Raw genomic sequence first — 115,343 nt, forward strand, 5'->3', positions numbered from 1 at the left:
GATGTGTTAAGTAGCTTCTCGATACAATTTTTGTTCGCGCACTCACAAAAACCACTCGAAGTGACATTGGGGTTTTTAATTATAGGTTTGTCAGTTCGAGTGATGCGACCTTAGGAGCATTTTATCGAGAACGATTTTGTGTTCAATTTATCAAGATGTATTAAGCAGCTTCTCGATACAATTTTTGTTCGCACACTCAAAAAATCACTCGAAGTGACATTGGGGTTTTTAATTGCAGATTTGTCAGTTCGAGTGATGCGTCTATAGGAGCATTGTATCGAGAACGATTTTGTGTTCAATTTATCAAGATGTGTTAAGTAGCTTCTCGATACAATTTTTGTTCGCACACTCAAAAAATCACTCGAAGTGACAGCAGACCATTTACTTTTTATTAATTTGCCGCCCTATGTTAAAACCCAAAACATACCATATCGCTTTAGGAAGCAATAAAGGTGATAAATTTAAGAATTTACAAGATGCTATCGATACCATTTACGTGCGTGTTGGTAACATAAAACTTATTTCTAAAATTTATAAATCGCCCGCATTTGGTTTTGAAAGCGACGATTTTTATAACTGCTGTCTGGTGCTAGAAAGCTATTTACAACCTCAAGAGGTTTTAGATTTGCTATTAAACATTGAAACCGATTTAGGTAGAACCCGAACCCAGGCAAACACCTACGAAGCTCGAATAATAGATTTAGATATTGTTTTTGCCGAAAACGAGATTATAAACACAGCAACCCTACAAGTGCCTCATCCAGAAATGGCTAAACGCCGATTTGTTCTGTTGCCGCTTAACGATATTGCTTCTAAACTAAAGCATCCGGTAAACAACACGCAAGTGTCTATTTTGTTGGAAAATTGCGAAGACGATTCGGTTTTAGAACCTATAAACATTTGGTTGAAAAACCCCAGCAAGCAACACCAGTTCTCGAACTTTAATTACATTGCTATCGAGGGTAATATTGGCGCTGGAAAAACAAGTTTAGCCACAAAAATGGCGCACGATTTTAATGCGCGTTTAATTTTAGAACGCTTTGCAGATAATCCGTTTTTACCCAAGTTTTACGAAGATGCAAACCGATATGCCTTTACTTTAGAGATGTCTTTCCTTGCAGATCGTTACCAACAAATTAGCGACGATTTATCGCAACTCGATTTGTTTAAAGATTTTATAGTTAGCGATTACGATATTTTTAAATCGCTTATATTTTCTAAAATTACTTTAAATGAAGATGAATTTAATTTATACCGCAAGTTGTTTTACTTAATGTATAAAGACATTGCTAAACCCGAATTATATGTTTACTTATACCAAAACACCGAGCGTTTACAAGAAAACATAAAAAAACGTGGTCGCGATTACGAGCAAAATATAGCCAATGAATATCTAGAGAAAATAAACGCTGGCTATCTCGATTTTTTAAAGACTCAAAAAGATTTTAACGTAAAAATAATAGATGTGTCCAATAGAGATTTTGTGGGCAATCGGGCTGATTATTTGTGGGTTTTAGGTGAGATTAGTGAAGGGTAGTGTTTTATTTTTAATCCTGTTTTTATTTAAGACGTTTTTTAACATCCATTCTTTGGTGTAAAATTCTAACGATTTCCACAATATCATTTTCCACTTTTCTGTAAAAAATGACATGCGATTTTATTTTTGTTAATCGATAGTTTTTTCGGGTTTGTTCTGCAGATTTCCCAATCTGATAGTTGTCTGCTATAAACTCAATCTCTTCGATTATTAATTGGTAATACCTGTCGGCTTGAGCTTTAGACCATTTATTAAAAGTATAAATCCAAATATCATTTAAATCATCAATCGCTTGTTTGCTTATACGATATTTGTTTTTACTCATAAATGTTGGTTATGTAATTTAGTAAGGTTTTGTTTTGGGTCAAAATCTTCAACAAATCCGCTTTGCTCACCAAGTTCTAGAGCTTTAATTAGCTCTCTTTCTTTTTTTTCTTCTCGTTCCAAAAGTCGCAGAGCAGAACGAATTACTTCGCTAACAGAACCATATCTGCCTGATTTTACCTCGTCTTTTATGAATTCCTCAAAGTGATTTCCGAGTGATATTGATGTGTTTTTTCCCATTTCGACAATTTATTTGCTCAAATATACCAAATCTTGGTAACGAAAGCAAGTGGCATAAAACATCTCTTGAGTTAAAATCGCAGAGAGAATTACCTAAAAGGAAGTTTATGTATGGTTTTATTCAAAAAGATTTTAACGTAAAAATAATAGATGTGTTCAATAGAGATTTTGTGGGTAATCTGGCTAATTATTTGTGAGATTAGTGGAGGGTAGAAATCCTGTTTACAACACAGCTTCTTTTATTGTTTTTGCAACCAAATCCTAATGTCTTTTCGTAAAGAAACCTCAGGTTGTGCTAACGGAATGGTTTGCCCAAACTTTTTACTTTTATTAAATTTTGAAAACATAATTTTTTCCTTTTTCCAAACCTCAGGATACAATTCCAAAAACTTATTAAAAAAACTTTGTTCGTTAATTGTGCCTTCTAGTTTGGAAAGGACGTCTTTGAAAATTTGCTCTTGGTCTATGATCATTTTGTTGGGGTTCCGTGAAAGGTGAAATTGTTTTTGGTTTTGCTTTGGCTACGTGTTTGTGTTATGGTTAGTTGTGTTGGCGAGAACTAAGTTAAAGAAATAAACCGAGCCATTAGGGAAAACTATAGGGTTTTACACGCGAATAGAGGACTAGCAATCAGATATAAATGTTGTTACCGGAAGTATTAATCGCAATAAGTTTTAATTTTAATTTCTTTATCTATTAATTTTATCATTTTTTTAATTAAAGATTTATCATCTTCAGAAGTTTCTGCACCAAAGATAACTTCCTTAATTTCTATATTTACATAATCTTGTTTTTCTGTAATTATGCGATATTCTTCTTCGTAACTCCACTCTTCAAGTTTATTTAAAAATACTGATTTTAATTCATTAAACTTTTGTGGAAATATATTGAAACTTTTAAGACCATTATATGTAACTTTTTCGATGTTGTATTTAGATTTGTCTATTTCAAATCCTATTGCAATTCCTCTATGTCCATTCGCATAATGTGACCACATTAAATGACTCTTGTAATTACCAGAAAAGGAACAAACACTTATATGACTCTCCTTTCTTGGATTCAATTTATATCTTTTTTCACTAAAAACATTTGAAAAAAATTGTCCTTCAAAATTGTCATTTAATTTTCTAAAACTTGCAACATATAATCTTTGATTGAAAAAAATATCGATGATATATTTATAATCTTTCAAATCTCGAAATTTGTAGTACATAGTTTCTCAAATATTTTTGGTAACGTTTACGTATATGGAAAGTTGCGTGTTTGTGTGCGAGGATTTTCCGAAGGAAAATCAGATGCAAGCAAACAAAGCAACTAACATTGGTTAAGGTAAAACTAGCAATTTTTTATATACTTTGTTGCCAACAGTATTTTTATTCTTTTACCGTAACATATAAATTTGTCGGAACGTGTATTTCTTCATTTTCTTTATTGTTCATTTTAAAAACTGCTACTAATTTAATATTGTGCTCTCCTGCTTTTTCTGGAATGAAGCTATACATGAATTCATTATCCGTAAGATTTTCGTAAACCAACTTATCAGGTTTTCCATCGCTGGTAGTCGTATAAACATTATAAGTCAGTAATTTTTCAGGATAATTAAAAAGGAATTTCACTTCACTTTTTTCATTTACAATAAATTCAGGTTTAGCAGTCAGTCCGACAATGTTTGAGCTTAAAACCTTATAATAGTCCGATTTAGAAATCGAATCGGTTAGTTTTTTATTTTGAGTTTCGAGTTCAGTAATCCGATTATTTAATTCCGATATTTTCTTTTCATTACACGAAAAAAAGAAGGTCAGAAGTATTAAAATTAATCCGAAGTTAGTTTTTTTCATATTGTTGGCAACTCGTTATATAGTTACATCTATGTTTCATATTCTGGAAATGAAACATGATATAGTTAGTTTTCTGCTCTTGTTATCTCGTAAATATAACCAATTCCCCCTACAAATAACAAAAAAATCCCTTACAAGAATATCTATTTGTTAAGACCTTCCAATAAGGGATTTTATTATAAGCTAGAAAGTTTTAATCCTCGTCCATTTCCATTACTAAATTGGCAATAAGAGAGGTCCATCCGGTTTGGTGAGAGGCGCCAAGGCCTTTACCGCTATCGCCATCAAAAAACTCATAGAAAAAGTGTTCGTTTTTAAAATGTTCGTCTTTTGTAAATACTTGGTCGGCATCCTCAGAATGGTACGGGAATTTACCCTCTTCATTAGGTTCAAAAAGTTTAATAAGCCTTTTGGTAAGCTCGTTTGCAATTTGCTTTAAATTGAGTTTGTTGCCAGAGCCTGTAGGGAATTCGTAGGTGTACTCGTCGCCATAAAAGGTATAGTATTTTCGTAACGATTGAATTATCATATAATTTAACGGCATCCAAATTGGTCCGCGCCAATTGGAGTTTCCACCAAACATATTGGATCTGCTTTCGCCAGATTCGTATTGTATTTGATGGTGCCCATGATGCTGAAATACAAACGGGTATTTTTCATGGTATTTTGAAAGCGAGCGTATACCGTAATCTGATAAAAACTCACCTTCATCCAACAAGCGTTTTAATAAATGCTCTAACCTAAAGCCGCGCATAATGGAGAACATAAAATTGCCATCTTCATTAGCTTTTTCTAAATTAGAAATTAAAGAGGCTAAATCGGGTCTTGTTTTAATAATACGGTTGGCACGAAACCTGAATTCTTTTAAATCTTCGAATAAATCTTTATGTATAATTTCTACGGCAAACATTGGTATTACGCCAACTAAGGAGCGCACCCGTAAACGATCGGTACTGCCATTGTCCATTTCTACCACATCGTAATAGAAATTATCATCGTCGTCCCAAAGCGAAATATCTTTTTTACCAATATGGTGCATGGCCCAGGCAATGTTTAAAAAGTGCCTAAAAAAGTTTGCTGCAGCTTCCTCGTACACTTTATTGGTTTCGGCGAGCTCTAAAGATATGCGAAGCATGTTAATAGAAAACATGGCCATCCAACTGGTAGCATCGGCTTGTTGCATACGTGTTATACCTGCAGGCATGTGGTTTCTATCGAAAACCCCAATATTATCCAAGCCTAAAAAGCCACCTTCAAAAAGGTTGGTGCCGTTTTTATCTTTTTGGTTTACCCACCAGGTGTAATTTATTTGTAGTTTATGGAAGGCTTTCTCTAAAAATGTTGTGTCGCCTTTGCCTGTTTTTGCTTTATCTTTTTCGTAAACTTTCCAAACGGCATAGGAGTGTACAGGCGGATTTACATCGCTAAAATTCCACTCGTAAGCCGGAATTTGACCATTAGGATGCATGTAGCTTTCTTCTAAAAATAAAAGTAATTGCTGTTTTGCAAAATACGGGTCTATTTCTACAAACGATGCCATATGAAATGCTAAATCCCAAGCGGCATACCATGGGTATTCCCATTTATCGGGCATAGAAATAATATGGCGGTTGGTAAGGTGTTGCCAACTGTAATTTCGCATGTTGGTACGTTGTGGTTTGCTTTCTCCGGGACCACCAAATAGCCATTTAAACACATCGAAATAGTAAAACTGCTTGGTCCATAACAAGCCTGAAAAGGCTTTTCGGGCTAATTCTTGTCGTTGTTCTGGTAAGTCTTTTTGAATGATGTCGGTATAAAAGTCTTCGCACTCTTGTATGCGTTGGTTAAATATAGCATCGAAATCGGTCCACGGATCGTTTAAAGCCTCCTTGCTTAGTCTTACTTTTACGCTTTTTTCTTCGCCTGCTTTTAAATTAAATTTATGCCAAACAGCCATTTTAGATCCCATTTTTTTAGGGTTAACTGTTTTTTGGTTGTTTACAACATGCTCATGAATGCCATCTTTAACATAAGGCACATCGTTTTTTATATTGTAAATACGTTTGTTGTTGGTTTCGTTTTCGCAAAATAACTGCTCGCCGCCTTCGTGGTAAAAATAGTAATCGCCATTTCGTGGGCTACTAGATTGTGCTGCAAATTTATTGGTCGATTTTATACTTGGGCGTTCGTGTTTTATATTATGTTTCCAGAAATTCCGGAACCAAAAGTGTGGTAACACATGTAAGTCGGCTGCTTTATTGCCTCGGTTAACCACGGTAACTTTCATTAAAATATCATCGACACCAGCTTTTGCATATTCTATAAAACAATCAAAATACGCACTATCTTTAAAGCAACCGGTATCTAAAATTTCGAATTCGTCTTCGTGTCTGCCGCGAGATGCATTTACGTTTACCAACTCGGTATACGGAAATTTGCTATGCGGATATTTATATAAGTATTTATTGTACGTGTGTGTTGGCGTAGATACTTGATGGAAATATAGCTCCTTAACATCTTCGCCGTGGTTACCTTGGTTGTTGGTAAGCCCGAATAAACGCTCTTTTAAAATGCTATCGTTTCCGTTCCAAAAAGCAGGTGCTAAACATAAAATTTCTCTAGAATCGCAAAAGCCACCAATACCTTCTTCTCCCCAACGGTACGCGTTACTTCTGGCTTTATCGTGGTCTATAAATTCCCAGGATTCGCCATGTTCGCTATAATCTTCGCGTACGGTTCCCCATTGTCTTTCTGCCAAATATGGACCCCATTTTTTCCAGTTTCTGTAATTATCTGCAACTTCTAGTCGTTGTGCTTCTGGGTTTTTATTAGCCATAAAATAGATATTAATAATTTCTGAAACAATTTAGGTAAAATTATTGCAAGTTTTGGCCAATTGGCGGTCTGTTTTTTAAGTATTGTCTATTTGGAATTTTTTGGTGGATTCTGTTGATATCTCACCAAGAACGCCATTTTTTATTTGCCTAAATGATAATTTTAAATAGAATTATTAAGTGGGATTCGCTTTTAAAACAATGTGTATAAAGTGGTTACAATATGTTCTTTGTTGTGCTCTAAAATGTAATCGTCAATTATTTTTTGGTCTTTAATCTTCAAGAAAAAAGGTGCTTCTAGAAGGTTTACACCGCTATTTTTTTTAATACGTATGCCTTGGCCAGAAATAATATCCTTGTTTGGTATAAAGTCGCCATTGGGCAAATGCTCGGTAAGGACAATGTATTTGTAGTTGGTTATTTTCTGGACCACTTCTAAAATTTCGGCGGTAGATAAATGCTGGAGTACTTGCCTTATTATAAGGCAATCTGCAGTAGGAAGTTCGGCTTTGCAAATATCTAAACAGGCAAACTCTAGGTTTTCGGCTTTAAACGTGTTTTGGTTTCGTTTAATAAGGTTTTCAACAATATCAATACCTGTATAGTGTTTAGTATGCGAATAAATATGTTTGCCAATATTAAAATCGCCACAGCCTAAATCGCACACCACTAAAGGCGTGTTGTGTGTTTTTAAAAAACCAATAATAGCGTTTAAATATGGCGTTATAATATTAGGGTCGTGCGAACCGAAACCAGAATAAAACGCGGTGGTTTCGCCACCCCAAAGGTTGAGCTCATAAATCTGGGTCATGGCATCTTTAGTGGGCCATGGTGCTTTTGCTTTTTTTGGCATGGGGTCAGATTAAGAATTTATTAAAACCCTATTGCTGTAACTTACTAAATAAGTCCCAAGTAACTACGCCGCAGCTAACCGAAATATTTAATGAGTGTTTTGTACCATATTGGGGTATTTCAATAACAAAATCGCTTTTATCTACCACATTTTGCGCCACACCTTTTACCTCGTTACCAAAAACTAAAGCGTATCTGGTGTGAGCTTCGGTTTTAAAATCGTTTAGCATAATGGCGTTTTCGGCTTGCTCGATGGCGCATATTTTAATGTTATCGGCCTGTAGTTTTTCAACTATATCTAAAGTGTTTTCAGCATATTCCCAATCAACAGTATCTGTACTGCCTAATGCTGTTTTATGTATATCCTTGTGTGGCGGTTTCGCAGTAATGCCACAGAGGTAAATTTTTTCAATTAAAAAAGCATCGCTCGTTCTAAAAACCGAGCCAATATTGTTTAAGCTTCTAATATTATCTAGTACAATAATTAATGGTGTTTTTTCAGCCTCTTTAAAAGCATCAACACTTAATCTATCTAACTCACTATTTTTTAGTTTCCGCATGCTTTGTTTTATTATTTCCGCGAAAGCGAAAATCTCATTAATCTTTATTTTTTATTAAATTGGGCGTCTGCCTGCCGGAAGGCTGGTTACCACACCCTTCGTCTATGCTCAGGGCGAGTGGTCGGGCTTGAAGCCTGTCTTGAGCAAAGTCGAAAGGTTACAAGTCCTCGCACTTCCTTCGTCAGGCTGTGGGCTTTCCACTGCAATCCCTAACGCGCCACGGTTATGTGCTTACTCAAAACTAAAAACAAGGTCGTTTAACTTAGTGTTATCCAGTAAAAATAAAGGAATCCATATATGCCAAACCATAAACCTGTTTTTGTGAACAAGTACCAATAACTTCTATGCTTTCCGCTTTAAAAAAAATAGAATAATAATTACATTAGCAAACTTACTAAAACAGAAAACCATTGGCAACAAAAAGTAAAAAAGTAACCCCGTTAATGAAACAATACAATGCTATAAAAGCAAAGTATCCAGATGCTTTGTTGTTGTTTCGTGTGGGCGATTTTTACGAAACTTTTGGTAGCGATGCGGTTAAAACGGCAAATATATTAGGCATTATTTTAACCAAGCGTGGTGCCGGTAGCGAAAGCGAAACGGAGTTAGCAGGGTTTCCGCATCATTCATTAAACACCTATTTGCCAAAATTGGTAAAAGCTGGCGAGCGTGTTGCCATTTGCGACCAGTTAGAAGATCCTAAACAAACCAAAAATATTGTAAAGCGTGGTGTTACAGAGTTGGTAACGCCAGGAGTTGCTTTAAATGATGAGGTTTTAGTCTCTAAATCTAACAACTTTTTGTGTTCGGTTTATTTCGATAAAAAATATATAGGGATATCGTTTTTAGATATTTCTACGGGCGAGTTTTTAACATCGCAGGGTAATGCGGAGTATATTGATAAGTTGCTCCAAAATTTTAGCCCAAGCGAGGTTTTAGTGTCCAAACAAAAGCGCAGCTTATTTAATAAAACTTTTGGCGAAGATTTTCATACCTTTTATTTAGAAGATTGGGTGTATCAAACCGATTATGCCTACGAAACTTTAACCAAACACTTTGATACAAAAACCTTAAAAGGCTTTGGTATTGAAGATTTATACGAAGGTATTATTGCGTCGGGTTCTATACTGCATTATTTAGGAGAAACTCAGCATCATAAATTACAACATATCACTTCTATTTCTAGAATTGCCGAAGATGATTATGTGTGGATGGATAGATTTACCATAAGAAATTTAGAACTTTATAACTCCACAAATAACAATGCGGTTACGCTTTTAAATGTTATTGATAAAACCATTTCGCCTATGGGCGGAAGGTTGTTAAAACGCTGGTTGGCGCTTCCTTTAAAAAATGTTGAAAAAATAAAACAACGCCACGAGGTGGTAAGTTTTTTAACAAAAGAAGATGCCGTACTTCTAAACATTCAAAACCATATTAAGCAAATTGGCGATTTAGAGCGTTTAATTTCTAAAACAGCCACAGGTAAGGTGAATCCACGAGAGGTTATTCAGCTTAAAAACTCCCTAGAAGCTATTGTGCCCATTAAAGAGCTGGCTTCAAATTGCGATAATGAATCTCTAAAAATTATTGGCGATACCTTACAAAGTTGCCAGGTATTACGCGAAAAAATTAAGGAAACTGTTAATGAAGATGCGCCTGTAAATGTTTTAAAAGGAAATAGTATTGCGCCTGGTTTTTCGGCCGAATTGGATGAGTTAAGAGGCTTGTCTAAATCCGGAAAAAACTATTTAGATAGTATGTTAGAGCGCGAAAGTGAACGCACCGGAATAACATCGCTAAAAATAGCATCCAATAACGTTTTTGGGTATTATATAGAAGTTAGAAACACCCATAAAGATAAAGTTCCAGAAGAATGGATACGTAAGCAAACTTTAGTAAATGCAGAGCGTTACATTACCGAAGAACTTAAAGAATACGAAGCCAAAATATTAGGTGCCGAAGATAGAATACAAGCCATAGAGCAGGAGTTGTTTGCTAAATTGGTTACTTGGTTAAATCAATATATTAAGCCTGTACAGCAAAATGCTTTTTTAATTGGGCAAATAGATTGTTTATGTGGGTTTGCACAATTGGCAAAAGATAATAATTACATATACCCAACGCTCGATAATTCTTTCGATTTAGAAATTAAAGAGGGGCGCCACCCGGTTATAGAAAAACAATTACCAATAGGCGAAGCGTATATTGCTAACGATGTATTTTTGGACAGAACGGGGCAACAAATTATTATGATTACGGGTCCTAATATGTCTGGTAAATCGGCCATATTACGTCAAACCGCCTTAATCGTGTTATTGGCTCAAATAGGAAGTTTTGTGCCTGCTAAAGAAGCGAGAATAGGATTGGTTGATAAAATTTTTACTAGAGTTGGTGCTAGCGATAATATATCGATGGGCGAATCTACATTTATGGTAGAAATGAATGAAACCGCATCTATTCTTAACAATATCTCCGACAGAAGTTTGGTCCTACTTGATGAAATTGGTCGAGGCACAAGTACTTACGATGGTATTTCGATAGCATGGGCTATTAGCGAATATTTACATGAGCATCCTGCAAAACCAAAAACCTTATTTGCCACGCACTACCATGAGCTTAATGAAATGAGTGAAACTTTTGAGCGCATAAAAAACTTTAATGTGTCTGTAAAAGAGTTAAAAGACAATGTTTTGTTTTTAAGAAAATTGGTTGAAGGCGGAAGTGCGCATAGTTTTGGAATTCATGTGGCAAAAATGGCAGGTATGCCGCAGCAAGTTTTGCATCGCGCTAACAAAATTTTGAAGAAATTAGAGCAGTCGCATTCCAGCGAAGAGCTTACCGATAAGGTAAAAACAATAAATGACGACATGCAACTCAGTTTTTTTAATTTAGACGACCCATTATTGGAAAATATTAAAGAAGAAATATTACACATTGATATTGATACACTTACACCTGTAGAAGCGCTTATGAAATTGAATGAAATTAAGCGAATGTTGGTTAAAAAAAAGCAGGCTTAAAATTTTTTTAATTTATTTTAGCAAAACGCTTTGGTATTCCTAGAAATATTTTAAATTTGCATCCGCAATAGCAATATTGCAAGTTCATATAAAAGACTGCGAAAGTAGCTCAGGGGTAGAGCATCACCTTGCCAAGGTGGGGGTCGCGGGTTCAAATCCCGTCTTTCGCTCTGAAACTTTCTTAAAATATACCAATGCTGAAGTGGTGGAATTGGTAGACACGTTGGACTTAAAATCCAATGTCCATTAGGACGTACGGGTTCAAGTCCCGTCTTCAGTACAGATGAAAGGCCGAAACGAAAGTTTCGGCCTTTTTTTGTTTTAAAAATATGCTGAAGGCTCGTTTTGTATTTATTTTTAAAGTAAAAGGTAATCCAAATATTTATATTAACATGTTAAAATAGAGACTCGATATAGGTAATTCCTGTCTCCTTAGAAAAAGCCTTGTCTTTTGTTAGTTTAGGCTTTTTATTTAAACCAATCTGTAAAAATAAAGACCAGTTTATTATTTTAATACATTTTTAAGTAGTAATCTGGTATTCAAATATGTTAGCTTAACATATCTATTTGGGTTTAGATATTTAAGACAAGTTGTTCAATTTCTATTTTAGTACCTAATATCCATTTTAAATTGTAATTGGTTTAGCTTTTTATGTCTATAATTTAGTTAATATAAAGCTTATTCCGTATTGCGATGGTCGGTCATTTGGGTTATATAGCTGTTACATTAAAAAAATCTACTTTATAAAATTAGATATTAAAAAATATGTGTTTTTAGCATTAATAAATTTTAAAACAAAGGTGTGTTCTTTATTGAATGCCCATATATAGCATCATTTGTTACATAAGATGCATCATTTGTTGTAAACCTAATTTTAGCATAATTATATTTTTGTTTCACATTAATTTAAAATTATTTTTAATAGTATAGTTTTATAAGAAACGTAGGTACTTCTTCTATTATAAGGAGTATAGTTAAGGAAGAATTTTGTAAGGCTTTAGCTTTTGTGTAAAAAGTACCTAAGCAATCTAAAAAAATGATTGTGCAGCACTAATACCAAACTATTATCCCGTATCAATTTACTATACAGTGTCGTTTTAAAAAGAGAATGCAACGTAAGCAAACTCAAAATTAATGAGATAGATATTTTATTTAACGGCACTTATTTTGGTTAAAAGGTGGTAAGTTATTGATAAAAAACTTTATTTAATATAGCGCTAGGATGTTGTAAATTGATGGTAAGTGTTTTTTGTGAATTTGGATTTGGTAAATGCATGTAAAACAGATTAAACTCGTTGGCTAATTTTAGCTTTTTTAAATTAAAAGTAAATAAAAACTTAAGAGTCTAGTGTTTGTAGTAAGATTAAGAAATTTATGTCTTTTTTATATTTGTATAATTTGTGAGTTTTTTTAACTATTATGCGAGCAACTAGCAAGGGAAGTAGTATTTAAAATATATACTTTTAACGAGTAATTGAAAAGATCAATTATATTTCTAGGAATCTAAATTAATTCTCCGAAATTTAAAGTTATAAAACCAACCAAAACTAAAACCAAACTAAATATAATGAAAACCCTAACTGTACTTTTGTTTTTTATTTCACAACTTACTTTTTCTCAATACAAAGACCTTAAAGTAGATGGAACATTTAAAAAATGGCAAAAAGTAACCTTAAGTTTTACTGGCGATACTTTTAATGAAAGTCAAGAAGATAATCCCTTTTTAAATTACAGACTTAATGTTGTTTTTAAACATAAAAACAAAACATATGTAGTTCCTGGTTTTTATGCCGCCGATGGTAATGCAGCCGAAACAAGCGCCAAAACCGGTAAGGTTTGGCAAGTACGATTTATGCCAGATGAGGTTGGTACTTGGACCTACCAAGTATCCTTTAGAAAAGGGAAAAATATAGCCATAAATGATGATATAAATGCAGGCGAACCTGTTGCTTTTGATGCTTTAAAAGGTGCTTTTGAAATTGCAAATCCAGATGAAGGCGAAAAAGGCAGGTTGCAATATAAAGGCGACAGATATTTACACTATGCCGAAACCAACGCGCCCTTTTTAAAAGGGGGCACAGACAGTCCTGAAAACTTTTTAGGCTATTATGAGTTCGATCAAACACCAGATAAACACAGGTACGAGCCGCACGCTCAAGATTGGAAAAAAGGAGATCCAACGTGGCAAAACGGCAAAGGTAAAAACATTATTGGAGCATTAAATTATTTAGCTTCAAAAGGGATGAATTCGGTTTATTTTTTAACCATGAATGTGCAAGGCGATGGAAAAGATGTTTGGCCGTGGACCGATGAAAATGAGCGTTACCGTTTTGATTGTAGTAAGCTAGACCAATGGGAACTTGTTTTCGATCACATGGATGCGCTAGGGTTAATGCTTCATATAGTAACTCAAGAAACAGAAAACGAGCTGTTAATGGATATTGGCGAACTTGGTGTACAACGAAAATTGTATTACCGAGAGTTAATCGCAAGGTTTTCTCATCATTTAGCAATAACATGGAATTTAGGAGAAGAAAATGGCCCTGTACATTGGTCTCCAAAAGGACAAAATGATAGCGATAGAAAAGCTATGGCTAAGTATATTAAAACTCATGATCCTTATAAGAATTTTGTGGTGTTACATACACATTCCTTACCAGAAGAGCAGGATTTGTATTTAAATCCATTACTAGGTTATCCGTTTTTAGATGGTCCTTCTATGCAAACACACAAACCGGATTTAATTCACGACATAACCAAAAAATGGATTAACGAATCTCAAAAAAGTGGAAGGAATTGGGTTGTAAATCAAGATGAAATAGGTCCTGCTGATACTGGAGCAAAACCAGATAAGGACGACCCTAACCACAATGATATAAGACATCGCGTATTATGGGCAAATTTAATGGCTGGAGGTGCTGGTGTAGAGTGGTATTTTGGATACAAATTTGATCATAACGATTTAAATTGCGAAGATTGGCGTTCTAGAGATGATGTTTGGAATCAAACAAGATATGCTTTGGACTTTTTTCAGAAACATTTGCCTTTTTCAGAAATGCAATCTGCCGATGGTTTAACCGAGAATCCAAACGATTTTGTTTTTGCAAAAAATAATGATACCTACGCCATTTACTTACCAGAAGTAATAGAAACAAAAATCAACTTATTTGGTTCTAAAAACACGTTTCAAGTAAAATGGTATAACCCAAGAACCGGTGGAGACTTACAAATCGGAAGTGTTAAAACTATAGAAGGTGGTCAAAAGGCAGATATTGGGTTTCCGCCAAATAAAGAAAAAGATTGGGTCGCGTTGTTAAGCTTAAAACGTAACACAAAAAAAGGTGCTTTAAAAACAAAAAAGGAGGTAGTAACCTTAAGTGCTTTAACAGATTTTGAAATAGAAGCAAATCAAAACAAAGCGGTATACTATAAAGATAAACCTAACGGTGTTTTTGCTATTAATGCTGCAGATAAAGGACAACGCTCTAAGTATGCGTATGCAACCACAAGGTTTAATGGAGTGTCTGGTTTGTATGATTTGGCGTTTATTTCAATGGCCGAGAATGATGGTGAATCGGAATACCTTATTTTAAAAAATGGTAGTGTTATAAGTGAGGTAACAAACCCGGAAACAGATAAAGCATTTGAAGAAGCACGTCATAATCTAGGTCTAGTTTTTATTGCAGAGCATGATATAATACAAATAGCATCTAAGGCTGTTACAAACAAAAAAATACCTGAAAACGATGAAACAGCTTGGTCTAGAGGCCGTTGGAGTCGTTTAATTTTAACACCTGAAGGCATGGTAACTAAACATATGTTGCAAGCTGAAACTGCTTTTACAGAAAAAGATGGGGTGTTAGAAATTGAGGCAGAGAATTTTCATTATAATTCAAAAAACGGAACAAACAGAACGTGGATTGTTAAAACGGCTAAAGAGAAAACAGACCAAAGTAAAACCGCAAGCTCTAATACATATATCGAGGCCTTTCCGGATACACGTATTACGCACGACGATATTTTAATTACAGGCGATAACTTTTTCCCTTTGCCAGGTGTTGGAGGTTTGGTTTCGTACAAAATAAACGTTAGTACAGCTGGCCGTTACTATGTTTGGGTTAGTGCTTATTCTAATGGTACCGAAGATAACGGGGTGCATGTTGGCGTAAATAATACGTGGCCAGAAAGTGGTGCGCGTATGCAATGGTGCAAGGGTAAAAATAAATGGACATGGTCCTCGGCACAACGAGATCCAGATAATCATTGCGGAACGCCAAAAACCATATTTTTAGACCTCGAAGAAGGAACGTCTATTTTATCTTTCTCCATGAGAGAAGATGGTTTTAAAATGGATAGAATTATTCTAACAAAAGATGTTAACTTTAGTCCTAAATAAAATTGTAACACTATGCAGCTAAAAAGATGGATCATTCTTTTCTTTTTTTTAGGGTTTATATTTACCTTAAATTTTGAAGCACAAACTCCTACTGAAGATTTTCAATTTGTTAATATAAAAGAAGGCATTTCTAAAGTTGGTATATATTCCATTATTCAAGATCACTATGGCTTTGTTTGGATATGTACTAATGGTTCTGGTCTGTATAAGTTTGACGGCGTTGATTATACTTCATATAAGTACAAAGTAGGAGACTCAACGGCGTTGCGAAGTAATCTTGTTTTTTCTTCCTATCTAGATAAAGAAAACCGGCTTTGGTTTGGTACAGAAGATGGTTTAAATCTATATAACAGAGATTTAGATGATTTTAAAAAGATACCTCTTGGTAATTCTAACGAAATTGGAGTTTCTGTATTAAGTATTAAAGAAGATAATCGAGGAAATCTTTTAATTGGAACTAAAGATTTGGGTTTATTCATGCTTAATTTAGAAAATCGAGAGGTTGTTCGAGTAACAAAAAGAAATCGTTATCCAGCTATAAACTCCATAGAAATATGCAATGAAACTGTGTATTTAGGAACTAGTGTTGGGCTTAGGGTGTTAGATTATTCTAGTAATAAAATTAGAAAGCCTCATAACAGTAGTAATATAAATTTTAACTTACCTATACAAACCTTAAAGCGGACTACAAATAATCATCTATGGGCGGGAACTTACGGTAATGGTGTAATTAAGTACCAAACTGAAAAAGATACAATTATAAAAGTTTTAAATTTTAAAATAACTAATAAACGTATACTAGCAATGACTCAGTTGGCAGATCATTCTATATTAATTGGCTCGGAAAATGACGGCCTTTTTCATCTTAATACTAAGGGAGAGTTAATAAAAAAATACGTAAATGATAAAAGAGATGAAAATAGTATTCGATCAAACTCCATTTGGTCTTTGTTTCTTGATAAAGAAAACCGTATATGGTTGGGTTACTACAATAGCGGAGTGGCGGTAAGCGATAAGTTTTTTGATAAATTTGGAAATATTGAAAGCTTAACAAGTAATATAAATTCGTTACAAACGGGCTCAGTAACATGCCTTGTTAAAGGTACTAACGACCAAATTTGGGTTTCTATGGATGGAGGAGGAATCGATATAATAGATACTAAAAACCTAAATTTTAAGCACGTAAATATTTCGTCTACCAAGCATTACTCTGGATTAACTAGTAATTATATTCAAACTATTTTTATTGATAGTAAAGAAAATATTTGGGCAGGAAGTTGGGATAATGGTTATTATGTACTTAAAAAAGACTCAAATAAGTTTAAGAATGTAAATGTAGAAAACTCCAAGGGAGATTTGGGCTCTAATGCTATTTTGTCTATAACCGAAGATCAAGATGGTATTATTTGGATGGGATCGTTCTATACCGGAATATACGCATATAATCCAAAAACAAATATACTTAAAAACTATAATTCTGGTCCATTTGAAAGTATTTCAAATACCGATGTTAGAAAAATATTAGTAGATAACGATAATGCTATTTGGTTTGGTACAATCGATGGGCTTTTTAAAATAGATAAAGGAGATAATCAGGAATTAAAACTTACTTCATTACAAGAAAAGATGTCTCAAGCTCCTAATAACCAAAAAAGTGCCAATCATATTTTATCCTTATTTCAATGTTCAAAGGGCTATATTTGGATTGGTACACGCGGTGCAGGACTTTGCAGATACAACAAGAAATCCAACGAACTTAAATGGTATAATAAAATTACAGGTTTACAAGAAGAAAATGTTACCGGGATTATTGAAGATAACGCAGGGACTATTTGGATATCGGGTAATTCGGGGATTTCAAAAATAAATATTGAAACAAACGAGGTTAAAAGTTATACCTCTAGCGATGGGTTGCTATCCGACGATTTTAACTTTAACGCCACCTTAAAAGATGAAAATGGTGTGCTTTATTTTGGTAATTACAAAGGTATAGATTTTTTTAATCCAGAAAAGTTAGAAGTAAACTCTAGTGTACCTTCATTATATTTAACAGGATTGAAAATTTTTAATAAACAAGTTGCTCCAAACCAGAAAAACAGTCCGCTTACTAAGGTTATCGCCGAAACTAAGAGTTTAGAATTTAATTACGAACAAACTGTATTTACTATTGAATATATAGGGATTAATTATACCAGACCAGAAAAAAATCAATACGCCTATTACTTAGAAGGTTTTGAGGACTCTTGGAATTATGTTGGTGATTTACAAAGTGCTACTTATACAAATCTTGATTATGGTAATTATACTTTTAAACTAAAAGCAGCAAATAATGATGGTGTTTGGAACGAAACCCCTCTAGAGCTTAAAATAACTATGTTACCACCATGGTGGAAAACAAATGTTGCTATGCTATGTTATATAACTTTATTTTTTATGGGCGTATACCTATTAAATAGAATGACACAAAGCCGTATAAAGGAGAAAGAGGCTATTAAAAATGAACGTATAAAGCGAGCACAAGAAGATCAATTAAATGAGAAGAAAATACAGTTTTTTACTAATATTTCTCATGAGTTTAGAACGCCACTTACATTAATAATAAATCCGTTGCAGGACATTCTTCGAGATAAAAGTCTAGCTCTTCCTTATATAGTAAAAGATAAATTGGATGTTATTTACAGAAATACAGATAGACTATATAGAATGATAAATGAGCTTATGGACTTTAGAAAGTTGGAGCTCGATAAAGTTAATATTAGAGCTTCAGAATTTAATCTTGTTAGTTTAACAAAGGATGTGGTTGCTTTTTTTAAGGAAGAAGCTTCTAGCCGTAACATCTATCTTTCCATGGATGCCGATGTGCCCGAATTACCAATTTGGGCAGATGCTAGTATGTTGGAAAAAATCATCTTCAATATTATGTCTAATGCTATAAAAGTGACTCCAGATGGTGGTGCTATTAATGCAGATATTTTATCGACAGACGATTTGGTTTTATTTCCTTTAATAGACGAGAAAAATCCGCGTAAAGCTTTAGAAATTAGAATATCAGATACAGGTCCAGGTCTAGAAAAGGACCAGATTAATAAAATTTTCGAACGCTTTTATCAAATTGAAAATCTTAACAAAGGCTATTATGGTAGCACAGGTATTGGTTTAGAGGTTGTACAGAGTTTTATAAAATTGCATAAAGGAAAAGTTGAAGTGGAAAGTGAAGTTGGTAAGGGAACCACATTTAGAATTTTACTTCCTGCTGGAAATGCTCATTTTACAAAAGAGCAGCTTGCACCTCAGGTAATTTCAGAAAGCACTAAAAAAGAAAAATTTATTTTAAACGCTGGTGTCGAATCTGTTGAAACAGATATAGATAACGATGCAGGAAACGATACCAGGTCGAGTACTTTACTTATTGTAGAAGATAGTGTTGAACTTAGAAAATATTTAAAAAGCGAATTAATAAATAATTATAAAATACTAATAGCAAAAAACGGAAAAGAAGGTCTAAAAATAGCAAAAGAATCAATACCAGATATGATTTTAACCGATGTTATTATGCCAGAAATGGATGGTTTTGAGTTTTGTAAGCAAATAAAAACAGATATAAAAACAAGTCATATCCCGCTGTTAATGCTAACAGCTAAAACTAGAATAGACGACCGTATGGAAGGTATTGGTTTTGGTGCCGATGCCTATATGGTAAAACCGTTTGATATGCGTTTGTTAAAATTGCGTTTAGAGCAGTTAATAACTAGTAGAAAACTAATATTTGATAAGTATTTTTCGGATATTAGTGGTAAAGAAAAGGCAGAAACAACCTCTATTGATAAAGAGTTTATACAAAAAGTACTAAGTTATATAAGTGAAAATATGAGCGATTCGGATTTAAGTGTAGAGGTTTTAGCATCGCAACTAAACTTAAGTAGAAGCCAACTTTATCGTAAAATAAAATCGCTTACGGGTCAAACGGTCAATGAGTTTTTAAGAAAGCTACGTATACAAAAAGCTAAACAGATTCTTGAAACAGGAAACTCTAATATTAGTGAAGTTTGTTATAAAGTAGGGTTTTCTTCACCGTCGTATTTTACGAAATGTTTTAAAGCTCACTTTGGTATTCTTCCTACCGAGGTGAAGGTAAAAAAGGATGACAACTAGATAAGCAATACTTTAAAGTAAACAGTAAAACATATAAAGCCCACCGTTTTAATTCGAAATTGCTTTGCGCTAAAAGTGTGATTTGCGAAGTTTAACCTGTATACAAGGTTAGTAATAAATGTTGCGGGGAGTGAATCAAATGTTGTAAAAGGGCTTTTTATAATAGAAGTCGCAACAAAAGTCTTATTTAATGCTTAATGTGTTCTATTCTAAAACATAAGGCAACTAGTATATTTGATTTTGTAATTATTGTTTTTTAACATGAAACACCGTAAAACCAGATTAAAACTTTTAGCAGAAATAGTATTAGTCTGCTTTATGCTTTGCATTTTGGTTATGATATTAAGTTTTTTTTAGTTGTAATTTTTATTGACAGATAAATAGGCTTAGTTTAATGGGTTTAAAAAAACACAATATTTGTAAACCTCTCTATATGTTTTATGGCTAAAAAAAATAAGCGGCTAGCTACTAGGTTAGTCAATGTTATTAGAGGCGCTAGTTTATGCTATCAATAAAGTTTTAAATGCAATTTGTTGCCCTTTAATCCAGACTCTAAAACATCAAAAAAAAGGTTGCTATCTATTGTATGTTCAAAAACACACACACACAAATTTAATTAATATAAGATCGCTTTTTGTTAAATAAGAAGGTAAAGGCGTATAGAGAAAATGAAAAAAACAAAACACATATTTATATTATTCTAATTAAGGTTAGAAGTCTATTAAAAATATTTATTTTCTTATAAATACAAGAGGACTATTTTATGCTGCAATATTTGAGATAGCGCATTAGTTAGCTAAGTTTTATATTAAAGTTTATAAGCTTTAGAGTAATGATTCATAATAAAAGGGTAGAAAATTATAGAGTTGCTAAGCTTGATTTTAAATAGTAAACTAAAATTTTGTAACTGTTTTATTAATTTGTACATCAGTTATGTTGTAATAATAAGATTACTTGAGTAAAGTGTGATTTTTTACATTAGTTAAAAAAGATTAGTTATAAATAGTTATTTTTACCAAACCGAAAATTTTAAGATTTAGATATAAACAAATGGTAACGTTACATTTTATAATGGGCTTAGGTTATGCAGCTTTAGTTTGGGTAAAAGGTAACTTTGTTTAAATAGATGTTATTACTAATACACATTTTGGTGTTACTTAGTACTATGAAAATTAAAAGGTTAAAATAAAATAGATAAGGTGGAGAGGTGGTTTTACAGCTAATTTAATTTTAAGCCTCTAACACTTTATACTTATAAACGCTATAAGAGACACAAAAAAATAAAAGATAATAACTATGAAAAACCCATTTAATAATTTAATTTGTTTGGCTGTCTTAATTATCACTTTAAGTTGTTCTAACTCTTCAGACGATTCGCCAACATCTGAACCAATAAAGATTCCTGAAGCAATTATGGCATCTTTCGATTATACTATATCGCCAACAGATGCTTACGTACTTATATTAAATAATACAACTACTTACCCTTTACCATATACTGGAACTTGGGATTTTGGCAATGGTACTAAAGCGATTACCGATATAACTGGAGTAAAAGAGGTACGATATAGTACCGCAGGGAGTTATACCATAAGTCTTACCGTATCTAGTGATGATACAACAAATACTGCTACTAAAGAAATTATTGTAAACGATGGTGGTATCTGTCTTAATGCTGTTTGTAATGATCTAAATACTACAGGTTTAAAAGATGCAGCTAAAACATTTTCGGTGGGTACAATAACAAGATCATCTTATATCTCGGCAGGGGGTAGACATACTGAAATTTTAAAGGAAGAGTTTAATAATTTAACCTCAGAATACGAAATGAAAATGAATGTTATGTATCCTTCTCAGGGTAACTATAATTTTTCTGCAGGCGATGCTATTGTAAATTTTGCTCAAGTTAATGGAATGAACGTACATGGGCATGCTTTAATTTGGCATAATGCCACACCAAGTTGGGTAGAGAATTTTTCTGGTACCAATGCCGAATTTGAAAGCATGATAGAAGATTATATTACAACAACTTTAAAGCATTATAAAGGAAAAGTACGCTCCTGGGATGTAGTAAACGAAGCTCTTGAAGATGGCTCTGGCCACCCCTTAAGAAACTCAATTTTTAGACAAAAAATGGGTGACAATTATGTTAAAAAATGTTTTCAGTTTGCCAGAAATGCAGATCCAGATGTTATGCTATTTTACAATGACTATAATATGGCCTCTAGTGCAACAAAGCGCAAGGCCATGTTCAATTTAGTAGACGAATTAGGAGATTTAATTGATGGTATAGGTGCACAAATGCATATTTCTTATAATAGACCTTCTACATCTAGCATTCAAGCTGTTGCAGATGGAACAGTATCGAGAGGGTTAAAATTACATTTCGCCGAATTAGATATTAGAACAAACCCAGAAAAAGATGCAAACGTTTCTGAGCTTTCTGCAACCAAAGCAAGCGCACAAAAAGATAAGTTTAAAGAGGTTGTTAAAATTTATAATGCCATTCCTTTAGATAACAAATTTGCATTAACTACATGGGGTGTAAGAGATAATGAATCTTGGTTGTTAGATTTTTGGGGTGTTCCAGATTGGCCACTTATGTTTGATGAGAACTATAATAAAAAGGCTGCCTACGAAGGGTTTTTAGAAGGTTTAGAGTAATAGAAAAAACAGACTTTGCTTTATTAAGAAATCTATAAGTTTTTAGTGAGTTTTATGACTTTATTTTCAAATAATCTTTTAAAGTAAAAGTAGTCCATGGTTGTAAAATAGTAACTAAGATAAGGCTATTAGAGTAATAATTTAAGTAAATTTTGCTTAGGTGTATTAAACAATCTATACTTTTTTACAGATTGCTTTGTGTGTTAATACTTATAATTTATTTATTTTTTAAATCTAATACAGCATGATACGCTTTTTTTTGTTTTAAATTTCTATCAAATAATAAAGGATGATTTGTTCTTCCTTTAATTGGCCAATTATTTAGCCAAGTTTGTTCGTCATTAAGACCCCAAAAAGTTACTCTTTCAATTTTATCTTTGTGTTTCAAGAATAATTTAAAAATATCCTTATACCGATTAGCTAATTTAGTTTGCGCTGCATCTGTAAGCTCAATAGGGTACGGATTCATTTTAGGATCGTGTTCAAACTGTGTAAAATTTTGTTCTACTGCAGCACCATCTAGATCCCATGGGTTTGGTAACATGGTAATGTCTAACTCTGTGAAACTAACCTTAAGACCTAATGCAGCATAAGTAAGAATACTGCTTTCTATATCTTCTAGCGTTGGATACTCTAAACTCCAATGGGCTTGCATGCCAACACCATCTATTTTAATATCTTGTTCTTGTAGGTTTTTAATAAGTTTTACGGCCCCAGCTCTTTTTTTTGGTTTCCATAGATTATAATCATTGTAAATTAGTTTTGCATCGGGGTCTGCTTTAGCTGCTAGTTTAAAGGCATGTGTTATATAACTTTCTCCCATAAGCTTATAGAAATTAGAGTTTCTAAAGTCGCCATCTTCATTTAAAGCTTCGTTTATGACATCCCAAGTGTGTATTCGGCCTTTATACCTTTTTACGATAGTATTTATATGAATCTCAATAGTTTCAGCCATAGTAATACTGTCTTTTATTGTTTCCACCCAAGAGGATAACTGACTATGCCAAACTAATGTGTGTCCTACAATGTGCATATTATATTTTTCTCCTAGTGCTACATAGGTATCAGAAACATCAAAAAAGAAAGTGTTTTTTTGTGGATGAATTTGCTCCCATTTCATTGCGTTCTCTGGGGTTATTGAACTAAACTCCTTTTCAAGAAGTGTATTTGTTTTGTGGTTTATTTGATTAATTTGAGAATGACTAATAGCTGTCCCTATATAAAAATCGTGTTTAAAGGATTCTTTAAGAGAAATTGATGTGTTTGAGTCTATGTGTTTACAGCTAAAAACTAAAATAAACGTCGTTAATATTAAATATGATTTGTATAATTTACAGGTCATGGTTAATTGTTTTTTAAAGCTAATTTAGTGCAAAACTATTTTGAATAAAGATAGCTTTAGGCTTCTTAGTTTAATAAAATAAAATCAACTAATCTTAAAACAAATGTTGCATTATGGTATAAATTATTACTTGTTAAAAAGGCCTAAATTTTATTTGCTATAAACAGACTGGGCTATAATCTATAAAGTAATAACCTATTCGGTTATTGAAACTATTTTAAATTTATTTTTTATTGCCATATTTTAGTTTTTTATACTTTACCTTATGGAGATACGCTTTTTGAAAAAATTTAGAAAAGGAAGTTTAGCTTAATTTTATGTTAAAATTTAATAGTTTTCTTAAAATTTGTACTATATTTGGTTTATTATAATTGGTTAACCAATCTGGGTAACCAAACAACGTTAAATGAAAGTTACTTTAAACGGAACTATTTTTTAAGCTAATAAATCAAAATCTATATAATTGTCCTTTTCTTAGATTACTTTAATTATTTGTATGCAGATATATATTATTGATTAGTAATAGATACAGTTTAACTAAAAATAAACGCAAGTTTAAATAGTAACTTAATTGGGTAAAAGCTTTATAAAATACTTATATTATCAATAAACAGACGAGACTTTGTAAAAAAATTGGGGATAGCCTTAAGAGGAATTCTTGTGTTAGGGGTTTCAGCTAATGGGCTTAATTGGTGTAACGGAGCTCAAAGCCGCTATATATCTATTAGCAACTTCCATTTTTAGATTATAAGGCTACGATTTAAATGGCAGCATTAATGGGGCTTTTGGGTTTCGATTTAACGGTAATACAACAGGAAATGTATAGCCAAAGTATGTAAGCAAAGGTTTGCCATAGCTATAGTTAAATAAAGTTGGGTGAGTCGTAATGTAAAATGATAACGACAAGTGTAGAAGGCGTTAAAAATCCGATAGTCGTTAAAGTATTAACAACAGTTGTAAAATGTAGTATTAATTTTTACCGTACAAATTGGTTTGAATCAAACAAAAAAATGTTTAGAAACCCTATAGATATTTATAAAAACCAATTTAAGGCTTTAAACGACTTAAATAAAGAGTGCAATAGTGTGGATGCTATTAAAACCGTGCTAGTGTAAAAGTTGAAATACCTTTTAGGGAAGTAACAGCGATATTAGAATTAGCAAATTTAGATTTTTTGGATTACGGTACGATTTAAGAGGGGCAGAAAAGAAACATGACAAAATTAGTATTGATAAAAAGATTGTTTTTGGATGCCATGAAAAAAGACTTAAATACTGTTTTCAAAATAAGGAATGAGGTTTAGAAATCTAGTTGTTTCAATAAATATTAAATAAACTATAAATAAATAAGACTAATGAATTATAGCGTTAATTTTAAAAATACTATTTTAATCTACCTAAGTCTACTTCTTCTAAGTTTTGGTTGTAAACAATCAGTTAAAAAATCAAGTATAAAGGTAGATAATATTAAGGCTTTAAATGCAGCGATTAATCGTGCTAAGCCAGGAGATAAAATTATACTTGCAAATGGTGTATGGAAAGATGTAGAAATTAAATTTAGAGGCCAAGGTACAAAAGATAATCCTATTGTGTTAAGAGCTGAAACTGCAGGTAAAGTTTCTATTGAAGGGCAATCGTATTTAAAATTTGGAGGGCAATATTTAGTAGTGGAAGGCTTGCATTTTAAAAACGGTTATTCGCCATCAAGAGCAGTAGTTGAGTTTAAAATTAATGATGATGAGATTGCAAATAACTGTAAAATAACAAATTGCGTTATTGAAGATTTTAATAAATTAAAACGTGATGACAGCGATTTATGGGTTAATTTCTGGGGAAGATATAACGAGTTAAGTCATTGTTATATAGCGGGAAAAACCAATAGAGGACCAACCATACGAGTTAATCTAGAGGGTATTGAAAGTATAAATAACTACCATCAAATTATTAACAATCATTTTGGACCAAGACCAGTAAAAGGAGGCCCAAGTGGCGAAACTATTCAACTAGGAAACAGTTTTACATCTATGGCACCAAGTTATACTATGGTTGCAAATAACTTGTTTGAAGAGTGTAATGGCGAAGTTGAAGTAATATCAAGTAAGACTAACTTTAATGAGTTTAGAAACAACGTGTTTTATAAAAGTGAAGGCTCTTTAGTAACTAGACATGGAAATTATTGCACGATTGATGGTAATTATTTTATTGGCGATGGTGTAAATGAGAATTATGGTGGTATCCGAATAATAAATACGGGACATTGGGTAACTAATAATTATTTTTTCAACCTAAAAGGTACAAGTTTTAGAAGTCCGTTGGCAGTAATGAATGGAATACCAAAGTCGCCACAAAATAGATATAATCAAGTTACCGATGTGGTTGTTGCTTACAATACTTATGTAAATTGTAGTGCGCCTTGGCAGTTTGGTGTGGGAACAAATATAGCTCAAGCCGATGTGCTGCCAAAATCTGAAATTCGTTCTGCAAGAGCAGTTAGAACCAATGTGGCTAATAATGTTATTTATAATGAAACGGGTCTAGAGGCTATTGTTATTGAAAACGATAAGGCCGACGGTGTTACCTTTAAAAATAATGTTGTAGATAATAAAGGAGTGGCGTTTAATGATTTTAACGGCGGTATTGTAGAGGCTTCATTAGGCTTAAAAAACATATCTAATAATATCAAAATCCCAACAGGTGTGCCAACCGATATTGAACCATATAAAGGATTCGATTTTAATACTATAGAAACAGATTTATTTGGTAAATCTAGAAAAAACAACAATTCTATTGGAGCTATTATTGGAGTAGATGTAGCTAATCCTAATATTCTTGATAAATCTAAATACGGTACAAACTGGTTTTCAAATGAAGTAAAACCAAGAGATCCTGTTTCTCATGTTGTTACTCAGGCTAGCTCAATTCAAGCTAAAATAGATGCCGCTAATAATGGCGATATTATTGTTCTAAATCCTGGTGTTTATAAGGTAGAAAAGCCGTTAGTTATTAATAAAACAATAACCATTCAATCTAATAAAGAAGACAAAGCCCAAGTGGTATATAATGGAGCTGCAGATTCTCCTTTATTCTCGCTAAACCCAAAAGGGAAGTTAACCGTTAATAATTTAAACTTAAAAGGAAATCAAGCTAATTATGCCTTTGCAAGTTTAAAAGAAAACATGTCTAATCATTTTGGATTAACGGTTTCAAATACCGAAATAAGTGATTTTAACTACGTACTTAAAGTTTATAAAGAATCCTTTTCAGAACGTATTACTTTTAATAATACTAATATTTCAGACTGTTTAAATGGCCTTGAGCTATCTGGTGAAACAAATGCAAAAGGAGATTATAATACCGAGTATTTAACTATCGATACTTGTAAATTTAATAATGTAAAGGCCAACGTGGTTGATTATTTTAGAGGGGGTTATGATGAGTCTACCATTGGAGGAAATCTTATAGTTTCAAATTCAACTTTTACAAATTGCGGGGCTAAGGAGGACAACAGAATTCTATTAAACCACCACGGAATAGTAAATGTAAATATAACAGGTAATACCTTTAAAAATAATCCGGTGGCATTTGTTTCTGTGTTGTGGGGCGCAAAAAATAATGTACAGTCTAATAACACCCTAAGTAACTCTGGACAAATTAAGGTTCAAGAAAACTTAGAAATGAAATTGATGTACTAATTTGTATATCGTTTTAAGTTTTAAAATCGAGAATAATTTTTAATATAAAAGTCTTTTAACGCCTATTTTTATGGGCGTTTTTAAGTTTATTTATGTTAATTTTTACATTTTATGGCTTTTTTTTTTGTTAAAGAAGGAAATACTTATATATTTGGTATACCAATTTGGTTAACCAAATTGGTTTCGTTTTAAGTTTTAGTGTTGTTTTATTTAAAATACATGAGTTAATACAACATTTTATAAAATAAATTAAAATTAATCTAGTAGAGACAGGATTTTTAAAAGTTAATCTTTGTGTTTTATTTGAGTTAGTCCCTGGTAAACAATATTTTTTGTTTCCTGTCTCCATAAAAATAATTTGGCTACACCTTTGTTTAAGGTTAGCCTTTTAATTAAATCGTTAGTGGCGTTAAACAAAATAAAGCTATTCATGTAAAGCGGGATTGAATAGTTTGTTTGATGCTGCTAATAATTCAATTTTTAAACTAATAAACTCTTGTATTTAGGAGCTAAATTTTAAACTAAACTATGGCATTAATTAGAACCTTATTACTTAGTGTATTGCTTATTTCGTTGTTTTCGTGTAATGATACCAACGAAAATATTCCTGACGAAAGCGAGCATGAAGGTCACCCAAAATTAATTCTTACCAAAAAAGGTGTTAAAGAGATTAGGGCACAATTAGGAAATATTCCAATTTTTGATAATACGCTAAAAGAGGTTAAAGAAGACATTGATGCCGAAATTAAATTAGGAATAGACACTCCAATTCCAAAAGATTATTCGGGTGGGTATACACACGATCGCCATAAGCGTAATATGGTAGTGATGCAAAAAGCTGGTGTATTGTATCAAATTCTAGACAACGAAAAATATGCTAAGTATGTAAAAGATATGCTAATGCAATATGAAGACATGTACAAAACATTACCTGTACATCCTAAAACAAGATCGTACGCTAGAGGTAAGTTATTTTGGCAATGTTTAAACGATTCTAATTGGTTAGTTTATGTTAGTCAAGCATACGATTGTATTTATAATTATCTTACTGAAGAAGAAAGAAATAAACTAGAAACTAACTTGTTTAAGCCCTTTGCAGATTATATTTCTATAGAGAATCCACAGTTTTATAATAGAGTTCACAACCATAGCACCTGGGGAAATGCAGCCGTTGGAATGATTGGGTTGGTTATGGACGACGATGAGCTGATTGAACGTGCCCTTTATGGTATTAAAGATTTAGAAATGGATAAAACCGCTAAAGATGACGATGGCGGATATATTAATAAAGATGGAAAAGCTGGCTTTTTAGCAAATATTGAAGAGCCTTTTTCGCCAGATGGTTATTACAACGAAGGGCCGTATTACCAAAGGTATGCCATGTACCCTTTTTTAATTTTTGCTGAAGGTTTACATAACGTAAGGCCAGATGTTAAAATTTTCGAATATAAAGATGGCGTACTTTTAAAATCTATAAATGCCTTATTAAACTTGTCTGATGCCGATGGGGATTTCTTTCCGCTTAACGATGGCCAAAAAGGCATGTCGTATTACACTAGTGCTTTGGTAACCGCCGTAGATATATCATATCATTTTGGAGGTCAGGATCCAGGGCTATTAAGCATAGCCAAACTACAAAATAAAGTCTTGTTAGATGATTCTGGTTTAGCAGTAGCTTTAGGAATAAAAGAAGGTTTAGAAAAACCGTTTGAGAAGAAGTCTATTAATCTAACCGATGGTCCTAACGGTACACAAGGCGGAGTTGGTATTTTACGTAACCAAGGTATAGAGGTTGTGTTTAAATATGCGGCACAAGGTTCTAGTCATGGGCATTACGATAAATTATCGTATTCCTTATACGAAAGAGGAGATGAGGTTATTCAAGATTACGGTTTAGCACGTTTTGTAAATATTGAACAGAAAGGCGGCGGAAATTATTTAAAAGAAAATAAAACTTGGGCAAAACAAACCATAGCTCATAATACGGTTACACAAAACGAAACCTCTCATTTTAATGCTAAGTTTGAAATAGGCAGTAAATACCATCCAGAGTTACATTATTTTTCATCAGAAAATGAAACGGTACAAGTAGCAAGTGCTATTGATACTCATGCGTATCTAGGAACCGAAATGCTTCGTACAATGGCTGTTATTAAGGATGAAGATTTTGAGAAGCCTTATGTGTTAGATATCATGAGGGTGACTTCTAATAAAGCAAATCAATACGATTTTCCATATTATTTTTTAGGTCAAGTATTGCAAACTAATTTTGAACACAAAACTCCAGAAACTTTAAAACCGTTAGGGACTAAAAACGGATATCAACATTTATTTTTAGAAGGTAGTGCTAAAGCGCAAAGCGATAATAGTAAACTGTCTTGGTTAAATAAAGGTAAGTTTTATACCCTAACTACGGTTACTAGTAATGCCGATAATTTATTATTTACACGAATAGGTGCAAACGATCCGGAGTTTAACTTAAGGCGAGAAGCTGCTTTACTTTTAAGACGTAAAAACGTAAAGAATACAACGTTTGTTTCTACCATTGAAGCGCATGGTGGTTATAGCCCAGTAACAGAATCGGCAGTAAACTCAAATAGTAGTATTGCCCATTTAAAAGTAGTTCTAGATAACGCAGATTATACGGCAATTGTTATTACCAACGTAGACGGTGTTTCTAAATTATTTATTACTGCCAATACTAAACAAGGTAAGGGTACCAAACATAAATTAACTATCAATAATGAGAGCTATGAGTGGTCTGGTTCTTATTATTTCAAATAAATCAACTTAAATTAATCAATATGAAAAGATCTAGTGAAAAATATGTCATTACAAAAGACATGGAATGGGAAGAGTTAGGAGGCGGAGTATCAAGAAAGTTTTTAGGATACGATAACCAAATCATGATGGTAAGAGTGAAATTTGTAAAAGGAGCATTTGGTTCTCCACATCAGCATTTTCATACGCAAGCTACTTTTTGTGCTTCGGGTAAATTTGAATTTGAAATTGATGGTGTAAAGAAAATTGTAGAGGCAGGAGATGGTATTTATATTGAACCTAATTTATTGCATAGTGCACTTTGTTTAGAAGAAGGCGAGTTAATAGATACATTTAGCCCAGTAAGAGAAGATTTTTTAACGGGTGGAGAGGTGTCTTATTTTGGTGATAAATCATAAAAAAAAGAGCTATTATATAGCTATTTTAAGTATTTAATTAAAGTCTCCAAATACAATTCCAGTTGTATTAATAACGAATATAACCGGTAGTTGGTGCGACTAAAATTGTCTGTGTTTGTATAGTTAACAAAAAGTTTATAGAAGAAAAGTGTTAAAGATATTTTTATTTTTTGCTAGTTCTAAAATTTAACTTATATTTGGATAACCAATCTGGTTAACCAAAATGATTTAACCAGTAGCTTTTATAGAATCTATTGAGAAACGTTACCAATATATTGTAAACTATCTTTTAAAACTATTTATTAAACAAGGCATTAAAAATTGTTATAAAGTTTAATAAAATAGTTTCGTTACTAAGTTTTATATGTTAACTTTTTTTTATTTAGATAAGCGCACTAAATTTTAAGGTTATTTTTCAAATAACCCGAAAAGTTGCTCATTTTAATAGTAAAGTGTTGTAAACTAGAAGTAAATTTTAGATTTTATTAAACTTTAAATAAGATGTATGTTTGTTTTTTAATTTTTTATAACAAGGTCTATTAGCAATTAATAAATAAGAATTATGAAGATAGAGTCATTAACGTTAAGTGAAAATCAAATGGTACAGAATACCATTATCACTAAAATAAGGGATTTAATAAACTATAAAAATCTTGAACCAGGGGATAAGCTACCATCAGAAAGAATGTTATCTGATAAATTTGAAGTAAGTAGGAGTAACGTAAGAGATGCTATTCAAAAGTTAGAGTTTTTTGGTTTACTAAAATCCATCCCTCAAAGCGGAACCTTTGTAGCTAATATTGGAGTTATAGCCATGAATGGTATGATCGACGATATTTTGGGTTTAAAAGCACCAGATTTTAAAACACTAGTTGAAACAAGAATTTTATTAGAATTAAAAACCGTTAGGTTAGCCGCATTAAGGCGTACAGAAGAAGATTTAGAGGCTATTAAAGCTGCATTAGACGCTTACGAAGATAAGGTGCTACTAGGTAAAGAGGCCGTTCAAGAAGATCTGTTGTTTCATTTAGCTATAGCAAAGGCTTGTGGAAATAGTACCATGAACATGTTTATGTTAACTATTACACCTCAAATTATTATGAATTTTGAAAAATACCACGTGTGCGACAAAGGAAGGGCCATTGTGGGTATACAAGAGCATAAAGAAATTTATGACGCTATTAAAAAGCAAGATACTGTATTGGCAAAGCAAAAAATGAAAGATCATTTTAGCGTGTTGTATCAATATTGTTACAATATAACATAAGCTTATTTGCAGTAATTCTTATAACTAGAGGTTAACACCTTGGTAAATACCATAAATATGAAATTAAAAGGACTAAGATGGTGGGTGGTTGGACTTGTAGCTTTGGCTGCAATTATAAACTATATTGATAGGCAAGCTTTTGGAGCTTTATGGCCAGATATTGCTAATGATTTATTTCCTGAAATGAATAAAGATGAGCATAAAGCTATTTATGGTACAATATCAACAGTGTTTATACTTTCGTATGCAGGAGGTCAGGCTCTTTTTGGTAAAATTTTTGATTACATAGGTACTAGACTTGGTTTTGCACTTTCAATAGGTGTATGGTCTATTGCAACCATGCTTCATGCCTTTGCTCAAGGGTTGCTAAGTTTTTCAATTTTTAGATCTATTTTAGGAATAGCCGAAGCAGGAAACTGGCCAGGTGCTGCTAAGGCGAATGCAGAATGGTTTCCAACTAAGGAGCGTGCTCTTGCACAAGGTATTTTTAATTCAGGAGCTGCAATTGGAGGCATTGTAGCTTATCCAGTAATTGGGTTGTTATCTGTTTATTTTGACTGGAAAGCTATATTTATAGTTGTTGCTGTACTGGGATTCTTATGGCTTTTACCTTGGTTATTTGTGGTAAAATCACATCCAAAATCACACCCATGGCTTACAGAGGATGAAAGAAACTATATTCTTTCAGGACAAAGAAATCAAGATCTCGATGAAGATGGTAATTACAAGGAAGAATATGCTCCAGACACTGCCCAATTACTAAGGCATAAAGAGAGTTGGGGAGTTATTATAGCTTCTGCAGCAATAGATCCAATCTGGTGGCTTTTTATAGTTTGGATTCCAATCTATTTATCAGAGGTTTTTGGAATGGATGTTAAACAAATTGCATTCTCCGCATGGGTTCCTTATGTAGGAGCAATGATAGGTGCAATATTAGGCGGTTTATTTGCTAAAAATAGGCTGTCTGCAGGGTGGTCTGTAGATAAAACCCGAAAAATAACAATTACGTTAGGTTGCTTAATTATGGTTCCTTGTTTCTTTCTTTTAAAAGCGCCGACGTCTGCCATTAATGCAGTTATTATTATGGCGATTTTACTCTTTGGTTTTCAAGTAGCAATAGGTAATATTCAAACATTACCAAGTGATTTATTTAGTGGAGAAATTGTTGGTACATTATCTGGTTTGGCAGGTATGGCTGCTAAGTTAGGTGCAGCCGGACTTACTATATTGGTAACATTTATAACTGCAGGTGGGAATTATACACCAGCCTTTATAATAGGAGGTGTTTTAGCCGTAACAGCTCTCTTAGCTGTTTGGCTTTTATGCCCAAAAATTGAGCCATTAAAAATGAAATAAAATATAGAAAATAATTAATTACAAAATTAAAGAATAATATGAGTGATTCAAATGGAAAAGTAGCAGTTATAACAGGTGCTACAGGAGGTATAGGTTTTCAAGTAGCAAAAAGATTAGGTCAAGATGGATATACTGTAGTATTAAATGGTATTGATGATGAGTCTGGAGCTCAAAGAGTTAAAGAACTTTCTGCAGAAGGTATATCTTCAGAGTATTACGGTTTCGATGTAACTAAAGAAGATGAGGTTACAGAAAACATTACAAAGATTGGTGAAAAATATGGAAAAATTGATGCGCTTGTAAACAATGCAGGTGGTTTAGGAGGTCGTTCTAGATTTGAAGAAATGACTACTGAATTCTACAGATTCGTAATGGCTTTAAATTTAGATTCTACATTTTTTGCATCTAGAGCTGCGATCCCTTACCTTAAAAAAGGTGAAAATGCATCTATAATTAATTATACATCTATTGCAGGTTGGAATGCAGGTGGGCCTGGTGCTGGTATTTACGGAACTTCTAAAGCTGGAGTTCATGCTATTACAAGAGCTTTAGCTAAAGATTTAGCTGAATACGGAATTAGAGTAAATGCAGTATCTCCTGGTACTATTGATACGGATTTCCACAAGCAAATTAAATCTACTAAGCCAGAAGTATTTGCCTCTTGGAAAAACAATATCTTATTAGGTAGATTAGGTCAACCAGAAAACGTAGCTTCAGTGGTTTCTTTCTTAGTAAGCGACGATGCTTCATTCTTAACTGCCGAAACTATCCAAGTTGGTGGTGGACAAGGTTTAGGAATCTAATTTTAAGTTGTTCAAGTAAAGTATGAGAAATCATACTTTTAAACCAAGTATAAATAAAGCGCTATTGTAGAAATACAATAGCGCTTTATTATTTTATACTATTAGTGTATTTACCTGTACTTTTACCGTAACAGCATAGAATATACACAGGACTTTAACTTCGTTTTAATGCGTTTATTTAGCAACTAGATTGTGCCTTTAAGTAGGTTTAAGCTACTTATTTTATACACTTTTGTTAAAGACAAGACATAAAAAAACCACCATAAAGGTGGTTTTAAGAGTTTTTAAAAAACTACTATCTAATTAGTGAGTAGCTTTTAATTTATCAGCTTCTGCTTTTACTGCATCGGCAGCTTTATTAGCAGCATCGCTTGTTTTTGCTTTTGCATCATTTATAACTTCTCCAGCTTTTTCTCCAGCGTTGTCAATGGCATTTCCAGCAGCATCAACAGCAGAGTTTACAGCTTCACCAGTGGCTTCAGCAGCATTCTCAACAGCTTTGCCAGCTTCATTAGCAGCATCACCTGCAGCATCTACAGCAGAGTCAACAGCATTTCCAGTGGCATCAGCAGCATCTTCTACAGCATTACCTGCAGCATCAGCAGCATTTTCAATGGCATCTCCAATAGACTCCCCTTTTTTAGTGTCTCGACATGATGTGAAACTTAATGCTAACAATAGAATTGAACTTAATAATACTTTTTTCATCGGTTTTTGTTTTAGTGTTTTCTGTTATTAATTAGTTTTAAAATTTTACTTTTATAAAAGTAACCTTCTAGAACAACCTATATACGTAGATAATCTAGTATATGGATGACTGCCCCTTTATTCTTTTCAATAAAAGCTTTATTATAAGACCCTGCTTGTAACCTAAAGTCACGATCGGTAATTAATTTATTAAGGGTTTTATTAAAATTTAATTGGCTATCAATCTCAAACATACCACCATTATCAATTAAGGCTTGTGCTTCTAAAAACTTAGCATGATTATTTCCTATTAGTATTGGAGTGCCAAAGACAGCAGGCTCTAATGTGTTATGTAGTCCTGTGGTTCCTACAGCACCACCAACATAAGCAATATCTGCATAGCTGTAAATTTTAGAAAGAATACCTATGGTATCTATAATAAAAACTTCGAATTCGGCTAAATTATGCTTGTCTCTTTCAGAGAACAGAACCGTTTTAGCGTTAATTTTTTCTTGTAATTTTTTAATGCGATCGGGCTTAATATCGTGTGGGGCAATTATAAATTTTATATCTTTTGAAACTTGTGTATTTATAAATTCAGTAAAAAGAGCTTCACCTTCTGGCCAAGTGCTACCGGCAACAATACAAAGTTTGTTGTTTTTAAAAGTATCAATAAAATTTAAAGAGTTATCTAAGCTTAATTGACTGTAAACCCTATCATATCTAGTGTCTCCGCTAACCGTAACAGATGTGTAATTTATGGATTCTAATAGTACTTTCGAAGCCTCGTTTTGAGTAAATATATGTTCAAAAGCAAAAAGCGCTTGCTTTAATTGTTTGCCATAAAACTTAAAATAAGATTGCTCTTTCCTAAAGGCAGCCGAAATAAGTATAGCACGTAAGTGTCTGGATTTTAATTCATTTAAAAAATTGGGCCAAATATCATATTTTACAAAAATGGTAAGTTCTGGATCTATTAAATCTAAAAAGCGTTTAGCATTGGTTTTAGTATCCAGTGGTAAATAAATTACAACATTGGCAATTGGAGAATTTTTTCGAATTTCGTAACCTGATGGCGAGAAAAAACTCAAGATTATTTTGTGGTTTTTATAATGCTTTCGGAGCTCTAAAAAAACAGGGAGTCCTTGCTCATACTCTCCTAATGAAGCACAATGAAACCAAAGCGTTTTGTCGCCCTTTTGTATGCTGTTTTTTAAAATTTTAAACGTGTTTTCTCTACCAATAGCACCTTTTTTAAGCTTTGCATTAAACTGCGCTCCTAATTTTAGTACAACACCTGTAAGATGAATTCCAATGTTATATATTAAGTTCAATACTTTTCTTTTAATGCTAAAATACATTTCTTTAAAATAAATACATTGGTTAACGTCTATCAATTTTGTAATTTTGTCTGGAGCAAGCCCTAAAAAAGGAGGCGTAAAAATTAGTCTGTATTCTAGTTTTATAATGGAATAGGCTATAATTTTTTATACATGAAGAAAATTCAAATGGTTGATCTTAAGGGTCAATACGCAGGCATAAAAGATGCTGTTAACTCGTCTATTCAAGAAGTTATTGAAAATACCGCATTTGTAAACGGACCTGAAGTTCATAAGTTTCAAAAATCTTTAGAGGATTATTTAGGTGTTAAACATGTTATCCCTTGCGCTAATGGTACAGATGCTTTGCAAATTGCAATGATGGGCCTGGGTTTAGAGCAAGGCGATGAGGTTATTACTGCCGATTTTACTTTTGCAGCAACCGTAGAGGTTATTGCACTATTAAAATTAACGCCGGTTTTGGTTGATGTTAATGAAGATGATTTTAACATTAACATAGAAGCAATCAAAAAAGCCATTACGCCTAAAACAAAAGCTATTGTGCCTGTGCATTTATTTGGGCAGTGTGCAAATATGGAGGCAATCATGAAACTTGCTAAAGAACACAACCTGTTTGTAATCGAAGATAATGCCCAAGCTATTGGAGCAAATTATAAATACAGTGATGGCAAAAAGGTAAAGGCCGGAACCATTGGAAATGTTGGAGCTACATCCTTTTTCCCTTCTAAAAATTTAGGTTGTTATGGCGATGGTGGAGCCATTTTTACAAACGATGACGATTTAGCTCATACCATAAGAGGTATTGTAAACCATGGTATGTACGAACGCTACCATCATGATGTAGTTGGTGTAAATTCGCGTTTAGATAGTATACAAGCGGCTGTGTTAAACGCTAAATTACCACATTTAGATGCTTATAATAAAGCAAGACAAACGGCTGCAAGAAAATATAATGCCGCCTTTAAGGGTGTGGATAGTGTTATTACGCCTAAAACGGTAAATGAATGTGATGGTATTTGCGAGACATGCGATTGCCATGTTTTTCATCAATATACTTTAAGAGTTAAAGGTGTAGACAGAGATGCTTTAGTAAAGCATTTAAATGAAAATAATGTTCCTTGCGGCGTTTACTATCCAATTCCGTTACATAAGCAAAAGGCTTATTTGGATAACAGGTATGTGGAATCTCATTTCGAGGTAACAAATCAATTGGTAAAAGATGTTATTTCTTTACCAATGCATACAGAGTTAGATGACGAACAAATTGAATTTATAACAACAACCATAATAAAATTTATAAATGGATAAAATATTAGTTACCGGCGGATTAGGATTTATTGGCTCTCACACCGTAGTAGAATTGCAAAATGAAGGCTATGACGTTGTTATTATTGACGATTTATCAAACTCATCGGAAAAAGTATTAGATGGTATTACGGCAATTACCGGAAAAACGCCAATTTTTGAAAAGTTAGACTTAAAAGAAAAAGATAAAGTAGAACAGTTTTTTGCTAAACATAACGATATAAAAGGGGTTATCCATTTTGCAGCAAGTAAAGCTGTAGGAGAGAGTGTAAAAGAGCCTTTATTATACTACGAAAACAATATCTCAACTTTAGTATATATACTTAAGGAATTAAAAAAGTTGCCATCGGCAGGATTTATATTTAGTTCGTCTTGTACGGTTTACGGACAAGCAGATGAGTTGCCAATAACAGAAAATGCCCCAGTTAAGTTAGCTGAGTCGCCATACGGAAACACCAAGCAAATAGGTGAAGAAATAATTAGTGATACTTGTAAAGTAACACCAAATTTAAAAGCGATTGCCTTACGTTATTTTAATCCGGTTGGAGCACATGAGTCGGTTGAAATAGGAGAATTACCTATTGGTGTGCCACAAAATTTAGTGCCATTTATAACACAAACGGGTATAGGTTTACGCCAAGAATTATCTGTTTTTGGTGATGATTATCCTACGCCAGATGGTACATGTATTCGTGATTATATTCATGTAGTCGATTTAGCTAAAGCGCATGTTATTGCCTTAGGAAGGTTACTTCAAAATAAAAACAAATCAAACTACGAAACCTTTAACTTAGGAACAGGAAAAGGAAGTTCGGTTTTAGAGGTTGTAAAATCTTTTGAAAAAGTTTCGGGTAAAAAGTTAAATTATAAAATAGTAGGTAGAAGAGAAGGCGATATTATTTCTGCCTATGCTGATACAGAAAAAGCGAATAAAGAATTAGGTTGGAAAACTAAATTGTCTCTTGATGATGCTATGCGTTCTGCATGGAAATGGGAACAAAAAGTAAGAGGAGAGAATTAATTTTTTACAGATACCGTGTAAATAAAAAGGGTTGCAATTTTTTAATAGCAACCCTTTTTTTATGCTGTTGTTTTTTTCTTTTTAAAAGTCATAATAACCAGAATTATCATTCCGGTGGTAACCGATAAATCGGCGAGATTAAAAATGCCAGTCCTAAAAACGCCACCAAGATCTATATATAAGAAATCGGTAACTCTTCTATAAACAATTCTATCGTAAACATTAGCAATACCACCGCCAATAATACTTGCAAAAGCAAAAAGCGACCAATTGTCTAAGGATTTATCTAAGAATATATGGCGAAGTACAAAACCTAAAACAACTATTGGTAATATTAGTAATAATAGTACTCTAAGCGTGTCATTAAGTTCGCTACCCATACCAAGAAATGCGCCTGTGTTTTCTACATGCATTAAAATAAAGGCATCGCCAATAATAGGAATGCGTTCACCTGGGTTTACTTCGGTTCTTAAAGTTACGTTTTGCTTTACCATAACTTTCGATATTTGATCGGCAGCAATAGTTAAAACAATAACTAAAATAATATAGATAGAGCGTTTGGTTAGCTTCATTTAACTGTTAATTTCAAAAGTTGCAGAAGCCGTTTCAGAGGCTCTGTTAATCTTTTTTACTAAACCTTGTAAAACTTTTCCAGGACCAACTTCGGTAAACAATGTTGCACCATCGGCAATCATTTGTTGTACAGATTGCGTCCAACGTACAGGAGCCGTTAATTGCGAAATAAGGTTGGCTTTAATGGCTTCTTCATCAATTACAGCGTTTGCTGTTACGTTTTGGTAAATTGGGCAGTTAGGCTTGCTAAATGATGTGTTTTTAATAGCTGCAGCAAGTTCTTCGCGTGCTGGCTCCATTAATGGTGAATGGAAAGCACCACCTACAGGTAGTACTAATGCACGACGTGCACCTTCTTCTTTTAAGGCTTCGCAAGCTTTATTAATAGCTTCAACTTCTCCAGAGATTACTAATTGCCCCGGGCAGTTGTAATTTGCAGCCACGACAATACCTTCGGTAGTTGCACATATTTTTTCAACAATGTCATCATCAAGTCCTAAAACAGCAGCCATAGTACTTGGTTGTAATTCACATGCCTTTTGCATAGCTATAGCACGTTGTGAGACCAGTTTTAAGCCATCCTCAAAGGTTAAAGCGCCATTGGCTACTAAAGCAGAAAACTCGCCAAGAGAATGTCCTGCAACCATATCGGGTTTAAAATTTTCCCCTAATGTTTTTGCTAAAATTACAGAATGTAAAAATATAGCTGGTTGCGTTACTTTAGTCTCTTTTAAATCTTCGGCGGACCCTTCGAACATTATATCCGTTATTGGAAAACCAAGAATGTCGTTGGCTTGTTCAAATAACTCTTGTGCTAAAGGTGAATGCTCATAAAGGTCTAAACCCATTCCTGAGAATTGTGCACCTTGACCTGGAAATACGTATGCGTTCATAATTGGTTTGTTTTAAGTGTGCAAAAATAACAATTATTAACAATTATCAATGCTTTTAATAATTTTGGCAGGATTACTAGCAATAAGAACGTATGTAATATAAATTCTAGGTTGCGTTAGTGATTGAAACGGCATCCTTTTTTTTGCTGCCATAAATGGCAAAAAAAAGATATAGTGGAAAGCACGACCCTTTTCGGGGAACGCCCAAATTATAGATTGCCCGTTGCTGCTTCTGCACAGCGTTCGCCATCCATAGCTGCCGAAACTATGCCGCCTGCATAACCGCCGCCCTCGCCACATGGATAAAGGTTGGTGATTTGAGTATGCTCTAAATTTTCGTTTCTAGGAATGGAAACCGGCGATGAGGTACGAGATTCTACACCCACAATATTGGCCTCTTCGGTGTAATATCCGTTCATTTTTTTACCAAAAGCCTCAAAGCCTTTACGGAGTCTGCTGCCTATAAATTTAGGTAATAGAGAATGTAATGGTGCAGACTTTAGCCCAGGCTGGTACGAGGTGTCGTTTAAGGTTGTAGATAGTTTGCCTTCTACAAAATCCGTTAGTCGTTGTGCAGGTGCTACTTGACTTCGTCCGCCTGCAGTAAAGGCTAAACGCTCTAAGTTTTTTTGATATTCTAAGCCTTTTAAAACGCCAAATTGCTCGTATTTTGGCAAATCGGTATCTACATTAATTTCTACTACTATACCAGAGTTGGCATATAAGTTATTTCGTTTTGATGGCGACATACCATTTACCACAACTTCGCCATTAGCGGTTGCTGCAGGCACAATAAATCCACCAGGACACATGCAAAAGGAGTACACACCACGATCTTTAACTTGCTCCACTAAACCGTAAGATGCGGCTGGAAGTAACTCGTGACGATCGCCAGAGCAGTGGTATTGAATGGAATCGATAATATGTTGCGGATGCTCTACACGAACACCCATGGCAAAGGATTTTGCTTCTAGAGCAATGTTTTTTTTATGCAGTAAATAAAAAATGTCTCTAGCAGAATGCCCTGTAGCTAGTATTACTTTTTCAACATCCAATGTACTACCATTTTGAAGTTCAATGGCGTTTATTTTACTGCCTGTTATAACAAAATTGGTAACGCGAGTTTCAAAATGAATTTCGCCACCGTAATTTATTATGGTTTCGCGAATGTTTTGAACCACTTTTGGTAGTTTATTGGTGCCAATATGCGGATGTGCATCTACCAATATTTGATTGGTAGCTCCATGAAACACCAGGTTTTCGAATATACGACGTACATCGCCACGTTTTAAACTACGTGTATATAATTTTCCGTCGCTATATGTACCAGCACCACCTTCGCCAAAACAGTAGTTGGAATCTTCGTTTACAAAATGATCTTGGTTAATGGCTTTTAAATCGCGTCTGCGGTCTTGCACATTTTTACCACGTTCTAAAACTATGGGTTTGTACCCTAGCTCGATACAGCGCAAAGCAGCATACATACCAGCAGGACCAAAACCAATAATGTGGATGGGTTTTGCTTTTGATACGTCTTTATAATCAAATTGATACGCCGAGTTTTTTGGTAAAGCTTCCCGAATATAAACGGCAACTTTGTAATTAAGTATTATTTTAGGTTTGCGAGCATCAATAGACTTACGCAGTATTTTAACACCTGTAATATCTTGCCTATCAATCTCTAACTTAATCGCAGATTTTAATACGAGAATATTAGGCTGTTCTTCTTCCTTTAATGTAATACGAAGTTGTATTTCTTTTACCATTTGGCAAAATTACTGAAATTTGTAACAGGTGTATGTACTTTTTTTATTGGTTTAACCTAACACGTAAATACGCTTAATTAATTGTAAATAAAAATAACTAATTATTTTCTAGTATACGTTATAAACGAAAATTCGTGGGCATGTGTTTCATCCTTAGTATGAAACGTATTGGCCGTTTCTTTCCAAACATTAGTGTCAATTTCCGGAAAATAGGTGTCTGCATCGAAATTTTCATGTACACGAGTAAGTTCTATTTTATCGGCAATAGCCATGGCTTGCTTGTATATTTGTCCGCCACCAATAATATAAGGGTTGCTATCTTTTCTTGCGGCATCAATAGCATCTTCTAAACTATGTACCACAATAACACCTGCGTGCGCACTGTAATCTTCTTGACGCGTAATAACAACATGCGTTCTATTTGGTAGAGGTTTCGGGAAACTTTCAAAGGTTTTGCGCCCCATAATAATATGATGGCCATTGGTAAGCGCCTTAAAACGTTTTAAATCGTCACTTAAATGCCAAATTAATTTGTTGCCTAAACCAATAGCGTTGTTTTCGGCAGCAGCCACAATAATAGTTAACTCACTTCCTTTATTAATAGGTTTAGTAGTTTCCTCTTTAAATACTTCGCTTTTAGCTAATATAGTTTCCTCTTTAACTAAACCTGCTTTTAGTTTTTCAATGCGGTTTTGTTGTTTAGCAACTAATTTTTGTAATTGTGCTTTTTCCCAATCTTTACCCATAAATTTATTGGTAACAAAAACATTAAAAAGGTGGTAAACAAAAAGGAAGAGCCAAATTAATATGGCAAAAACAAACCAGTCGATTTCTAAAATCTTAAAATCCTTACCAATACCTAAAACGGTATTTGCGACAATTAAAAAAATGGCGCCAATTAAAAATATAACAAAATGCGCATATAAACCTTTTTTCTGTTTTATGCGTTTTTGAGCGTTTTCAATAAGCTCTAATTGGTCTTTGTCAATTTGTGGTATAGGTTTCTTTTTTCCGAACATATTTGTAAAATAAGGAGTGTAAAGTTAACCCTTTTTGGTAAAACTAAATAGAATAATAAAATACTTACTAAAAATAGATGAGTTATAATTTTTTTTGCTTTAAAACAAGTTGATAATCAGTATAAAAGCACTTTTTTTACTTGATAATACTATAAATTAAATGGTGGTTTTTTGTGTACTTTATTATTATTAAGAATACATTTTGTTAAATTGATAATTTTTTAAAAGTAAAGAGATTTAAATAGTTAGGTCTTTTAATTAGTTATTAGATTTGTGGCGTTATTAAATATTAGATTAATATATTAAAACATACAATTATGGCTATTAAAAAACAATTTTTAAAAAGCAAACCAGTTTGTAAAGTCACTTTTACTGTACCTGCAGAAGATGCAAAAAAGGTATCTGTAGTTGGGTCATTTAACGAATGGAATGCTAAAAAGGCACCACTTAAAAAATTAAAAAACGGCACTTTTAAAGGAACTGTTGATATTGAAGCTGGTAGCTCTCATGAGTTTAAATATATCGTTGATGGTGTTTACGTAAACGACGAAGCAGCCGATGCGTATGCATGGAACGATTTTGCAGGTGCAGAAAACGGGGTTATAAACCTATAATCACGCTAACATATAACACAAAAAGCACCTTGTTTAAGGTGCTTTTTGTGTTTTAGCTAATTTAAAATATGTTGTTGGGCGTTACCCTAAAAGGGTCGGGCTTTTCATTACAAGTCCTCGCACCTCCTGCGTCGGGCTGTGGGCTTTCCATTGCAATCCCTAACGCACTTGCCAATTAGGGCACATTTTTAATACAAAATTTCGGCAGTATTAAACAGCTACAGCGCCTTTAATATGCGGATGCGGATTGTAATCAACCAAAGTGAAATCTTCAAAATCAAAGTCGAAAATATCCTTAATTTCCGGATTTAATATCATTTTTGGCAACGGACGAATATCTCTAGAAAGTTGTAATTCTACCTGCTCAAAATGGTTGCTGTAAATATGTGCATCACCAAAGGTGTGTATAAATTCGCCAGCCTCATAACCACAAACTTGTGCCATCATCATGGTAAATAAAGCGTACGAAGCAATGTTAAAAGGTACGCCTAAAAATATATCGGCACTACGTTGGTATAATTGGCAAGACAGTTTTCCGTTAGCTACATAAAACTGAAAAAAGGCATGACAAGGCGGAAGCGCTGCTTTACCATTAGCCACATTTTCACTAAAGCTTTTAGAAGTGTCTGGTAAAACCGATGGATTCCAAGCAGAAACCAACATGCGTCTACTATTCGGGTTGTTTTTTAAGGCCTGTATAACCTCTTTAATTTGATCAATTTCATCGCCATTCCAATTACGCCATTGGTAACCGTAAACAGGTCCTAAATCGCCATTTTCATCGGCCCATTCATTCCAAATACGCACACCGTTTTCGGTAAGATATTTAGTGTTTGTATCGCCTTTTAAAAACCAAAGTAATTCGTAAACAATAGATTTTAAATGCAGTTTCTTGGTAGTAACCATAGGGAAACCTTCACTTAAATCGAATCGCATTTGGTAACCAAAAACACTTTTAGTTCCTGTACCTGTGCGATCTCCTTTTTCGTTACCGTTATCTAAAACGTGTTTTACTAAGTCGTGATATTGTTTCATAAATGCCCATCTTCCGTCTTCCCAAAGGGAAGACACTATTAAACCGTAAAAATATACGAAATCGAATAAAAAATTAAAAGAAAGTTTTTTTTTAATAAATAGTTATCAACGATATTTATATAGCTTGTATCAAGCGCCCTCCTTTTGGGAGGGTTGGGGTGGGCTTTTTTTACCCAATAATCATGCCTGCAATAGTAGCCGAAATTAACGATGCAATAGTACCACCAATTAAGGCTTTCATTCCAAATTTAGAAAGGGTTTTACGCTGGCCGGGAGCCAAAGAACCAATACCACCAATTTGAATACCAATAGAAGCAAAATTAGCAAAGCCACATAGCATATAAGTAGCCATAATTATAGATTTCTCATAATTAAGATGCACCAGGTTCGATGCTTCTTTTAAGTCTCTTAATTGAATATAGCCAATAAATTCGCTAGCAGCCAATTTAATACCTAATAGTTGTCCCATTAGCGCCATATCTTCTTTAGCCACACCAATAAGCCACATAAGTGGTGCAAATAGGTAGCCCAAAATAAGTTCTAGCGATAAGTTTTTGTAAGTCGTGTTTGCAGCAATCCAACCATTAACAGAAGTAATATCTCCAATCCAGCCCAATATACCATTAAACATGGCAATAAAGGCCACAAATACAAGTAGCATGGCACCAACATTTACAGCTAGTTTTAAACCTTCGGTAGTACCATTAGCAATAGCATCTAAAAAGTTAGAGCCTATTTTTTCTTGTGATACCGATACGTCTGTATTTACATCTTCAGTTTGCGGGTATAATATTTTTGAAATTACAATAGCTCCAGGTGCAGCCATTACAGATGCAGCCAATAAATGCTTGGCATAAAATAATCTTAATTCTGGGTCGTCTCCTCCAAGAAAACCAATATATGCAGCCAATACTGCGCCAGCTACGGTGGCCATTCCACCAATCATTACTAACAGCATTTCAGACTTATTCATTTTTTCTAAATAAGCTTTAATAAGTAGAGGTGCTTCGGTTTGTCCTAAAAATATGTTTCCGGCAACACTTAAACTTTCGGCTCCAGATATTTTTAAAGCTTTAGAAAGTAACCAAGCCATTACTTTTACTACTTTTTGAATAATTCCTAAGTAGAAAAGTACCGATGTTAATGCCGAAAAGAAGATGATAGTAGGCAATACTTGAAAGGCGAAAATAAAACCAAAAGTATCCATGTCTACTACTAAACCTTCAAATAGAAATTTACTTCCCGCTCTTGTAAAATCTAGTACGCTAACAAATAAACCACCTATAAATTCGAAAATAGTTTTAATTAATTCAACCTTTAGTACACCTATTGCTATAAGTAATTGAAACGCTAACCCAATACCAACAATTTTCCAGTTAATCGCCTTACGGTTGCTACTAAAAAGAAAGGCTATAAAAACCAAAGTGACCATACCTAGTGCACCTCGCCATAAACTATTTAAAGAGAATCCTTGGCTAGGTGTAATGGTATTTGCTTCTGTAAGAGCAGGAATATCTGCTTTTGTAGAGGTTTCTGGTTTTGTTTCGGGCAGATTAATGGAAGCAGAATCTATTAAAATAGTTTCTGTTTCCGAAACGTTTTTAATAAGCTCAGTCGCATCTGTTTTGTCTATATCTTGCGCTATAACTGATGGGGTGAAACATAAAAAGATTATAGCAAGGAGCAAAAACAGCTTTTTCATACTAAAAATTAAGGGTTATTCTCGTTTTGAGATTTCATCACGAATATGAGCTGCTTTCTCATAATCTTCATTAATAACGGCTTCTTCAAGCATGGTTTGAAGTTCTTCTAAGGTTTTTCCATGAAAACGCTCGCGAGGTTCTTCTTTGGGTTCCAATTCAGAAGCTACTAACTCATCCATTAAAATACTGTCTTGAGATTCGTTTTCGTCTTCTTCCTTAGGATTCACTTTAAGATAAATACCAGCTTTGTCTAGAATATTTTTATAAGTAAATATTGGTGCTTGAAAACGAAGTGCTAATGCAATAGCATCACTAGTTCGTGCATCAATAATTTCTTCAATTTTATCGCGTTCGCAAATTAAACTGGAGTAAAATACGCCATCTACCAACTTATGGATAATAACTTGCTTAACAACAACGTCAAACCTGTCGGCAAAGTTTTTAAACAAATCGTGTGTTAATGGGCGAGGAGGACTAATTTCCTTTTCTAATGCAATAGCAATAGATTGCGCTTCAAAAGCTCCTATAACAATAGGTAGTTTACGGTCGCCATCAACTTCATTTAAAATTAAAGCATATGCGCCATTTTGTGTTTGGCTATAGGAAATGCCTTTTATATTTAATCTTACTAAACTCATAATGTATTAAAAACGCAAAGAACTGCTTAAATTAGAACTTTACCAACTGCACAAGGCAATTTTAAGTCAAAATGCTAATTTAAGCAGTTCTATAGTATTATACCAATTATAATTTAAAAATAAGCTATAATTGCTATTATAAAATATTATTGCTGTGCTTTAAAGGCTTTTAGTTTTTCTATTAATTCTGGAACGACTTGAAAAGCATCGCCAACCACACCATAATCTGCAGCTTTAAAGAAAGGAGCTTCTGGATCTGTATTGATAACAACTTTTACTTTTGATGCGTTAATACCAGCTAAATGCTGAATTGCTCCAGAAATACCAATAGCTATATATAAGTTTGATGCTACGGGTTTACCTGTTTGCCCCACGTGTTCGCTATGTGGACGCCATCCTAAGTCTGAAACGGGTTTAGAGCAGGCTGTTGCTGCACCTAAAACATCGGCAAGTTCTTCAACCATACCCCAGTTTTCTGGACCTTTTAATCCACGACCGGCAGACACTACTATTTCAGCATCGGCAATAGATACTTTATCGGTAGCTTTATCAACAGATTCTACTGTAACCCCTAATTCTGGAATTGAAGGTGAAAACTCTTCCGCGGAAGCGCTACCACTATTTTCAACTAATCCAAAGGCATTATTAGATACACCAACAATTTTTACATCGGTGTTAATTTGAGTGTTTTCGAAAGCTTTATTAGTAAATGCGGTACGTTTTACAGTAAACGGACTCGTGCTTGATGGTGCTGCAACCACATTTGTTGCGTAACCAGCATTTAAACCTACAGCCAATAGTGGTGCTAGGTATTTACTATCGGCACTAGAACTTACAACGACTACTTGTGCGCCTTCGCTTTCGGCCGCTTGTTTAAGGGCTGCTGCGTATGCATTGGCGTTAAATTTATCGAGTTGCGAGTTGCTTATATTTAATACTTTATCTACGCCGTAGGTACCTAAGGCGCTCGTGTCGTTTGCATTGATGGCTACAGCTGTAACCGTAGTTCCTAATTGATTAGCAACTGCTTTTGCATATGAAGCTACCTCGAAAGCTGTTTTTTTAAAGGTGCCTTGTTCTGATTCTGTATATACTAAAACTGACATATTAATTTTGTTTTTTTGTCATTCCCGTAAAGATGGGAATCTTATTATTTTACGTTAACATCCAAAGATCCCGAAATAAATTCAGGATGATTTAATCGGTTATTAAATCACCTTAGCTTCGTTATGAAGTAAGCTTACTAACTCGTCTAAATTATCTGGCGATACTAAAGTAACCGCACCTTTTGGTGTAGGTTTTTCAAACGAAACCGATGTTGTTTCTTGATTGGCATCTACAGGATCTACAACATTTAATGGTTTTTTACGCGCCATCATAATACCTCTCATATTTGGTATACGTAAATCGCTTTCTTCAACCAAGCCTTTTTGTCCGCCAATAACTAATGGAAGAGCTGTTGAAACGGTTTCTTTACCACCATCTATTTCTCTTACGACTTTTGCTGACGTACCATCAATTTCTAACCCAATACAGTTGTTTACAAAATTGGCATTAAGTAAACCGGCAACCATTCCTGGAACCATTCCGCCATTATAATCAATCGATTCACGACCAGCAATAACTAAATCGTATCCGCCGTTATTTACAACATTTGCTAGTTGTTTTGCAACAGAAAATCCATCGGTAGCAACCGTGTTTACACGAATAGCTTCGTCTGCTCCTATAGCTAATGCTTTTCTTAAAGTTGGTTCGGTTTCTGCTCCGCCAACATTTACAACGGTAACCGAAGCCCCTTGTTTTTCTTTAAACCACATAGCACGTGTTAAACCAAACTCGTCATTTGGGTTAATTACAAATTGAACACCATTAGTATCAAATTTAGTATCGTTATTGCTAAAATTAATTTTTGATGTTGTATCTGGTACGTGACTTATACACACTAATATTTTCATTTTTTTATGTATTTAGATGTCTAATTTTTTTCAGTTTACGAAGTTAATTATAAAATTTCGAATATTTACTATGCGTGCATAATAAATTTTAAAAAAAACTTGTTAGGCGGTAACTCATTTATTGTTATTTTTGCTACTCGAATCAAAATATATTCAATGAAGACAATTCAATTTAGAGAGGCCATTTGCGAAGCAATGAGCGAAGAGATGCGCAGAGACGAAAGTGTGTATTTAATGGGTGAAGAAGTAGCTGAGTATAACGGGGCCTATAAAGCATCAAAAGGAATGCTTGATGAATTTGGAGCAAAACGTGTTATCGATACGCCTATTGCAGAACTTGGTTTTGCAGGTATTGCTATCGGGTCTACAATGACAGGAAACAGACCTATTGTCGAGTACATGACCTTTAACTTCTCTTTAGTTGGAATTGATCAAATTATAAATAATGCTGCCAAAATTAGACAAATGTCTGGTGGGCAGTTTAAATGTCCTATTGTATTTCGTGGGCCAACAGGTTCTGCAGGTCAATTGGGTGCAACACACTCGCAAGCTTTCGAAAACTGGTTCGCAAATACACCAGGTTTAAAAGTTGTAGTGCCATCTAATCCTTACGATGCAAAAGGGTTATTAAAAGCCGCTATTAGAGATGACGATCCGGTTATTTTTATGGAAAGTGAGCAAATGTATGGTGATAAAGGTGAAGTTCCAGAAGGGGAATACATTGTACCAATTGGCGTTGCCGATTTAAAACGTAAAGGTACAGATGTAACCATTGTATCTTTTGGTAAAATTATAAAAGAAGCTTACAAAGCTGCCGATGAATTAGAGAAAGAAGGCATCTCTTGTGAGATTATCGATTTACGTACCGTTCGTCCTCTAGATAGAAAGGCGATTGTAGAATCGGTTAAAAAAACAAATAGATTAGTAATTTTAGAAGAAGCATGGCCTTTTGGAAATGTCGCTACCGAAATTACATATTTAGTGCAGTCTGAAGCTTTCGATTATTTAGATGCGCCAATAGTAAAAATAAATACAGCCGATACGCCTGCACCTTATTCTCCTACTTTATTAGCAGAATGGTTACCAGATTATACCGAAGTTATTAAAGCTGTTAAAAAGGTACTATATAAATAAAACAACATTTTTTACGTTATATAAACTTCATTAGCATAATTGTTGATGAAGTTTTTTTGTATTATGAATATAAGATTAATTATTGCCCTATTCTACCTCGGATTATCTTCTGCTTTTGCACAAACTAAAGTTAGTGGTTTTGTGTACGATGAATTTAATGAACCTGTTTCCTTTGCAAATATTGTGTTTAAAGGCTCTACCGAAGGTACCATTACTAACGAAAACGGAAAATTCTATTTGGAGTCTGATGACTCTTGGGATGGTTTAGTCATTTCCTTTATTGGATACGAAACTTTAAATGTGCCTTTAGAAAAAAAGGTGAATTACAATTTAAAGTTTACGCTTAAAGAAGAAACTGCAGAATTAAATGCGGTGCTTATTGTGTCTGGAAAACAATCTAAAAAAAATAATCCAGCCATAGATATCCTAAAAAAAATATGGGAGCATAAACGAAGCAATGGTTTAAAACAATTTAAACAATACGAATACGATAAATATGAAAAAGTAGAATTCGATTTAAACACCATAGATAGTGCGCTTATTAAAAGTAAACTGTTTAAAGGTATGGAGTTTGTTTTTAATGAGGTGGATACCTCTAACGTTACAGGAAAAACCTATTTGCCTATTTTTATAAACGAAGCCGTTTCAAAGGTATATGGCGACAATGTTATTAATAAAACCAAAGAAGATTTATTAGGAAATAAAAATTCGGGATTTAGCGATAACCAAATTATTATCGATTTTATAGACGATTTGTATTCCGATTTTAGTGTGTACGATAATTACATGAAATTTTTCGATAAGAGTTTTGTGAGTCCGTTGTCTACAACAGGAGTAAATACTTATAATTATGTTTTGGCCGATAGTTCGTTTATAGATAATAAATGGTGTTATAATATTATTTACTATCCAAGACGAAAAAACGAACTAACTTTTAAAGGCGATTTTTGGGTGGCAGATACTACCTATGCTATTAAAGAAATTAATTTACAAGCCTCTAAAAGTGCCAATATAAACTGGATTAAAGAAATTTATATAGAACAAGAGTTCGAGGTATTAAGCGATTCGCTTTTCTTGGTAACAAGAGATTATATGCTTTCGGATTTTGCTTTTAATAAAAAGGAAAAGTCTCGTGGTGTTTACGGCAAGCGTACTACACTATACAATAATTATAAGTTTGATATTGAAAAGGATAAAAAATTCTACGATGCCGAAGTTTATAATTTTGATAAGGATATTTATAATAGAGATGATGAATTTTGGAGCGAGAACCGGTTAGAAGATTTAAATAAAGACGAGAAAGGTGTTTACAAAATGTTAGACACCTTAAAAACCGTTAAAAAGTTTAAACGCCTTTATAATTTAGGAAGTATTTTGGCTTCGGGTTATATTGAGTTTAATACATTGCCTTTAGATTATGGGCCCGTATTTTCAACCTTTGGGTATAACGAAGTTGAAGGTATTCGATTAAGAACAGGAGGGCGAACCTATTTTGGACCTAACGATTTATGGCGATTGGAAGGCTTTTTGGCTTACGGATTCGACGATGATAAATTCAAGTATGGTATTTCGGGTAAATGGCTAATTGATAAAAAAAGCCGACTTATTATCTCTGGCGGGAATAGGCGAGATATCGAGCAAATAGGTGCAAGTTTAACTACCAGTACCGATGTGTTAGGTAGAAGTTTAGCATCATCATCTGTAATAGGAACTAGCACAAACGATAAGCTTACCAATATTAATTTAACCAGTTTAGCCGTTGAAGCCGAACCATGGCGTAATGTTATATTTCGATTAGGCGGTAATTACAGAACCCTAGAATCGGCATCGCCAACCTTTAGTTTAGATTATAATACGCCAACGGGCATAGCTTCAGAAATTAAACAGTTTGAATCTAATTTATCGGTGTCCTATTTTCCAGGACGTAAAATGACTGGTTTTGGTGTGGAACGCAGAGTGGCTAACGATTATTATTCACGTTTATTTGCACAAATAACACGAGGCGATAAAAGTTTGTTTAATAGCGATTTCGATTATACTAAAGTGCAGTTCTCATATACCCAACCTTGGCAAATGGGTGGTTTTGGAAGGTTAAATACCACCTTTGAAGCCGGCAAAACCTTTGGCGAAGTACCACTTGGTTTGCTAAGTGTTATTCCTGGAAACCAATCTTATTTTTCAATTTATAACACATTTTCGCAACTTGATTTTTATGAGTTTGTGTCCGATACTTATGCCTCTTTTCATTTCGAGCATAATTTTAATGGACGCTTATTTTCTAGAATACCGTTTTTACGCAAGTTGAATCTGCGAGAAATTGTAAGTGTACGTGGCGTTATGGGAAGTATAACAGACGAAAATGTTGCTTTAAGTAATGTGCCTAGTAACCCAAACAATATTGAGTTGGTGGCACCATCAAACGAGCCGTATTATGAATACAGTCTAGGAGTAGGTAATATTTTTAAAGTGCTTAGAATAGACTTTAATTTTAGAGGTAATTACAAAGATAATGCACTTTACCCCGAAGCCAGAAAATTTGGGGTTACCGGTAGCTTTGGGTTTTATTTTTAGTCACTACACTCATACATAATATTAGAACCTTAGGCGGTAGTGTATATTATCTGGTTATTGGTTTAAGTGCCCGAGGTTACATTAAAAGTTATTTCGTGTTCACCACTTTTAGTAATGTATTTTACAGTAATCTTTTCGTACTTAAGGTCAATAATTTCTTGACGATTAGAGCTAGCGTCTACTTGATGCTTGCTAATTAAAACATTTTTAAGGGTAATTACTAAATAAGGATTCTGCGATCCTGTTTCGGGTTTAATCAAGCTAATGGTAGTTTCTGCAAAGAATTTGCCTTGTAAGTTTGCTAACATTAAATAAGGTGTGGCTGCATCAATTTTTTTTACAAGCGAAATTGGAGATACAGTAGCTCGAGCTCTGCTTCTTCCACTACCTATTTGTGCAGATTTTAATTGTTCAGATAAAGAAGCTAATCCGTAAATTTCAATTTCTCTGGCATAAGCTTTTGATTGTGATTCTCCATTTATGTCTGGAATTTTTACAAAACCAATTACGGTATTTGCAGTCATTGGATTTTCTTGTGTGCTTTGAGCATTTAACGTTGCCGAAAACATAACTAAACCGATAAATAATATTAGTGCTTGTTTCATAATAAATTGATTTGCTTAAAGTTAGGTAGTTTTTTAAGAATTTCAAATCAATTATTACTTTAAAATATTAGAGCATAAAATGGATGAGTTATACTAGTTTTTAATGCATTTGTTTTTTCGATATGCCTAGGATTTAATGTACAAGAAGTTGTGTTATTGGCGCGAACGTAGTTTTAGTTCAGATTTTCGCATAGGCATAACATCTATAGTCTCGAATAACTTTTCGCAATTAAGTAAATGGGCTTGCCTTAATTTTATACCACCATCCAAACCAATTAATACGACTTCCAAAGAGGCGTTAATAGATTTATATTTTTTATAGGTTTTGGATGAAGTTTGCCACGCTTTGTCCGCTAAGCCTTTTGTGTAATTTTGTTTTTTTATTTGATATACAATTAGTTTACGATCGGTAAGTCCGTTTTCGTGTGCCTGTAATTCTTTTATTTGATTCTGAAACGCAGAAGTATCAGCACCATCTGAAAGTACCAATAAAACTCTGTTTTCCCATTGATGTGATGCTATAATTTGAGACATGCCTTTATTTGCGCTAATAATAGAAATTACTAAAAAAAGGATTTTAAATACCTTCATTTTTCACGGGTTTGGGGAGGTTCGTTTAACGTATTTGTGTATGGTTAGTTGCTTGGTTAAGCATGAAAGTTGGCAAATAAAAACCAAATAGAATACTCTTAAAGTTTTCCTAGAAAAAAGAGATAGGGAATAGAAGATGGACTTTGTACGTGCGCGTTTTTTTTATTTCGTATAAATTGAATTCGTTTAAGGTGTAAGTTGATCAAAAAATGTTTTACATTTAATGATTAATTTTAATTTATTGATTAACCATTTAATGCATTAGCAGGTAATTATGGATGTGAATATTTCCAGAGCAGCAGATCTTTTTTTTCCGAATCCTTCATTAGAGCTGGTTTATTTCGAGGCAATAGCGAACGCAATTGATGCTGGGGCTACTAGAGTAGACGTACAAATAAAGGTTAAGAATCTGAAGGATGTTAATGCTTTTTCAGTTGAAATTAAGGATAATGGAGAGGGATTCAAAGATGATAATTTTAATAAATTTAAAGAACTTCTTAAAACAGAGGAAAAAGACCATAAAGGAGTGGGTAGGCTGGTATTTCTGAAATATTTTAGAACAGTTGATATAGAAAGTTATTTTGATGATAAAAAAAGAACTTTCAAATTTGACCGTTCATTTGATGGAGAGTCTCTTATAGAAAAGCATGATGAAAAAAAATCGGGAACTATCTTAAAATTATCAGGTTACAGGAAAGATAAAATTAAAGCATATAACTATTTAAGACCTCTAGCTTTAAAGAGGGTAATATTACTACATTTTTTTCCGTTATTTTACCAAAAGAAACTAGCTAAGGAAGAACTTTTGATAACTATTTCGCTTGAGACAACTGAGCCTAATTCGGATTACGAATTTGCTTCAGATTACCAAGAAATTAGACTTGAAGATTTGCCTACTCTTGAAAAGAGTTCTTTTCATGACGAAACTATTTCCTTGGTGGACGAATTTCATTTATATTATTCAATCCAGAAAAAGGAACAGATAGCTGAAGAAAGCATGAGCATTATAGCTGTTTGTGTTGATAATAGGACAGTAGAAATGAAAATGCCTGGTGGTGAGACTTTGCCAGATGGTTATGAGCTTATTTTTCTTTTGATTTCAGATTATCTCACTGGAAAGGTAGACACCTCGCGTCAAGAACTTGATTTGCCAGATGCAACTATTAAACAGTTAAAAAGAGTGTTTAAAAAACATGTGAGTGCATTACTAAAAGAAAGTATTCCTGAAATTATAGAGAAAAACAGAGAACTTAAAAATTCTCTTCAGAATACTTACCCTCATTTACATGGTTATTTCAAAGATGAATCTATAGGAATTGCGGATAGATCTGTTACTCTTGAGGCAGCTCAGATGCGTTTTTTTCAAGACCAAAAAAAATTGTTGGAAGCTACTCATTTGAATGATGAACAATATGATAAGGCTTTGGAAGTTTCTTCTAGGCTTTTAATGGAATATATCCTTTACCGTGAGTTTTCATTAAAGCGTTTGAAAGAAGCTACTGACAAGGGAAATGAAGATGATATACATGATGTTATCATTCCTAAAAGAACTTATGACCATAATGATGGAGATATAGATACCTACTTTAAGAATAATGTATGGATATTTGATGATAAATTTATGACTTATTCCTCTGTGTTGAGCGAGCGCAGAATGGATGAGTTGCTGAAGGAGTTGGCGGGAGAAGATGATGAAGTTGATTCTAATGGTACGCGACCAGATATAGCAATAATTTTTTCAGATAATCCTGAAAAAGTTGAAAAGGTTGATGTTGTAATTATCGAGCTTAAGCAAGAAGGAATTAAATTAGCTAAGCAAGAGGAAGTAGTGAGTCAATTAAAACAGCGAGCTAGGATTCTTAATGATAAGTACACAGACAAAATTCAGAGAGTGTGGTATTATGGAGTGGCTGAAATTGATGTGGAGTTTGAAAGGTCATTGCTTGAAGATAATTATGTTCCTTTATATTCGAAGGGGAAAATGCTTTATGGTGAGGAGTTTATCATTCCGGATATGAGCGATAGGTTTAGTAGAATCCCAATAAAATTATTTGTTCTTAATTATGACGCGCTTATTAGCGATGCAGAAGCGCGAAATTCTTCTTTTATGCAATTATTAAAGAAAAGTATTGCTGGTGAAACACGATAAATTTTAGTTAGCCTTATTCGCTTTTTTATTTTTGTTATTCTAATCCAGTTGAATTTCAACAAAAAAAAGACCGCCTTAATAAAGCGGTCTTTGTTGATTATATATTAAGCTTTAAGTTTTACAACCCAAAAGCAGTTTTTACTTTTTCAACATAATCTAGTTTTTCCCAAGTAAATAGCTCAACGTCTAGGGTTATGTTTTCACCATTAGGTTGCGAGAACGATTTTGTAATCGTTTCGTTTTTACGCCCCATGTGTCCGTAAGCAGCAGTTTCGCTGTACATTGGTGAACGTAGTTTTAAACGTTCTTCAATAGCAAATGGTCTCATATCGAAAATTTCAGATACTTTTTCGGCAATTTCACCATCGGTTAAATTAAATGGGCACGTTCCGTAGGTATCTACAAAAATACCCATAGGCTCAACCACACCAATAGCGTAACTTACTTGTACTAAAATTTCGTCTGCAACACCAGCCGCAACTAAGTTTTTAGCAATATGTCTTGTAGCGTAAGCAGCACTTCTATCTACCTTGCTAGGGTCTTTTCCAGAAAAAGCACCACCACCGTGGGCACCTTTACCGCCGTAGGTATCAACAATAATTTTACGTCCTGTTAAACCTGTATCGCCATGTGGGCCACCAATTACAAATTTTCCTGTTGGGTTAATATGATATGTAATATCGCTATTAAATAATTTTTGGATAGCTTCAGGAAGTTTAGCAACAACTCTTGGTATTAAAATTTCAACAATGTCTTTTCTAATTTTAGCAAGCATAGCTTCATCTTCGTCAAAATCGTCATGCTGCGTAGATACTACAATGGCATCAATACGTTGTGGTACGTTATCGTCACTATACTCTATGGTTACTTGACTTTTAGAATCTGGTCTTAAATATGTAATGTCTTTTTCTTCACGACGTAATTCGGCAAGTTCTAGTAAAATTCTGTGCGACAAATCTAAAGCCAAAGGCATAAAATTTTCGGTTTCGTTGGTGGCGTAACCAAACATCATACCTTGGTCGCCAGCACCTTGTTCTTCTTTACTACCGCGATCGACACCTTGATTAATTTCTTGAGACTGCTCGTGAATAGCAGATAAAACACCACAAGAATTTCCATCAAACATGTATTCGCCTTTGGTGTAACCAATTTTATTTATAGTATCTCTGGCTATTTTTTGTACATCTAAATAGGTGGTCGATTTTACTTCGCCGGCAAGTATAACCTGTCCTGTTGTTACTAGGGTTTCACAAGCCACTTTCGATTCTTTATCAAAAGCTAAAAAATTATCTATTAATGCATCACTAATTTGATCAGCTACTTTGTCTGGGTGTCCTTCAGATACACTTTCTGAAGTGAATAAATATGCCATAATTATTATTTTACGGTAAGATTTGACGAGAACGTCGAAGGAAGTTTACACTGCCTTTAGCATTTTTGTTTACATAACATGTAAAGAGGTTGCAATCAGTCAAATCTTTCCTCTATTATTATTTCGGCAAAAGTAAAAAAATAAAAGAATATGCGGGTCTGTTTTTGTTTTTTTTGGCAATAAGTTGGCAGTTAATGTTTAAATACAAATATTTGCATGAACCTGATGAAAAACTGTTTTTTAACTACTTGTCTTGTTTATATCCTAGTGATTATTTCATGAGGCAACGGAAAGGTATTTTAAATCAAACCTAAATTTAATATCCTTCCTAAATTGGGAAGGTTTTTTTATGAAGTTTTTTTTGGTTTTGAACATCATAAAAATTACGGTCTAAATAACTGTAAATCAAATATTTGAGTTAGATTTTATAGCCGTGGATTTAACCTGAAAAAGCAAAGGTTAACTACTATAAGAAGCTAATAAATTAATTTCGACAAGTTGTTTTGGTTAAATTGAGGAATTTTTAATAAACACCTTAATTAATTAAGAATATAAAAATAAAATAAGCTAAATACTAAAGTTGTTTGCAACAAATATGAAAGAACTTAATAAACATAGTAAAAGACTAACACAAGACGAATCTCAACCAGCTTCTCAAGCCATGCTATACGCAGTAGGTTTAACAGATGAAGACATGCACAAGGCTCAAGTAGGTATTGCAAGTACAGGGTATGATGGAAATCCATGTAATATGCATCTAAATAATTTAGCTGCCGAGGTTAAAATTGAGTGTAAAATAGCCAATATGGTTGGTTTAGGGTTTAATACTATTGGTGTTAGTGATGGTATTTCTATGGGAACTTCGGGTATGAATTACTCTTTAGCATCTCGCGATATTATTGCAGATTCTATCGAAACAGTAATGAATGCCCAAAGTTATGATGCTTTAGTATCTGTAGTAGGATGCGATAAAAATATGCCAGGAGCTGTAATCGCTATGTTGCGTTTAAACCGTCCGTCTATTATGATGTATGGAGGTACAATCGCTTCTGGAAAATATAAAGGAAGAAAATTAAACATTGTTTCGGCTTTCGAAGCTTTAGGGCAAAAAGTAGCTGGTGAAATTGATGAAGAAGAGTATAGAGAAATTATAAAGAGTGCTATTCCAGGAGCAGGAGCTTGTGGTGGTATGTATACAGCAAATACAATGGCTTCGGCAATTGAATGTATGGGGTTTGCATTACCATATAACTCGTCTATTCCAGCCGAAAACCCTAATAAATTATCTGAAAGCGAAAGAACAGCAAGAGCTATTAAAAACCTTTTAGAATTAGATTTAAAACCTTTAGATATTATCTCTAAAAAATCTATTGAAAATGCCATTGCATTGGTAAATGCTTTAGGAGGTTCTACCAATGCGGTATTACACTTTTTAGCTATTGCACATGCTGCAGATATCGATTTTACTTTAGAAGATTTTCAGCGTGTAAGCGACAGAACACCGTTAATAGCAGATTTAAAACCATCTGGTAAATACCTTATGGAAGATGTTCATGGTGTTGGAGGAACCCCAGCAGTAATGAAATATTTATTAGATAATGGTTATTTACATGGTGATTGTTTAACAGTAACAGGAAAAACTTTAGCTGAAAATTTAGCAGATGTTGAACCACTTACTTTTGAAAACGATCAAGATGTTATTTTTCCAAAGGATAAAGCATTAAAATCTTCAGGTAACTTACAAATCCTTTATGGAAACTTAGCGACTGAAGGTGCGGTAGCAAAAATATCAGGTAACGAAGGTTTATTATTTGAAGGTAAAGCAGTGGTTTACGATGGTGAGCAAGCGGCAAATACAGGTATTTCTAACGGCGAAGTAGAAAAAGGAGATGTTGTTGTTATTCGTTATGTTGGTCCAAAAGGAGGTCCAGGAATGCCAGAAATGTTAAAACCAACATCATTAATTATGGGGGCTGGTTTAGGGAAATCTGTAGCCTTAATTACCGATGGCCGTTTTTCTGGAGGTACGCACGGTTTTGTTGTAGGACACATAACGCCAGAAGCCCAAAATGGTGGAACTATTGGGTTAATAAAAACAGGAGATAAAATTAGAATTAGTGCCGAGGATAACTCAATTAACGTTTTACTTTCTGATGAAGAAATAGCAGAAAGAAAAGCGCAATGGGTACAACCTGCATTAAAACACAATAAAGGAATATTATACAAATACGCAAAAACGGTAGCATCGGCTTCAAAGGGCTGTGTAACGGATTTGTAATAAAATAATAGTATTTTTTCATTTCCGTGAAAGCGGAAATCTCATTTAAGGTTGAGACTATGAAAACAGAAACAATTAACAAGAACCAAGAAGTGGCAGAAAAAACACAACGTATATCGGGTAGCGAAGCTGTAGTAAGAAGTTTGATGGCAGAAGGTGTTGATATTCTTTATGGATATCCAGGAGGCGCAATTATGCCTGTGTATGACGAATTATATAAATTTCAGGACCAAATACACCACGTATTAACGCGTCATGAACAAGGTGCAGCTCATGCCGCTCAAGGCTATGCGCGTATATCTGGTAAAGTTGGTGTTGCTATGGCAACTTCAGGGCCAGGTGCAACCAATTTAATAACTGGAATTGCAGATGCTCAAATAGATTCTACACCATTAGTGTGTATTACAGGGCAAGTGTTTTCGCATTTATTAGGTAGCGATGCGTTTCAAGAAACCGATATAGTTGGTATTTCTACGCCGGTAACAAAATGGAACTGCCAGGTTACTAAAGCAGAAGATATTCCTGCGGCTATTGCTAAAGCATTTTATATTGCAAGAAGCGGAAGGCCAGGACCTGTATTAGTGGATATTACTAAAGATGCTCAGGTTGCCGAGTTAGATTTTAAATACGAAAAATGTAAAGGTGTTAGAAGTTATAACCCTGTGCCAAAAACAAATCCGGAGGCTATAAACGCTGCTGCGGAATTGATTAATAATGCTAAAAAACCAATGATTGTTTGGGGGCAAGGTGTTATTTTAGGTCAAGCCGAAGAAGAACTTAAAAATGTTATTGAAAAGGCTGGTATTCCTGCTGCATGGACCATACTTGGTGCGTCGGCATTTCCAACATCACACCCTTTAAATATTGGAATGGTTGGTATGCATGGTAATTATGCACCAAATAAGTTAACTAACGAGTGCGATGTTTTAATTGCTATAGGTATGCGTTTCGACGATCGTGTTACTGGTAATTTAGATAGTTACGCAAAACAAGCTAAGATTATTCATTTTGATATTGACCCTGCAGAAATTAACAAAAACGTAAAAGTGGATGTTGCTGTTTTAGGCGATTCTAAAGAAAGTTTAGCAATGCTTTCTGAAGCTTTAAACAAAAACAGTCATGATGCGTGGTTAAAAGAATTTAAGGATTTATATGCTATAGAGTTCGACCAAGTTATTAATAACGATATTAACCCAACAAAAGAAGGGTTGACCATGGGCGAGGTTTTAAAGCAAATAAATATTGAAAGTAACGGAAATGCAGCCATAGTTTCGGATGTAGGACAACACCAAATGATTGCTTGTAGATATGCCGATTTTAATGTTACAAAAAGTAATATTACTTCTGGTGGTTTAGGTACCATGGGGTTTGCACTTCCGGCGGCAATTGGAGCTAAAATGGCAGCACCAGATCGTGAGGTTGTAGCCATTATTGGCGATGGTGGTTACCAAATGAATATACAGGAGTTAGGAACCATTTTTCAGCAAAAAGCAGCCGTTAAAATTGTGGTTTTAAATAATGAGTTTTTAGGTATGGTACGCCAGTGGCAACAGTTGTTTTTCGATAAGCGTTATGCATCAACCGAAATGACAAATCCAAACTTTGTAGCCATTGCCGAAGGGTATTATATTAAAGCTAGAAAAGTAACTAAGCGCGATGAGTTGGCAGAAGCAGTAAAAGAAATGATGGCGTCAAAAGAGTCTTATTTCTTAGAGGTTTGTGTAGAGAAAGAAGATAATGTGTTCCCAATGATTCCTTCTGGCGCATCAGTTTCAGATGTACGATTAAGTTAAGAAAACAAGAATAAAGCATACAAGAACAAAGAAAAGGATACACCTTAATTGAAGCAGTATTTATTCCGCGAAAGCGATAAAAAAAATAGTTTAAAAGGCCTTTTTCTAATATAAGTTTAAAAGATGAGCGAAGATATACAATCATTCACAATATCAGTATATACCGAAAATAATATCGGTTTATTGAATCGTATTTCAGCTATTTTTCAGCGTAGACACATAAATATAGAAAGTTTAACAACCTCTCAATCTGAGATTGATGGTGTAAATCGTTTTGTAATTGTGGTGAATATTTGCGAAGACACAGCATGTAAAATTGTTAAGCAAATTGAAAAACAAGTAGAAACTATTAAAGCATATTACCATACCGAAGACGAAACTATTTTTACAGAGTCTTGTATGTTTAAAATAAAATCTGATTTGTTGTTTAACGAGCCGCAAATCCAGAATATTATTAAAGAAAGTTATGCTAGAATTGTAACCGTAAACAAAGAGTTTTTTGTACTAGAAAAATCGGGTAGAAGAAACGAAATTGAATCGTTACGTGGCGATTTAAACCGTTTTGGTATCATGCAATTTGTACGTTCTGGACGTATAGCAGTAACAAAAGATCAAATGAAAATAACCGAATTGCTTACAGCATTCGATAACCAATAATAACAATTAAATATAAAATGGGAAATTATTTTAACACACTATCTTTAAGAGATAAACTAAATCAATTATCGAAGTGTAGATTTATGGATGCTTCTGAGTTTACCGATGGAGTAACCGCATTAAAAGGAAAGAAAATTGTAGTCGTTGGGTGTGGAGCTCAAGGGTTAAACCAAGGGTTAAACATGAGAGATTCTGGTTTAGATATTTCTTATGCACTACGTGACGCTGCTATTGCAGAAAAGCGTCAATCTTTTATTAATGCTACTGAAAATGGATTTACTGTTGGTACGTACCAAGAGTTAATTCCTACTGCAGATTTAGTATTAAACTTAACACCAGATAAGCAACATACAAGTGTTGTAAATGCTGTTATGCCTTTAATGAAAAAAGGAGCAACATTATCTTATTCTCACGGTTTTAATATTGTTGAAGAGGGTACTCAAGTACGTGAAGACCTTACCGTTATTATGGTAGCGCCTAAATGTCCAGGAACAGAGGTAAGAGAAGAGTATAAAAGAGGTTTTGGTGTACCAACATTAATTGCGGTACACGAAGAGAATGATCCAGAAGGAAAAGGTTGGGCACAAGCTAAGGCTTATGCAGTAGCAACTGGAGGTGATAGAGCAGGGGTGTTAGCATCGTCTTTTATTGCCGAGGTAAAGTCTGATTTAATGGGAGAACAAACCATACTTTGTGGATTGTTACAAACAGGTTCTATCCTTTGTTTCGATAAAATGGTTGAAGAGGGAATCGATCCTGGATACGCTTCAAAATTAATTCAATACGGTTGGGAAACTGTAACAGAAGGTCTTAAATATGGTGGTGTAACTAACATGATGGATCGTTTATCTAACCCTGCAAAAATTAAAGCTTTCGAATTATCGGAAGAATTAAAAGATATTATGCGTCCATTATTCCAAAAGCATATGGATGATATTATTGAAGGTCGTTTTTCTGCTGGAATGATGGCAGATTGGGCTAACGATGATCATGATTTATTAACGTGGAGAGCGGCTACTGCTGAAACTAATTTCGAAAAAACACCAGCTGGTGATGTTGAAATTTCTGAGCAAGAGTACTACGATAACGGTGTGTTAATGGTTGCTATGGTAAGAGCAGGTGTGGAATTAGCGTTTGAAGCTATGACAGATTCTGGAATTATCGATGCATCGGCATACTACGAGTCTTTACACGAAACACCGCTTATTGCAAACACTATTGCAAGACGTAAATTATACGAAATGAATAGCGTAATTTCTGATACTGCAGAGTACGGATGTTATTTATTTGACCATGCATGTAAGCCTTTATTAACTGATTTTATGAAAAACATAAAAACAGATGTTATTGGAAAGCCTTACGCTAAAGATAATGGTGCAGGTGTAGATAACGCTAAACTTATTGAAGTAAATGCTGCTTTAAGAAATCACCCAGTTGAAAAAGTTGGTGCTTTCTTAAGAGGTTCTATGACGGCAATGAAGCCAATAGTATAAGTACCGAATACAACTAAACTAAACTATATTTTGAAAAACCTGTTAGATGTTTACATCTTAACAGGTTTTTTTATGTTTATAGATTAATTTAACTAGGAAATGGTTTAATAAAAACAAAGGATTAAGTACCTTGCATAAGCACGATAAGCCCATTTAAATGAGTTACAACACATCTACTTATTTTCCTAGTATAGAAAGCGTAAAAGCTGCTGCCGAAACTATTAAAACGGTCTCTACGGTTACACCTTTAAGTGAAAGTTTAAGGTATTCAAAAAAGTACAAGGCTAATATTTTATTAAAGCGCGAAGATTTACAACAAGTACGCTCCTATAAAATTAGGGGTGCGTATAATAAAATTAGCTCGCTAACGGCGCAAGAAGCTTTAAATGGTGTAGTATGTGCTAGTGCAGGTAATCATGCTCAAGGTGTTGCTTTGTCGTGTAAACTTTTAAAAATTAAAGGTACTATTTATATGCCGGCACCAACACCTAACCAAAAGGTGGAGCAGGTAAAAATGTTTGGCGAAGATTTTATAGAAATTAAACTCATGGGCGATACGTTTGACGATTCGTTTCATGCCGCCATGTTAGAGTGCGACGAGTTAGGGAAAACCTTTATTCATCCTTTTAATGATAAAAAAGTTATTGAAGGGCAAGCTACAATTGCTTTAGAGATTTTAGAACAAGCCACACAACCTATCGATTATGTTTTTATAGCTGTTGGTGGTGGTGGTTTAGCTGCAGGTTTATCAACGGTGTTTAAAACCTTATCTCCGGATACTAAAATAATAGGAGTCGAGCCAGAAGGTGCGCCTTCTATGTTGGTTTCCATAAAAAACAATAAAAATACAACCATCGAAAAAATTGAAAAATTTATTGATGGTGCTGCGGTAAAACGTGTTGGCGATTTAACCTTTGCTATTTGTAAAGAAAATTTAAGCCATATGATTACCGTGCCCGAAGGCAAAGTATGCGAAACCATATTAGAACTTTATAATAAAGATGCTATTGTGGTGGAACCTGCCGGAGCCCTAAGTATTTCTGCGCTAGATTTCTATGCCAAAGAAATACAGGGTAAAAACGTGGTATGTGTGGTTAGTGGTAGTAATAACGATATTACACGAACCGCAGAGATTAAAGAGCGTGCTTTATTATACGCCAATTTAAAGCATTATTTTATAGTAAGCTTTCCGCAACGCGCTGGCGCTTTAAAAGAATTTGTGGTCGATATTTTAGGTGAAGATGATGATATTACGTTTTTCCAATATGCTAAAAAAACCAATAGAGAAAATGGTTCGGCAGTAGTTGGGGTTCAACTAAAATCGGCTAACGATTTAGAGCCCTTAATTACCAAAATGAAACAGCGTAATTTTTATGGCGATTATTTAAATGATAAACCCGATTTATTTCAGTTTTTAGTGTGATTTTGCACACTTAAAATTTCTGTAATCTGCGAAATCGTTTGCGCTCTGTTTTTAAAGTTTATTTGTGTTTGCATGTTTCATTGTAAGTAAAATTTAGTTATTTTGGGTATTACAAATTAACTAAAGTGAAGTCTTAAAAATATATGTTTTTAGGCCTTTAAAAAACAAAAAGAGTTATGAAGTATCCTTTTAAAGACATTCCAGAGGCTTATAAAATTGAATCCCTTTTACATCAGTCAACGTACTTGTCCGATGGCGAATTAAAACATTGGGAAGGCGATACGACAGAGGTGTACTCAACTATCTCCTCAACTAGCGATTATAAGAAAACCCTTTTAGGGACTATTCCACAATTAGGCGAAAAAGAAGCTTTAGAGGTTCTTGATTCTGCAACACGAGCATACGATAATGGTAAAGGCTTATGGCCAACTATGAAAGTAGCCGACCGAATTGCGTGTATGGAGAGTTTTGTTGAAGAAATGAAAACCAAGCGCGAAGAAGTTGTAAAATTATTAATGTGGGAAATTGGCAAAAACCTTCCAGATTCGCAAAAAGAGTTTGATAGAACTGTAGATTATATTTATGATACTATCGAAGCTTATAAGCAAATAGATAGAGACTCGGCTAAATTTGAGAAAAACTCCGGAGTTTACGCTCATATTCGTCGTGGTCCATTAGGTGTTGTATTGTGTTTAGGGCCTTACAATTACCCTTTAAACGAAACCTTTACCTTGTTAATTCCGGCACTAATAATGGGGAATCCTGTTATTTTTAAGCCTGCAAAACTTGGAGTTTTATTAATATCACCTTTGCTAGAGGCATTTCAAAAAAGTTTTCCAGAAGGCGTTGTAAACATTGTTTATGGCCGTGGTCGTGTATTGGCAACACCAATTATGCAATCGGGAAAAATAGATGTATTGGCTTTAATTGGTAATAGTGCTTCTGCAAATGCTTTACAGTCTCAACACCCTAAAGGTAATAGACTTAGAATGGTTTTAGGCTTAGAGGCTAAAAACCCAGCTATTGTGCTTCCTGATGCCGATTTAGATTTAGCTGTTGAAGAATGTATTGCCGGAACATTGTCGTTTAACGGGCAACGTTGTACAGCATTAAAAGTATTATATGTGCACGAATCTGTTGTGGAAGAGTTTAATAGACGCTTTGCTTTTAAAGTCGATCAATTAAAGTTTGGTAACCCATGGGAATCGGGGGTTAAATTAACACCACTTCCAGAAACCAATAAACCGGCCTATATTCAAGAGTTAATTGATGATGCTGTAGAAAAAGGTGCTAAAATTATTAATAAAAAAGGTGGCGAAACATCAGAGAATTTTATATTTCCTGCGGTTTTATATCCGGTTTCTAAAGATATGCGCGTGTTTACCGAAGAACAATTCGGGCCTGTTATACCAGTAGTGTCGTTCTCGGATATTGAGGAGCCTTTAGATGATATGGCCGAATCAGATTACGGGCAACAAGTAAGTTTATTTGGTAAAAACATTACAACATTATCACCGCTAATTGATACATTGGTAAACCTTGTTTGTCGCGTTAACTTAAATAGCTCTTGTCAACGTGGTCCAGATGTTTATCCTTTTACAGGACGAAAGGATTCTGCTTTTGGTACTTTAAGTGTTCATGATGCTTTGCGTTCGTTTTCTATAAGAACCTTTGTTGCCTCAAAAGACAACCCGTATAACAATGCTATTTTAAATGAATTATTAGATAAGAAAACTTCTAATTTTATTAGCACCGATTATATTTTATAAGTTTTAACGAATTATTTTTTAGTATGGACTTAGTGTAGTATAGAATTTTTCACTGAAAAATTTTGTACTACACTAAGCCTTTATATGCTTATATTTGAAGTTGTAGTAATACAGTTAAACTAAATTTAAACAAAATTATATCAAATGAAATCAATTAAATATTTATTAGTAGCTATCTTTTCTAGTGTGGTATTAGTAGCCTGTGGTGGTAAAGAAGAAAAAAAGAAGGAAGGGTTTTCATATGAAAAGAAAACAGATGTTGTTAAGGAAACAAAAAGTAACCCTAACGATGTAACCATTACCGGTAATGATGCTATGCAATTTAATAAAAAGGAAATTCGTGTAAAGGCAGGCGAAAAAGTAAAAATTACATTAAAGCATATTGGTAAAATGGACAAAAATGTTATGGGACACAATTTTGTTTTATTAAAAAAGGGAGTGGATGTAATGGCATTTGGAAACAAAGCAGCAACTGCAAAAGCTACCAATTATATACCTGAAAATGGTAAAGATGTTATAGCACATACAGACCTTGTTGGTGCCGGAGAAACAACCGTTGTAGAGTTCGATGCGCCAGAAGCTGGTACTTACGATTTTCTATGTAGCTTTCCAGGGCATTATGCTTTAATGAAGGGAAAGTTAATTGTTGAGTAATATCTTGTAATAATTTTTGACCCATATTATAAAGTATAATTAATTTGTTTATGGATTGATACTGCAACGGGTTTTAAAAAAAATAGTTGAAAAGCAAGTGCTCTGTTTTTTTTGTTTGTATCATGTTTAGATATTGTAAAAAACATTGGCTTGTTTAAAATTTATAATTTAACTGCAGTAAAGTAGATCGAGGTAAAATAGGAACCACAACAAAGCTAGCATCCGGATTTTCGTTTATATACTCTGTAGTTACTCCATTGGCATTAGCGCCAAAAGTGTTAGCTCCATAAAAGTTTGCTAGTCCATCAGAGTTAAAAAGATTTGTAACTAATAAATTGGCACTTATGCGCTGACTTATTTTATAACCAAATCCTGCATCAAAAACCTTATAAGCATCTAATTGAAACGCATTAGCAATATTACCCTCACGCTTGCCTGTATATTTCCACTTTAAAAATGACGATACTTTGTTTTTCGAAAATTCGGCCGCTACATTAAACATTAATTTAGGGTTAAAGGCTAAGGTGTTTCCAGAATAGTCGGTTGTGCTATCATCACTTACATCAACTGTGCCTGCTGCATCATATACGTTCCAGTTTGTGGCTTTAGGGTCTTGTAGGATACCGTTAAAACGAAATGTTAGGTGTGAAATGGGGTTATAACTGGTTTCCCATTCTAAACCTAATGTCCTTGAACTATTAAATTGAATTGGTGTATAAAATATACTGCTAGATTCGTCATCAAATTCAAAATTAGAGACTCCAATATTTTTTAATTCACTCCAGAACAAAGTACTAGTAAATGAAAAGCTTTTTACTGCCGATTTTAAACCAATTTCAACTTGATTAATGTTTTGAATTTCTCCCGCTTTATTTATAGGAACATTTGCAAAATTATTAAAATAGTAATTTAACTCAGGCGCCTTATTTCCTTGAGATAAACGACCAAATAAGGATGCGTCATCAGTTAATTTATAGTTTAAACCCACAGAGTACGATACATAATTATAATTGAAATTAAAATTGTCACGTTGGCCAGTTGGTGCTAAAATGTTGTTGTCGTAAGCGGTGGTTTCATCACCATCCAAACCGCCATCTTGCGTAAAAGGGGCAAAGCGGTCGTTACTTCCTTTGTGAGTTATCGACTCAAAACGTAAGCCTAAATCTAGGTTAAGTTTATCAGATAGTTTCCAGCGGTCGTTTGCAAATGTTGCAATCTGGCTAATTTTAGCGCGACTATTGGTAAAAAATAAACCACCGTAATTACTAATGCCATAGGCATCAGATAAGGCTACCACAGGATCTCCAGGGTTTTCTAAAGTGACTTGTAGCATTTTTGGGTTGTTTTCGTAAGTTGAAAATACAAAACTACCTTGTGTAAATACTGATGTATTTGAAAAACCAGTTGCAAATCCAAAATTTAAATCATGATTATCCCATTCTTTTCTTAGGGTTAATTGCTGCATAAACTCGTCGGCATCATTATCCTTGTACCATGTTGAGGTTCCCATAACGGCGTCGTTTGGTAGTCTGCCGTCGGTTAAATATTCAGAAGGGTTACCACTAAAAATACCACTGTTATCGATTCTAGCTACTTCATTTCCAGAGTTAGCGTCGTTAAAAACGATTTGGCCAACTGGAAAAGGATTTCCATTACTTACCAAATAGTAAACCGTTGGGTCGCTAATGGATACAAAGGCATTGCTAATGGATGTTTGCCAGTTTGCGTTTTTGGTAGAGAATTTCATGTTATTTTTAACAGACCAATTATTACCTAAGTTTTGAAACATATCAAAGCCAAAGGCTAAATCTTTAGCGTGAACACCATTGGCTGGGTTAAAGCTATTAGTACTGTTTAAATTTCTCCCATCTGGAATAGCGGTATTAAACTCAGGCATTAATAAGGCGGTTGAGTTAAAATTTTGACCAAAGGCAGCTTCTGGGTTGTTCCAATTTGTTGCGGCTACACCATTGTATCTATTGGTGTAATCGTTTAAATATTTACCATATAATTTAAAATAGCCTCGCGAGTTTTCCTTTTTAACATCAAACTTAAATTGTCCGCCTTTACTAAAGGTAAAATCGGTATTTCTTGCGCCATCGTTATGGCGGTAATGCCCACCAGCGTTAAAATACCAATGGTTTCCAAAACCGCTACCTAAAACCGCATCGGCTCGGTAAAAGGGGTTGCCTTCTACTTGAACACCATTTTGTAATTGTATTTCACCATTTAATTTTTTACTAGTTGTTCTAGAAATAAAATTATAAATACCACCTGGTGCATTCATTGCGGTTATTGAAGCGCTTCCGCCACGTAAAGCTTCTACTCTAGATGTTGTTAAATCTACACGATGAAATAAATCTGGTGCGTAGTACGAATGTTGTACTAAACTAACAGGTAAACCATCTTCTTGCAACGATACGTAATACCACCCCATATCGTCTTCGGCAGCAGCCGATACACCTCGGGTATAAACTCTAGTAAAAACCTCGCCCGCAGAAGCATCGGTAAATGTTCCTGGGATATTTTGAAGCAAATTAGCAGTACCTTGTGGATATACCTGTTTAATAGATGTGGTGTTTAATGTGGTTACCGATGTGCTAGACTCAAGCTGAGTTTTAGGTGCGAAATTGCCCGTAACAACTACGGTATGCAGATTTAATACATCTGTATTTAGGGTAAAGTTGAAATCTTTGTTATTTGAATTAACCGTTATTAGTTGGTCAATGGTTTTAAAACCTATATGAGATACGGTTATAGTAAAGCTTCCATCAGGAACGTTTAATAAGCTAAAATTACCAGCTAAATCTGTAGTGCTAAAGCTATTTGGTTCCGTGTTAAGAATAATATTAGCACCAATAATAGGTTTATTGTTGGTGTCTTTTATTTTACCACTTACAATGTTTTGAGCGGGCAGTAAAAAGGAATTCGTGGTTAATAAAAAGTAAAAAAGATATTTAAAATGATTCATAATATGAATTAAACTAGCTTTAATTGGATTTTAAAGTGAAGCAAATTTATAAAATTATGACTTTAGAGGTGTTTGTTATATCTGTCTTAATTAGTCTTGCTACTTTATTTGTTAAGTTTAACAAGAAAATGGTAGTTTAATTTTAGATTAGCTATTTTTGATTAATAAAACTTAAGTTAAATACAATATGGTTAAGTCTCAGGTTTCTCGAGTAAAAAAGATAATCAACTATATGCTTTTTGGTTTGTTTATGGTTTTTGCAGTACTGCAGTTAAATGACCCAGATCCAATATTGTGGTTTCTAATTTATTTAATCGTAGCTATTACGTCGTTAGTTTCTAATTATATAGTCGTCCCCAAATTGTTTATTGTTTTAATTTGTCTAGGTTTAGTGGTTTATGCTGCAATGCATTTTAGTTTGCTGTTAGAATGGTTTCAAACAGATAATAAATCTGAGCTTTTTGGAGAAATGGTTTATGAAAAAGCATATTTGGAAGGTTCTAGAGAGTTTATTGGTTTAAGTATGGCACTTGCAGCTTTATTATTTCAGGTGAAACAGTAAACAATTAAAAATTGTGATATACTATAGGAAGAATTATATAGCTTGAAGGTTGCTATTTATTTAATTTTTTAAATATTATTTATGCAATTTTAGTAAAGATAATAAAGGTAAATTGGGATAAAATAAAACTCTTTAAAGGATGTAATGTAGGGTGTTGAAGGGTTGTTTTTTCTTGATATGTAATACTTTAAATAGAGAAAAGTTTAAAACGTGAGAATATTGGTTTTGTATAAGAGATCGACCAATTTATAATATTGCAGGACTTAATAATATTCTATATTGATTTACTCCTAAGCCTTTAAACTAGGGGATGGATTGAGCTATAAATACGAATCTAGATTTTTTTTATTTTAATAGTAGTAGCCCTTTAATTCCAAGTTTGGAAGGTGTTTAAATTCTATTTTAAAATAATTATGTGCGCTGTTTTTATCTATATAATTTGTTTTTATTAAGTGTAATACGATCTATATATTTATTTCAACATGATTATGAACTTTTAAATATGCTAAGTCAAAAATGATTATAGCAGCTTTTATTGACTTAAATGTTTACATAAAAAAAAAGAGAAAAGTTAAAATATATTTAAAAAATGGCTAGAAAATTAAGAATGGGAATGATTGGTGGAGGTACCGGATCATTCATTGGTGATGTGCACAGAAAAGCAGCTTCAATTGATGGCATGATAGAGTTGGTTTGTGGTGCATTTAGTAGTAATGCAGAAAAATCAATAGCTTCAGGAAAAGCATTATATCTTCCTGAAGATAGGTGTTACGGGAGCTTTGAGGAAATGATTTTAAAGGAAAAAGAATTACCAGAAGGTGTTCGAATGGATTTTGTATCTATTGTTACGCCTAATTACATGCATTTTCCTCCGGCAAAAATGGCTTTGGAACATGGTTTTCATGTGGTAAGTGATAAGCCTATGACCTTAACTTTGGATGAAGCAATGGCTCTAGAACAACTAGTAGAAAACAGCGGAAAGTTATTTGCTTTAACTCATAATTACACAGGACACCCATTAGTAAAACAGGCTAGAGCTATGGTAGCTAAAGGCGATTTGGGTAATATTAGAAAAATACAAGTGCAATATTTACAAGGTTGGCTATCTACAGCGGTTGAAAAAACAGGACAAAAACAAGCCTCGTGGCGTGTAGATCCTAAACGTTCTGGAATAGGTGGGGCTTTAGGTGATATTGGTACACATGCCGAAAACTTGGTAGAATATATTTCGGGACTAAAAATTAAAGAATTAGCCGCCGATTTAGGTGTTTTTGGCGAAGGTAGAACTTTAGATGACGATGGTAATTTATTGTTGCGTATGGAAAATGGAGCGAAGGGAACCATGTCTTTTTCGCAAATTGCTTTAGGAGAAGAAAATGATTTGGCTATAAGAGTTTATGGTGATAAAGGGAGTTTAGAATGGCAGCAGGAAAATCCAAACCAATTGATAACACATTGGTTAGATAAGCCCGTAAAAATATTTACACCTAATGGAAACGATTTGTACGATGAGGCATTAAGTGTATCTAGAATTCCTGCGGGACATCCAGAAGGCTATTTGGAAGCATTTGCAACTATTTATAAAAACTTTGCTACGCATTTAATGGCGGTTTTAAATGGTGAAACTATTGCGAAGCCAGATTACCCAACCGTAAAAGATGGTGTTCGTGGTATGCAATTTATTTATGCCTCGGTTGAAAGTGATAAAAACAACGCCGCTTGGACAAAACTAAATTAATTTAAAAAATTAGTGTTGGCGGATACCGCGTTAGGGATTGTAGTGTAAAGCCCACAGCCCGACGTAGGAGGTGCGAGGACTTGAAACCTTTCGACTTTGCTCAAGACGGGCTTCAAGCCCGACCCTTGTGGTAACGCCAAAAAAAATATAATAAAATATGAAAACAATAAAAGGACCAGCAGTTTTTTTAGCTCAGTTTGCAGGAAGTGAAGCGCCATTTAATAGTTTGGATGGGATGTGCAAATGGGCGGCCGATTTAGGGTATAAAGGTATCCAGATACCAACATGGGAATCGAGTTTAATTGATGTTGAAAAGGCCGCGGAAAGCCAAACGTATTGCGATGAGCTTAAAGGAAAAGTAAATTCCTATGGTTTAAAAATAACAGAATTATCTACGCATTTGCAAGGGCAATTGGTGGCGGTTAATCCGGCTTACGATGCTATGTTTGATGGTTTTGCACCAGAGCACGTGCGTGGAAATCCTAAGGCTAGAACAGAGTGGGCTATCGATTTTGTAAAAAAATCTGGAACTGCTAGTGGGCGATTGGGTTTAAAATCGCACGCCACATTTTCGGGAGCTTTATTGTGGCACACGGTGTATCCCTGGCCACAACGGCCGCAAGGTTTGGTAGACATGGGCTTTGGGGAATTAGCAAAACGTTGGACACCAATTTTAAATCATTTTGATGAGCAAGGGGTGGATGTGTGTTATGAACTTCATCCGGGAGAAGATTTACACGATGGTGTATCGTTCGAGCGGTTTTTAGAAGCTACAGGAAATCATAAACGCGCTAATATCCTTTACGATCCTAGTCATTTTGTGCTACAGCAATTGGATTATTTAACGTTTATAGATTACTATCATGAGCGTATTAAATCGTTCCACGTTAAAGATGCCGAGTTTAATCCTTCAGGAAAACAAGGGGTATATGGTGGTTTTTCAGATTGGAAAGATCGTGCAGGTCGATTCCGTTCTTTAGGAGATGGTCAAGTAGATTTTAAAGGCATTTTTACAAAACTTACTAAATTCAATTGCGATGTTTGGGCGGTTATGGAATGGGAATGTTGTATAAAGTCGTCCGATCAAGGTGCTCGCGAAGGTGCACCATTTATTCAAAAGCATATTATTGAAGCTGCCCAACGTAGTTTTGATGATTTTGCTGGAGGCGAAATTGATGAAAATTATTTAAAAAGTATCTTAGGTATTTAATGCATAAAGTCTTTATATTTTTAATTGCCTTAGTGTTTGCGTCTTGCAGTAGCAAGATTATTCCTGTGGATTCTAATCAAAAAGAGGAATCTGTTGAAGGGCTTACGGAACCAAAAAAGCCAAAAGATACCGAGGTTTGGGAGCCTAAGCCTAAAGTTGTTCGTGTAAACGAGGAGACTAAAATTCCATCGGACGCTATTGTGCTTTTTAATGGTGAAAATTTTGATGAGTGGTTATCTTCCGTCGATGCTTCCCAGGTAACTTGGGTTTTAAACCCAGATAAAAGTATGACGGTTAAAAACAAGGCTGGCGATATACAGACAAAGCGTAATTTTGGCGATATCCAGCTTCATATAGAATGGAAATCTTCTGAAGAAATACGAGGCAACGGGCAACATCGCTCAAATAGCGGTGTGTTTTTGCAAAACAGATATGAGGTGCAAGTTTTAGATAATAACGATAATGACACTTATGTAAATGGTCAAGTAGGGTCTATTTACAAGCAAGGTATTCCGTTGTCTAAGGCGTCTTCAAAAACAGGACAATGGAATGTTTATGATATTATTTACCATGCGCCTAAGTTTGATAGCGCTGGTACTAAAATAAAATCAGGTACCATTACGGTATTGCATAATGGCGTGTTAATTCAAGACCACTATGAAATTAAAGGTACTACCGAGTTTATAGGTTGGCCTAAAGATAAACCGCACGGCAAAGCGCCAATAAAATTGCAAGATCATCGCGATAATAGCGGTGTAAGCTATAGAAATATTTGGGTAAGAGAATTATAAAAAAAAATAGAAATTATGATAAATCGTATTGTTGTATTACTAATAAGCCTTTGTTTTTTAACAAGAGGTTATGCAAGTAACCCCATTAAGGGCAAAATAAAAGTGCTGATTGTAGACGGGCAAAATAACCATACGGTATGGCCAAAATCGACCATAATGATGAAGCAGTATCTTGAAGAAACGGGCTTGTTTACGGTAGATATTGCCCGAACAAAATATTTAAATAATAGTGAAGAAAACAAAAGTTGGTTAGGGTATGCAAATGTACCCGAAGGTATTGAGGGTAAGCCAAAAACCGACCTGGATTTTAGTCCTAAATTTTCAAAGTACGATGTGGTTATTTCTAATTTTGGTTGGCGTGCCGCTTCATGGCCAAAAAAAACAAAGTTAGCTTTTGAAAAATATGTGAAAAAAGGAGGTGGTTTTGTAAGTGTTCATGCCGCCGACAATAGCTTTCCGGAATGGGCAGCTTATAACGAAATGATTGCCATTGGCGGTTGGGGCGGAAGAACCGAAAAAGATGGTCCGTACTTATATGTGGATAAGGATAACAAAGTAAAAAAAGATTATAGTCCCGGAAAAGGAGGAACGCATGGTAAAAGAGAAGCTTTTCCTATAACTATTTTTGATACAGAACATCCTATTACAAAAGGCATGCCTAAGGTTTGGATGCATGCACCAGACGAATGTTATGCTTTTTTAAGAGGGCCTGCAAAAAATGTAACCATTTTAGCAACGGGAGTCTCTACAAAGAAAAAACCAGAGTTGGAACAAAAAGAACCAGTTGCTCTAGTTGTAAAATATGGTAAAGGAAGAGTTTTTCATACACCTTTGGGACACGATACCACATCTTTTGAATGTGTTGGTTTTATTACCTTATTAAAAAGAGGTGTAGAATGGGCAGCTACAAATAAGGTAACCCAAACGGAATTGCCTGAAGATTTTCCTTCTGCTGAAAAAACATCTTTAAGATCATTTGTTTTGCCTAAATAGACCCTTGTAAATATTTAAGAAATATTAAATATATGGATGTTTTTGATGGCAAAAATGCTAGATTAATATAATTGCACAATATTAAATATAAATTTGCTCTATTTTTTATATTTAATGTTGTGTAATCCATAATTAGTTGTAATTTTGCGGCTTATATTAACGAAAGGGGCTCACGCCGACGATTTAGAGTTAATAGTTAAGGTAGTTATTCAGTGAAAACAGGAAACAACATATCTCTTATCTCTTCTGTTTTAGTAGCAAATACTAAAGCAACTGTTGTGCGTTTTCCTTTAACTCGCCCCTAGGGGCTATTCAGTTTAAGAAAGCTATTCGCTTTCGAAGTTTCGTTATTTTTTTTTGAATAGATTTTTTAAGTCATTTTTTATTTAAAATGCTTAATTTAATCATTGGTTTAAAAATCATTTTTTTTGATTTTAAATGAAGTAAAAATATACCTTTAAAGGGTTTTAAATGGATACTATATTGGATACAGATATTATAAGTGTTATAGAAAAAGCTGAAGCCTATTGTTTTGAAGAAGACATAGAAATAAAGCTTGTTTATAAGCTTTCAAATAAAACTTTAGAGTTAATTTCAGAACGTTCTAAAGAGCTCTCTACATTGTATTATGTAGATGTAGATATGTTAAGAACGCGTGCTGAAAACGGCTGTTTTATCTTGAAAAAAAATGATAGAATTTATGGCCATATTTTTGTTCATGAGCATCATGTAAAAGGGCATTCTGTGTTTGAACGTACCTCGTTGTGGGTAGATCGCGACTGTCGGAATTACAACCTTGGCTTGTTGCTAATGTCTAGAATGACCGAGTTGTTTTCTAATTCCTTTTTAATTTCGGTGGCACAAACTCCTAAAGTACACCACTATAACGAATTATTAGGAATGACCCACGTTACCTTAGCAAAAATGTCTGTAGGTTTAGTTGAAGAACTTGAAAAGCTAGGGAAACTGCGTGATGAGTTGAATTTTAAGTATTATGTAAATGATTGTTTTAAGTCTGAAATAGGACATTTAAAACAAATTTAAATTATAGAATAAGTTATACAAAGTAATAAAAATGAAAAAATTAGTAATAGCATATAGTGGAGGTTTAGATACGTCGTATTGCGCAGTAAGTTTATCAAAAGAGTATGATGTACATGCTGTAAGTGTAAATACAGGTGGTTTTACAACCGAAGAAATTAAGCATATTGAAAGTAATGCTTATAAAATGGGGGTTACAACGTATAAAAATATTGATGCCGTAGCTACTTTTTACCAAAAAGTAGTAAAGTATTTAATTTTTGGAAACGTTTTAAAAAACGGTACATACCCACTTTCTGTAAGTGCCGAACGTATTATTCAGGCTATTGAAATTATAGAATATGCTAAAAGTATTGATGCCGAATATATTGCTCATGGTAGTACAGGAGCCGGAAACGATCAAGTACGTTTCGATATGATTTTTCAAACCTTAGCGCCAAACATTAAAATTATTACACCAATTAGGGATCAAAAATTAACAAGACAAGAGGAGATAGATTATTTAAAATCTGAAGGTATTGATATGCCTTGGGAAAAATCTAAATACTCGGTTAATAAAGGACTTTGGGGAACTAGTGTTGGCGGTGTAGAGACTTTAAAGTCTGAAAAACCTTTACCAAGTGAGGCTTACCCATCGCAATTAGAAAAAGAAGGTGAAGAAAAAGTAACACTAACCTTTAAAAATGGTGAGTTTGTAGCCTTAAATGGCGAAGAAAATGCTCCGGAAGTTAATATAGAAAAGCTAAATAACATAGCGTCGGCTTACGCCATTGGTAGAGATATTCATGTTGGCGATACTATTGTTGGTACTAAAGGACGTGTTGGTTTTGAGGCTGCTGCTGCTTTAATTACGGTAAAGGCGCACCATTTATTAGAGAAACACACTTTAACAAAATGGCAATTACAACACAAAGATTATCTGTCTAGTTTTTACGGCATGCATTTACATGAAGGTCAATATTTAGACCCAGTGATGCGCGATACAGAAGCCTTTTTACAAAGTTCGCAAAAAATGGTTTCGGGTAATGTTGTGGTAACTTTAAAGCCTTACCACTTTTCTTTAGATGGTATTGTTTCAGATCATGATTTAATGTCTAGTAAGTTTAGTACTTATGGCGAAGAAAATAAAGCGTGGACAGCAGAGGATGCAAAAGGATTCATAAAAATTATTGGGAATCAAAACAAAATTTACAGACAAGTAAACTCATAAAACCATTATAAGACCTGCAAGGTTTTAAAAAGCTTGTAGGTCGCAACAGAGAAATAAAATTTCAAAAAGACCGTCAGTTTTTTAAGTGTATAGGTCTAAAAGAAGTATAAGAAATGAAAAAAATAAAAGCAGGAATTATTGGTGGTGCTGGTTATACGGCAGGTGAGTTAATTAGGTTGCTAATTAATCACCCAGAAACCGAAATAGATTTTGTGTTTAGTACAAGTAACGCTGGCAATAAGATTAGCAAAATTCACCAAGATTTAGTTGGGACTTTAGATTTAAAATTTACAGACACCGTAAACCCAGATGTTGATGTTTTATTTTTATGCTTAGGTCATGGAAATTCTGTTAAGTTTTTAGAGGCTAATACGTTTTCTGATAACACAAAAATTATTGATTTAGGTAACGATTTTAGATTGGAAGCCGATAAGGTTTTTAATGGAAAAACATTTGTTTATGGCTTACCAGAATTAAACAAAGATGCGATTGTAAGTGCTAATTATATTGCAAATCCAGGGTGTTTTGCTACGGCTATTCAATTAGGTTTGTTGCCATTGGCAGATGCTGGTTTACTAGGTAACGATGTGCATATTAATGCTGTTACAGGTGCTACGGGTGCAGGAACGTCATTATCTGCAACTACACATTATACGTGGCGAGATAATAACTTTTCGTATTATAAGCCGTTTACGCATCAGCATTTAGGAGAAATAAACCAGTCGGTTAATCAATTGCAATCTAGCTTTAATTCCGAAATTATTTTTATGCCAAATAGAGGTAATTTTTCTAGAGGTATTTTTGCTACTATTTATACCGATTACGAAGGTACAGTAGAAGATGCAAAAGCGTTATACGAAGCGTTTTATGCAGATGCTAAATTTACTTTTGTTGCAGATGATTTTTTACACATGAAACAAGTTGTAAATACTAATAAATGTTTGGTGCATGTGCATAAACACAACGGTAAATTATTAATTACAAGTGTAATTGATAACTTATTAAAAGGTGCTTCTGGACAAGCCGTACAGAACATGAATTTAATGTTTGGATTAGAAGAAATTTTAGGATTGGGTTTGAAGGCCGCCTACTTCTAGAAACAAGCCCCGCCTAGCCTCCCCGAAGGGTAGGAATAGATTGTGGACGTTTGCGTATAATGGCCTGCGAGGTTTTGAAAACCTTGTAGGTCTAAAAAAAAATATAATAGGCGAGTTTCCCTCCTGTTGAGGGGTAAGGAAGGCTGTTTTCTGCGTTAGGGATTGCAGTGGAAAGCCCAACCCAGCCCTAAGTATAGACGAAGGGTGTGGTAACCTGCCTGCCTGCCTGCAGGCGCCATAATAAAATAAATAGATTCCCTATTTTTAGGGTGCGATAAAAGAGTTAATATGAAAGTAGCAATTATAGGAGCAGGAAGTTTAGGACAGTCTATTGCAAAAGGATTGGTAACTACAAATGCTTTAACAACGTTATATTTAACCAAGAGAAACATAAGCTCTATTAAAGGGTTTGAGGAGTTTGATAAGGTCGAGCTTACTTCGGATAATGCGTTAGCTGTTAAAAATGCCGATATTTTGATTTTTGCAGTTCAACCACGTCATTTTGAGGCTATTTTAAAGGATTTAAAACCGTTACTTAATAAAAATCATGTTATTATTTCGGTAATTACAGGGTTTGCGATTTCAAGAATTGAAGATATTGTTGGTAAAGATCGTTTTGTTGTTCGCGCTATGCCAAATACGGCGGCTTCTGTAGGACAATCCATGACCTGTATTTCGGTAAACGATATGGCTAAGGCTAAAGTAGAACTAGCAAAAACTATTTTTAACTGTATGGGGCGTTCTATGGTAATTCCTGAGGAACAATTACAAGCAGCAACAGTTATTTGTGCTAGCGGAATTGCCTTCTGGATGCGTTTAATTCGTGCTACAACACAAGGCGCTATTCAGTTAGGATTTGAGGCTCATGAAGCACATGAATTGGCTATGCAAACCTGTTTTGGTGCGGCTACTTTATTAAAAGAATCTGGCAAACACCCAGAGGAAGAAATAGATCGTGTTACAACACCTAGCGGCTGTACTATTGAAGGCTTAAACGAAATGGAACACCAAGGTTTAAGCTCGTCGCTAATTAAAGGAATTAACGCATCGTTTGAAAAAATAAACCAAATAAAAACCAAATAAAATGCCACTATTTAATGTTTACCCGTTATATGATGTAACGCCTGTTTCAGGAAAAGGTGTTTATGTTTACGATGAAAAAGGCACAGAGTATTTAGATCTTTACGGAGGTCACGCTGTAATTTCTATTGGACATGCGCATACAGATTATGTTGATGCTGTAGCATCTCAAGTCGCTAAATTAGGGTTTTACTCTAATGCAGTTCAAAATCCGTTACAGGTAGAGTTAGCCGATAAATTAGAAACACTTTCGGGGTGTAAAGACTACGAGTTGTTTTTATGCAATTCTGGTGCCGAGGCTAACGAGAATGCCTTAAAATTGGCATCGTTTAAAACGGGGAAATCTCGTGTGGTTGCTTTTAAAAATGGTTTTCATGGTCGTACATCGGCAGCTGTAGCTGCAACCGACAATGCAAATATTATTGCGCCAATTAACGCCCAACAAAAAGTAACTATTCTTGAGTTAAACGATATTGAAGGAGTAAAAGCAGAACTAGAAAAAGGTGATGTTTGTGCGGTTATTGTCGAGTTTATCCAGGGTGTAGGTGGTTTAGATGAAGGTTCTGCTCAGTTTTTTGAATCTGTTGATGCACTTTGTAAAGCAAATAATACCATGTTTATTGCCGATGAGGTGCAGTCTGGTTACGGACGCTCGGGCAAGTTTTTTGCATTTCAGCACTATAATGTAACGCCAGATGTTATATCCATAGCAAAAGGTATGGGTAATGGTTTTCCTATTGGAGGGATTTTAATTCACCCAAATATCGAAGCTAAATTTGGCATGTTAGGTACTACTTTTGGTGGTAACCATTTAGCTTGTGCTGCTGGTTTATCGGTTTTAAACGTTATTGAAAAAAATAACTTAATGGACAACGTAAACACCATGTCTAATTACTTTTTAAAGCTAGCCAAAACTATTCCGCAAATTAAAAAAATAAAAGGTAGAGGGTTAATGTTAGGTTTAGAGTTCGATTTTGAGGTGGGCGAACTAAGAAAAAAATTAATTTATAATCATCATATTTTTACAGGAGGCGCTGCAAATAAAAAATTGTTAAGAATATTACCTCCGTTAACCTTAAGAAAAGATCATATTAATATGTTTTTTGAAGCTTTAATTGAAGCATTGTCTGAGGTTGAACAACCTGTAAACGCCAGTTAGAAAAATGAACAAAACACTAAGTATACATAAACGTAATGCCGTGTTAAATTCCATGAAGGAATTGGTTAAAGAACACGCACAAACTATCCTAGATGCAAACAAAATAGATATGGATAGCTATGATGATAGCGATTTGGCTATGAGTGATCGTTTAAAAGTTAACGATGCCAAAATAGACGGCATGATTGAGTCTTTACGCCAGTTAGCAGAACTAGAAGATCCTGTAGGAGTAGAGCGTTTTAGCTTTACACACGATAATGGTATGCAAATTTATAACCGCACAGCATCTTTTGGTACGGTAATGATTATTTATGAGTCGCGACCAGATGTTACTATCGAAGCCGGAGGCATTGCATTCAAATCTGGAAACAAAATTTTATTAAAAGGCGGTAAAGAATCTATAAATTCTAACTTAGCTATTGTAGATTTATGGCACAAGGCATTACAGGATAATGATGTAAGTACAGAATGGGTAGAGTATTTAAATTATAACCGTGCCGAAACACAGGCGTTTTTAGAAAACCCAACGCAAACTTTAGATTTAATTGTGCCACGTGGTGGCGAACGTTTAATCGAGTTTGTAAAGCAAAATGCTAAATGTCCTGTAATTGTTAGCGGACGTGGAAATAACTTCGTGTATGTGCATAAACATGCCGATGTTGCTATGGCTCTGGATATTATTGTAAATGCCAAAACACAAAAAGTGTCTGGTTGTAATGCTGTAGATAAGGTGTTAATCGATAACGATTTACCAAATAAAGCACAGTTTATTGAAGATTTATTAGATCGTTTAGCGGCACATAATGTTGAAGTTTTAGGAGATGATTCTTTAGCCAATTATAACACGGTTAAGCAAATTGAAAACGACGATATTTGGTATAAAGAGTTTTTAGATTATAAAATCGTTATTGGAAGTATACCACATACCTTAGCGGCTATCGAAATGATTAATAAATACAGCGGAGGTCACTCGGCATCTATAGTAACAAGCGCACAAGGTGCTGCCGAAAATTTTATGGCTAGTGTAGATTGTGGTGCTGTTTATCATAATGCATCAACACGGTTTACAGATGGTTTCGAGTTTGGATTAGGTGGCGAGTTAGCCATTAGTACCGATAAATTACATCAACGCGGACCAATTGGTTTACAGCATTTAGTCACTAATAAATGGTACGTTCATGGTAATGGGCAAATACGCTAATTAGGTAAATCTTAATGAGTGTTTTAAAATAAGCAGGTGAAGTTTTAAATAATGAAGAAAAAACGCATTTTACTAAAAATTGGCTCTAACACGCTAACCAAAGAAACCAATAATTTATCGCGTGGTAAAATTGAAGATATTGCAAATCAAATACAAAAGCTTCAAGATACCCACGAGTTTATTATTGTAAGTTCTGGTGCTATTGCTGTGGCAAAACAATTTGTAAAGCTAGAAAGTCAGCGCGAAGAAGTGTTTGTAAAACAAGCCTTGGCATCTATAGGTCAGCCGCATTTAATACGAATCTATCAAGAAATTTTTAGAGAATATGGCTTGTTGAGTTCGCAATGTTTATTGTCGTATTCAGATTTTGAAAAGCAAGAAAGTAAAACCAATATTGTTAACACTATTAACGTGTTGGTAAACAATAACTACATTCCTATAATTAATGAAAACGATACTGTTGCTACCGACGAAATTAAATTTGGTGATAACGATAAATTAGGCGCCTTAACAGCATCACTTTTAAATGTCGATTTATTTATAATAGCTACCAATACAAATGGTATTTACACCAAGGAATCTATGGAGAATGGAGCGCCTAAAACCATAAAAGAAGTTACAGATTTTGATGCCTTAAGAGCTCAAGTTGTAAACTCTAAATCTACCCATGGTAGTGGTGGTATGGAATCTAAAATAGAAGCGGCTACAGTAGCTAAAGCAGCAAATATTGAAACATGGATTGTAAACGGATTAGAAGATGATTTTATGCTAAATGCCATGGAAGATAAGGTGGCGTTTACTAAAATAATATAATTTTGACTAGTTTTTGTTTAAAATTTATACATTTAAAAAGTCCTTATTATAAAGAAGCAGTTGCTGTGAGAGAAAGCTTGTTTTTTCAGAATATGGATAATAGTTTAGATTTAATTAATGATGAATTTGAGTTAAATGGGGTTCATCTCGTTTGTTTAAAAGAAAATGAAGTTGTTGGTACAGGGAGACTAAACATTAAGAATCAAACCGGTGTAATATCACAAATGGCTATAAAATCGGCCAACCAAAAGCAAGGCGTTGGATCTAAAATATTAATGGAATTAGTAAAGTATAGTAAAGAAAAAGAACTGGTTAAAATAAAACTAAGCGCCAGAGAAACGGCGTTAAAGTTTTATGAAAAGCATGGCTTTGTAGTGATTGGAGATTTGTTTCCATCAAAAAAAACTAGTATAATCCATCAACAGATGGAATTGAAAATTGAATAAATAAAGTAAAGTAGGGGATGAAAAATTACACGTCAATTAACGATATAGATAATATTAATACTTGGATTGAAGAAGCCAAAAAACTTAAAGCAAATCCGCTAGAGCATAAAGCATTAGGAAAAAATAAAACATTGGGTTTATTGTTTTTTAATTCTAGCCTACGTACCCGCTTAAGTACTCAAAAAGCAGCTTTAAATTTAGGTATGGATCCTATTGTAATGAATGTTTCTGGAGATGCTTGGGGAATTGAATTTGGCGATGGAACCATTATGAATGGCAATACTGCAGAACATATTAAAGAAGCTGCTGCCGTAGTATCGCAATACTGCGATATTATTGCAGTAAGAGCATTTCCAACTTTAACCGATAAAGAAAAAGATAATAGTGAGCAGGTTTTAAATGCGTTTAAAAAATATGCTTCAGTGCCTATTGTAAACATGGAAAGTGCTACAGGACATCCGTTGCAAGGATTAACCGATGCGATTACCATTTCAGAACATGCTAAGGTTAAAAAGCCTAAAGTAGTATTAAGTTGGGCGCCACATATAAAAGCTTTACCTCATGCTGTGGCAAATAGTTTTGCTCAAGCCATGCAAAAAATGGATGTAGAGTTTGTAATTGCTAATCCAGAAGGTTATAATTTAAATCCGGAAATTACTGGAGATACGCCAATTTATCACAATCAAGAAGAAGCCTTTAAAGATGCCGATTTTGTATATACAAAAAACTGGAGCTCGTATCAAGATTACGGAAAAGTAATCAATACCGATCCTAATTGGATGATTACTAAAGCTAAACTTGGCGATGCAAAATTTATGCACTGTTTGCCCGTTAGAAGAAATGTAGTGGTTGAAGATGCTGTTTTAGATACCGATAGTTCTTTGGTAATTCAACAAGCAAACAACAGAACTTACGCAGCACAATTAGTGCTTAAAAGGATATTAGAAGGTCTAAAATAAAAGGCAACCTGCGAAGTTTTAAAAACCATTTAGGTTTAAAAACACATAACTAATAGCTTTTTAAAACTTGTAATGTTTCAAACATGATATGAAAGAAAAACTATCCATAGTAAAAATAGGAGGAAATATTATTGAAGATGAAAACGCTTTACAGGCATTTTTAAAATTATTTTCCAATTTAGAAGGCAAGAAAATCTTGGTTCATGGAGGTGGTAAACGTGCAACGCATATCGCTTCTAAGCTAGGTATTGAGTCTAAAATGGTAAATGGTCGTAGAATTACCGATGCCGAAACTCTTGAGGTTATTACCATGGTTTACGGCGGTTTAGTTAACAAAAATGTGGTAGCAAAACTTCAAGCTTTAAATACTAACGCCATTGGATTAACAGGAGCCGATGTTAACAGCATACAATCAGATAAGCGTCCGGTAAAAGACATCGATTTTGGTTTTGTTGGCGATGTTAAAGCAGTAGCTCATAATTCAATAGATAAATTAATTCAAGCCGATTTCACACCTGTTTTTTGTGCTATAACACACGACGGAAACGGGCAGTTGTTAAATACCAATGCCGATACTATTACCTCGCAAGTAGCCGTTGGTATGAGTGCCTTATACAACACTTCAATCTATTATTGTTTCGAACTTAATGGCGTTTTAGAAGATATAAACGATAAAAACTCGGTAGTAAAACTAATTAACGCCAAAACCTATCAAGATTTATTAGCTAAGGGGATTATTGCAGATGGCATGCTACCCAAGTTAGAAAACTGTTTCGATGCTTTACGTGGTGGTGTAAACTCTATAAATATGGGAAATACATCTATGCTAACGCAAGAAAATGATAATTTTACAACCATAACCCTATAATATGCCCATACAAGACTTAACACAAGATGCTATATCGCTATTAAAAAAGCTGATAGAAACACAGTCTTTTTCTTCCGAAGAAGACAAAACAGCATTGCATATTGAAGATTGGTTTACACGTTATAAAATCGATTATAAACGCACAAAAAATAACGTTTGGGCAGTCAATAAGCATTTTGATGAAAGCAAGCCAACACTATTGCTCAACTCGCATCACGATACGGTTAAGCCAAATTCGGCGTACACCAATAATCCGTTAGAGGCCTTTGTTCAAGACGGCAAATTATATGGCTTAGGAAGTAACGATGCAGGTGGTTGTTTGGTATCGTTAATAGCAACTTTTACCCATTTTTACAATCAGGAAAACTTAAAATATAACTTAGTTATTGTCGCTTCCGCGGAAGAAGAAAGTAGTGGTCCAAACGGGCTAAATAGTATGCTTCCAATTATCCCGAAAGTTGATGTCGCTATTGTAGGTGAGCCTACCTTAATGAATTTAGCCGTTGCCGAAAAAGGTTTGGTGGTTTTTGATGCCGTTATTGAAGGTACACCAAGTCATGCAGCACATCCAAACAATAATAACGCCATATATAATACCATTGATGCGTTACAATGGTTTAAAGATTTTAAGTTCGAAAAAGGTTCTGAAGCTTTAGGCAATGTTAAGCTTACGGTAACACAAATTAATGCAGGGTCGCAACACAATGTAGTGCCAGCACACGTAGATCTAGTGATTGATGTTCGTGTAAACGATGCGTATAGTAATGCAGAAATTGCAGATATTTTACAAGAAAAGGCACCTGTAACCAGCATAAAAGCACGTAGTTTGCGTTTAAATTCATCTAGTATTCCAATGGAACACGATTTAGTAAAGGCCGGAATCGCCATGGGACGAAGCACTTACGGGTCGCCAACCTTATCCGATCAAGCGGTATTAACCTGTCCGAGTTTAAAGCTAGGACCAGGCGATAGCACACGCTCGCATTCGGCAAACGAATTTATTTACGTAAATGAAATTGAGGAAGGCGTGCAGATATATATTGAATTGTTGAAGAACGTACTTTTGGAATAACATTTTCAATAGCTCCTGCGAGGTTTTAAAAACCTTTTAGGTGTAAACTGAAAACATAAATTAGATGTGCTAGAATTTAAAAACTTGACGCATCTTTAAAACAAATAGTTAAGTAAAAATGAAAGCAGAGATTTCTGCCTTCGCGGAAATAAAAAAAAGTATAAAGCATGAAACTCTGGGATAAAGGCATATCAATCGATAAAAAAATAGAACAATTTACAGTTGGTAACGACCGTGAAATTGATATTCATATTGCAAAATACGATGTTATTGCATCAAAAGCACATGCCAAAATGCTTCAGAAAATCGGAATAATTTCGGTTGAAGAATTGGTAGAATTATTGGGCGGATTAAAAGTTCTTGAAGAGCAAATTGAAAACGGAACTTTTGTTATCGATGCACAGTTTGAAGATGTACACTCTAAAATTGAATTTGAATTAACAAAATCTTTAGGTGAGGTTGGAAAAAAAATCCATACCGCACGTTCTAGAAACGATCAAGTTTTAGTGGCTTGCCATTTATATTACAAAGACAATCTAGGTAGTATTAAAGCTAAAACAAAAACACTTTTTGAAACCCTTTTAGGTTTAGCAGATACTTATAAAGATAAAGTTTTACCAGGTTATACGCATTTACAAGTGGCTATGCCATCATCATTCGGGTTGTGGTTTTCGGCTTATGCTGAGCTTATGATTGACGATGTGTATTTATTAGATGCCGCTATAAAAACGGTAGACCAAAACCCTTTAGGATCGGCTGCAGGTTACGGAAGCTCATTTCCTATTGATAGAGAATTAACCACTAAAGAAATGGGGTTTGCAACACTAAAATACAACGTAGTGGCTGCCCAAATGGGGCGTGGTAAAAACGAACGTACTATTGCGGCAGCTTTAGGGAGTTTAGCCAATACATTGGCACGTTTTGCCATGGATACCTGTTTGTATATGAGTCAGAATTTTGGCTTTATCTCCTTTCCAGACGAGTTAACTACAGGTAGTAGCATAATGCCACATAAAAAGAATCCGGATGTATTTGAGTTGATTCGTGGTAAGTGCAACAAAATTCAAGCCTTACAAGGTGAAATGGTTTTAATAACCAATAATTTACCAAGTGGATATCACAGAGATTACCAATTGTTAAAGGAAAATATGATTGCTGCCTTTGAAGAATTAAAAGATATACTCGATATTTTTAATTACTCGATTCAGCAAATTATTGTTAAGGATGTTGATGTAAATAGCGATTTATACAAGTACTTATTTACCGTAGATAATATTAATACTTTGGTGGTTGAGGGGCAAAGTTTTAGGGAAGCTTACCAAAAAATAGGCGGACAAGTACAAGATGGTACTTATGTTCCTGATACCTCTAAAAAACATACACATGCTGGTAGTATTCATAATTTATGTTTAGATAAAATTCAAAATAAGTTTCCTAAATAAGTAAATTTGTTGAATATAAATTCATAAATTTTAGAATGCAGAACATTAAGATTGATAAATTTGTTTTATCTATTATTGGAGTAATTATAGTAGCTTATTTTTTTCCAGAATGGGGCGTTAGCGAAAGTAAAATTCCTATCGATACAATTAGTACGGTAGGAATTTCGCTTATATTCTTTTTTTATGGGCTTAAGTTGAGTCCGGCAAAGCTTAAAGCAGGACTTAAAAACTGGAAATTACATCTTTTAGTGCAGAGCGCTACGTTTTTAATTTTCCCTATGTTAGTTTTAGGGTGTCGTCCTTTAATACAAAATGAAACCCAAGAAACTATTTGGTTGGCTTTCTTTTTTTTAGCGGCATTACCATCTACAGTATCGTCGTCTGTAGTTATGGTGTCTATGGCAAAAGGGAATATTCCTGCTGCTATTTTTAACGCGAGTATTTCTGGAATTATAGGTATTGCATTAACTCCACTTTGGATGGGGCTTTTTGTTAATGATGCCCAAACCGATTTCGATTTTACAACTATTTACGTTAAGCTTATTGTTCAAATTATATTACCTGTGGTTTTGGGGCTACTGTTACAACGGTTTTTTGGCAGCTTTGTACAAAAACATAATGCTAAACTTACCCTTTTTGATAAGTCTATTATCCTGCTTATTATATACAAGAGTTTTGCAGAGTCGTTTACAGAGAACATTTTTAGTTCGGTATCGATATTAGATTTATTGTTTCTTTTTGTTGCTGTATTGCTATTGTTTTTATTGGTTTTTATAGTGTTAGGGTTTTTATCTAGAAAGATGGATTTTAATAAGGAAGACCAGATTACTGCCCAGTTTTGCGGTACCAAAAAATCTTTAGTACATGGTACAGTATTTTCTAAAATTATATTTGGTAATATGGCTACTATAGGAATCATTTTATTGCCTTTAATGTTGTTTCATGCAACACAAATATTAATTGTTAGTGTTTTGGCAACGCGGTTGTCCAAACGCTTAGATTAAACGTAAAGATATTTTGAAGGTTTAGCGCCACGTGAATTTGAGCTTAGCAAAAACGCACTTGCTTATTTTTTATGCTAGTATGTTTGCGGTTACACGCGTTAGGGATTGGAGCATTGTTGAAGCTCTTTTTGTGTTGTTGCGCCTATGCAACACAAAAAAGCGACTGCGAAAAGCCCGACCGCATACCCTGAGCATAGACGAAGGGTGGGGTAACGCCAAAAAACACTTTCTAGAAAATTGCAATTTGCGTTTAGATAAAATAAAGCCTAATTTTCCTAAATTAATTTTTAAACCTGTAATTGATGAAATCTTATATCTGTTTATGTTTTTTGTTTTTAATTGCCTTTAGTACAATGGCCCAAAATGAGATTTTAAATTTATGGGAAACCATCCCTAACCATAAGCATACTGCAGAAAATGAGGGTGTAGAAATTAAAGATGTTAAGCGTGTTTTTTTGACTAAAACACCAACTATTGAGGTGTTTTTGCCATCGAAACGTAGCTTAAACGGGAAAGCGGTACTTATTTGTCCTGGTGGCGGGTATCGTTATTTAGCTTACGATTGGGAAGGTACAGATGTTGCAAAATGGCTAAACAGTAAAGGGATTGCTGCTTTTGTTTTAAAAAGCAGATTGCCACTTTCAAAATCATTAATTACGCCGCATGAGGCGCCTTTACAGGATGCGCAGCGCGCTATACGGTTGCTTAGGGCGAATGCCGATAAATGGCATATAAACCCAAATAAAATTGGTGTTATTGGTTTTTCGGCAGGCGGACATTTAGCTTCTACCTTAGGAACTCAATTTGATGCGCCTAATAGTTTTAAAGAGCAATCTATGGATACCATATCGGCTAGACCAGATTTTGTTGCTTTAATTTATCCGGTAATTACCATGCAGGATGATTTTACACATAAGGGCTCGCAAACTAATTTATTAGGCTCAAATCCGGATGATGCTTTAAAAGCAAGATTTTCCAATGAATTGCAGGTTACCAAAGATACACCACCTACTTTTTTAGTACATGCAGGAGATGATATGGTAGTACCAGTAGAGAATAGTTTAAAGTTATATAATGCTCTAAAAATTAATGGTATTAAAACTGAAATGCATATTTATCCCTATGGTAGTCATGGTTTTGGTTTAGCTATAGGACAAGGGTACTTAGAGTCTTGGACAAATAGATTTTACGATTGGCTAATGGAGTTTTAGTACTAGAACTTGTTAAGATTTATTAAGTATTAGGTGTTAAAAAAAGCGCATTAGTACATGCGCTTTTTAAGTTTTAGGATTTTTCCTTCCAAATGTTTAGTTTAATTTACTTTTTGGTGACTAACTCAAAAAATTAAATGATGGTGGATTGTCCTAAATGAATATTTGTAAAGTTTAGATTTGTTTCGTCTGGATTTTGTATAAAATCTTCTATAAAATCGCCCACTTTTGTAGTGCTTATATTATCATATTTATTATTTAAATCTGGTGTTGTAATATGTAATTTTAATGATTTGTCTACACCTTCTCGTACTAATGCCGCTTCTTCGTCTAAACCAAAATAATCGAGTAGCATTGCAGCCGACAATATGGAGGCAATAGGATTAGCTATACCTTTGTTAGCTGCTTTAGTATATGCCCCGTGTATAGGTTCGAACATAGCATATTGGTCGCCAATTGATGCAGAAGCTAACAAACCAATTGAACCAACAATGACACTAGCCTCTTCTGATAGGATATCGCCAAACATATTTTCGGTTAAAATAACATCAAACTGTCTTGGTTTAATAATTAGCTCCATAGCTGCATTATCAATGTAAGTGTAATTAACACGAACATCTGGGTATTGCGGAGCAATTTCTTTTACTATTCTTCGCCAAAGACGAGAGGTTTCTAAAACATTAGCTTTATCTACTAAAGTTAATTTGCGTTTTCTAGACTGTGCTGCTTTAAAAGCGGCATGCGTAACGCGTTCAATTTCGAAACGCTCGTATTTACATATATCGGTAGCCGTATTCCCATCGTCACTTAAATAGCGATCACCAAAATAAATACCACTTGTTAACTCGCGATAAATAATGATATTGGTATCTTTTATTTGTTTTGTTTTTAAAGATGCTTTACTAAGTAAATCGTCGTAAGCAATAACAGGGCGTATGTTAGTGTGCAGTCCTAACTCTTTTCTAATACCTAATAAGCCTTGTTCTGGTCTTATTTTAGCATCAGGGTCGTCGTCATACTTGGTGTTTCCAATAGCACCAAATAAAACAGCGTCTGCATTCTTACATATATCAATAGTTTCTTTAGGGAGTGGTGTACCTGTTTTATCTATAGCACTAGCGCCAACTAAAGCATTTTGAAATGTAAATACGTGGTTAAACTCCATAGCAACAACTTTCAAGACCTTAACGGCTTGAGCAGTTACTTCTGGACCTATACCATCACCTGGTAAAACGGCAATATTTAATTTCATTAATTAAGCTTTTTATTAATATGAATTACGCTACGATTCTGTTTTCTATGCCGAAATAATTTCTTTATATACTTTACTGTTTTCTATTATTATATGGATATCCTTGTCGTCTACTTCCTTTTTCTTATCGGCGAAATCCAAGAAATTCGTGTAAATTTCGTCCAACTGAAGTTTAGTTAACTCGTATCCAATATTTTTTGCTCGGTAAGCTAATGCGGCTCTACCACTACGCGCTGTTAATACAATAGCAGATTCTGTAACTCCAACATCTTTTGGATCCATAATCTCGTAAGTTTCACGGTTTTTAATCACACCATCTTGGTGAATACCAGAACTATGTGCAAAGGCATTTGCTCCAACAATAGCTTTATTTGGTTGGGTGTAAATACCCATATTATCCGAAACTAATTGGCTAATACCGTAAAGCATTTCGGTGTTAATTCCAGTATCAAGATTTAAATAAGGGTGTTGTTTTAAAATCATTACAACTTCCTCTAAAGCTGTGTTTCCTGCACGCTCACCAATACCGTTTATAGTACATTCAATTTGGCGTGCACCATTAATTACACCTTCAATAGAGTTTGCTGTAGCTAAGCCTAAATCGTTGTGGCAATGACAAGATAAAATAGCCTTGTCAATACCTCGTACATTTTCTTTAAGGTATTTTATTTTTGCTCCATATTCACTAGGTAAACAATAGCCTGTAGTATCAGGAATATTTAAAACGGTTGCTCCCGCTTTAATTACTGCTTCGCAAACACGTGCTAAATACTCGTTATCGGTTCTACCAGCATCTTCAGCATAAAACTCAACATCTTCAACAAACGTTTTTGCATAACTAACAGCTTTTACAGCACGTTCGATAATAGCGTCTTGGTTGGATTTAAATTTGAATTTTATATGAGAGTCAGATGTTCCAATACCTGTATGTATTCTTGGGCGTTTAGCTAATTTTAATGCTTCGCCAGCAACTTTTATATCATTCTCTACAGATCGGGTTAACCCACAAACTGTAGCATATTTTACTATTTTAGAAATTTCTTCAACCGATTTAAAATCTCCAGGACTAGATACTGGAAAACCAGCTTCAATAACGTCTACTCCTAATAAATCGAGCTGTTCTGCAATAACTAGTTTTTGGTCAGTGTTTAGTTTACAACCCGGGACTTGCTCGCCGTCTCTTAGTGTAGTATCAAAAATTTGGACTTTATTATCAGACATTTATTAAAATATATTTTCGTATTGTTACACGAATTTATATTTTGGTTTTATAAATACCGAACTCCATAAATAATTATTACGATGTTTAACTAGATTTATATTAGTTTAAATATCTATAAATCAAGTGTTTAACACTGTTTTTATGACTATAACGAAAGAGCAAAAAGATAATTTATTTGTATTAATTAAATCGCTGTCTAAATCCGAAAAAAGACAATTTAAGCTTTATGTTGGGAGATTAGGCGTTAATGAGGAGTCAAAGTTTTTAAAACTCTTTAATATTCTTGATAAAATTAATGTGTATGATGAAGCTGCAATTCTAAAAAAGGGCATCGTTAAAAAACAGCAGCTATCTAACCTAAAAGCACATTTATACAAGCAGATTTTAATTAGTTTAAGGTTAAACCCATCTCATCAAGATATTCGAATTCAAATTCGCGAACAATTAGATTTTGCAACTATTTTATATCACAAGGGCCTTTACAAACAAAGTTTAAAAATTTTAGATAAAGCAAAAAATTTAGCCATTCTTAATGAAGAAAAAAATGCAGCCTACGAAATTGTCGAGTTAGAAAAAGTTATAGAGTCGCAGTACATTACACGAAGTATAAGTAGTCGTGCAGACGAGCTTACCGTGCAAGCTAAAGAGTTAAGTTTGCAAAACGTTTTGGCCAGTAAGCTTTCTAATTTATCGTTGCAATTATATGGTTTGTTTTTAAAAATGGGCTACATAAAAAATGACGAAGACTACCAAATAATAACAAAATACTTTAACGATAGGCTGCCTAAATACGACATCAATAAATTAGGTTTCAGAGAAAAATTGTGGCTATATAAATCCTATTTATGGTATAGCTTTTTAACCGTCGATTTTTTGTCATGTTACAAATACGCCTCAAAATGGGTCGATTTGTTTTACGATAATAAAGATATGATTGCTTTAAATCCTGTCTTTTTTCTAAAAGGAAACAATTACCTATTAGAATCTTTGTTTTTCCTTAATAAACACGAAAAATTTAAGTTTTCATTATTAAAACTAGAAGCACTTACAAAAGAAAAGTGGTTTCCAACAGACGATAATATCGAGGGTTTAGCCTTCTTATACATATACAATAATAAATTTAATTTACATTTTATAGAAGGTAGTTTCGAGGCAGGAATGCCACTTATCGACGAGGTTCTAGAACGTTTAAAAAACTACAAAAACCGTATAGACGAGCATCATATTATGGTGTTTTATTACAAAATAGCAAGCATGTATTTTGGTGCTGGCGATAATAAAAAATGTATATTTTATTTAGAGAAAATTATAAGCAATAAATCCCTAGAAATGCGGGAAGATTTACTGTGTTTTTCACGAATTTTAAATCTTGTGGCGCATTACGAAGCCGGATTAGATTATAATCTAGACGTTTTAATAAAAAGCACCTATAAGTTTTTAATTAAAATGGAAGACCTGTACGAAGTGCAACGAGAATTTATAAAGTTTTTACGTGGTTTGGGCGATATTTATCCGCACGAGGTAAAAGGCGAGTTTATTAAACTCCATAAAAAACTAAAAACCTACGAAAACGACCCGTACCAAAGTCGTTCCTTTTTATATCTCGATATTATTTCCTGGTTAGAGTCTAAAATCGAAAACCGACCAATTGGCGATATTATTCGCGATAAATTTAATAACGCAAGTGCCTAATTATTTTTTGGGCGCAACCCACAAGGGGTCGGGCTTTCACTACTCGCTCCCTCCTAAGGTCGGGGAGCTCAAACAGGCCGTTCAATCCCTTGCGCGGGCATGTTAACTAAAGTAGGTAATGGCCATATTAACATGGTTTATTTGTTTTAAATCAAAAAAGAGTCCTAAAAATTTGGATATTAACGTTACAGGTTCAATCTTTGCACTCACAAAGTTCAAACACGTATTGAAATGTTATCAAGAAAGGTGGAGGGATTAGACCCTTTGAAACCTTAGCAACCCTTTAAACTTATTAAAGAAGGTGCTAAATTCTACTTAAATTACCAATTCATTTATTGGTATTTGGATAGATAACTCACAAATTACAAGCTGTAATTTTACATCTCTTTTTAACATTTTTCTACTTAAGGCACTTTTTACAAGTGTATTTTTGGCTTTATTAAACTAATAATATAAAAAAACTAGAAAAATGAGTGATCTTAAATTAGCAACAAACGCATTACACGCAGGACACGATGTAACAGCAAACGGAGGCACTAGGGCTGTACCAATTTATCAAACATCATCGTATGTTTTTAATAATTCAGACCATGCCGCAAATCTATTTTCATTAAAGGAACTAGGTTTTATTTACACCCGATTAAACAATCCTACAAACCAAATTTTACAAGATCGTTTAGCTGCCGTAGAAGGTGGTATTGGCGCTGTAGTTTTTGCATCGGGAACAGCTGCTATATCAACAGGTTTATTAACGTTATTAAAAGCTGGCGACCATATTGTAGCGTCTAGTAGTTTATACGGCGGTACCTATAATTTATTAAATGTTACCTTACCAAGATTAGGCATTACAACAACATTTGTAGATGCTTCAAATCCAGATAATTTTAAAGATGCCGTACAAGATAATACTAGAGCCTTTTTTGTAGAGTCTTTAGGAAACCCTAAACTAGATGTTTTAGATTTAGAGGCTATTGCAGCACACTCTAAAGCAGCCGAAGTACCGTTTATAGTAGATAATACCGTAGCAACACCAGCTTTATTAAACCCAATAAAACATGGTGCTAATATTGTAATACACTCATTAACTAAATATATTGGCGGACAAGGAACCTCATTAGGTGGTGCTATTATCGATGCTGGAACTTTTAATTGGGCAAACGGTAAGTTTCCTGAGTTTACAGAGCCATCTGCAGGATACCACGGTTTAGTATATCACGACGCTTTAGGTGCAGCATCGTATACATTTAAATTAATTCTTGAAGGTTTAAGAGATTTTGGTGGTGCTATGAGTCCAACAAACGCTTTTAACATTATTCAAGGTTTAGAGACTTTACCAGTTAGAATAAAACAACACAGTGCCAATGCTTTGGAGCTTGCAAAATGGTTGGAAGCACAAGATGAAATTGCTTGGGTAAACTATCCTGGTTTAGAAAGCAGTAAATACAAAGCGTTAGCAGATAAATATTTACCAAAAGGACAAAGTGGTATTGTAACTTTTGGACACAAAGGTGGCTACGATGCCGCTAAAAAAATAGCAGATAACACAAAATTATTCTCTTTACTGGCTAATATTGGTGATACAAAATCATTAATTATCCACCCAGGAAGTACAACACACCAACAATTGGATGAGGCACAACAAGCTTCGGCAGGGGTGTCTGGAGATTTAATAAGACTATCTGTTGGTATTGAGGATATCGAAGATTTAAAAGCCGATTTATTAGAAGCTTTTAAAACTATTTAATTAAAATAAAGAAAACAGACCTACAAGGTTTTTAAAACCATGTAGGTCTTAAAACATAACAGTAAGTATTTCTCCCCGAGCCTGCATTGAGCGCAGTCGAAATGGGGAGTTAGGAGGGCTTCTATATGAAACACGAATTACAACATATCATTATTAAAAACTTTACAACCGAAAGCGGTGTGCTTAACCCAATTATTAAGTTAAGTTATCAGGTTTTTGGGAAGTCTTTGGGTAGTGCGCCAATTGTTTTAATAAACCATGCTTTAACAGGTAATAGCGATGTGGCTGGCGAAAATGGCTGGTGGCGCGATTTGGTTGGCGATGATAAGGTTATAGACACAAAACTATATACGGTTTTATCGTTTAATATTCCCGGAAATGGTTTTGATGGTTTTGTAATTGACAACTATAAAGATTTTGTGGCTAGAGATATGGCCAACATATTTTTAATGGGGCTTAAAGAATTAAAAATAGCAGAGATATTTGCAACTGTAGGCGGATCTTTAGGTGGTGGAATTGCATGGGAAATGGCCGTTTTAAAACCCAATTTCACAAAACATTTAGTGGTTGTAGCAACCGATTGGAAATCCACCGATTGGTTAATTGCAAACTGCCAAATACAGGAGCAATTCTTGTTAAATTCTAAGCATCCGGTGCACGATGCAAGGATGCATGCCATGTTATGTTACCGCACGCCAGAGTCTTTTAAGGAGCGTTTTCATCGTTCTAAAAACGACGAATTAGAGATCTTTAATGTGGAGAGTTGGTTGTTACATCATGGTAATAAATTGCAAGAGCGTTTTCAGTTGTCGGCTTATAAATTAATGAATCAGTTGTTAAGGTCGATTGATGTTACTAAAGGCCGTTCGAGTAATTTTAATGTACTTGAAAATATCGAAGCCAAAATACATATTGTTGGTGTGGATTCTGATTTGTTTTTTACTGCTGAAGAAAACCGCGAAACCCATAAGCAATTAGCATTAACGCATCCTAATGTAACGTATAACGAAATACATTCGGTACACGGACACGACGCGTTTTTAATGGAATACGAGCAATTAGAAAAAATTATAGAAGGCATTTTTGTGCCACACTCTAAAAGAAAACCTATGAAAGTATTAAAATTTGGAGGAAAATCGTTAGCCAACGGAAAAGGTTTAGAAACGGTACTTTCAATTATTAAAAATAAAGTAATTGCTGGCGAGCGCATAAGTGTTGTGGTTTCGGCAAGAGGTTCGGCAACAGACGATCTGGAGGCTATTTTAAATAAAGCCTTAACAGGCGAGCCGTATCAAGACGATTTAAATGCCTTTAAAGCCTACCAAGTAGAACCTTTAAAAGGTATAGATTTTTCGGAAGAATTTTTAGTGCTAGATAAGTTGTTTGAAGGGGTTAGTTTACTACGCGATTATAGCAAAAAGACAAAGGATAATATTTTAGCTCAAGGCGAATTATTATCGGTAAAGCTTATTGCTAGTTTATTAAATAACCAAGGGGTTAAAGCAAAAGCAACCGACTCGCGCGAGTTAATAAAAACCGATGAAACCTTTGGTAATGCTCAGCCATTATCGAAAATATCAAAAGAAAACACCAAGAACTACTTTAGTAAACATAAAGATGTAGTTAATGTGGTAACTGGTTTTATTGCTTCTAATTTAAAAAATGAAACAACCACTTTAGGGCGTAACGGAAGTAATTATACAGCGGCATTATTAGCTAATTTTTTAGATGCCGAAGAGTTACAAAATTACACCCATGTTAGCGGTATTTACACAGCAGATCCTGTTCTAGTGCCAGATGCTAAACAAATTAGAGAACTCTCGTTTAGCGAAGCTAACGAGTTGGCTAATTTTGGGACTTCGGTTTTACATGCTAAAACCATTATCCCTTTAGTTGAAAAAAATATTAATCTGCGTATTTTAAATACCTTTAATTCTGATGATGAAGGCACATTAATTACGGCAAGACCAAGCACTAAAGAAGTAACCTCGTTATCTATTTTAGATAATGTGGCATTACTAAATTTAGAAGGGCGTGGTCTTTTAGGTAAAATTGGTGTAGATGCTAGAATTTTTGGGGCGTTAAGTAAATATGGTATTAGCGTTAGTATTGTATCGCAAGGATCGTCGGAGCGTGGTATTGGGTTAATTATTGATGCCGACCAAGCTACACAAGCGGTTATTGCTTTAGAGCGTGAGTTTGAAAGTGATTTTTACTCGCAAGATGTTAATAAAATTGATGTTGTAGACGATGTGGCTGTAATTTCAATTATTGGTATTGAGTTAAGCTCATTCCATAAGCCATTTAATGCACTTATAAAAAACCAAATTACACCGTTGCTTTTTAATAACACGGTTACAGGAAAAAATGTGAGTTTGGTGGTTAAAAAGGCTCAACTGCATAAGGCTGTAAATGTTATTCATGGTGAGGTTTTTGGGGTTTCTAAAAAAATTAATATCGCCATTTTTGGTCATGGTGGTGTTGGTGGCGCTTTAATTAACCAGATTTTAAAATCGAAAGGCGACATTGAAAAACGAAAAGGTATAAGCTTAAATATTTTTGCAATTGCAAACTCTAAAAAGCTATTGCTTGATAAAAATGGAGCAGAAGCTAATTGGGAAAATGCTATTGCATCGAGCTCGTTTGAAAGTTCGATAGAAGATATTCTTACCTATGCTAATAATCATCATTTAGAGAATTTAATAGCGGTTGATAATACGGCGAGTTCTACATTTTATAAAAATTATATTCCGTTGGTAAAAGCTGGTTTCGATTTAGTGTCGTCCAACAAAATTGCAAACACGATTTCGCACGATTTTTATACGGAATTAAGAACAGAATTAAAAAACAGCAATAAGCAATATTTATACGAAACTACGGTTGGTGCAGGTTTACCTTTAATTGATACTATTAAATTACTACACGAATCGGGAGAGAATATTACAAGAATTAGAGGAGTGTTTTCTGGAACGTTGAGTTATTTATTCAATAATTTTTCGACTGCAGACAAACCGTTTAGTGAAATTATTCAAGAAACGGTTGATAAAGGGTTTACAGAACCAGATCCGCGTGAGGATTTTTCGGGAAATGATGTGGCTAGAAAGTTATTAATTTTGGCAAGAGAGTTAGATTTGCAAAACGAATTTGAAGATGTTGAGGTGTTAAATTTAATTCCAGAAGCGTATAGAGATATTTCGGTTTCGGAATTTTTATCGCAATTACATGTTCTGGATAAGCAATACCAAAAGATAAAAGACGAGCAAGAGGCAGGACATGTGTTACGATATGTTGGGGATTTATCGGGCGATTTATCGCAGGATAAAGGCCTATTGGAAGTAAAATTAGTGTCTATTCCAGAAGATAGTACGTTAGGACATGTAAAAGGAAGTGATGCTATTTTTGAAATATTTACCGAGAGTTACGGTGAGCAACCTATAGTTATACAAGGTGCAGGAGCAGGAGCAGAAGTTACGGCAAGAGGTGTTTTTGGAGATATATTGAGGTTGTCGAAATTAAACTAGTAATATAGATGTCTCGTTTTTTCGAGAATATACTTTCTTGTGAGGTTTTAAAAATCTTGCAGGTATAGGTTGAAAATAATAAAATAGACCTACAAGGTTTTGGAAACCTCGCAGGGTGGATAGTAGATAAAAAGGAAGTTTACTTTAAAGACAGGCTTTGGCAAATAAGTGCATTAGGGATTGTAGCGGCATCCTTTTTTTGCTGCCATAAATGGCAAAAAAAGATATAGCGGAAAGCCCGACCCTTTTGGGTAATGCCAAAATAAGAATGATTAAAAAGAATAAAAGTGAGTAAGAAATTTGAAACTTCGGCGATACGAACACAGAGTGAAACGACACAATTTTCGGAGCATTCGGTGCCATTATACTTAACTTCTGGTTTTGTTTTTGACGATTCGGAAGAAATGCGTGCATCGTTTGCTGAAGAGAAACAACGCGATTTATACAGCCGTTATAGCAACCCGAATGTTAATGAATTTGTAGATAAGGTGTGTGCTATGGAAGGTGCCGAGGCTGGTTTTGCTTTTGCTAGCGGAATGGCTGCGGTGTTCTCGACGTTTGCAACGTTGTTAAATGCTGGCGACCATGTGTTGTCTTGTAGTTCGGTTTTTGGTGCTACTCATGGTTTGTTTACAAAATACTTTCCGAAATGGAATATTGAATGTTCGTATTTTAATATAAATGAGGTTGATGCTATTGAAGGTTTAATACAACCAAATACTAAGTTTATTTATGCCGAAACGCCAACAAATCCGGGTGTTGATATTCTTGACTTAGAATTTTTAAGTGCTATTTGTAAAAAGCACAACATACTATTGGTGGTCGATAATTGTTTTGCCACACCGTATTTACAAAACCCAATTAAACTGGGTGCCGATTTAGTAATACATTCGGCTACTAAATTAATGGATGGGCAAGGGCGTGTGCTTGGTGGCATAACGGTTGGTAGTAAAGAACTTATTAGAGAAATATATTTATTTTCTAGACTTACTGGGCCATCGTTAAGTCCGTTTAATGCTTGGGTGTTATCTAAATCGTTAGAAACTCTGGCACTGCGCGTTGAAAAGCATTGTGATAATGCCATTAAAATTGCTACATTTCTAGAGGCGCACCCTAAGGTAACTTGGGTTAAATATCCTTTTTTAAAATCGCATCCTAAATACGATATTGCTAAAAAGCAAATGCGTTTGGGTGGTAATATTGTAGCTTTTGAGGTTGAAGGTGGTTTAAAAGGCGGAAAGTGCTTTTTTGATAGTGTAAAAATGTGTTCGCTTTCGGCAAACTTAGGCGATACTAGAACCATTGTAACGCATCCGGCAAGTACAACGCATGCTAAGGTTGAGCCAGAAGTTAAAAGAGCTGCTGGAATTACAGATGGTATGGTGCGTATTTCGGTTGGTTTAGAGCATGTTGATGATATTATTCAGGATTTAGAGCAGGCGTTAAGAAGTTAATTGAGCTTTTGTAGCTACTAATTTTACTGTGATTTTTGAATTCTTTATGCTGATTTTTACTCGTGGATTAAGAGAAAAGCGGCAAGAAATACTTAAAAGTACATGGTTGTTTTTTAGTTTGAAAATAGTTGTGTGCTTGTTATTTTTAGTAAGTAATAAACTAAATACCTATTAAAACTTGCATTATTCGAGTTTATGTTGAGCGCCATAAATAAGAATTTTTTTAACTATTGAATAAGATTAGAAATGGTACTGTTTTAATTACTAATTTGTTAGACTAGCTAAGAAGAAAAAATGTACATATATTTTAAATATGTTCTGTACAGGAATTAATTTATAAAACTAATTTAAAGCATATAGCAAATGGACAAACATTATTTTATGCCCATTTGCTAAATAGTACTCTAAAATATTTCTAATTCCAAAATGTAGAACCAAAATTTGTAGCCGTGCCATTAAAGCTAAATGGCGAGCTTCCTTCAATAATATTATTAGAGTTATCCCATCTTCCAGCAGTAACTGCTTGGTCTACTCTGGCTTGGTTACTTGCGCCCCATTGTACATAGTCTATAAGTATATCTGGATCTGTAGAGCCAAAAGAGTTTTCAGAAAATAGACTTAAACCATCGGCTGTCGGGTTTATATCGTAGCTTAAAGTTACGCTTTGGTTTAGACTTAAATTTGTAGACTCGCTGGTTGCATCAGAAACCTGCACGTATGTTCCAGGGCCTAAACATAGCCAATATGAACCTACGTTTTTCGTCTCATCACCTAAATTGGTAAGTGTTACCTGGTCTGTCTCCGTATTTACCTCCGTTATACGTATAACACTACTTGATGCTACTTCTGTTTCTGTGGTGGTTGTATCGTCGTCATTGCTACAGCTAGCTATTAAACCACATACTAGCACCATAAAAATTGTTTTTTTCATTTTCATTTTAATTTAAATTATTAAATAACTTTTTAAATAGACGAAAGCTTATTGGTTTTCATACATAAAATATCAAGTAGATTGAAAATTTATGATTTATAGGTAAACGATTGTAAGTGTAGCAAAGTAGTATATTTAATTTTTTTGTTGAATAGAAATTAAATACAATTTGTATTGAGGTGTTTTTTTTAGAGGTTTATAAAATTAGTGCTCCTCGTGTAGTGTCTTTTTTTGTGCTAATTTTTAAAGTTATTGTTTTAGCTAATTTGAAATAATAATTAAATATTAGGTAATTTCTTTTCAAGTATCTCGACTTAGCATAATAAATTTGAAATTATGAAAGTAGGATATAGAATAAGTATTGTCATTTTTTTGTTTTTTTGCTTAAGCTTTCAGGGTTTTTCTCAAAAAAAATTTAAAGTAGAGAGTTTAAACTTTGAAGGACTTAAAAAAACTAAAGCAAGTTTTTTAACTCGCATAGCCAAGGTAAAAGTGGGTAAAGAAACAGATAGCGTAGTTGTTGTTAATGATATTGAGCGTTTTAAACGTTTGGATGGTATTGCCTTTGCTAACTATAAAATAGAATACGTTGGCGATGCGGGTTATAGAGTTACATATTTGCTTGAAGAGAATTTTAGTATTATACCAGGCGTAAGAACGGGACAAGCTAATGATGGGAGTTTTTTATATCGATTTTCTGCTTTTGAGTTTAATGGCTTAGGTCGTAATATTATTTTTGGAGGATTTTTTAAAAGAGAAGTTTTTAACGGTTTTGGTGTTTTTTTAGAGCATCCTTACTTATTTTCTAATAAATTAGGTTTGGGTATAAATTATCAAGACGATACATCACAACAGCCTATTTATTTAAATGCTAACGATATTGATAATTCTGCTAATTATGCATATACTAGAAAAGGTCCTGAACTAACATTATTTTATGAATTAAATTTTAAGAATAGGTTTGAGTTGGGATCCAAAATTTTTAAAGAAGAGTACACTTTAATTCGTGACGACCCAGAGAATGAAGGGCTTGTAAATGTGCCAGAACCTCAACTCAATAAAGCATTGTTTAGGGCATCTCATGAGTTTGTAGATATTGATATACAATACCAAAACCAGTCGGGATTTAGAAATTTTTTGGATCTTAATTATTTTGTTGGTGGACAAGGGGTTTTGCAAACCGAGTACATAATTAATAATACAACACAATTTTATAAGCTAATTGGGTCTAAAGGAAATTTTGCTACGCAATTAAAATTTCAATTAAGTAATACGGTAAATAATACGGCGTTTGTACCAATAATTATAGATAATCAATTTAATAATAGAGGTGTAGGTAATACTGTAGATCGTGGGATATCAAGTACAACAGTAAATACGGAGTATCGACATACATTATTTGAAAAAGGCTGGTTTGTTTTACAGGGTAATGTATTTACCGATGTAAGTAGTCTACAACGTCCAAATGTTCAATTTTTAAATCAATTTTCATCAGATACATTTCGTGTATATTCAGGCGCTGGTGTTCGTTTTATTCATAAATATATTTTTAATGCAGTACTTCGTTTTGATTATGGTGTTAATGTAACAGGAACTGGGGGTAATGGTTTTGTGTTTGGAATAGGACAATATTTTTAAATAGTGTTTTTAGTTGTGGTTTGCAAGTACTAATTTATTTATATTAGCAAAATGCTTTCCAAAAAAACAAAATACGGGTTAAAAGCTCTAACGTTTATTGCTAGAAATGGAGATGATGTTCCTGTGCAAGTTGGCGTTATTGCTAAAAGTGAACAAATTCCACAAAAATTTCTTGAAAGCATTTTACTAACACTTCGTAAATCTGGTGTTTTAGCATCTAAAAAAGGTAAACATGGAGGTTATTATTTAAGGAGTGAACCTTCGGAAATAAAAATGACCGATGTTATGCGTGTTCTAGAAGGACCAATAGCTATGGTGCCTTGTGTGAGTCTTAATTATTACGAAAAATGTGATGATTGCCCAGACGAAACCCTTTGTAGCGTGCATAAACTTATGATTGAGGTGCGCGATAGCACACTTAACGTGTTCAGAAATACCACTTTAGCAGATTTGTCTAGCGTAGATTAATGAAAATATCTCAAAATTATCTCTTATTTTAAATAATAATCTTCTTTTTATCGCAAATTTATTCCATTATTCTAAAAAGTTGTTAAAACTGCTTTTTGTATTATAAAATGTTTTACATTTGTAATCCCTACTAAATTGATAGGATTAATATAAATAATAAGAAATGATAGCGCAAATGTTATTAAAGAGTAAAGAAAAAACTACTTATAAAGAGGATGCTGTTGGAGAAAAACCAATTAGAAGTGTAGCAAAAGCTTTAAGTTGGAGAGTAATTGGTACTTTAGATACATTGGTAGTTTCATATATATTAACAGGAGAAATGGCTGTTGCAGCATCTATTGCTTCGGTCGATTTTTTAACCAAAATGGTATTATACTTTTTCCATGAGCGTTTATGGAATTCAATTAAATGGGGAAAATAAATAAAGAGATTATGTTTACAGAAACTCAAATAGAAGAATTAAATAAAAGCTTTGAAAAAGCCACGCCTACTGAAATTATTCAGAAGGCTTTCGAGCTTAATAATAAAGCTGTGGTTACTACTAATTTTAGACCATATGAGGCCGCAATTTTACATGCGGTTAGTAGTTTGGAATCTAGTATTCCTGTAATTTGGTGCGATACCGGTTACAATACGCCACAAACGTATAAGCATGCCGAACAAGTTATAAAAGATTTAAACTTAAATGTGTCTTTATATGTACCAAAACAAACAGCGTCTCATAGAGATGTTGTTATGGGAATTCCAACGGTAGATGATCCAAAGCACGCTTTGTTTACCGAGCAGGTAAAATTGGAGCCTTTTAAACGCGCTATGGACGAGCACAAACCTAACGTGTGGTTTACAAACTTGCGCCAAGGGCAAACAGCATTTAGAAACAGTATTGGTATTTTTAGTTTAAGTAAAGATGGTGTTTTAAAGGTAAGTCCTTTCTATTTTTGGTCGGATAAAAAATTAGACACCTATTTAGAAGAAAACAATTTACCAAACGAGTTTAAATATTTCGACCCAACAAAAGCATTAGAAAATAGAGAGTGTGGTTTACACGCTTAAAATGAAGTTGGCAGTAAATTTTTATAGAAAACAGTTATAAAGAACAAAATATAATAACAAAACTTTTACCCCGCCCGAGTAAGAGTTCCCCCTTCGGGGGTTAGGGGGCTTTTTAATTATGAAGAAAGATACATCAAATATCAATTCACTAGAAAACGAAGCGATTTACATCATGAGAGAAGTTGCGGCGCAGTTTGAAAAACCTGTGTTATTATTCTCTGGAGGAAAAGATTCAATAACTTTAGTAAGATTAGCTGTTAAAGCATTTTATCCTGCAAAAGTACCATTTCCTTTATTACATATTGATACGGGGCATAACTTTCCAGAAACAATTGAGTTTAGAGATCGTTTATGTAAAGAATTAGGTTTAGAATTAATTGTACGTAATGTACAAGATTCTATTGATGAAGGTAAAGTAAAAGAAGAGTCTGGTCGTTACGCGAGTAGAAACATGCTACAAACTACAACGCTTCTTGATGCTTTAGAAGAATTTAAATTTGATGCTGCTATTGGTGGTGCACGTCGTGATGAAGAAAAAGCAAGAGCTAAAGAACGTATTTTTTCTGTACGTGATGATTTTGGTCAATGGGATGAAAAAAACCAACGTCCAGAATTATTCGATATGTTAAATGGTGCTATAGATCACGGACAAAACGTACGTGTGTTTCCAATTTCAAACTGGACAGAATTAGATGTTTGGTCGTATATAGAAAAAGAAAATATTGAGATTCCTTCAATTTATTTTGCACACAAACGTAAAGTCTTTTTAAGAGATGGCATGATTTGGTCTGCTGAAGACGATGTGGTTTATAGAGATGAAAATGAAGAAGTAATAGAAAAAATGGTGCGTTTTAGAACGGTAGGAGATATGAGCTGTACCGCAGCTGTATATTCAGATGCAGTTTCTATTTCTAAAGTGGTAGAAGAAATTAGAGATTCTACTATTTCTGAACGTGGTGCTAGAATTGACGATAAGCGTTCTGAAGGCGCCATGGAAAAACGTAAACAACAAGGGTATTTCTAGAAATGGTTAATAGTTTTTTGGTTATTAGTTACTGGTAACCAATAAAAATCAAAAAAAATATTAAAAAATTAAGTTACTGAAGTTTTATTGGTGTTTAGGATAATCGAACAACTAATTACCAACAGCTAGTAACCAATAACAATAAAAATGGAAGTATTAAAAATAGCAACAGCAGGAAGTGTAGATGATGGAAAAAGTACGTTAATAGGACGTATTCTTTATGATACAAAATCTTTAACCTCAGATAAGTTAAAAGCCATTGAAGATAAAAGTGAACAACTAGGATACGATTACTTAGATTTTTCTTTAGCCACAGATGGTTTAATGGCCGAAAGAGAACAAGGAATCACCATTGATGTAGCACATATTTATTTTTCAACTAAAAAGAAAAGTTACATTATTGCAGATACTCCAGGTCACGTAGAATATACACGTAACATGGTTACAGGAGCGTCAACATCTCAGGCTTCTATTGTTTTAATTGATGCTAGAAAAGGTGTTATCGAGCAAACAAACCGTCACTTCTTTATTAATAATTTATTGAGAATTAAAGACGTTGTAGTTGCCATTAACAAAATGGATTTGGTTGATTATTCTGAAGAGGTTTACAACAAAATTAAAGCCGATTTTACAGAATTAATGAGTAAAAGAGATTATCAGGACCAAAAAATCACTTTTATTCCAGTAAGTGCTTTAAAGGGTGATAATGTTGTTAATAAAACAGATAAAATGCCTTGGTATAAAGGTGAAGCTTTATTGGAGCATTTAGAGCAACTGGATAAGGCAGATATATTTAACTCTGGTACACCGCGTTTCCCTGTGCAATATGTAATTCGTCCTAAAACTGAAGATTTTCATGATTATAGAGGGTATGCAGGAAAAGTTTATGGTGGCGATTTAAGTGTTGGAGACGATATTATTGTGTTACCATCAAAAACACGTTCAAAAATTAAAGATATTTATTTCTATGATGAAAAGTATGAAACGGCTTCTAGACGTTCGTCTGTAACCATCACTTTAGAAAACGATATTAATGTAAGTCGTGGCGACATGATTGTTAAAGAAAACGATTTGCCAACCATCGATAAGCAATTTACAGCAAATGTTTGTTGGATGGATAGCAATCAATTAACACCTGGAGGGAAATATATTGTTCAGCATGGTGTTAATAAAGTATTGGCTAAGGTTGATAGAATCAATCATAAAATTAACCCAGATTATTCTGGTTTTGAAAAGAATGTAACAGGATTAAATATTAACGATATTGCTTCAGTGTCATTCAAATTAAACAAGCCAATTTTTTACGATCAGTTCAAAAATCATAGAACAAATGGATCTTTTATTATAATCGATCCACAATCTAATAATACAGTTGGAGCTGGATTTATTCAGTAAAAACAACAAAAAGTTTTTTTCTAATTAAGAAAAGTCAGGTATAGCATGCAAAGTTTTGAAACAGAAATAGAAAATCCAATCGTACAAAAGGATATCATTGAATTAGCTCAAAAAATAGAGCTTTTTCATAATGGTAAAATAGACGAAGAAAAATTTAGAAGTCTTCGTTTAGCACGTGGTGTGTACGGTCAGCGTCAAGAAGGCGTGCAAATGATTCGTATTAAGGTGCCATACGGAAAGTTAAAAAGTAATCAATTACGTAGAATTGCGGCTGTATCAGATGAGTATTCTCGTGGACGTTTACATATTACAACCCGTCAAGATATTCAAATTCATTATGTGGATTTAAATAGAACACCAGAGCTTTGGGCCGAATTAGAAAAAGATGAGGTTACCGTACGTGAGGCTTGTGGAAATGTAGTAAGAAATGTAACAGCTTCTGAAACTGCAGGTATCGATGTAAACGAACCTTTTGATGTGTCGCCTTACGCCGATGCATTATATAAATTCTTTTTACGTAACCCAATTTGTCAAGAAATGGGACGTAAATTTAAAGTGTCTTTCTCTTCAACAGACGAAGATACAGGATTGTCTTATTTACACGATATAGGATATATAGCAAAAATACAAAACGGCGTTCGCGGTTTTAAAGTTTTAGTTGCTGGTGGTTTAGGGTCTCAACCCCGTCATGCCGATGTGTTATACGACTTTATTGAAACCGATAAAATCATTCCAATTATGGAAGGTGTTTTAAGAGTTTTTGATCGTTACGGTGAGCGTAAAAGTAGAGCTAAAGCACGTATGAAATTCTTATTAAAAGATATTGGTTTAGAGGCTTTTAAAGACTTAATTGCAGAAGAGCAAAAAGCTATCGAGTTTAAAAGTGTTGCTATTGATGCTGATGCTTATGTAGCTTCAAAACCAGTTTCAGTTGAAGCTCCTACTGCCGAAATTAAAGATCAAGAAGCTTTCGAGTTATGGAAGTCTACCAACCTTATTCCTCAAAAACAGGAAGGTTATGTAGCTATTGGTGTTAAAGTATTATTAGGTGATTTTTATACAGATAAAGCACGTTTATTAGCTAATTTAGTAGATAAATATGCTGCTGGCGAAGTACGTTTAACATTACGTCAAAATATTGTTATTCCTTTTGTAAAAGAAAATTTAGTGCCATTTTTCTATCAAGAGCTTGAAAAATTAGGTTTTGTAGAAGCTGGTTATAATAAAGCCGTAGATATTACAGCGTGTCCAGGAACAGATACTTGTAACTTAGGTATAGCAAGTAGTACTGGTATTGCTGTAGAGTTAGAGCGTATGCTAAAAGCAGAGTACCCACAATATTTAAAAAACCAAGATTTGGTTATTAAAATTAGTGGTTGTATGAATGCTTGCGGACAACACAATATGGCTAATATTGGTTTCCAAGGGATGACGGTTCGTACGCCAGATAAACTAGTAGCGCCAGCGTTACAAGTATTATTAGGTGGTGGTAACCAAGGTAATGGTAATGCAACTTTTGCAGATAAAGTAGTAAAAGTACCAAGTAGAAGAGGACCAGAAGCGTTACGCAGAATTTTAAATGATTTTGAAGCTAATGCAAACGGAAAGCCATTTGTTGAATATTATCAAGAAAAAGGAGAAAGATATTTTTACGATTTCTTAAACGATTTACAAGATGCTACTAACTTAACTCAAGAAGATTTTATCGATTGGGGTGAAGAAGAAAAGTATGTAAAAGAAATAGGAATTGGAGAATGTGCTGGAGTAGTAATCGATTTAATTGCCACTTTGTTTTTTGAAAGTGAAGAGAAAATTGATAATGCAAAAGAAGCTTTTGAAAACGAAGTGTATTCTGGAGCAATTTATTATGCTTACCAATCTTTAGTTAATTCTGCAAAAGCGTTATTATTAGCAGAGAATAAAAAGACGAATACGCATGCTGGAATTATTTCTCAGTTCGATGAGATATTTGTTGAAACGGGTCAAATTGAGTTAGGTACTTCATTCTCTGAGTTAATTTACCAAATCAATAAAAATGCGCCAACTAAAGAGTTTGCTTTAAATTACATTGCTAGTTCAGATAAATTTTTAGCAGCGGTTAGAGCATTTAGAGCAGCACAACAAGAAGCATAAATTTTAAAATATTACATGAATATAAACACCCCAAAATTAACCGTAGTAGGTGCTGGTCCAGGCGATGAAGATTTAATAACCCTTAAAGCTATTAAGGCTATTGAATCTGCAAACGTTATACTGTACGATGCACTTATTAACGAGTCGTTACTTAAATATGCTGCTAAAGATGTAGAACTTATTTTTGTAGGGAAACGTAAGGGGTGTTATGCATTTCAGCAAGAACAAATTAACGATTTAATTGTAACCAAGGCCAAAGAGAAAGGGCATGTAGTACGCTTAAAAGGCGGTGATCCTTTTATTTTTGGTCGCGGAGCAGAAGAGATTGATTATGTTAGAGCGTTCGGATTGGAAACTTACGTAGTTCCTGGAATTTCATCGGCTCTTGCAGTACCTGCTTATCAAGGTATTCCGTTAACTAAACGTGGTATTTCAGAAAGCTTTTGGGTGGTTACAGCTACAACTAAAGATCATGCCTTATCCGCAGATGTGGAGTTGGCAGCAAAATCAACTGGAACAATCGTTATCCTAATGGGTATGCATAAGCTAAAGGACATTGTTAAGGTGTTTTATGCCGAAAACAAAAGAAATGTTCCAGTGGCTATAATTCAAAATGGTACTCGAGATAACGAAAAAGTTGGTATAGGAACGATACGTAATATACAACAAGTTGTAAAAGAAAATGAACTAGCAGCACCGGCAATTATTGTAATTGGTGATGTTGTAAAACATAGAGCGGTTTTAAACTCCATACAACAAGCTGTTGAAAATAAATAGGTCATGGAAAGAAACAATTTATATCCTATTTTTTTAAAAGCGAAAAGTTTAAATGTACTTATTGTAGGCGGAGGCAACGTAGCTGAAGAGAAGTTAACCTTCTTGTTAAAGTCTAGTCCAGATGCTTGTGTAACAATGGTGTCACCTATGTTTAGAGAAGGTACATTATCTTTGGCTAAAACAGGAAATGTAACCTTAATTGAAAAAAAATACAATAAAAAGTATTTAAAAGGAAAGCATATTGTAGTAGCAACGACCGATGTACCAAAGGTTAATGTAAAGGTGTATAAGCATTGCAGAAAAAGAAGCATTTTAGTAAATGTTGCCGATAACCCTCCGTATTGCGATTTTTATATGGGTGGTATTGTAACCAAAGGCAATGTAAAAGTAGCGATTAGTACTAACGGAAAATCGCCAACAACAGCTAAACGTTTACGTCAGTTTTTCGAGAATGTTATTCCAGAAAATGTAGACGATTTAGTAAAAAATTTAAATGAGTATAGAAAAACAATAAAAGGTGATTTTGAAGAAAAAGTGGAAACACTAAACGAATTCACAAAAGGATTAATTGAAAAAAAAGAATCTTAGTAATGATTAAAACAGATATAATAATTATTGGCGCGGGGCCAACAGGTTTATTTACAGTATTCGAAGCTGGATTATTAAAATTAAAATGCCATTTAATTGATGCATTGCCACAACCAGGTGGACAATGCTCGGAGTTATATCCTAAAAAACCTATTTACGATATCCCTGGTTTTCCAGAAATTTTAGCAGGCGATTTAACCAAAAATTTATTAGAACAAGGTAAGCAGTTCGAGCCAGGTTTTACTTTGGGAGAACGTGCAGAAACGGTTGAAAAACAAGAAGACGGAACCTTTATAGTAACTACAAATAAGGGTACGCAGCATCAAGCACCAGTGGTTGCTATTGCTAGTGGTTTAGGAAGTTTTGAACCTAGAAAACCACAGCTTGAAAACCTTGCTAAATACGAGGATAAAGGTGTTGAGTATATTATTAAAGAGCCAGAAGTATACCGCGATAAAGATGTGGTTATTGCTGGTGGTGGAGATTCTGCATTAGATTGGAGTATCTTTTTAGCTGATGTTGCTAAAAGCGTAACACTTATACATAGACGTAGTGAATTTAGAGGACATTTAGATTCTGTTGAGAAAGTACAGGAACTTAAAAATGCTGGTAAAATTAATTTAATTACTCCTGCCGAGGTTACCGATATTATTGGTGATGGTAAGGTTGAAGCTATAGAGGTTAAGAAAAAAGATGAAGATGCTTTTATTATAAAAACAGATCATTTTATTCCTTTATTTGGGTTGTCGCCTAAACTAGGACCAATAGCTAATTGGGGATTAGAAATTGAAAAAAATGCTATAAAAGTTAATAACGCATTAGATTATCAAACTAATATTCCTGGAATATTTGCTATTGGAGATGGTAATTTTTATCCTGGTAAATTAAAGTTAATTCTTTGTGGGTTCCATGAGGCTACTATTATGTGTCAAGCGGCATACCAAATAATTAACCCAGGAAAGAAGTATGTTTTAAAATATACAACAGTTAGTGGTATTGATGGTTTTGATGGTTCTAGAAAAGAAGCACCAAAAGCAGTTGTTCAAGCAATTAATTAAAAGTTATATATGTTTTTAGATATTGAAATCTAAAAACAAAATATTGAAATATTTTTCTAATCCTGCAAGGTTTTAAAACCTTAGCAGGATTTAGTTTTTAAAATAGGAGGGATTTACAAGTATAAGTTTTACTTTTAAAATCTAAATAAATAAGTCCACACTAAAGCAAATTATTTAAAATGAAAAGCTATAACGTTTGCCTTAAAGACACAGCGAAAAAATTTACCAAAAGATTGTTTTACTCTTTATTTGATTGTGAGCAAGAAGAAACTCATGGCGATTATTTAGAAAACACGTTTATTGAAATCGTTTCAAAATTAGAAATTGAAAACGGTAAAGAAATTTGGGAAACCTTTAAAACCCAATTACCAGAAATAAGAAAAAAATTAGATTTAGATGCTATTGCTTTTGAGAGTAATGACCCGGCATCGCATTCGTTAACCGAAATATACTTGGCGTATCCTGGTTTTTATGCCATTTCAATTTATAGGCTAAGTCACGCACTTTATAAGTTAGGCGTACACATACTTCCTAGAATGATGAGCGAGTATATTCATGGAATTACCGGTGTAGATATTCATCCTGGGGCAACCATTGGCGATTCGTTTTATATCGATCATGGTACAGGAATTGTTATTGGCGAAACCTCTATTATAGGGAAGCACGTTAAAATATATCAAGGGGTAACTTTAGGTGGTATTTCGGTTTCTAAAAGTTTAGCCTCGACAAAACGTCATCCAACAATCGATGATAATGTGTGCATTTATGCAAACGCCACTATTTTGGGAGGCGATATTATTATTGGAGCAAATAGTATTATTGGAGCTAACGTTTGGATTACAGAATCGGTACCAGAAAACTCGTTAGTTACATATCAAACAGAAATAAAAATAAGACCTAGAAAGAATGGAATTCAAGAATAGTATTATTGGTCAAATTGGCAATACGCCATTGGTAGAAGCAACACACCTTATTTCGAAAAAAGGTGTGCGATTATTTTTAAAACTAGAAGGTAATAATCCGGGAGGGAGCGTTAAAGACCGACCTGCTTTTAATATGATTAATGAAGCTTTAAAACGAGGCGATATTAAAAAAGGTGGTACTTTAGTTGAAGCAACAAGCGGAAATACTGGAATTGCATTAGCATTTATAGCTAAACTTTTAGATTTAAAAATGGTGTTAATAATGCCTGAAAACTCTACCGAAGAGCGTGTTAAAACTATGCGCGCTTACGGTGCCGAGGTAATTTTAACACCGTCTGATGTTGGTATTGAAGGATCGCGAGATTTAGCATTTAAGCTTCGCGATGAAAAGGGTTATACCTTATTAAATCAGTTTGAGAATCCAGATAATTGGAAGGCACATTATAAAACTACGGGTCCAGAAATTTGGGAAGCTACAGCAGGTAAGGTAACGCACTTTGTATCTGCTATGGGAACCACAGGAACCATAACAGGAGTTTCAACCTATTTAAAAGAAAAAAATAAAGACATAACTATTGTTGGTGCGCAACCAGCCGATGGTGCCAGAATACCGGGTATTAGAAAATGGTCGCCAGAGTATGTACCAAAATTTTTCGATCCTAAAAAAGTAGATATTGTGGTAGATGTATCGGAAAACGATGCCAAACAAACAACCATTAACTTAGCCAAAGAAGAAGGTGTTTTTGCAGGTATGAGTAGTGGTGGCTCTGTGTTTTGCGCTTTAACCATAGCTGAACAAATAGAGGAAGGTGTTATTGTAGCCATTATTTGTGATAGAGGCGATCGTTATTTGTCTTCTACTTTGTTCGAATAGTTTGTTTATATATTAAAAGCTTCAATCGTACTTGAGTTTTCGACAGCGTCGGAATTAGAGATTTTAGAAATAATGAGTCGTAATGTTAGTTGGATTCAGGATTGAAAGTGCAACTTTTTTTTAAAACTAAAAATATAAAGTAATCAGCGAACGGTGCTTTAGCAATTTCCTTAAATCGTTTTGATTTTTTGGTTCGTTTTGCATCAAGGCAAAATGAACAGAATAGATTTTATTTTAAACAATAATACGAATTGTGATTTCGAAGGATATAGAGAGAAAGAATATTGGAATTATATTTCTTAATTAAACCTATAAGTTCGAAAAAAGACCGCGCAGGATAAGGAAAACAAAAATATAGTTAGTACTTTTGTGCGCGAGTTCATTAACGTACTAGTGTTATCAAGAAAGGTAGAGGGATTAGACCCGTTGAGGCCTTGGCAACCCTTTATCTTTTAAAGAAGGTGCTAAATTCTACTAATACAAACGTATTGGAAAGATAACGAAAAGTAATCCTTCACTTTTCTTGATGACATGCAGATAATACATATCAAATGTCGAATATACAACAAGCATTAAAAGAACGAATTTTAGTTTTAGATGGCGCCATGGGTACCATGCTACAAGCGTATAAATTCACCGAAGAAGATTTTAGAGGCGAGCGTTTTAAAGATTACCCAACACCATTACAGGGTAATAACGATTTGTTGTCTATTACACAGCCCGAAGCCATTAAAACCATTCATGCAAAATATTTTGAGGTTGGTGCAGATATTGTGGAAACCAATACGTTTTCTGGAACTACCATAGCTATGGCAGATTATCAAATGGAAGATTTGGTGTACGAATTAAATTATCAGTCGGCTAAAATAGCCAAAGAAGTTGCCGATGCATTTACAGCCAAAGAACCTCATAAACCACGTTTTGTTGCAGGTTCGATAGGGCCAACAAACCGTACGGCAAGTATGTCGCCCGATGTAAACGATCCAGGTTATAGAGCCGTAACTTTCGATGAGTTAAGAATAGCATACAAGCAACAAATAGAAGCTTTAGTTGATGGTGGTGTTGATTTGTTATTGGTTGAAACGGTTTTCGATACGCTTAACGCCAAAGCGGCATTATTTGCTATTGAAGAAGTTAAGGACGAACGCAGTATAGACATTCCAACCATGTTGAGCGGAACAATTACCGATGCATCAGGGAGAACCTTGTCTGGACAAACAGCCGAAGCTTTTTTAATTTCGGTGTCGCATATTCCGTTATTGTCGGTTGGTTTTAACTGTGCCTTAGGTGCCAATTTATTACAACCCCATTTGGAAGCTATCGCCAATAAAACAGATTTTGCTATTTCGGCACATCCAAATGCAGGATTGCCAAATGCTTTTGGAGAGTACGATGAAACTCCAGAAGAAATGGGAGAGCAAATTGAAGCGTATTTAAAAAAGAATTTAATTAATATTATAGGTGGTTGTTGCGGTACATCGCCAGAGCATATTAAGGTTATAGCTGATATTGCAGCTAAATATAAACCACGTGAATTTATAATTCCTAAGGAGGCAGGAATCCTATAAATAGGAGTTATGATTCTAGAGGTAGCCACATTACATATAAAGAAAGGACTTTCGGCAGAATTTGAAACTAGTTTTCAAAAG

General features: G+C 34.2%; 89 protein-coding genes, 2 tRNA genes and 2 riboswitches (1 of these 93 running past the window's edge). Of the genes, 64 read left to right on the top strand and 27 right to left on the bottom strand.

Annotated elements, in window-relative coordinates; all coding sequences use genetic code 11:
• Window positions 1–406: 406 nt before the first annotated feature.
• Complete coding sequence (folK, locus tag BMY96_RS07215) at window positions 407–1,537, top strand: 2-amino-4-hydroxy-6-hydroxymethyldihydropteridine diphosphokinase (protein WP_092850939.1); 1,131 nt, start codon at window positions 407–409, stop codon at window positions 1,535–1,537.
• 22 nt (window positions 1,538–1,559) lie between these two features.
• Here folK and BMY96_RS07220 read toward each other — a convergent pair whose 3' ends face one another.
• From BMY96_RS07220 to BMY96_RS07260, 8 genes are all read right to left on the bottom strand, one after another.
• Window positions 1,560–1,862, bottom strand: a complete 303-nt coding sequence (locus BMY96_RS07220) for a type II toxin-antitoxin system RelE/ParE family toxin (protein ID WP_092850940.1) — start codon at window positions 1,860–1,862, stop codon at window positions 1,560–1,562.
• Window positions 1,859–2,101: a type II toxin-antitoxin system ParD family antitoxin gene (locus tag BMY96_RS07225; RefSeq protein ID WP_092850941.1), complete on the bottom strand. Its 243-nt coding sequence runs from the start codon at window positions 2,099–2,101 to the stop codon at window positions 1,859–1,861. The genes BMY96_RS07220 and BMY96_RS07225 overlap by 4 nt, the downstream gene beginning before the upstream one ends.
• Before the next feature lie 239 nt (window positions 2,102–2,340).
• Complete coding sequence (locus BMY96_RS07235; protein WP_092850944.1) at window positions 2,341–2,574, bottom strand: hypothetical protein; 234 nt, start codon at window positions 2,572–2,574, stop codon at window positions 2,341–2,343.
• A gap of 185 nt (window positions 2,575–2,759) precedes the next feature.
• Window positions 2,760–3,293 (bottom strand): DUF2971 domain-containing protein, encoded by a 534-nt coding sequence (locus tag BMY96_RS07240; protein ID WP_175473533.1) that lies wholly within the window; start codon window positions 3,291–3,293, stop codon window positions 2,760–2,762.
• A 181-nt stretch (window positions 3,294–3,474) separates the two neighbouring features.
• Window positions 3,475–3,939 (bottom strand): hypothetical protein, encoded by a 465-nt coding sequence (locus BMY96_RS07245; RefSeq protein ID WP_092850946.1) that lies wholly within the window; start codon window positions 3,937–3,939, stop codon window positions 3,475–3,477.
• Window positions 3,940–4,132: 193 nt separating this feature from the next.
• A complete protein-coding gene (locus BMY96_RS07250) occupies window positions 4,133–6,757 on the bottom strand; it encodes an MGH1-like glycoside hydrolase domain-containing protein (RefSeq protein WP_092850947.1) in 2,625 nt (874 codons plus the stop codon).
• 191 nt (window positions 6,758–6,948) lie between these two features.
• Window positions 6,949–7,608, bottom strand: coding sequence for a class I SAM-dependent methyltransferase (locus tag BMY96_RS07255; protein ID WP_092850949.1), 660 nt, complete (start codon window positions 7,606–7,608; stop codon window positions 6,949–6,951).
• A gap of 28 nt (window positions 7,609–7,636) precedes the next feature.
• Entirely contained in the window at window positions 7,637–8,167 is a 531-nt protein-coding gene (locus BMY96_RS07260; RefSeq protein WP_092850950.1) for an RNA methyltransferase, read from the bottom strand.
• Window positions 8,168–8,577: 410 nt separating this feature from the next.
• Between BMY96_RS07260 and mutS the strand changes: the two genes are divergently transcribed.
• The 6 genes from mutS (at window position 8,578) to BMY96_RS07290 (ending at window position 22,403) form a co-directional block, all read left to right on the top strand.
• Window positions 8,578–11,190 (top strand): DNA mismatch repair protein MutS, encoded by a 2,613-nt coding sequence (gene mutS, locus BMY96_RS07265; RefSeq protein ID WP_092850951.1) that lies wholly within the window; start codon window positions 8,578–8,580, stop codon window positions 11,188–11,190.
• 98 nt (window positions 11,191–11,288) lie between these two features.
• Window positions 11,289–11,360: transfer RNA gene (locus BMY96_RS07270), tRNA-Gly, on the top strand.
• Between the two features lie 26 nt (window positions 11,361–11,386).
• Window positions 11,387–11,470: transfer RNA gene (locus BMY96_RS07275), tRNA-Leu, on the top strand.
• A 1,288-nt stretch (window positions 11,471–12,758) separates the two neighbouring features.
• Entirely contained in the window at window positions 12,759–15,587 is a 2,829-nt protein-coding gene (locus BMY96_RS07280; RefSeq protein WP_092850952.1) for a DUF5060 domain-containing protein, read from the top strand.
• Window positions 15,588–15,599: 12 nt separating this feature from the next.
• Window positions 15,600–19,739, top strand: a complete 4,140-nt coding sequence (locus BMY96_RS07285; protein ID WP_092850955.1) for a hybrid sensor histidine kinase/response regulator transcription factor — start codon at window positions 15,600–15,602, stop codon at window positions 19,737–19,739.
• Window positions 19,740–21,035: 1,296 nt separating this feature from the next.
• Complete coding sequence (locus BMY96_RS07290) at window positions 21,036–22,403, top strand: endo-1,4-beta-xylanase (RefSeq protein WP_092850956.1); 1,368 nt, start codon at window positions 21,036–21,038, stop codon at window positions 22,401–22,403.
• Between the two features lie 217 nt (window positions 22,404–22,620).
• On the opposite strand, the gene BMY96_RS07295 is transcribed toward BMY96_RS07290, so the two are convergent.
• Window positions 22,621–23,745, bottom strand: a complete 1,125-nt coding sequence (locus BMY96_RS07295) for an endo-1,4-beta-xylanase (protein WP_092850957.1) — start codon at window positions 23,743–23,745, stop codon at window positions 22,621–22,623.
• 893 nt (window positions 23,746–24,638) lie between these two features.
• On the opposite strand from BMY96_RS07295, the gene BMY96_RS16070 reads away from it, so the two are divergent.
• The 7 genes from BMY96_RS16070 (at window position 24,639) to BMY96_RS07330 (ending at window position 34,041) form a co-directional block, all read left to right on the top strand.
• Window positions 24,639–24,860, top strand: coding sequence for a hypothetical protein (locus BMY96_RS16070; protein ID WP_092850959.1), 222 nt, complete (start codon window positions 24,639–24,641; stop codon window positions 24,858–24,860).
• Window positions 24,861–25,099: 239 nt separating this feature from the next.
• A complete protein-coding gene (locus BMY96_RS07305) occupies window positions 25,100–27,436 on the top strand; it encodes a chondroitinase-B domain-containing protein (protein ID WP_092850960.1) in 2,337 nt (778 codons plus the stop codon).
• A 528-nt stretch (window positions 27,437–27,964) separates the two neighbouring features.
• Entirely contained in the window at window positions 27,965–30,220 is a 2,256-nt protein-coding gene (locus BMY96_RS07310; RefSeq protein WP_092850961.1) for an alginate lyase family protein, read from the top strand.
• 20 nt (window positions 30,221–30,240) lie between these two features.
• The gene (locus BMY96_RS07315; RefSeq protein WP_092850962.1) at window positions 30,241–30,615 is read left to right on the top strand and encodes a cupin domain-containing protein; all 375 of its coding nucleotides are present in this window, start codon (window positions 30,241–30,243) and stop codon (window positions 30,613–30,615) included.
• 562 nt (window positions 30,616–31,177) lie between these two features.
• Window positions 31,178–31,882, top strand: a complete 705-nt coding sequence (locus BMY96_RS07320) for a FadR/GntR family transcriptional regulator (RefSeq protein ID WP_092850963.1) — start codon at window positions 31,178–31,180, stop codon at window positions 31,880–31,882.
• Between the two features lie 57 nt (window positions 31,883–31,939).
• Entirely contained in the window at window positions 31,940–33,238 is a 1,299-nt protein-coding gene (locus BMY96_RS07325) for an MFS transporter (RefSeq protein ID WP_092851296.1), read from the top strand.
• A 38-nt stretch (window positions 33,239–33,276) separates the two neighbouring features.
• Window positions 33,277–34,041 carry an SDR family NAD(P)-dependent oxidoreductase gene (locus tag BMY96_RS07330; RefSeq protein WP_092850965.1) on the top strand — a complete coding sequence of 255 codons (765 nt, stop codon included), beginning with the start codon at window positions 33,277–33,279 and terminating at the stop codon, window positions 34,039–34,041.
• Window positions 34,042–34,344: 303 nt separating this feature from the next.
• On the opposite strand, the gene BMY96_RS07335 is transcribed toward BMY96_RS07330, so the two are convergent.
• Both BMY96_RS07335 and BMY96_RS07340 read right to left on the bottom strand, forming a co-directional pair.
• On the bottom strand, window positions 34,345–34,749 hold the full coding sequence (locus BMY96_RS07335; RefSeq protein WP_092850966.1) for a hypothetical protein: 405 nt from the start codon (window positions 34,747–34,749) through the stop codon (window positions 34,345–34,347).
• Between the two features lie 77 nt (window positions 34,750–34,826).
• Window positions 34,827–36,062, bottom strand: a complete 1,236-nt coding sequence (locus BMY96_RS07340) for a 3-deoxy-D-manno-octulosonic acid transferase (protein WP_092851297.1) — start codon at window positions 36,060–36,062, stop codon at window positions 34,827–34,829.
• A 159-nt stretch (window positions 36,063–36,221) separates the two neighbouring features.
• Here BMY96_RS07340 and BMY96_RS07345 point away from each other — a divergent pair, with 159 nt between their 5' ends.
• Together BMY96_RS07345 and galE are read left to right on the top strand one after the other, a co-directional pair.
• On the top strand, window positions 36,222–37,376 hold the full coding sequence (locus BMY96_RS07345; RefSeq protein WP_092850967.1) for a DegT/DnrJ/EryC1/StrS family aminotransferase: 1,155 nt from the start codon (window positions 36,222–36,224) through the stop codon (window positions 37,374–37,376).
• Window positions 37,369–38,394 (top strand): UDP-glucose 4-epimerase GalE, encoded by a 1,026-nt coding sequence (galE, locus tag BMY96_RS07350; protein ID WP_092850969.1) that lies wholly within the window; start codon window positions 37,369–37,371, stop codon window positions 38,392–38,394. Before BMY96_RS07345 ends, galE begins: the two co-directional genes overlap by 8 nt.
• A gap of 59 nt (window positions 38,395–38,453) precedes the next feature.
• On the opposite strand, the gene lspA is transcribed toward galE, so the two are convergent.
• The 4 genes from lspA to BMY96_RS07370 all read right to left on the bottom strand — a co-directional run bounded on the left by lspA (window position 38,454) and on the right by BMY96_RS07370 (window position 42,645).
• On the bottom strand, window positions 38,454–38,966 hold the full coding sequence (lspA, locus tag BMY96_RS07355) for a signal peptidase II (protein WP_092850972.1): 513 nt from the start codon (window positions 38,964–38,966) through the stop codon (window positions 38,454–38,456).
• Entirely contained in the window at window positions 38,967–39,860 is an 894-nt protein-coding gene (fabD, locus tag BMY96_RS07360; RefSeq protein ID WP_092850974.1) for an ACP S-malonyltransferase, read from the bottom strand.
• 209 nt (window positions 39,861–40,069) lie between these two features.
• The gene (locus tag BMY96_RS07365; protein ID WP_092850975.1) at window positions 40,070–41,626 is read right to left on the bottom strand and encodes an NAD(P)/FAD-dependent oxidoreductase; all 1,557 of its coding nucleotides are present in this window, start codon (window positions 41,624–41,626) and stop codon (window positions 40,070–40,072) included.
• A gap of 101 nt (window positions 41,627–41,727) precedes the next feature.
• On the bottom strand, window positions 41,728–42,645 hold the full coding sequence (locus BMY96_RS07370) for a dihydrofolate reductase (protein ID WP_092850976.1): 918 nt from the start codon (window positions 42,643–42,645) through the stop codon (window positions 41,728–41,730).
• Window positions 42,646–42,962: 317 nt separating this feature from the next.
• Here BMY96_RS07370 and BMY96_RS07375 point away from each other — a divergent pair, with 317 nt between their 5' ends.
• The gene (locus BMY96_RS07375) at window positions 42,963–43,259 is read left to right on the top strand and encodes an isoamylase early set domain-containing protein (RefSeq protein WP_092850977.1); all 297 of its coding nucleotides are present in this window, start codon (window positions 42,963–42,965) and stop codon (window positions 43,257–43,259) included.
• Between the two features lie 210 nt (window positions 43,260–43,469).
• Here BMY96_RS07375 and BMY96_RS07380 read toward each other — a convergent pair whose 3' ends face one another.
• From BMY96_RS07380 to BMY96_RS07400, 5 genes are all read right to left on the bottom strand, one after another.
• Window positions 43,470–44,294 carry a thymidylate synthase gene (locus BMY96_RS07380; RefSeq protein WP_092850979.1) on the bottom strand — a complete coding sequence of 275 codons (825 nt, stop codon included), beginning with the start codon at window positions 44,292–44,294 and terminating at the stop codon, window positions 43,470–43,472.
• Window positions 44,295–44,463: 169 nt separating this feature from the next.
• Entirely contained in the window at window positions 44,464–45,996 is a 1,533-nt protein-coding gene (locus BMY96_RS07385) for a NupC/NupG family nucleoside CNT transporter (protein WP_092850983.1), read from the bottom strand.
• Between the two features lie 15 nt (window positions 45,997–46,011).
• Window positions 46,012–46,635 (bottom strand): bifunctional nuclease family protein, encoded by a 624-nt coding sequence (locus tag BMY96_RS07390; RefSeq protein ID WP_092850986.1) that lies wholly within the window; start codon window positions 46,633–46,635, stop codon window positions 46,012–46,014.
• Between the two features lie 146 nt (window positions 46,636–46,781).
• On the bottom strand, window positions 46,782–47,741 hold the full coding sequence (locus tag BMY96_RS07395) for an electron transfer flavoprotein subunit alpha/FixB family protein (protein WP_092850987.1): 960 nt from the start codon (window positions 47,739–47,741) through the stop codon (window positions 46,782–46,784).
• Window positions 47,742–47,843: 102 nt separating this feature from the next.
• A complete protein-coding gene (locus BMY96_RS07400; protein WP_092850988.1) occupies window positions 47,844–48,590 on the bottom strand; it encodes an electron transfer flavoprotein subunit beta/FixA family protein in 747 nt (248 codons plus the stop codon).
• 156 nt (window positions 48,591–48,746) lie between these two features.
• On the opposite strand from BMY96_RS07400, the gene BMY96_RS07405 reads away from it, so the two are divergent.
• Both BMY96_RS07405 and BMY96_RS07410 read left to right on the top strand, forming a co-directional pair.
• A complete protein-coding gene (locus tag BMY96_RS07405; protein WP_092850989.1) occupies window positions 48,747–49,724 on the top strand; it encodes a pyruvate dehydrogenase complex E1 component subunit beta in 978 nt (325 codons plus the stop codon).
• 63 nt (window positions 49,725–49,787) lie between these two features.
• Complete coding sequence (locus BMY96_RS07410) at window positions 49,788–52,295, top strand: DUF5686 family protein (RefSeq protein ID WP_092850991.1); 2,508 nt, start codon at window positions 49,788–49,790, stop codon at window positions 52,293–52,295.
• A gap of 62 nt (window positions 52,296–52,357) precedes the next feature.
• On the opposite strand, the gene BMY96_RS07415 is transcribed toward BMY96_RS07410, so the two are convergent.
• Window positions 52,358–52,900 carry an Hcp family type VI secretion system effector gene (locus tag BMY96_RS07415; RefSeq protein WP_092850993.1) on the bottom strand — a complete coding sequence of 181 codons (543 nt, stop codon included), beginning with the start codon at window positions 52,898–52,900 and terminating at the stop codon, window positions 52,358–52,360.
• Window positions 52,901–53,053: 153 nt separating this feature from the next.
• A complete protein-coding gene (locus tag BMY96_RS07420) occupies window positions 53,054–53,491 on the bottom strand; it encodes a DUF4174 domain-containing protein (RefSeq protein ID WP_092850994.1) in 438 nt (145 codons plus the stop codon).
• Window positions 53,492–53,765: 274 nt separating this feature from the next.
• Between BMY96_RS07420 and BMY96_RS07425 the strand changes: the two genes are divergently transcribed.
• Window positions 53,766–55,640 carry an ATP-binding protein gene (locus tag BMY96_RS07425; protein WP_092850995.1) on the top strand — a complete coding sequence of 625 codons (1,875 nt, stop codon included), beginning with the start codon at window positions 53,766–53,768 and terminating at the stop codon, window positions 55,638–55,640.
• 118 nt (window positions 55,641–55,758) lie between these two features.
• Here the strand turns inward: BMY96_RS07425 and metK are convergent, their stop codons facing one another.
• Complete coding sequence (gene metK, locus BMY96_RS07430) at window positions 55,759–57,012, bottom strand: methionine adenosyltransferase (RefSeq protein WP_092850996.1); 1,254 nt, start codon at window positions 57,010–57,012, stop codon at window positions 55,759–55,761.
• A 595-nt stretch (window positions 57,013–57,607) separates the two neighbouring features.
• Between metK and ilvD the strand changes: the two genes are divergently transcribed.
• The 7 genes from ilvD to azu all read left to right on the top strand — a co-directional run bounded on the left by ilvD (window position 57,608) and on the right by azu (window position 67,079).
• Window positions 57,608–59,290, top strand: coding sequence for a dihydroxy-acid dehydratase (gene ilvD, locus BMY96_RS07435; RefSeq protein WP_092850998.1), 1,683 nt, complete (start codon window positions 57,608–57,610; stop codon window positions 59,288–59,290).
• 59 nt (window positions 59,291–59,349) lie between these two features.
• A complete protein-coding gene (gene ilvB / locus BMY96_RS07440; RefSeq protein WP_092850999.1) occupies window positions 59,350–61,083 on the top strand; it encodes a biosynthetic-type acetolactate synthase large subunit in 1,734 nt (577 codons plus the stop codon).
• 123 nt (window positions 61,084–61,206) lie between these two features.
• Window positions 61,207–61,740, top strand: a complete 534-nt coding sequence (gene ilvN, locus BMY96_RS07445; protein ID WP_092851000.1) for an acetolactate synthase small subunit — start codon at window positions 61,207–61,209, stop codon at window positions 61,738–61,740.
• Window positions 61,741–61,757: 17 nt separating this feature from the next.
• Window positions 61,758–63,233 (top strand): ketol-acid reductoisomerase, encoded by a 1,476-nt coding sequence (gene ilvC, locus BMY96_RS07450; protein ID WP_092851002.1) that lies wholly within the window; start codon window positions 61,758–61,760, stop codon window positions 63,231–63,233.
• 157 nt (window positions 63,234–63,390) lie between these two features.
• On the top strand, window positions 63,391–64,656 hold the full coding sequence (gene ilvA, locus BMY96_RS07455) for a threonine ammonia-lyase IlvA (protein ID WP_092851003.1): 1,266 nt from the start codon (window positions 63,391–63,393) through the stop codon (window positions 64,654–64,656).
• A 176-nt stretch (window positions 64,657–64,832) separates the two neighbouring features.
• Window positions 64,833–66,425, top strand: coding sequence for an NADP-dependent glyceraldehyde-3-phosphate dehydrogenase (locus BMY96_RS07460; RefSeq protein WP_092851004.1), 1,593 nt, complete (start codon window positions 64,833–64,835; stop codon window positions 66,423–66,425).
• 144 nt (window positions 66,426–66,569) lie between these two features.
• Entirely contained in the window at window positions 66,570–67,079 is a 510-nt protein-coding gene (azu, locus tag BMY96_RS07465) for an azurin (RefSeq protein ID WP_092851006.1), read from the top strand.
• A 154-nt stretch (window positions 67,080–67,233) separates the two neighbouring features.
• Here the strand turns inward: azu and BMY96_RS07470 are convergent, their stop codons facing one another.
• Entirely contained in the window at window positions 67,234–70,050 is a 2,817-nt protein-coding gene (locus BMY96_RS07470) for a TonB-dependent receptor (RefSeq protein ID WP_092851008.1), read from the bottom strand.
• 187 nt (window positions 70,051–70,237) lie between these two features.
• Between BMY96_RS07470 and BMY96_RS07475 the strand changes: the two genes are divergently transcribed.
• From BMY96_RS07475 to BMY96_RS07570, 19 genes are all read left to right on the top strand, one after another.
• The gene (locus tag BMY96_RS07475; protein WP_092851009.1) at window positions 70,238–70,612 is read left to right on the top strand and encodes a transmembrane 220 family protein; all 375 of its coding nucleotides are present in this window, start codon (window positions 70,238–70,240) and stop codon (window positions 70,610–70,612) included.
• A 589-nt stretch (window positions 70,613–71,201) separates the two neighbouring features.
• Window positions 71,202–72,350, top strand: a complete 1,149-nt coding sequence (locus tag BMY96_RS07480; RefSeq protein WP_245750566.1) for a Gfo/Idh/MocA family protein — start codon at window positions 71,202–71,204, stop codon at window positions 72,348–72,350.
• A gap of 157 nt (window positions 72,351–72,507) precedes the next feature.
• Complete coding sequence (locus tag BMY96_RS07485) at window positions 72,508–73,560, top strand: sugar phosphate isomerase/epimerase family protein (RefSeq protein ID WP_092851010.1); 1,053 nt, start codon at window positions 72,508–72,510, stop codon at window positions 73,558–73,560.
• Window positions 73,560–74,351: a 3-keto-disaccharide hydrolase gene (locus BMY96_RS07490; RefSeq protein WP_092851012.1), complete on the top strand. Its 792-nt coding sequence runs from the start codon at window positions 73,560–73,562 to the stop codon at window positions 74,349–74,351. The genes BMY96_RS07485 and BMY96_RS07490 overlap by 1 nt, the downstream gene beginning before the upstream one ends.
• Window positions 74,352–74,366: 15 nt before the next feature.
• Window positions 74,367–75,344: a ThuA domain-containing protein gene (locus BMY96_RS07495; RefSeq protein WP_092851013.1), complete on the top strand. Its 978-nt coding sequence runs from the start codon at window positions 74,367–74,369 to the stop codon at window positions 75,342–75,344.
• A 471-nt stretch (window positions 75,345–75,815) separates the two neighbouring features.
• Window positions 75,816–76,388 carry a GNAT family N-acetyltransferase gene (locus BMY96_RS07500; protein ID WP_092851014.1) on the top strand — a complete coding sequence of 191 codons (573 nt, stop codon included), beginning with the start codon at window positions 75,816–75,818 and terminating at the stop codon, window positions 76,386–76,388.
• Between the two features lie 31 nt (window positions 76,389–76,419).
• Complete coding sequence (locus tag BMY96_RS07505) at window positions 76,420–77,595, top strand: argininosuccinate synthase (protein WP_092851016.1); 1,176 nt, start codon at window positions 76,420–76,422, stop codon at window positions 77,593–77,595.
• A 113-nt stretch (window positions 77,596–77,708) separates the two neighbouring features.
• Entirely contained in the window at window positions 77,709–78,692 is a 984-nt protein-coding gene (argC, locus tag BMY96_RS07510) for an N-acetyl-gamma-glutamyl-phosphate reductase (RefSeq protein ID WP_092851017.1), read from the top strand.
• 288 nt (window positions 78,693–78,980) lie between these two features.
• Window positions 78,981–79,775, top strand: a complete 795-nt coding sequence (proC, locus tag BMY96_RS07515; protein WP_092851018.1) for a pyrroline-5-carboxylate reductase — start codon at window positions 78,981–78,983, stop codon at window positions 79,773–79,775.
• 1 nt (window position 79,776) lies between these two features.
• Window positions 79,777–80,931 (top strand): aspartate aminotransferase family protein, encoded by a 1,155-nt coding sequence (locus BMY96_RS07520; RefSeq protein WP_092851019.1) that lies wholly within the window; start codon window positions 79,777–79,779, stop codon window positions 80,929–80,931.
• Window positions 80,932–80,935: 4 nt separating this feature from the next.
• The gene (locus tag BMY96_RS07525; RefSeq protein WP_092851021.1) at window positions 80,936–82,132 is read left to right on the top strand and encodes a glutamate-5-semialdehyde dehydrogenase; all 1,197 of its coding nucleotides are present in this window, start codon (window positions 80,936–80,938) and stop codon (window positions 82,130–82,132) included.
• A 51-nt stretch (window positions 82,133–82,183) separates the two neighbouring features.
• Window positions 82,184–82,945 carry a glutamate 5-kinase gene (gene proB / locus BMY96_RS07530; protein ID WP_092851022.1) on the top strand — a complete coding sequence of 254 codons (762 nt, stop codon included), beginning with the start codon at window positions 82,184–82,186 and terminating at the stop codon, window positions 82,943–82,945.
• A gap of 2 nt (window positions 82,946–82,947) precedes the next feature.
• Window positions 82,948–83,391, top strand: a complete 444-nt coding sequence (locus tag BMY96_RS07535) for a GNAT family N-acetyltransferase (protein WP_092851023.1) — start codon at window positions 82,948–82,950, stop codon at window positions 83,389–83,391.
• Between the two features lie 17 nt (window positions 83,392–83,408).
• Entirely contained in the window at window positions 83,409–84,350 is a 942-nt protein-coding gene (locus BMY96_RS07540) for an N-acetylornithine carbamoyltransferase (protein WP_092851024.1), read from the top strand.
• Between the two features lie 88 nt (window positions 84,351–84,438).
• Window positions 84,439–85,218: an acetylglutamate kinase gene (gene argB, locus BMY96_RS07545; RefSeq protein ID WP_092851026.1), complete on the top strand. Its 780-nt coding sequence runs from the start codon at window positions 84,439–84,441 to the stop codon at window positions 85,216–85,218.
• Between the two features lies 1 nt (window position 85,219).
• Window positions 85,220–86,290, top strand: a complete 1,071-nt coding sequence (locus BMY96_RS07550) for a M20 family metallo-hydrolase (RefSeq protein WP_092851028.1) — start codon at window positions 85,220–85,222, stop codon at window positions 86,288–86,290.
• A gap of 167 nt (window positions 86,291–86,457) precedes the next feature.
• Window positions 86,458–87,732 carry an argininosuccinate lyase gene (gene argH / locus BMY96_RS07555; RefSeq protein WP_092851030.1) on the top strand — a complete coding sequence of 425 codons (1,275 nt, stop codon included), beginning with the start codon at window positions 86,458–86,460 and terminating at the stop codon, window positions 87,730–87,732.
• A 35-nt stretch (window positions 87,733–87,767) separates the two neighbouring features.
• Window positions 87,768–88,736 (top strand): bile acid:sodium symporter family protein, encoded by a 969-nt coding sequence (locus tag BMY96_RS07560; protein WP_092851032.1) that lies wholly within the window; start codon window positions 87,768–87,770, stop codon window positions 88,734–88,736.
• A gap of 302 nt (window positions 88,737–89,038) precedes the next feature.
• Window positions 89,039–89,947: an alpha/beta hydrolase gene (locus BMY96_RS07570; RefSeq protein WP_092851035.1), complete on the top strand. Its 909-nt coding sequence runs from the start codon at window positions 89,039–89,041 to the stop codon at window positions 89,945–89,947.
• 133 nt (window positions 89,948–90,080) lie between these two features.
• Here BMY96_RS07570 and leuB read toward each other — a convergent pair whose 3' ends face one another.
• Both leuB and BMY96_RS07580 read right to left on the bottom strand, forming a co-directional pair.
• Window positions 90,081–91,199 carry a 3-isopropylmalate dehydrogenase gene (leuB, locus tag BMY96_RS07575; protein WP_092851037.1) on the bottom strand — a complete coding sequence of 373 codons (1,119 nt, stop codon included), beginning with the start codon at window positions 91,197–91,199 and terminating at the stop codon, window positions 90,081–90,083.
• A gap of 45 nt (window positions 91,200–91,244) precedes the next feature.
• Window positions 91,245–92,420 (bottom strand): 2-isopropylmalate synthase, encoded by a 1,176-nt coding sequence (locus BMY96_RS07580; RefSeq protein ID WP_092851039.1) that lies wholly within the window; start codon window positions 92,418–92,420, stop codon window positions 91,245–91,247.
• Window positions 92,421–92,562: 142 nt separating this feature from the next.
• On the opposite strand from BMY96_RS07580, the gene BMY96_RS07585 reads away from it, so the two are divergent.
• The 4 genes from BMY96_RS07585 (at window position 92,563) to BMY96_RS07600 (ending at window position 100,832) form a co-directional block, all read left to right on the top strand.
• Window positions 92,563–94,113 (top strand): hypothetical protein, encoded by a 1,551-nt coding sequence (locus BMY96_RS07585; protein WP_092851040.1) that lies wholly within the window; start codon window positions 92,563–92,565, stop codon window positions 94,111–94,113.
• Between the two features lie 231 nt (window positions 94,114–94,344).
• A riboswitch (SAM riboswitch) is annotated at window positions 94,345–94,470 on the top strand.
• A gap of 112 nt (window positions 94,471–94,582) precedes the next feature.
• On the top strand, window positions 94,583–95,857 hold the full coding sequence (locus tag BMY96_RS07590) for an O-acetylhomoserine aminocarboxypropyltransferase/cysteine synthase family protein (RefSeq protein ID WP_092851042.1): 1,275 nt from the start codon (window positions 94,583–94,585) through the stop codon (window positions 95,855–95,857).
• A 125-nt stretch (window positions 95,858–95,982) separates the two neighbouring features.
• Window positions 95,983–99,378 carry a bifunctional aspartate kinase/homoserine dehydrogenase I gene (thrA, locus tag BMY96_RS07595; RefSeq protein WP_092851044.1) on the top strand — a complete coding sequence of 1,132 codons (3,396 nt, stop codon included), beginning with the start codon at window positions 95,983–95,985 and terminating at the stop codon, window positions 99,376–99,378.
• A 281-nt stretch (window positions 99,379–99,659) separates the two neighbouring features.
• On the top strand, window positions 99,660–100,832 hold the full coding sequence (locus BMY96_RS07600; RefSeq protein ID WP_092851046.1) for a trans-sulfuration enzyme family protein: 1,173 nt from the start codon (window positions 99,660–99,662) through the stop codon (window positions 100,830–100,832).
• A gap of 415 nt (window positions 100,833–101,247) precedes the next feature.
• Here BMY96_RS07600 and BMY96_RS07605 read toward each other — a convergent pair whose 3' ends face one another.
• Window positions 101,248–101,763 (bottom strand): hypothetical protein, encoded by a 516-nt coding sequence (locus BMY96_RS07605; protein WP_139205231.1) that lies wholly within the window; start codon window positions 101,761–101,763, stop codon window positions 101,248–101,250.
• Between the two features lie 336 nt (window positions 101,764–102,099).
• On the opposite strand from BMY96_RS07605, the gene BMY96_RS07610 reads away from it, so the two are divergent.
• From BMY96_RS07610 to BMY96_RS07675, 14 genes are all read left to right on the top strand, one after another.
• The gene (locus BMY96_RS07610) at window positions 102,100–103,401 is read left to right on the top strand and encodes a BamA/TamA family outer membrane protein (protein ID WP_092851048.1); all 1,302 of its coding nucleotides are present in this window, start codon (window positions 102,100–102,102) and stop codon (window positions 103,399–103,401) included.
• A 51-nt stretch (window positions 103,402–103,452) separates the two neighbouring features.
• On the top strand, window positions 103,453–103,869 hold the full coding sequence (locus BMY96_RS07615) for an RrF2 family transcriptional regulator (RefSeq protein ID WP_092851050.1): 417 nt from the start codon (window positions 103,453–103,455) through the stop codon (window positions 103,867–103,869).
• 163 nt (window positions 103,870–104,032) lie between these two features.
• On the top strand, window positions 104,033–104,290 hold the full coding sequence (locus BMY96_RS07620) for a DUF2061 domain-containing protein (protein ID WP_092851051.1): 258 nt from the start codon (window positions 104,033–104,035) through the stop codon (window positions 104,288–104,290).
• An 11-nt stretch (window positions 104,291–104,301) separates the two neighbouring features.
• Complete coding sequence (locus BMY96_RS07625; RefSeq protein WP_092851300.1) at window positions 104,302–104,922, top strand: phosphoadenosine phosphosulfate reductase domain-containing protein; 621 nt, start codon at window positions 104,302–104,304, stop codon at window positions 104,920–104,922.
• A gap of 118 nt (window positions 104,923–105,040) precedes the next feature.
• The gene (cysD, locus tag BMY96_RS07630; RefSeq protein ID WP_092851052.1) at window positions 105,041–105,946 is read left to right on the top strand and encodes a sulfate adenylyltransferase subunit CysD; all 906 of its coding nucleotides are present in this window, start codon (window positions 105,041–105,043) and stop codon (window positions 105,944–105,946) included.
• A gap of 147 nt (window positions 105,947–106,093) precedes the next feature.
• On the top strand, window positions 106,094–107,341 hold the full coding sequence (locus BMY96_RS07635) for a sulfate adenylyltransferase subunit 1 (RefSeq protein ID WP_092851054.1): 1,248 nt from the start codon (window positions 106,094–106,096) through the stop codon (window positions 107,339–107,341).
• A 45-nt stretch (window positions 107,342–107,386) separates the two neighbouring features.
• The gene (locus tag BMY96_RS07640; RefSeq protein ID WP_092851056.1) at window positions 107,387–109,474 is read left to right on the top strand and encodes a HEPN domain-containing protein; all 2,088 of its coding nucleotides are present in this window, start codon (window positions 107,387–107,389) and stop codon (window positions 109,472–109,474) included.
• A gap of 15 nt (window positions 109,475–109,489) precedes the next feature.
• Window positions 109,490–110,251, top strand: coding sequence for a uroporphyrinogen-III C-methyltransferase (gene cobA / locus BMY96_RS07645; protein ID WP_092851057.1), 762 nt, complete (start codon window positions 109,490–109,492; stop codon window positions 110,249–110,251).
• Between the two features lie 3 nt (window positions 110,252–110,254).
• Window positions 110,255–110,839: a precorrin-2 dehydrogenase/sirohydrochlorin ferrochelatase family protein gene (locus BMY96_RS07650; protein WP_092851058.1), complete on the top strand. Its 585-nt coding sequence runs from the start codon at window positions 110,255–110,257 to the stop codon at window positions 110,837–110,839.
• A 2-nt stretch (window positions 110,840–110,841) separates the two neighbouring features.
• Entirely contained in the window at window positions 110,842–111,897 is a 1,056-nt protein-coding gene (locus BMY96_RS07655) for an NAD(P)/FAD-dependent oxidoreductase (protein ID WP_092851060.1), read from the top strand.
• Window positions 111,898–112,076: 179 nt separating this feature from the next.
• Window positions 112,077–112,820 carry a serine O-acetyltransferase EpsC gene (epsC, locus tag BMY96_RS07660; protein ID WP_092851061.1) on the top strand — a complete coding sequence of 248 codons (744 nt, stop codon included), beginning with the start codon at window positions 112,077–112,079 and terminating at the stop codon, window positions 112,818–112,820.
• Window positions 112,804–113,694, top strand: coding sequence for a cysteine synthase CysM (cysM, locus tag BMY96_RS07665; RefSeq protein WP_092851062.1), 891 nt, complete (start codon window positions 112,804–112,806; stop codon window positions 113,692–113,694). Before epsC ends, cysM begins: the two co-directional genes overlap by 17 nt.
• Before the next feature lie 393 nt (window positions 113,695–114,087).
• A riboswitch (SAM riboswitch) is annotated at window positions 114,088–114,197 on the top strand.
• Between the two features lie 48 nt (window positions 114,198–114,245).
• Entirely contained in the window at window positions 114,246–115,262 is a 1,017-nt protein-coding gene (locus BMY96_RS07670) for a homocysteine S-methyltransferase family protein (protein WP_092851064.1), read from the top strand.
• Between the two features lie 9 nt (window positions 115,263–115,271).
• Window positions 115,272–115,343, top strand: the 5' end (the start) of a protein-coding gene (locus tag BMY96_RS07675) for an antibiotic biosynthesis monooxygenase family protein (RefSeq protein WP_092851065.1). Its footprint extends 210 nt past the window's final position; the window shows 72 of its 282 coding nt (coding positions 1–72); it begins with the start codon at window positions 115,272–115,274; its stop codon lies off the right edge, out of view.

This window comes from Algibacter pectinivorans, from assembly GCF_900112595.1.
Classification (GTDB): domain Bacteria; phylum Bacteroidota; class Bacteroidia; order Flavobacteriales; family Flavobacteriaceae; genus Algibacter_B; species Algibacter_B pectinivorans.

Coding starts and splice junctions, on each gene's coding strand:
- folK (WP_092850939.1), top strand. CDS start 407: ATGTTAAAACCCAAAACATACCATATCGCTTTAGGAAGCAATAAAGGT.
- BMY96_RS07220 (WP_092850940.1), bottom strand. CDS start 1,862: ATGAGTAAAAACAAATATCGTATAAGCAAACAAGCGATTGATGATTTA.
- BMY96_RS07225 (WP_092850941.1), bottom strand. CDS start 2,101: ATGGGAAAAAACACATCAATATCACTCGGAAATCACTTTGAGGAATTC.
- BMY96_RS07235 (WP_092850944.1), bottom strand. CDS start 2,574: ATGATCATAGACCAAGAGCAAATTTTCAAAGACGTCCTTTCCAAACTA.
- BMY96_RS07245 (WP_092850946.1), bottom strand. CDS start 3,939: ATGAAAAAAACTAACTTCGGATTAATTTTAATACTTCTGACCTTCTTT.
- BMY96_RS07250 (WP_092850947.1), bottom strand. CDS start 6,757: ATGGCTAATAAAAACCCAGAAGCACAACGACTAGAAGTTGCAGATAAT.
- BMY96_RS07255 (WP_092850949.1), bottom strand. CDS start 7,608: ATGCCAAAAAAAGCAAAAGCACCATGGCCCACTAAAGATGCCATGACC.
- BMY96_RS07260 (WP_092850950.1), bottom strand. CDS start 8,167: ATGCGGAAACTAAAAAATAGTGAGTTAGATAGATTAAGTGTTGATGCT.
- BMY96_RS07280 (WP_092850952.1), top strand. CDS start 12,759: ATGAAAACCCTAACTGTACTTTTGTTTTTTATTTCACAACTTACTTTT.
- BMY96_RS07285 (WP_092850955.1), top strand. CDS start 15,600: ATGCAGCTAAAAAGATGGATCATTCTTTTCTTTTTTTTAGGGTTTATA.
- BMY96_RS07290 (WP_092850956.1), top strand. CDS start 21,036: ATGAAAAACCCATTTAATAATTTAATTTGTTTGGCTGTCTTAATTATC.
- BMY96_RS07295 (WP_092850957.1), bottom strand. CDS start 23,745: ATGACCTGTAAATTATACAAATCATATTTAATATTAACGACGTTTATT.
- BMY96_RS16070 (WP_092850959.1), top strand. CDS start 24,639: ATGATAACGACAAGTGTAGAAGGCGTTAAAAATCCGATAGTCGTTAAA.
- BMY96_RS07305 (WP_092850960.1), top strand. CDS start 25,100: ATGAATTATAGCGTTAATTTTAAAAATACTATTTTAATCTACCTAAGT.
- BMY96_RS07310 (WP_092850961.1), top strand. CDS start 27,965: ATGGCATTAATTAGAACCTTATTACTTAGTGTATTGCTTATTTCGTTG.
- BMY96_RS07315 (WP_092850962.1), top strand. CDS start 30,241: ATGAAAAGATCTAGTGAAAAATATGTCATTACAAAAGACATGGAATGG.
- BMY96_RS07320 (WP_092850963.1), top strand. CDS start 31,178: ATGAAGATAGAGTCATTAACGTTAAGTGAAAATCAAATGGTACAGAAT.
- BMY96_RS07325 (WP_092851296.1), top strand. CDS start 31,940: ATGAAATTAAAAGGACTAAGATGGTGGGTGGTTGGACTTGTAGCTTTG.
- BMY96_RS07330 (WP_092850965.1), top strand. CDS start 33,277: ATGAGTGATTCAAATGGAAAAGTAGCAGTTATAACAGGTGCTACAGGA.
- BMY96_RS07335 (WP_092850966.1), bottom strand. CDS start 34,749: ATGAAAAAAGTATTATTAAGTTCAATTCTATTGTTAGCATTAAGTTTC.
- BMY96_RS07345 (WP_092850967.1), top strand. CDS start 36,222: ATGAAGAAAATTCAAATGGTTGATCTTAAGGGTCAATACGCAGGCATA.
- galE (WP_092850969.1), top strand. CDS start 37,369: ATGGATAAAATATTAGTTACCGGCGGATTAGGATTTATTGGCTCTCAC.
- lspA (WP_092850972.1), bottom strand. CDS start 38,966: ATGAAGCTAACCAAACGCTCTATCTATATTATTTTAGTTATTGTTTTA.
- fabD (WP_092850974.1), bottom strand. CDS start 39,860: ATGAACGCATACGTATTTCCAGGTCAAGGTGCACAATTCTCAGGAATG.
- BMY96_RS07365 (WP_092850975.1), bottom strand. CDS start 41,626: ATGGTAAAAGAAATACAACTTCGTATTACATTAAAGGAAGAAGAACAG.
- BMY96_RS07370 (WP_092850976.1), bottom strand. CDS start 42,645: ATGTTCGGAAAAAAGAAACCTATACCACAAATTGACAAAGACCAATTA.
- BMY96_RS07375 (WP_092850977.1), top strand. CDS start 42,963: ATGGCTATTAAAAAACAATTTTTAAAAAGCAAACCAGTTTGTAAAGTC.
- BMY96_RS07380 (WP_092850979.1), bottom strand. CDS start 44,294: ATGAAACAATATCACGACTTAGTAAAACACGTTTTAGATAACGGTAAC.
- BMY96_RS07385 (WP_092850983.1), bottom strand. CDS start 45,996: ATGAAAAAGCTGTTTTTGCTCCTTGCTATAATCTTTTTATGTTTCACC.
- BMY96_RS07390 (WP_092850986.1), bottom strand. CDS start 46,635: ATGAGTTTAGTAAGATTAAATATAAAAGGCATTTCCTATAGCCAAACA.
- BMY96_RS07395 (WP_092850987.1), bottom strand. CDS start 47,741: ATGTCAGTTTTAGTATATACAGAATCAGAACAAGGCACCTTTAAAAAA.
- BMY96_RS07400 (WP_092850988.1), bottom strand. CDS start 48,590: ATGAAAATATTAGTGTGTATAAGTCACGTACCAGATACAACATCAAAA.
- BMY96_RS07405 (WP_092850989.1), top strand. CDS start 48,747: ATGAAGACAATTCAATTTAGAGAGGCCATTTGCGAAGCAATGAGCGAA.
- BMY96_RS07410 (WP_092850991.1), top strand. CDS start 49,788: ATGAATATAAGATTAATTATTGCCCTATTCTACCTCGGATTATCTTCT.
- BMY96_RS07415 (WP_092850993.1), bottom strand. CDS start 52,900: ATGAAACAAGCACTAATATTATTTATCGGTTTAGTTATGTTTTCGGCA.
- BMY96_RS07420 (WP_092850994.1), bottom strand. CDS start 53,491: ATGAAGGTATTTAAAATCCTTTTTTTAGTAATTTCTATTATTAGCGCA.
- BMY96_RS07425 (WP_092850995.1), top strand. CDS start 53,766: ATGGATGTGAATATTTCCAGAGCAGCAGATCTTTTTTTTCCGAATCCT.
- metK (WP_092850996.1), bottom strand. CDS start 57,012: ATGGCATATTTATTCACTTCAGAAAGTGTATCTGAAGGACACCCAGAC.
- ilvD (WP_092850998.1), top strand. CDS start 57,608: ATGAAAGAACTTAATAAACATAGTAAAAGACTAACACAAGACGAATCT.
- ilvB (WP_092850999.1), top strand. CDS start 59,350: ATGAAAACAGAAACAATTAACAAGAACCAAGAAGTGGCAGAAAAAACA.
- ilvN (WP_092851000.1), top strand. CDS start 61,207: ATGAGCGAAGATATACAATCATTCACAATATCAGTATATACCGAAAAT.
- ilvC (WP_092851002.1), top strand. CDS start 61,758: ATGGGAAATTATTTTAACACACTATCTTTAAGAGATAAACTAAATCAA.
- ilvA (WP_092851003.1), top strand. CDS start 63,391: ATGAGTTACAACACATCTACTTATTTTCCTAGTATAGAAAGCGTAAAA.
- BMY96_RS07460 (WP_092851004.1), top strand. CDS start 64,833: ATGAAGTATCCTTTTAAAGACATTCCAGAGGCTTATAAAATTGAATCC.
- azu (WP_092851006.1), top strand. CDS start 66,570: ATGAAATCAATTAAATATTTATTAGTAGCTATCTTTTCTAGTGTGGTA.
- BMY96_RS07470 (WP_092851008.1), bottom strand. CDS start 70,050: ATGAATCATTTTAAATATCTTTTTTACTTTTTATTAACCACGAATTCC.
- BMY96_RS07475 (WP_092851009.1), top strand. CDS start 70,238: ATGGTTAAGTCTCAGGTTTCTCGAGTAAAAAAGATAATCAACTATATG.
- BMY96_RS07480 (WP_245750566.1), top strand. CDS start 71,202: ATGGCTAGAAAATTAAGAATGGGAATGATTGGTGGAGGTACCGGATCA.
- BMY96_RS07485 (WP_092851010.1), top strand. CDS start 72,508: ATGAAAACAATAAAAGGACCAGCAGTTTTTTTAGCTCAGTTTGCAGGA.
- BMY96_RS07490 (WP_092851012.1), top strand. CDS start 73,560: ATGCATAAAGTCTTTATATTTTTAATTGCCTTAGTGTTTGCGTCTTGC.
- BMY96_RS07495 (WP_092851013.1), top strand. CDS start 74,367: ATGATAAATCGTATTGTTGTATTACTAATAAGCCTTTGTTTTTTAACA.
- BMY96_RS07500 (WP_092851014.1), top strand. CDS start 75,816: ATGGATACTATATTGGATACAGATATTATAAGTGTTATAGAAAAAGCT.
- BMY96_RS07505 (WP_092851016.1), top strand. CDS start 76,420: ATGAAAAAATTAGTAATAGCATATAGTGGAGGTTTAGATACGTCGTAT.
- argC (WP_092851017.1), top strand. CDS start 77,709: ATGAAAAAAATAAAAGCAGGAATTATTGGTGGTGCTGGTTATACGGCA.
- proC (WP_092851018.1), top strand. CDS start 78,981: ATGAAAGTAGCAATTATAGGAGCAGGAAGTTTAGGACAGTCTATTGCA.
- BMY96_RS07520 (WP_092851019.1), top strand. CDS start 79,777: ATGCCACTATTTAATGTTTACCCGTTATATGATGTAACGCCTGTTTCA.
- BMY96_RS07525 (WP_092851021.1), top strand. CDS start 80,936: ATGAACAAAACACTAAGTATACATAAACGTAATGCCGTGTTAAATTCC.
- proB (WP_092851022.1), top strand. CDS start 82,184: ATGAAGAAAAAACGCATTTTACTAAAAATTGGCTCTAACACGCTAACC.
- BMY96_RS07540 (WP_092851024.1), top strand. CDS start 83,409: ATGAAAAATTACACGTCAATTAACGATATAGATAATATTAATACTTGG.
- argB (WP_092851026.1), top strand. CDS start 84,439: ATGAAAGAAAAACTATCCATAGTAAAAATAGGAGGAAATATTATTGAA.
- BMY96_RS07550 (WP_092851028.1), top strand. CDS start 85,220: ATGCCCATACAAGACTTAACACAAGATGCTATATCGCTATTAAAAAAG.
- argH (WP_092851030.1), top strand. CDS start 86,458: ATGAAACTCTGGGATAAAGGCATATCAATCGATAAAAAAATAGAACAA.
- BMY96_RS07560 (WP_092851032.1), top strand. CDS start 87,768: ATGCAGAACATTAAGATTGATAAATTTGTTTTATCTATTATTGGAGTA.
- BMY96_RS07570 (WP_092851035.1), top strand. CDS start 89,039: ATGAAATCTTATATCTGTTTATGTTTTTTGTTTTTAATTGCCTTTAGT.
- leuB (WP_092851037.1), bottom strand. CDS start 91,199: ATGAAATTAAATATTGCCGTTTTACCAGGTGATGGTATAGGTCCAGAA.
- BMY96_RS07580 (WP_092851039.1), bottom strand. CDS start 92,420: ATGTCTGATAATAAAGTCCAAATTTTTGATACTACACTAAGAGACGGC.
- BMY96_RS07585 (WP_092851040.1), top strand. CDS start 92,563: ATGACTATAACGAAAGAGCAAAAAGATAATTTATTTGTATTAATTAAA.
- BMY96_RS07590 (WP_092851042.1), top strand. CDS start 94,583: ATGAGTGATCTTAAATTAGCAACAAACGCATTACACGCAGGACACGAT.
- thrA (WP_092851044.1), top strand. CDS start 95,983: ATGAAACACGAATTACAACATATCATTATTAAAAACTTTACAACCGAA.
- BMY96_RS07605 (WP_139205231.1), bottom strand. CDS start 101,763: ATGAAAAAAACAATTTTTATGGTGCTAGTATGTGGTTTAATAGCTAGC.
- BMY96_RS07610 (WP_092851048.1), top strand. CDS start 102,100: ATGAAAGTAGGATATAGAATAAGTATTGTCATTTTTTTGTTTTTTTGC.
- BMY96_RS07615 (WP_092851050.1), top strand. CDS start 103,453: ATGCTTTCCAAAAAAACAAAATACGGGTTAAAAGCTCTAACGTTTATT.
- BMY96_RS07620 (WP_092851051.1), top strand. CDS start 104,033: ATGATAGCGCAAATGTTATTAAAGAGTAAAGAAAAAACTACTTATAAA.
- BMY96_RS07625 (WP_092851300.1), top strand. CDS start 104,302: ATGTTTACAGAAACTCAAATAGAAGAATTAAATAAAAGCTTTGAAAAA.
- cysD (WP_092851052.1), top strand. CDS start 105,041: ATGAAGAAAGATACATCAAATATCAATTCACTAGAAAACGAAGCGATT.
- BMY96_RS07635 (WP_092851054.1), top strand. CDS start 106,094: ATGGAAGTATTAAAAATAGCAACAGCAGGAAGTGTAGATGATGGAAAA.
- BMY96_RS07640 (WP_092851056.1), top strand. CDS start 107,387: ATGCAAAGTTTTGAAACAGAAATAGAAAATCCAATCGTACAAAAGGAT.
- cobA (WP_092851057.1), top strand. CDS start 109,490: ATGAATATAAACACCCCAAAATTAACCGTAGTAGGTGCTGGTCCAGGC.
- BMY96_RS07650 (WP_092851058.1), top strand. CDS start 110,255: ATGGAAAGAAACAATTTATATCCTATTTTTTTAAAAGCGAAAAGTTTA.
- BMY96_RS07655 (WP_092851060.1), top strand. CDS start 110,842: ATGATTAAAACAGATATAATAATTATTGGCGCGGGGCCAACAGGTTTA.
- epsC (WP_092851061.1), top strand. CDS start 112,077: ATGAAAAGCTATAACGTTTGCCTTAAAGACACAGCGAAAAAATTTACC.
- cysM (WP_092851062.1), top strand. CDS start 112,804: ATGGAATTCAAGAATAGTATTATTGGTCAAATTGGCAATACGCCATTG.
- BMY96_RS07670 (WP_092851064.1), top strand. CDS start 114,246: ATGTCGAATATACAACAAGCATTAAAAGAACGAATTTTAGTTTTAGAT.